Annotated in this window: 114 protein-coding genes, 1 tRNA gene and 2 pseudogenes (2 of these 117 running past the window's edge); 51 read left to right on the top strand and 66 right to left on the bottom strand. The window is 67.6% G+C overall.

Going from position 1 to position 109,477, the window contains the following annotated elements; translation table 11 throughout:
- A protein-coding gene (locus ACW172_RS19175) for a vWA domain-containing protein (protein ID WP_492032980.1) crosses the window boundary here: on the bottom strand, positions 1 to 286 show its 5' end (the start). The gene continues 1,085 nt to the left of window position 1, outside the view; the window shows 286 of its 1,371 coding nt (coding positions 1-286); it begins with the start codon at positions 284 to 286; the stop codon falls past the left edge of the window.
- Positions 287 to 421: 135 nt separating this feature from the next.
- Between ACW172_RS19175 and ACW172_RS19170 the strand changes: the two genes are divergently transcribed.
- Positions 422 to 1,213, top strand: coding sequence for a thiazole synthase (locus ACW172_RS19170; RefSeq protein WP_492032979.1), 792 nt, complete (start codon positions 422 to 424; stop codon positions 1,211 to 1,213).
- 69 nt (positions 1,214 to 1,282) lie between these two features.
- Positions 1,283 to 2,980 carry a hypothetical protein gene (locus ACW172_RS19165; protein WP_492032978.1) on the top strand — a complete coding sequence of 566 codons (1,698 nt, stop codon included), beginning with the start codon at positions 1,283 to 1,285 and terminating at the stop codon, positions 2,978 to 2,980.
- A 6-nt stretch (positions 2,981 to 2,986) separates the two neighbouring features.
- Here ACW172_RS19165 and ACW172_RS19160 read toward each other — a convergent pair whose 3' ends face one another.
- From ACW172_RS19160 to ACW172_RS19150, 3 genes are all read right to left on the bottom strand, one after another.
- On the bottom strand, positions 2,987 to 3,766 hold the full coding sequence (locus ACW172_RS19160; RefSeq protein WP_492032977.1) for a DsbA family protein: 780 nt from the start codon (positions 3,764 to 3,766) through the stop codon (positions 2,987 to 2,989).
- A gap of 19 nt (positions 3,767 to 3,785) precedes the next feature.
- Positions 3,786 to 5,213: a M48 family metalloprotease gene (locus ACW172_RS19155; RefSeq protein ID WP_492032976.1), complete on the bottom strand. Its 1,428-nt coding sequence runs from the start codon at positions 5,211 to 5,213 to the stop codon at positions 3,786 to 3,788.
- Positions 5,214 to 5,404: 191 nt separating this feature from the next.
- Positions 5,405 to 8,050 (bottom strand): Rne/Rng family ribonuclease, encoded by a 2,646-nt coding sequence (locus ACW172_RS19150; protein WP_492032975.1) that lies wholly within the window; start codon positions 8,048 to 8,050, stop codon positions 5,405 to 5,407.
- A 533-nt stretch (positions 8,051 to 8,583) separates the two neighbouring features.
- Here ACW172_RS19150 and ACW172_RS19145 point away from each other — a divergent pair.
- The 5 genes from ACW172_RS19145 to prfB all read left to right on the top strand — a co-directional run bounded on the left by ACW172_RS19145 (position 8,584) and on the right by prfB (position 16,310).
- Positions 8,584 to 9,822 carry an N-acetylmuramoyl-L-alanine amidase family protein gene (locus ACW172_RS19145; protein WP_492032974.1) on the top strand — a complete coding sequence of 413 codons (1,239 nt, stop codon included), beginning with the start codon at positions 8,584 to 8,586 and terminating at the stop codon, positions 9,820 to 9,822.
- A gap of 67 nt (positions 9,823 to 9,889) precedes the next feature.
- Entirely contained in the window at positions 9,890 to 10,588 is a 699-nt protein-coding gene (locus ACW172_RS19140; protein WP_492032973.1) for an exonuclease domain-containing protein, read from the top strand.
- 100 nt (positions 10,589 to 10,688) lie between these two features.
- Positions 10,689 to 12,527: a methyl-accepting chemotaxis protein gene (locus ACW172_RS19135; protein WP_492032972.1), complete on the top strand. Its 1,839-nt coding sequence runs from the start codon at positions 10,689 to 10,691 to the stop codon at positions 12,525 to 12,527.
- Positions 12,528 to 12,620: 93 nt separating this feature from the next.
- A complete protein-coding gene (locus ACW172_RS19130) occupies positions 12,621 to 15,038 on the top strand; it encodes a penicillin-binding protein 1A (RefSeq protein WP_492032971.1) in 2,418 nt (805 codons plus the stop codon).
- A gap of 149 nt (positions 15,039 to 15,187) precedes the next feature.
- Positions 15,188 to 16,310, top strand: a protein-coding gene (prfB, locus tag ACW172_RS19125; RefSeq protein WP_492032970.1) for a peptide chain release factor 2 whose coding sequence is annotated in 2 segments (ribosomal slippage) — positions 15,188 to 15,256 and positions 15,258 to 16,310 — 1,122 coding nt in all. Because the reading frame shifts where the segments join, the coding sequence is not laid out codon by codon here.
- On the opposite strand, the gene ACW172_RS19120 is transcribed toward prfB, so the two are convergent.
- Both ACW172_RS19120 and ACW172_RS19115 read right to left on the bottom strand, forming a co-directional pair.
- Entirely contained in the window at positions 16,307 to 17,965 is a 1,659-nt protein-coding gene (locus ACW172_RS19120; RefSeq protein WP_492032969.1) for a tetratricopeptide repeat protein, read from the bottom strand. The two genes, prfB and ACW172_RS19120, sit on opposite strands and share 4 nt — an antisense overlap.
- Before the next feature lie 66 nt (positions 17,966 to 18,031).
- Positions 18,032 to 18,220 carry a hypothetical protein gene (locus ACW172_RS19115; protein ID WP_492032968.1) on the bottom strand — a complete coding sequence of 63 codons (189 nt, stop codon included), beginning with the start codon at positions 18,218 to 18,220 and terminating at the stop codon, positions 18,032 to 18,034.
- A 326-nt stretch (positions 18,221 to 18,546) separates the two neighbouring features.
- Between ACW172_RS19115 and ACW172_RS19110 the strand changes: the two genes are divergently transcribed.
- Positions 18,547 to 20,694, top strand: a complete 2,148-nt coding sequence (locus ACW172_RS19110; protein ID WP_492032967.1) for a TonB-dependent receptor — start codon at positions 18,547 to 18,549, stop codon at positions 20,692 to 20,694.
- 175 nt (positions 20,695 to 20,869) lie between these two features.
- On the opposite strand, the gene ACW172_RS19105 is transcribed toward ACW172_RS19110, so the two are convergent.
- From ACW172_RS19105 to tyrS, 4 genes are all read right to left on the bottom strand, one after another.
- Positions 20,870 to 21,436: a bactofilin family protein gene (locus tag ACW172_RS19105; RefSeq protein ID WP_492032966.1), complete on the bottom strand. Its 567-nt coding sequence runs from the start codon at positions 21,434 to 21,436 to the stop codon at positions 20,870 to 20,872.
- The gene (locus ACW172_RS19100; RefSeq protein WP_492032965.1) at positions 21,420 to 22,574 is read right to left on the bottom strand and encodes a M23 family metallopeptidase; all 1,155 of its coding nucleotides are present in this window, start codon (positions 22,572 to 22,574) and stop codon (positions 21,420 to 21,422) included. The genes ACW172_RS19105 and ACW172_RS19100 overlap by 17 nt, the downstream gene beginning before the upstream one ends.
- A 181-nt stretch (positions 22,575 to 22,755) precedes the next feature.
- Positions 22,756 to 23,232, bottom strand: coding sequence for a thioredoxin-dependent thiol peroxidase (gene bcp / locus ACW172_RS19095; RefSeq protein WP_492032964.1), 477 nt, complete (start codon positions 23,230 to 23,232; stop codon positions 22,756 to 22,758).
- Positions 23,233 to 23,249: 17 nt separating this feature from the next.
- A complete protein-coding gene (tyrS, locus tag ACW172_RS19090) occupies positions 23,250 to 24,506 on the bottom strand; it encodes a tyrosine--tRNA ligase (RefSeq protein ID WP_492032963.1) in 1,257 nt (418 codons plus the stop codon).
- 218 nt (positions 24,507 to 24,724) lie between these two features.
- On the opposite strand from tyrS, the gene ACW172_RS19085 reads away from it, so the two are divergent.
- Genes ACW172_RS19085 through ACW172_RS19075 form a run of 3 tightly spaced genes read left to right on the top strand, consistent with a single transcriptional unit; the run spans position 24,725 to position 27,422 of the window.
- A complete protein-coding gene (locus ACW172_RS19085; protein ID WP_492032962.1) occupies positions 24,725 to 25,264 on the top strand; it encodes a DOMON-like domain-containing protein in 540 nt (179 codons plus the stop codon).
- On the top strand, positions 25,261 to 26,463 hold the full coding sequence (locus tag ACW172_RS19080; protein WP_492032961.1) for an exo-beta-N-acetylmuramidase NamZ family protein: 1,203 nt from the start codon (positions 25,261 to 25,263) through the stop codon (positions 26,461 to 26,463). The genes ACW172_RS19085 and ACW172_RS19080 overlap by 4 nt, the downstream gene beginning before the upstream one ends.
- Positions 26,460 to 27,422, top strand: a complete 963-nt coding sequence (locus ACW172_RS19075; protein ID WP_492032960.1) for a DMT family transporter — start codon at positions 26,460 to 26,462, stop codon at positions 27,420 to 27,422. Before ACW172_RS19080 ends, ACW172_RS19075 begins: the two co-directional genes overlap by 4 nt.
- A 435-nt stretch (positions 27,423 to 27,857) precedes the next feature.
- Here ACW172_RS19075 and ACW172_RS19070 read toward each other — a convergent pair whose 3' ends face one another.
- The gene (locus tag ACW172_RS19070; protein ID WP_492032959.1) at positions 27,858 to 28,508 is read right to left on the bottom strand and encodes an alpha/beta hydrolase; all 651 of its coding nucleotides are present in this window, start codon (positions 28,506 to 28,508) and stop codon (positions 27,858 to 27,860) included.
- Between the two features lie 158 nt (positions 28,509 to 28,666).
- Here ACW172_RS19070 and ACW172_RS19065 point away from each other — a divergent pair, with 158 nt between their 5' ends.
- The 10 genes from ACW172_RS19065 to ACW172_RS19020 are packed head-to-tail and all read left to right on the top strand — an operon-like array spanning position 28,667 to position 36,235.
- A complete protein-coding gene (locus ACW172_RS19065; protein WP_492032958.1) occupies positions 28,667 to 29,149 on the top strand; it encodes an Rrf2 family transcriptional regulator in 483 nt (160 codons plus the stop codon).
- A complete protein-coding gene (locus ACW172_RS19060; protein ID WP_492032957.1) occupies positions 29,146 to 30,285 on the top strand; it encodes a cysteine desulfurase family protein in 1,140 nt (379 codons plus the stop codon). Before ACW172_RS19065 ends, ACW172_RS19060 begins: the two co-directional genes overlap by 4 nt.
- Positions 30,285 to 31,751 carry a Fe-S cluster assembly protein SufB gene (gene sufB / locus ACW172_RS19055; protein ID WP_492032956.1) on the top strand — a complete coding sequence of 489 codons (1,467 nt, stop codon included), beginning with the start codon at positions 30,285 to 30,287 and terminating at the stop codon, positions 31,749 to 31,751. The genes ACW172_RS19060 and sufB overlap by 1 nt, the downstream gene beginning before the upstream one ends.
- On the top strand, positions 31,748 to 32,065 hold the full coding sequence (locus ACW172_RS19050; RefSeq protein WP_492032955.1) for a hypothetical protein: 318 nt from the start codon (positions 31,748 to 31,750) through the stop codon (positions 32,063 to 32,065). The genes sufB and ACW172_RS19050 overlap by 4 nt, the downstream gene beginning before the upstream one ends.
- Complete coding sequence (gene sufC / locus ACW172_RS19045) at positions 32,062 to 32,826, top strand: Fe-S cluster assembly ATPase SufC (RefSeq protein ID WP_492032954.1); 765 nt, start codon at positions 32,062 to 32,064, stop codon at positions 32,824 to 32,826. The genes ACW172_RS19050 and sufC overlap by 4 nt, the downstream gene beginning before the upstream one ends.
- Positions 32,823 to 33,851 (top strand): Fe-S cluster assembly protein SufD, encoded by a 1,029-nt coding sequence (sufD, locus tag ACW172_RS19040; protein ID WP_492032953.1) that lies wholly within the window; start codon positions 32,823 to 32,825, stop codon positions 33,849 to 33,851. The genes sufC and sufD overlap by 4 nt, the downstream gene beginning before the upstream one ends.
- 2 nt (positions 33,852 to 33,853) lie before the next feature.
- Positions 33,854 to 35,074, top strand: coding sequence for an aminotransferase class V-fold PLP-dependent enzyme (locus tag ACW172_RS19035; protein ID WP_492032952.1), 1,221 nt, complete (start codon positions 33,854 to 33,856; stop codon positions 35,072 to 35,074).
- A complete protein-coding gene (locus ACW172_RS19030; RefSeq protein ID WP_492032951.1) occupies positions 35,074 to 35,457 on the top strand; it encodes an SUF system Fe-S cluster assembly protein in 384 nt (127 codons plus the stop codon). The genes ACW172_RS19035 and ACW172_RS19030 overlap by 1 nt, the downstream gene beginning before the upstream one ends.
- A gap of 8 nt (positions 35,458 to 35,465) precedes the next feature.
- Positions 35,466 to 35,876 (top strand): HesB/IscA family protein, encoded by a 411-nt coding sequence (locus ACW172_RS19025; protein WP_492032950.1) that lies wholly within the window; start codon positions 35,466 to 35,468, stop codon positions 35,874 to 35,876.
- Complete coding sequence (locus ACW172_RS19020) at positions 35,876 to 36,235, top strand: TfoX/Sxy family protein (protein ID WP_492032949.1); 360 nt, start codon at positions 35,876 to 35,878, stop codon at positions 36,233 to 36,235. The genes ACW172_RS19025 and ACW172_RS19020 overlap by 1 nt, the downstream gene beginning before the upstream one ends.
- 157 nt (positions 36,236 to 36,392) lie before the next feature.
- On the opposite strand, the gene ACW172_RS19015 is transcribed toward ACW172_RS19020, so the two are convergent.
- The 3 genes from ACW172_RS19015 to ACW172_RS19005 all read right to left on the bottom strand — a co-directional run bounded on the left by ACW172_RS19015 (position 36,393) and on the right by ACW172_RS19005 (position 40,007).
- Positions 36,393 to 37,163 (bottom strand): lysophospholipid acyltransferase family protein, encoded by a 771-nt coding sequence (locus ACW172_RS19015; RefSeq protein ID WP_492032948.1) that lies wholly within the window; start codon positions 37,161 to 37,163, stop codon positions 36,393 to 36,395.
- Positions 37,164 to 37,250: 87 nt separating this feature from the next.
- On the bottom strand, positions 37,251 to 38,309 hold the full coding sequence (locus ACW172_RS19010; RefSeq protein WP_492032947.1) for a GGDEF domain-containing protein: 1,059 nt from the start codon (positions 38,307 to 38,309) through the stop codon (positions 37,251 to 37,253).
- 144 nt (positions 38,310 to 38,453) lie between these two features.
- Complete coding sequence (locus tag ACW172_RS19005) at positions 38,454 to 40,007, bottom strand: DEAD/DEAH box helicase (RefSeq protein WP_492032946.1); 1,554 nt, start codon at positions 40,005 to 40,007, stop codon at positions 38,454 to 38,456.
- 250 nt (positions 40,008 to 40,257) lie between these two features.
- On the opposite strand from ACW172_RS19005, the gene ACW172_RS19000 reads away from it, so the two are divergent.
- Positions 40,258 to 40,614: a hypothetical protein gene (locus ACW172_RS19000; RefSeq protein ID WP_492032945.1), complete on the top strand. Its 357-nt coding sequence runs from the start codon at positions 40,258 to 40,260 to the stop codon at positions 40,612 to 40,614.
- A 26-nt stretch (positions 40,615 to 40,640) separates the two neighbouring features.
- Here ACW172_RS19000 and ACW172_RS18995 read toward each other — a convergent pair whose 3' ends face one another.
- The 3 genes from ACW172_RS18995 to ACW172_RS18985 all read right to left on the bottom strand — a co-directional run bounded on the left by ACW172_RS18995 (position 40,641) and on the right by ACW172_RS18985 (position 43,325).
- Entirely contained in the window at positions 40,641 to 41,609 is a 969-nt protein-coding gene (locus tag ACW172_RS18995) for a hypothetical protein (RefSeq protein ID WP_492032944.1), read from the bottom strand.
- Between the two features lie 33 nt (positions 41,610 to 41,642).
- Positions 41,643 to 42,626 (bottom strand): hypothetical protein, encoded by a 984-nt coding sequence (locus ACW172_RS18990; protein WP_492032943.1) that lies wholly within the window; start codon positions 42,624 to 42,626, stop codon positions 41,643 to 41,645.
- A gap of 135 nt (positions 42,627 to 42,761) precedes the next feature.
- On the bottom strand, positions 42,762 to 43,325 hold the full coding sequence (locus ACW172_RS18985; protein WP_492032942.1) for a LabA-like NYN domain-containing protein: 564 nt from the start codon (positions 43,323 to 43,325) through the stop codon (positions 42,762 to 42,764).
- 52 nt (positions 43,326 to 43,377) lie between these two features.
- Between ACW172_RS18985 and folK the strand changes: the two genes are divergently transcribed.
- The 12 genes from folK (at position 43,378) to ACW172_RS18925 (ending at position 53,390) form a co-directional block, all read left to right on the top strand.
- Positions 43,378 to 43,902, top strand: a complete 525-nt coding sequence (gene folK / locus ACW172_RS18980; protein WP_492032941.1) for a 2-amino-4-hydroxy-6-hydroxymethyldihydropteridine diphosphokinase — start codon at positions 43,378 to 43,380, stop codon at positions 43,900 to 43,902.
- Between the two features lie 102 nt (positions 43,903 to 44,004).
- Positions 44,005 to 44,364, top strand: a complete 360-nt coding sequence (gene rpoZ / locus ACW172_RS18975; protein WP_492032940.1) for a DNA-directed RNA polymerase subunit omega — start codon at positions 44,005 to 44,007, stop codon at positions 44,362 to 44,364.
- 194 nt (positions 44,365 to 44,558) lie between these two features.
- A complete protein-coding gene (locus tag ACW172_RS18970) occupies positions 44,559 to 46,655 on the top strand; it encodes a RelA/SpoT family protein (protein ID WP_492032939.1) in 2,097 nt (698 codons plus the stop codon).
- A gap of 15 nt (positions 46,656 to 46,670) precedes the next feature.
- Positions 46,671 to 47,255, top strand: coding sequence for an orotate phosphoribosyltransferase (gene pyrE, locus ACW172_RS18965; protein WP_492032938.1), 585 nt, complete (start codon positions 46,671 to 46,673; stop codon positions 47,253 to 47,255).
- Between the two features lie 14 nt (positions 47,256 to 47,269).
- Entirely contained in the window at positions 47,270 to 48,019 is a 750-nt protein-coding gene (locus ACW172_RS18960; protein WP_492032937.1) for a pyridoxine 5'-phosphate synthase, read from the top strand.
- On the top strand, positions 48,016 to 48,417 hold the full coding sequence (acpS, locus tag ACW172_RS18955) for a holo-ACP synthase (protein ID WP_492032936.1): 402 nt from the start codon (positions 48,016 to 48,018) through the stop codon (positions 48,415 to 48,417). The genes ACW172_RS18960 and acpS overlap by 4 nt, the downstream gene beginning before the upstream one ends.
- A 62-nt stretch (positions 48,418 to 48,479) precedes the next feature.
- Positions 48,480 to 49,622 carry a signal peptidase I gene (lepB, locus tag ACW172_RS18950; protein ID WP_492032935.1) on the top strand — a complete coding sequence of 381 codons (1,143 nt, stop codon included), beginning with the start codon at positions 48,480 to 48,482 and terminating at the stop codon, positions 49,620 to 49,622.
- Complete coding sequence (gene rnc / locus ACW172_RS18945) at positions 49,622 to 50,335, top strand: ribonuclease III (RefSeq protein WP_492032934.1); 714 nt, start codon at positions 49,622 to 49,624, stop codon at positions 50,333 to 50,335. The genes lepB and rnc overlap by 1 nt, the downstream gene beginning before the upstream one ends.
- 5 nt (positions 50,336 to 50,340) lie before the next feature.
- Positions 50,341 to 51,291, top strand: coding sequence for a GTPase Era (gene era, locus ACW172_RS18940; protein ID WP_492035022.1), 951 nt, complete (start codon positions 50,341 to 50,343; stop codon positions 51,289 to 51,291).
- 28 nt (positions 51,292 to 51,319) lie between these two features.
- Positions 51,320 to 52,585, top strand: coding sequence for a serine hydrolase domain-containing protein (locus tag ACW172_RS18935; RefSeq protein WP_492032933.1), 1,266 nt, complete (start codon positions 51,320 to 51,322; stop codon positions 52,583 to 52,585).
- 356 nt (positions 52,586 to 52,941) lie between these two features.
- Complete coding sequence (locus ACW172_RS18930; RefSeq protein ID WP_492032932.1) at positions 52,942 to 53,094, top strand: hypothetical protein; 153 nt, start codon at positions 52,942 to 52,944, stop codon at positions 53,092 to 53,094.
- An 83-nt stretch (positions 53,095 to 53,177) separates the two neighbouring features.
- Entirely contained in the window at positions 53,178 to 53,390 is a 213-nt protein-coding gene (locus tag ACW172_RS18925; protein ID WP_492032931.1) for a hypothetical protein, read from the top strand.
- 318 nt (positions 53,391 to 53,708) lie between these two features.
- On the opposite strand, the gene ACW172_RS18920 is transcribed toward ACW172_RS18925, so the two are convergent.
- The 3 genes from ACW172_RS18920 to plsY form a co-directional block, all read right to left on the bottom strand.
- Positions 53,709 to 54,590 carry a helix-turn-helix transcriptional regulator gene (locus tag ACW172_RS18920; protein WP_492032930.1) on the bottom strand — a complete coding sequence of 294 codons (882 nt, stop codon included), beginning with the start codon at positions 54,588 to 54,590 and terminating at the stop codon, positions 53,709 to 53,711.
- Between the two features lie 98 nt (positions 54,591 to 54,688).
- Positions 54,689 to 55,768 (bottom strand): DNA-processing protein DprA, encoded by a 1,080-nt coding sequence (gene dprA / locus ACW172_RS18915; RefSeq protein WP_492032929.1) that lies wholly within the window; start codon positions 55,766 to 55,768, stop codon positions 54,689 to 54,691.
- Entirely contained in the window at positions 55,765 to 56,403 is a 639-nt protein-coding gene (plsY, locus tag ACW172_RS18910; RefSeq protein WP_492032928.1) for a glycerol-3-phosphate 1-O-acyltransferase PlsY, read from the bottom strand. The genes dprA and plsY overlap by 4 nt, the downstream gene beginning before the upstream one ends.
- Before the next feature lie 146 nt (positions 56,404 to 56,549).
- Here plsY and ACW172_RS18905 point away from each other — a divergent pair, with 146 nt between their 5' ends.
- Positions 56,550 to 57,464: a glycerophosphodiester phosphodiesterase family protein gene (locus ACW172_RS18905; RefSeq protein ID WP_492032927.1), complete on the top strand. Its 915-nt coding sequence runs from the start codon at positions 56,550 to 56,552 to the stop codon at positions 57,462 to 57,464.
- A 164-nt stretch (positions 57,465 to 57,628) separates the two neighbouring features.
- On the opposite strand, the gene pyrC is transcribed toward ACW172_RS18905, so the two are convergent.
- From pyrC to ruvX, 4 genes are read right to left on the bottom strand one after another with little or no spacing between them, the layout of a single operon-like run.
- A complete protein-coding gene (gene pyrC, locus ACW172_RS18900; protein WP_492032926.1) occupies positions 57,629 to 58,906 on the bottom strand; it encodes a dihydroorotase in 1,278 nt (425 codons plus the stop codon).
- Positions 58,903 to 59,883: an aspartate carbamoyltransferase catalytic subunit gene (locus ACW172_RS18895; protein WP_492032925.1), complete on the bottom strand. Its 981-nt coding sequence runs from the start codon at positions 59,881 to 59,883 to the stop codon at positions 58,903 to 58,905. The genes pyrC and ACW172_RS18895 overlap by 4 nt, the downstream gene beginning before the upstream one ends.
- Before the next feature lie 23 nt (positions 59,884 to 59,906).
- Complete coding sequence (locus tag ACW172_RS18890) at positions 59,907 to 60,836, bottom strand: AEC family transporter (RefSeq protein WP_492032924.1); 930 nt, start codon at positions 60,834 to 60,836, stop codon at positions 59,907 to 59,909.
- A complete protein-coding gene (ruvX, locus tag ACW172_RS18885) occupies positions 60,827 to 61,306 on the bottom strand; it encodes a Holliday junction resolvase RuvX (RefSeq protein ID WP_492035021.1) in 480 nt (159 codons plus the stop codon). The genes ACW172_RS18890 and ruvX overlap by 10 nt, the downstream gene beginning before the upstream one ends.
- A gap of 120 nt (positions 61,307 to 61,426) precedes the next feature.
- Here ruvX and ACW172_RS18880 point away from each other — a divergent pair, with 120 nt between their 5' ends.
- Complete coding sequence (locus ACW172_RS18880) at positions 61,427 to 61,993, top strand: hypothetical protein (protein ID WP_492032923.1); 567 nt, start codon at positions 61,427 to 61,429, stop codon at positions 61,991 to 61,993.
- On the opposite strand, the gene ACW172_RS18875 is transcribed toward ACW172_RS18880, so the two are convergent.
- Complete coding sequence (locus ACW172_RS18875) at positions 61,990 to 62,607, bottom strand: hypothetical protein (RefSeq protein WP_492032922.1); 618 nt, start codon at positions 62,605 to 62,607, stop codon at positions 61,990 to 61,992. The two genes, ACW172_RS18880 and ACW172_RS18875, sit on opposite strands and share 4 nt — an antisense overlap.
- Before the next feature lie 142 nt (positions 62,608 to 62,749).
- Between ACW172_RS18875 and gatC the strand changes: the two genes are divergently transcribed.
- The 3 genes from gatC (at position 62,750) to ACW172_RS18860 (ending at position 65,091) form a co-directional block, all read left to right on the top strand.
- The gene (gene gatC / locus ACW172_RS18870) at positions 62,750 to 63,037 is read left to right on the top strand and encodes an Asp-tRNA(Asn)/Glu-tRNA(Gln) amidotransferase subunit GatC (protein ID WP_207931788.1); all 288 of its coding nucleotides are present in this window, start codon (positions 62,750 to 62,752) and stop codon (positions 63,035 to 63,037) included.
- Between the two features lie 2 nt (positions 63,038 to 63,039).
- Positions 63,040 to 64,518: an Asp-tRNA(Asn)/Glu-tRNA(Gln) amidotransferase subunit GatA gene (gene gatA, locus ACW172_RS18865; RefSeq protein ID WP_492032921.1), complete on the top strand. Its 1,479-nt coding sequence runs from the start codon at positions 63,040 to 63,042 to the stop codon at positions 64,516 to 64,518.
- 258 nt (positions 64,519 to 64,776) lie between these two features.
- Positions 64,777 to 65,091, top strand: coding sequence for an endonuclease domain-containing protein (locus ACW172_RS18860; RefSeq protein ID WP_492032920.1), 315 nt, complete (start codon positions 64,777 to 64,779; stop codon positions 65,089 to 65,091).
- 33 nt (positions 65,092 to 65,124) lie between these two features.
- Here the strand turns inward: ACW172_RS18860 and ACW172_RS18855 are convergent, their stop codons facing one another.
- Both ACW172_RS18855 and ACW172_RS18850 read right to left on the bottom strand, forming a co-directional pair.
- On the bottom strand, positions 65,125 to 66,471 hold the full coding sequence (locus ACW172_RS18855) for a glycoside hydrolase family 1 protein (RefSeq protein WP_492032919.1): 1,347 nt from the start codon (positions 66,469 to 66,471) through the stop codon (positions 65,125 to 65,127).
- Positions 66,472 to 66,604: 133 nt separating this feature from the next.
- Positions 66,605 to 66,946, bottom strand: a complete 342-nt coding sequence (locus ACW172_RS18850) for a hypothetical protein (RefSeq protein WP_492032918.1) — start codon at positions 66,944 to 66,946, stop codon at positions 66,605 to 66,607.
- Between the two features lie 97 nt (positions 66,947 to 67,043).
- Between ACW172_RS18850 and gatB the strand changes: the two genes are divergently transcribed.
- A complete protein-coding gene (gene gatB / locus ACW172_RS18845; protein ID WP_492032917.1) occupies positions 67,044 to 68,552 on the top strand; it encodes an Asp-tRNA(Asn)/Glu-tRNA(Gln) amidotransferase subunit GatB in 1,509 nt (502 codons plus the stop codon).
- A 121-nt stretch (positions 68,553 to 68,673) separates the two neighbouring features.
- Here the strand turns inward: gatB and ACW172_RS18840 are convergent, their stop codons facing one another.
- The 3 genes from ACW172_RS18840 to ACW172_RS18830 form a co-directional block, all read right to left on the bottom strand.
- Positions 68,674 to 69,099 carry an RcnB family protein gene (locus tag ACW172_RS18840; RefSeq protein WP_492032916.1) on the bottom strand — a complete coding sequence of 142 codons (426 nt, stop codon included), beginning with the start codon at positions 69,097 to 69,099 and terminating at the stop codon, positions 68,674 to 68,676.
- A 177-nt stretch (positions 69,100 to 69,276) separates the two neighbouring features.
- Positions 69,277 to 70,470, bottom strand: a complete 1,194-nt coding sequence (locus ACW172_RS18835; protein ID WP_492032915.1) for an RcnB family protein — start codon at positions 70,468 to 70,470, stop codon at positions 69,277 to 69,279.
- Positions 70,471 to 70,656: 186 nt separating this feature from the next.
- Positions 70,657 to 71,211 carry an RcnB family protein gene (locus ACW172_RS18830; RefSeq protein ID WP_492032914.1) on the bottom strand — a complete coding sequence of 185 codons (555 nt, stop codon included), beginning with the start codon at positions 71,209 to 71,211 and terminating at the stop codon, positions 70,657 to 70,659.
- A gap of 190 nt (positions 71,212 to 71,401) precedes the next feature.
- Between ACW172_RS18830 and ACW172_RS18825 the strand changes: the two genes are divergently transcribed.
- Positions 71,402 to 72,124 carry a glutathione S-transferase N-terminal domain-containing protein gene (locus ACW172_RS18825; RefSeq protein ID WP_492032913.1) on the top strand — a complete coding sequence of 241 codons (723 nt, stop codon included), beginning with the start codon at positions 71,402 to 71,404 and terminating at the stop codon, positions 72,122 to 72,124.
- A 209-nt stretch (positions 72,125 to 72,333) separates the two neighbouring features.
- Positions 72,334 to 72,648: a sel1 repeat family protein gene (locus ACW172_RS18820; protein WP_492032912.1), complete on the top strand. Its 315-nt coding sequence runs from the start codon at positions 72,334 to 72,336 to the stop codon at positions 72,646 to 72,648.
- 110 nt (positions 72,649 to 72,758) lie between these two features.
- On the opposite strand, the gene ACW172_RS18815 is transcribed toward ACW172_RS18820, so the two are convergent.
- Positions 72,759 to 73,508: a polysaccharide biosynthesis/export family protein gene (locus tag ACW172_RS18815; protein WP_492032911.1), complete on the bottom strand. Its 750-nt coding sequence runs from the start codon at positions 73,506 to 73,508 to the stop codon at positions 72,759 to 72,761.
- A gap of 132 nt (positions 73,509 to 73,640) precedes the next feature.
- On the opposite strand from ACW172_RS18815, the gene ACW172_RS18810 reads away from it, so the two are divergent.
- The 3 genes from ACW172_RS18810 (at position 73,641) to ACW172_RS18800 (ending at position 76,363) form a co-directional block, all read left to right on the top strand.
- Positions 73,641 to 75,086, top strand: a complete 1,446-nt coding sequence (locus tag ACW172_RS18810) for a GumC family protein (RefSeq protein ID WP_492032910.1) — start codon at positions 73,641 to 73,643, stop codon at positions 75,084 to 75,086.
- Between the two features lie 80 nt (positions 75,087 to 75,166).
- Positions 75,167 to 75,868 (top strand): P-loop NTPase family protein, encoded by a 702-nt coding sequence (locus ACW172_RS18805; protein WP_492032909.1) that lies wholly within the window; start codon positions 75,167 to 75,169, stop codon positions 75,866 to 75,868.
- Between the two features lie 42 nt (positions 75,869 to 75,910).
- On the top strand, positions 75,911 to 76,363 hold the full coding sequence (locus ACW172_RS18800) for a hypothetical protein (RefSeq protein WP_492032908.1): 453 nt from the start codon (positions 75,911 to 75,913) through the stop codon (positions 76,361 to 76,363).
- On the opposite strand, the gene ACW172_RS18795 is transcribed toward ACW172_RS18800, so the two are convergent.
- Genes ACW172_RS18795 through ACW172_RS18780 form a run of 4 tightly spaced genes read right to left on the bottom strand, consistent with a single transcriptional unit; the run spans position 76,360 to position 81,269 of the window.
- The gene (locus tag ACW172_RS18795; RefSeq protein WP_492032907.1) at positions 76,360 to 77,319 is read right to left on the bottom strand and encodes a glycosyltransferase family 2 protein; all 960 of its coding nucleotides are present in this window, start codon (positions 77,317 to 77,319) and stop codon (positions 76,360 to 76,362) included. The genes ACW172_RS18800 and ACW172_RS18795 overlap by 4 nt on opposite strands.
- Positions 77,316 to 78,248 carry a glycosyltransferase family 2 protein gene (locus ACW172_RS18790; RefSeq protein WP_492032906.1) on the bottom strand — a complete coding sequence of 311 codons (933 nt, stop codon included), beginning with the start codon at positions 78,246 to 78,248 and terminating at the stop codon, positions 77,316 to 77,318. The genes ACW172_RS18795 and ACW172_RS18790 overlap by 4 nt, the downstream gene beginning before the upstream one ends.
- On the bottom strand, positions 78,245 to 79,696 hold the full coding sequence (locus ACW172_RS18785) for a lipopolysaccharide biosynthesis protein (protein WP_492032905.1): 1,452 nt from the start codon (positions 79,694 to 79,696) through the stop codon (positions 78,245 to 78,247). The genes ACW172_RS18790 and ACW172_RS18785 overlap by 4 nt, the downstream gene beginning before the upstream one ends.
- A gap of 7 nt (positions 79,697 to 79,703) precedes the next feature.
- Complete coding sequence (locus tag ACW172_RS18780; protein WP_492032904.1) at positions 79,704 to 81,269, bottom strand: exopolysaccharide biosynthesis polyprenyl glycosylphosphotransferase; 1,566 nt, start codon at positions 81,267 to 81,269, stop codon at positions 79,704 to 79,706.
- A gap of 146 nt (positions 81,270 to 81,415) precedes the next feature.
- Between ACW172_RS18780 and ACW172_RS18775 the strand changes: the two genes are divergently transcribed.
- Positions 81,416 to 81,507, top strand: a tRNA-Ser gene (locus ACW172_RS18775).
- Between the two features lie 123 nt (positions 81,508 to 81,630).
- On the top strand, positions 81,631 to 81,861 hold the full coding sequence (locus tag ACW172_RS18770) for a hypothetical protein (RefSeq protein ID WP_492032903.1): 231 nt from the start codon (positions 81,631 to 81,633) through the stop codon (positions 81,859 to 81,861).
- Positions 81,862 to 82,083: 222 nt separating this feature from the next.
- Here ACW172_RS18770 and ACW172_RS18765 read toward each other — a convergent pair.
- The 14 genes and pseudogenes from ACW172_RS18765 to trbB all read right to left on the bottom strand — a co-directional run.
- A pseudogene (locus tag ACW172_RS18765) lies at positions 82,084 to 83,124 on the bottom strand (recombinase family protein); the annotation flags it as partial.
- Positions 83,117 to 83,515: an HVO_A0114 family putative DNA-binding protein gene (locus tag ACW172_RS18760; protein WP_248117560.1), complete on the bottom strand. Its 399-nt coding sequence runs from the start codon at positions 83,513 to 83,515 to the stop codon at positions 83,117 to 83,119. The pseudogene ACW172_RS18765 and the gene ACW172_RS18760, both read right to left, overlap by 8 nt.
- A gap of 143 nt (positions 83,516 to 83,658) precedes the next feature.
- The gene (locus tag ACW172_RS18755) at positions 83,659 to 83,877 is read right to left on the bottom strand and encodes a hypothetical protein (RefSeq protein WP_248117559.1); all 219 of its coding nucleotides are present in this window, start codon (positions 83,875 to 83,877) and stop codon (positions 83,659 to 83,661) included.
- 231 nt (positions 83,878 to 84,108) lie between these two features.
- Positions 84,109 to 84,351: a DUF2274 domain-containing protein gene (locus ACW172_RS18750; protein ID WP_248117557.1), complete on the bottom strand. Its 243-nt coding sequence runs from the start codon at positions 84,349 to 84,351 to the stop codon at positions 84,109 to 84,111.
- Complete coding sequence (locus ACW172_RS18745) at positions 84,348 to 85,592, bottom strand: TraB/TrbI/VirB10 family type IV secretion system protein (protein ID WP_492032902.1); 1,245 nt, start codon at positions 85,590 to 85,592, stop codon at positions 84,348 to 84,350. Before ACW172_RS18745 ends, ACW172_RS18750 begins: the two co-directional genes overlap by 4 nt.
- Positions 85,589 to 86,665, bottom strand: coding sequence for a P-type conjugative transfer protein TrbG (gene trbG, locus ACW172_RS18740; protein WP_492032901.1), 1,077 nt, complete (start codon positions 86,663 to 86,665; stop codon positions 85,589 to 85,591). Before trbG ends, ACW172_RS18745 begins: the two co-directional genes overlap by 4 nt.
- On the bottom strand, positions 86,662 to 87,345 hold the full coding sequence (gene trbF, locus ACW172_RS18735) for a conjugal transfer protein TrbF (RefSeq protein ID WP_248117555.1): 684 nt from the start codon (positions 87,343 to 87,345) through the stop codon (positions 86,662 to 86,664). Before trbF ends, trbG begins: the two co-directional genes overlap by 4 nt.
- Positions 87,345 to 88,649: a P-type conjugative transfer protein TrbL gene (gene trbL / locus ACW172_RS18730; RefSeq protein WP_492032900.1), complete on the bottom strand. Its 1,305-nt coding sequence runs from the start codon at positions 88,647 to 88,649 to the stop codon at positions 87,345 to 87,347. The genes trbF and trbL overlap by 1 nt, the downstream gene beginning before the upstream one ends.
- A 2-nt stretch (positions 88,650 to 88,651) precedes the next feature.
- The gene (gene trbK-alt, locus ACW172_RS18725) at positions 88,652 to 89,014 is read right to left on the bottom strand and encodes a putative entry exclusion protein TrbK-alt (RefSeq protein WP_492032899.1); all 363 of its coding nucleotides are present in this window, start codon (positions 89,012 to 89,014) and stop codon (positions 88,652 to 88,654) included.
- 15 nt (positions 89,015 to 89,029) lie between these two features.
- Entirely contained in the window at positions 89,030 to 89,794 is a 765-nt protein-coding gene (trbJ, locus tag ACW172_RS18720; RefSeq protein ID WP_492032898.1) for a P-type conjugative transfer protein TrbJ, read from the bottom strand.
- The gene (gene trbE / locus ACW172_RS18715; protein ID WP_492035020.1) at positions 89,791 to 92,229 is read right to left on the bottom strand and encodes a conjugal transfer protein TrbE; all 2,439 of its coding nucleotides are present in this window, start codon (positions 92,227 to 92,229) and stop codon (positions 89,791 to 89,793) included. Before trbE ends, trbJ begins: the two co-directional genes overlap by 4 nt.
- 13 nt (positions 92,230 to 92,242) lie before the next feature.
- Positions 92,243 to 92,524 carry a VirB3 family type IV secretion system protein gene (locus ACW172_RS18710; RefSeq protein ID WP_492032897.1) on the bottom strand — a complete coding sequence of 94 codons (282 nt, stop codon included), beginning with the start codon at positions 92,522 to 92,524 and terminating at the stop codon, positions 92,243 to 92,245.
- Positions 92,524 to 92,823, bottom strand: coding sequence for a TrbC/VirB2 family type IV secretion system protein (locus ACW172_RS18705; RefSeq protein WP_442859317.1), 300 nt, complete (start codon positions 92,821 to 92,823; stop codon positions 92,524 to 92,526). The genes ACW172_RS18710 and ACW172_RS18705 overlap by 1 nt, the downstream gene beginning before the upstream one ends.
- 29 nt (positions 92,824 to 92,852) lie before the next feature.
- On the bottom strand, positions 92,853 to 93,821 hold the full coding sequence (trbB, locus tag ACW172_RS18700) for a P-type conjugative transfer ATPase TrbB (protein WP_492032896.1): 969 nt from the start codon (positions 93,819 to 93,821) through the stop codon (positions 92,853 to 92,855).
- 214 nt (positions 93,822 to 94,035) lie between these two features.
- Between trbB and ACW172_RS18695 the strand changes: the two genes are divergently transcribed.
- Positions 94,036 to 94,401 carry a hypothetical protein gene (locus tag ACW172_RS18695; protein ID WP_492032895.1) on the top strand — a complete coding sequence of 122 codons (366 nt, stop codon included), beginning with the start codon at positions 94,036 to 94,038 and terminating at the stop codon, positions 94,399 to 94,401.
- 16 nt (positions 94,402 to 94,417) lie between these two features.
- Here the strand turns inward: ACW172_RS18695 and ACW172_RS18690 are convergent, their stop codons facing one another.
- The 4 genes from ACW172_RS18690 to ACW172_RS18675 form a co-directional block, all read right to left on the bottom strand.
- Positions 94,418 to 94,849: a ribbon-helix-helix domain-containing protein gene (locus ACW172_RS18690; RefSeq protein ID WP_492032894.1), complete on the bottom strand. Its 432-nt coding sequence runs from the start codon at positions 94,847 to 94,849 to the stop codon at positions 94,418 to 94,420.
- Positions 94,850 to 94,879: 30 nt separating this feature from the next.
- A complete protein-coding gene (locus ACW172_RS18685; protein ID WP_492032893.1) occupies positions 94,880 to 96,871 on the bottom strand; it encodes a conjugal transfer protein TraG in 1,992 nt (663 codons plus the stop codon).
- Positions 96,872 to 97,012: 141 nt separating this feature from the next.
- Entirely contained in the window at positions 97,013 to 97,456 is a 444-nt protein-coding gene (locus tag ACW172_RS18680) for a hypothetical protein (protein ID WP_492032892.1), read from the bottom strand.
- Positions 97,456 to 97,764, bottom strand: coding sequence for a DNA -binding domain-containing protein (locus ACW172_RS18675; RefSeq protein WP_248117552.1), 309 nt, complete (start codon positions 97,762 to 97,764; stop codon positions 97,456 to 97,458). The genes ACW172_RS18680 and ACW172_RS18675 overlap by 1 nt, the downstream gene beginning before the upstream one ends.
- Positions 97,765 to 97,870: 106 nt before the next feature.
- Between ACW172_RS18675 and ACW172_RS18670 the strand changes: the two genes are divergently transcribed.
- Positions 97,871 to 98,125, top strand: a complete 255-nt coding sequence (locus ACW172_RS18670) for a helix-turn-helix domain-containing protein (RefSeq protein WP_248117551.1) — start codon at positions 97,871 to 97,873, stop codon at positions 98,123 to 98,125.
- Positions 98,126 to 98,211: 86 nt separating this feature from the next.
- On the opposite strand, the gene ACW172_RS18665 is transcribed toward ACW172_RS18670, so the two are convergent.
- On the bottom strand, positions 98,212 to 99,072 hold the full coding sequence (locus tag ACW172_RS18665) for a LysR family transcriptional regulator (protein WP_248117550.1): 861 nt from the start codon (positions 99,070 to 99,072) through the stop codon (positions 98,212 to 98,214).
- 101 nt (positions 99,073 to 99,173) lie between these two features.
- Entirely contained in the window at positions 99,174 to 100,034 is an 861-nt protein-coding gene (locus ACW172_RS18660; protein WP_248117549.1) for a DMT family transporter, read from the bottom strand.
- Between the two features lie 122 nt (positions 100,035 to 100,156).
- Here ACW172_RS18660 and ACW172_RS18655 point away from each other — a divergent pair, with 122 nt between their 5' ends.
- Positions 100,157 to 101,542, top strand: coding sequence for an aminotransferase-like domain-containing protein (locus tag ACW172_RS18655; RefSeq protein ID WP_248117548.1), 1,386 nt, complete (start codon positions 100,157 to 100,159; stop codon positions 101,540 to 101,542).
- Between the two features lies 1 nt (position 101,543).
- Here ACW172_RS18655 and ACW172_RS18650 read toward each other — a convergent pair whose 3' ends face one another.
- The 11 genes and pseudogenes from ACW172_RS18650 to ACW172_RS18600 form a co-directional block, all read right to left on the bottom strand.
- Complete coding sequence (locus ACW172_RS18650) at positions 101,544 to 102,665, bottom strand: DUF3363 domain-containing protein (RefSeq protein WP_492035019.1); 1,122 nt, start codon at positions 102,663 to 102,665, stop codon at positions 101,544 to 101,546.
- A 339-nt stretch (positions 102,666 to 103,004) separates the two neighbouring features.
- Positions 103,005 to 103,592, bottom strand: a pseudogene (locus ACW172_RS18645) (hypothetical protein); the annotation flags it as partial.
- Between the two features lie 292 nt (positions 103,593 to 103,884).
- Positions 103,885 to 104,811 (bottom strand): lytic transglycosylase domain-containing protein, encoded by a 927-nt coding sequence (locus tag ACW172_RS18640; protein ID WP_248117545.1) that lies wholly within the window; start codon positions 104,809 to 104,811, stop codon positions 103,885 to 103,887.
- Between the two features lie 4 nt (positions 104,812 to 104,815).
- Positions 104,816 to 105,151, bottom strand: a complete 336-nt coding sequence (locus ACW172_RS18635) for a DUF736 domain-containing protein (protein ID WP_248117543.1) — start codon at positions 105,149 to 105,151, stop codon at positions 104,816 to 104,818.
- A 68-nt stretch (positions 105,152 to 105,219) separates the two neighbouring features.
- Positions 105,220 to 105,765, bottom strand: a complete 546-nt coding sequence (locus tag ACW172_RS18630) for a S26 family signal peptidase (protein WP_248117541.1) — start codon at positions 105,763 to 105,765, stop codon at positions 105,220 to 105,222.
- Positions 105,762 to 106,283 carry a DUF2840 domain-containing protein gene (locus ACW172_RS18625; protein WP_248117539.1) on the bottom strand — a complete coding sequence of 174 codons (522 nt, stop codon included), beginning with the start codon at positions 106,281 to 106,283 and terminating at the stop codon, positions 105,762 to 105,764. The genes ACW172_RS18630 and ACW172_RS18625 overlap by 4 nt, the downstream gene beginning before the upstream one ends.
- Positions 106,280 to 106,534 carry a hypothetical protein gene (locus tag ACW172_RS18620; protein ID WP_248117538.1) on the bottom strand — a complete coding sequence of 85 codons (255 nt, stop codon included), beginning with the start codon at positions 106,532 to 106,534 and terminating at the stop codon, positions 106,280 to 106,282. The genes ACW172_RS18625 and ACW172_RS18620 overlap by 4 nt, the downstream gene beginning before the upstream one ends.
- Positions 106,531 to 107,184, bottom strand: a complete 654-nt coding sequence (gene parA, locus ACW172_RS18615; protein ID WP_248117537.1) for a ParA family partition ATPase — start codon at positions 107,182 to 107,184, stop codon at positions 106,531 to 106,533. Before parA ends, ACW172_RS18620 begins: the two co-directional genes overlap by 4 nt.
- Complete coding sequence (locus ACW172_RS18610) at positions 107,181 to 108,275, bottom strand: replication initiator protein A (RefSeq protein ID WP_248117536.1); 1,095 nt, start codon at positions 108,273 to 108,275, stop codon at positions 107,181 to 107,183. The genes parA and ACW172_RS18610 overlap by 4 nt, the downstream gene beginning before the upstream one ends.
- The gene (locus ACW172_RS18605; RefSeq protein ID WP_248117535.1) at positions 108,276 to 108,545 is read right to left on the bottom strand and encodes a helix-turn-helix transcriptional regulator; all 270 of its coding nucleotides are present in this window, start codon (positions 108,543 to 108,545) and stop codon (positions 108,276 to 108,278) included. It lies immediately after the preceding gene.
- 194 nt (positions 108,546 to 108,739) lie between these two features.
- Positions 108,740 to 109,372 (bottom strand): NAD(P)-dependent oxidoreductase, encoded by a 633-nt coding sequence (locus tag ACW172_RS18600; RefSeq protein WP_248117534.1) that lies wholly within the window; start codon positions 109,370 to 109,372, stop codon positions 108,740 to 108,742.
- Positions 109,373 to 109,453: 81 nt separating this feature from the next.
- Here ACW172_RS18600 and ACW172_RS18595 point away from each other — a divergent pair, with 81 nt between their 5' ends.
- Positions 109,454 to 109,477, top strand: the start of a protein-coding gene (locus ACW172_RS18595) for a LysR family transcriptional regulator (RefSeq protein ID WP_492032891.1). Its footprint extends 891 nt past the window's final position; the window shows 24 of its 915 coding nt (coding positions 1-24); the start codon lies at positions 109,454 to 109,456; the stop codon falls past the right edge of the window.

Here is a 109,477-nt window from a genome sequence, read left to right as displayed (position 1 = left end):
TTTGCGGGCGGTCGGGGCTGACGGGTACGGGAGCGAGGTCGGCCGCCGAGCCCGGGATCCGCGACCCCGTGACGGCCACCTCGCCGACCATGGCGGGCGGGGCCGGCGCTGCGACAGGCGGCGGCGGGGGAGGCGGCGCTGGGGGAGGCGGCGCCGACGGAGCCATGGCGGCTGGAGGCGGGCCGGGCACGCCTTCCACGCCGGGGGCGCAGCCCGCCATCAGGGTCAGGGCGGCGAGCGCGACGCCGGTCAGGACTTTGCGGTTCGACATCTTGCGGTTCGACATGGCGGGGCTCCCCATCGGTGGATCGACGTTCTCCAGATCGCCGCCCGATCGTGGCCGAATTGGGCGCGGGGGCCCTGACGACTTCTGACGGCTGAGCTGTTCCTTCCGTGGGCGTGAAGGCGTAGGGAACCGGCCATGACCGAGATCGCTTCTCCCGCCGCCGATTCCTGGACCGTCGCCGGCCGCACCTTCTCCTCGCGGCTGATCGTGGGCACGGGCAAATACGCCGACTACGCCCAGAACGCCGCCGCCGCCGAGGCTGCGGGGGCCGAGATCGTCACCGTGGCCCTGCGCCGGGTGAACCTGTCGGATCCGTCCCAGCCGATGCTGGTCGACTATGTGAAGCCGGACCGCTTCACCTTCCTGCCCAATACCGCCGGCTGCTTCACCGGCGAGGATGCTGTGCGGACCCTGCGTCTGGCGCGCGAGGCCGGCGGCTGGAACCTGGTCAAGCTGGAGGTGCTGTCCAACACCGCCCATCTCTATCCCGACATGGTCGAGACCCTCCGGGCGCTCGATATGCTGGTCAAGGACGGCTTCGACGTCATGGTCTACTGCACCGACGACGTGGTCATGGCCCAGCGGCTGGAGGAGGCCGGCGCCGCCGCCATCATGCCCGCCGCCGCCCCGATCGGCTCGGGTCTGGGCCTTCAGAACGCCGTCAACGTCCGGCTGATTGTCGAACAGGCCAAGGTGCCGGTTCTGGTCGACGCGGGCGTGGGCACGCCGTCCGACGCCGTCCTGGCCATGGAGCTGGGCTGCGACGCCGTCCTGATGAACACCGCCATCGCCGGGGCGAAGGATCCGATCCTGATGGCCAGCGCCATGAAGCACGCCGTCATCGCCGGGCGTCAGGGCTATCTGGCCGGCCGCATGCCGCGCCGCATGTACGCCGACCCGTCGTCGCCGCTCGCGGGTCTGATCTGACTACAAACGCCGCATTGGCCTGACGTCGTTTTTCCGTCAGGGTAGCCCCGGCTGTTCGGGGAAACGACGATGCGTTTGAAACTTCTGGCTTTCACGGTGGCGACCCTGGCCCTGATCGGGCCCGCCGCCGTCGCCGACGCGACCGCCGACAAGGCGATGCTGGACACCATCGACAACGCCCCCCAATGCGGCAAGGTCGGCTCGGCCATGACCACGGCGCCGGTCGCCGACATGGTGCTGGTCGACGGCTTCGGGGACGAGGGCTACGCCGTCGACGCCACCCCCGAGGCCCAGGTCTGGTTCAACCAGGGCGTCCGCCTGCGCTGGGCCTTCGAACACACCGAGGCCGTCCGCGCCTTCCGCAAGGCCCGCAGCATCGACCCGAACTGCGGCATGTGCGCCTGGGGCGAGGCCTGGGCGCTCGGCCCCAACCTCAACGGCGGCGGCAATGACGATGAGTCGATCGCCGCGGCCCTGACGGCGGCGCGCGAGGCCCGGCGGCTGGCCCGCGACGCCTCGCCGATGCAGAAGCAGATGATCGACGCCCTGATCCAGCGCTATTCGGGCCGCAAGGCCACCCGCGCGACGCGGTTCGCGCGCGGCATGGACCGGATCGCCCGCGCCCATCCCGACGACATCGCCATCGCCGCCATCACCGCCGACGCCTGGATGCTGAGCATCGACGACGACCCCTGGAAAAAGGACGGCACGGCGGCCTATCCGGCGACCACCCGCACCATGGAGATCCTGGAGCACGCCCTGGCGGTCAAACCCGACGATCCGGGCAATATCCACCTCTACATCCACATGACCGAATGGTCGGCCGACCCGCACAAGGCCATTCCCTATGGCGAGAAGCTGGCCCTGCTGGCCCCGCACGCCAGCCATCTGGTCCATATGCCGTCGCACACCTACTACCGCGTCGGCCGCTACATCGACGCCATGCGGGCCAATGTGAACGCCGTGGCGCTGGACAAGCGCTATGAGGAGATCGCGCCGCGTCCGGGCGGGATCGCGGGCGGCATGCCCCTGCATGGCCACAACCTGCATTTCGGCATGGGCGGCGCCCTGATGGCCGGCGGGGCGGAGGAGGGGCTGGCCCTCGCCGACGGCTATCTGGCGACCTATCCCGATATTCCGGCGACCAATGCCTGGCGCCAGATCATGGCCAATGACGCCTATGCCCTCTACGGCCGGTTCGGCTCTCAGGAGGCGGTCGCGGCCCTGAAGGAGCCGCCGGCGACCAATCCGCTGTTGCGCATGAGCTGGCGCTACGCCCGGGGCGAGGCCGCCGCGCGCCGGGGTGATGCCGAGGCCGTCACGGTCGAGGCCGCCGCCATCGCCGAACTGCGCGGCGCGATCCCCGACGGCGCGCCCCAGGCCAAGGAGGCACGGGACTTCATCGAGCTGTTCCAGCGGGTGCTGGAGGGCCGTGCGGCCATGATCACGGGCGACCATCCCGCCGCCATCGCCGCCTTCACCCGCGCCGCCGCCATCCAGGCCCAGGACGACGAGGGCGGCGACCCGCCCGCCATCTGGTATCCGACCCGCCGCAGCCTCGCCGCCGCCATGCTGGCCAACGGCGACGCCGCCGGGGCCAAGGCGAAGATCGAGGACCTGCTCAGGGACTGGCCCGCCGACCCCTACAGCTACTTCGTCCTCGCCGAGGCCGAGAAGGCGCTGGGGAATGCCGCCGCCATGGATGCGGCGCTCGGCCAGTCCCGCGCCCAGTGGATCGGCGGCCGGATGTATCTGGCGTTGGCGTAGAGAGGCCTACTTCGCCTTCTCGGCGTTGATGATCTGGGCCAGCCCCGCCGGGTCGTGGGTCGGGGACATCTTGCCGTTGATGAACAGGGTCGGGGTGCCTTGAATGCCCAGGCCCATGGCGTCGACGCGCACATTGGTGACGAGGCGGGCGGCCTCGGGCCCGCCGACCGGGCCGGTCACGCCATTGGCGGCCAGAACCTTGTCGACGGCTTCCGGCGTCAGGGCGCGTTCGGCCATCAGGGCCTGGTGCACGGCCAGATACTTGCCCTGGGCGTGGGCGGCGAGCGCCGCCTGGGCGGCGTAGCGCGAGGTGATCTGACCGTCGTGATCGAGGATCGGCCATTCCTTGAAGATGAAGCGCACGTCCGGATTGGCCTGGATCAGCCGCAGGAAGTCCGGGGCCATCGCCTTGCAGTAGGGGCATTGGTAGTCGAAGAACTGGACCACCGTCACCTTGGCGTCGGCGGGGCCGAAGGCGGGCTCGCCGGGCGCGGCGCGCAGGGCGCCGGGATGGGCGGCGGCGGCGGCGTTGACCTGGGCCACCTGATCGTTCTGCTGCTTCACCTGATAGGCGTTCTGGGCCTCGAACAGCACCTCGGGGTGGGTCATCAGATAGGCTCGCACCTGGGCGCCGAACAGGCCTGGAACCACGTAGGGCGCGGCCGCGAAGCCGAGGGCGACCACCGAGACCCCGAGCGCCAGCATGCTGCGGCCGGTCATCCAGCGTTGCTTCAGCGTGGGCGTGTCAGCGGGCGCCGCGACGGGCTCGGGGGTATTGTCGGTCATGCAGGCTCGTTCTTGAAGGTCAGGTGGTCGGCCGGGTGGTGGCCGGCAGGGTCGCTGCGGAGGCCGGCGGCTCGATGATCGGACCCTGACGGCGCTGCTGGCGCCGGTCCAGGTCCTGGATGTCCTGATCGGTCGCGCCCGAGGCCAGGACAATGTCCACGGCGCGGCGCCATTCCGGGGAGTTGCGGTCCAGCATGGGGCGGGCGCGCAGGGCGAACTGGGTGGCCTGATCGGTGTCGCCGGCGGCGAACCAGTATTCGGCCGAGGCCAGACGCGCCTGACCCTCCTTGCCCTGGCTCGCATAGGCCTGGGACAGCAGACGCCAGCCCATGGTGTTGTCCGGCTCGCGCGCCACGGCCCGCTTCAGCTGGTCGATGGCCGGGTCCAGATTGGCCGGGTCGTTGGTCTCGATCAGGGCGTGCGCCAGGTTGATGCGCAGCAGGGGGGCGTCGGGCTTGAGCTCCACCGAGCGCTGGTGCGCCGCCAGTGAATCGCCCGGACGGCCGTCCTCGAACAGGATCTGGCCCTTCAGCTCCCACAGATACGGATCGGTCGGCTTCTCGGCCAGCAGGGCGTCGACGCCCTGGATGGCCTTGTCGGTCTGGCCGTCGCGGTAATAGCCGATGGCCCGGGCGTAGCGGCTGGGGAAATCGGTCGCCGAGGACGGATAGTCACGCAGGGTCTGGTTGGGCGGGTCCATGAAGGCGTGGATCTTGGCCACGATCAGGGCGTGGTCGGCCATCCGTTCCGGGCTGTCCTGATGCCCGTAGTGGGCGGCGGCCTCGACCGGGCGGCGCAGGGCCTCGATCCGCTCGCCGGACAGGGGGTGGCTGCGGAAATAGGGATAGCGGCGGGCGTCGGAGAAGACCTCCTGGGCGCGAAAATTCTCGAAGAAGTCGACCAGGCCCTTGCCGCTTTCGCCCGCGGCTTCCAGCGCCCGTGCGCCCGAGATGTCGGCCTCGCCCTCCTGGCTCTGCATGTAGCGCAGGGCGCCGAGGGTGCCGAAATACTGGCTGTTGGCCATCAGCATGGCGCCCGCGCCGGGCTGGCCCGCCGCGACGGCCAGGGCGCCCAGGGCCATGGTCATCAGGAAGGGCTGCATGCCCGCATTCTGGACGCCGTCGCGCAACAGGTGGCGGTTCTTGATGTGCCCGGCCTCGTGCGCCATCACGCCCAGAAGCTCGTTGGGCGTGCGGGTCTGTTCGATCAGGCCGGTGTTGATGCCCATGATCCGCCCCTTCAGGGCAAAGGCGTTCAGGCTGGGGTCATTGATCAGCAGGACCTCGACCTCGTCGGGGTTCAGCCCCATGGCCGTGAAGACCGGATCGGCCCAGCCTCGGACGATGCCCTCGATTTCAGTGTCGCGGATGGCGCTCTGGGCCGAGGCGGGGCCGGCGACGCTGAAGACGAAGGCGGCGGCCGTGGCGGCCGCCATCAGACGTGACAAGCCCTTCTTGTTCGAGGGCCGAAAGGCGGAAGCGACGCGGGCAAGGCGGTTCACGATAAGCTCCCCCGTGGCCGCGCAGGCGGGCCGGATGGCTGGGCTGGCCCATTTCTGGACCGGAGCGCGACGGTCGCCGGGATCGGTGTCCGTTTTGCGGCTGTCGCGCTCCATGCCTCTCATCTAGGCCCTGCGCCTCAGCGGCGCCACCATCCGCGCTTGGGCTTCTCGGGCGGGGCCGCGATCTGGTTCGGATCGTTGGCGATGATCTCCGACAGATCGGCCTCGGGCCTGGGCGCTTCGACGGGCTCGGCGATCACGGCCGGGGTGGGGACGGGCGTCGTCTCCGGCTCCGGCTCGGCGATCAGGGCCTCGACCTCGGCGCGTTCCTCGACGGCCTCCTGCGGGGTCACGTCCAGTTCGACGGCTTCGCCGACGGCCTCGACCTCGTTCGGCTCGACGACCGCTTCAGCCGCAGCCGTCTTGCGGCGGACGCGGCGACGCTGGGGCTCGGCGGGAACCACCGGGGCCTGGGCCTCGGGAGCGTCGCTTTCGACCATCACCGCCATCGGGGTGTCGGGCGAGCCGTCGGCGGGCATGCCTTCGTTGGTGGCGCGGGCTTCGACCTTGACCTCGTGGGTCAGGCCGCGATCGCCACCGCGACCCCGGCCGCGACGACGGCGCCGCGAACGGCCCTCGCGCTCGCCGCCGGCTTCGCCGTCGGGGCGTTCGCCGACGCGTTCCTCCACGTCGGACGCCACGCCTTCAGCGACGGCCGGGGCGCGGGGGGCGCGGGGCTCGGGGTTGATGGGGTCGAACCAGACATAGGGGTCGTCCAGCGACGGCGTGCGGCCGCGCACCCAGAAGAAGGCGCCGGCGCCCGAGGCGTCGCCGTCCTCGCGGACCCGGCGACCGCCGCGACGGCCGCGGCGGCGACGGCGGCCGCCCTCGCTGTCGTCATCGTCGTCATCCGACAGGGCAGGGGCGTCGTCCGACGAAGCGGCCGAGGCTTCCTCGTCGCGACGCCCGCCCCGACGGCGCTTGCGGCCGCGACCGCCGCGGTTCTCGACCTCCAGACGCGTGCGCGGCTCGTCGTCGTCGGTGTCTTCGCGCTCGAGGTCGTCCTCGTCCTCGTCGTCGATGATTTCGTCGTCGTCCTCGTCTTCGTCGTCGAAGGCGTGGTCGTCGAAGCCGTCGTTCAGCAGGTCGGCCAGGGCGATGGTCGGCTCGGCCGGGACGAAGTCCTCATTGGTCTCGGTGCGCTCGATGGCGCTCTCGCCCTGACCCAGGCTGTCGTCGATCTGGATGATCACGGCCAGGCCGCGCGTCGCCTGCAGATGCTGCAGATAGTCGCGCTTGTGGTTCAGGATGTAGAGGGCGACGGCGGTGGAGACGCGCAGGTTGATCGAGCCCGCGCCGTTCTTGCCGGCCTCGATATCGACGGCGCGCAGCACCATCAGAGCCGCCGATTCCGCCGAGCGGACGCGGCCGGCGCCCTGGCAGTGGGGGCAGACCTCGGTGGCGCCTTCCAGCACGCCCAGACGGCGGCGCTGGCGGCTGATTTCCATCAGGCCGAAGCTGGAGATCTTGCCCATCTGGATGCGGGCGCGGTCTTCCGACAGGGCGTCCTTCAGGATGCGCTCGACCGTGCGGTTGTTCTTCGATTCATCCATGTCGATGAAGTCGATGACGACCAGGCCGGCGAGGTCGCGCAGGCGCAGCTGCCGGGCGGCCTCGACGGCGGCCTCGCAGTTGGTCTTGAACGCGGTCTGTTCGACGTTGCGTTCCTTGGTCGCGCGGCCCGAGTTGACGTCGATGGCCACCAGGGCCTCGGTCTGGTTGATCACCAGATAGCCGCCGGACTTCAGGGTCACCACCGGCTGGTGGATGCCCGTCAGGACCTCCTCGATGCCGTTGGCGGCGAACAGGGGCTTGGAGCCCTGATAAAGGTGCACCTTCTTCGCCTGCGAGGGCATCAGCACCCGCATGAAGTCGCGCGCTTCCTTGAAGCCCTCGACGCCCTCGACCTGGATGCCGTCGAAATCCTTGTCGAACATGTCGCGCACGGCGCGGCGGACCAGGTTCTCTTCCTCATAGATCAGCGAGGGAGCGTTGGAGGCGAGCGTCGTCTCGCGGATCGTTTCCCACAGGCGCAGCAGATATTCGTAGTCGCGCTTGATCTCGGCCTTGGTGCGCTTGGCGCCGGCCGTGCGGATGATCAGCCCCATGCCGCGCGGCACGTCCAGGGCGGCGGCCGCGGCCTTCAGGCGCTTGCGGTCCGAGGCCTGGGTGATCTTGCGCGAGATGCCGCCGCCCTTGCCGGTGTTGGGCATCAGCACGCAGTAGCGGCCGGCCAGCGACAGCCAGGTGGTCAGGGCCGCGCCCTTGGCGCCGCGCTCGTCCTTGACGACCTGGACCAGCAGGATCTGACGGCGGCGGATGACGTCCTGGATCTTGTAGCGGCGCATCAGGCGACGCTTCAGGCGCTCTTCCTCGGCCATCCCGCCTTCTGACTCGTCGTCCGAGTCACGGGCGTGCTCGTCGGCGTCGTCCTCGTCCGAGTTCGCCTCGGCCATGATGGCTTCGCGGTCGGCGGTGGGAATCTGGTAGTAGTCGGGGTGGATTTCGTTGAAGGCTAGGAAGCCGTGGCGATTGCCGCCGTATTCGACGAAGGCGGCCTGCAGGCTGGGCTCTACGCGCGTAACCTTGGCGAGATAGATGTTGCCGCGGAGCTGGCGCTTGGTTTTCGACTCGAAGTCGAATTCCTCAACCTGGCGTCCGTCCACGATGGCGACGCGGGTTTCTTCCGCGTGCGCCGCATCGATAAGCATGGTCTTTGACATTGAAGGGGTCTCTCTGGCGCGCTCTGCCGGAACCTGTGGCCTTGGCCTTCAGGTCTGGGGCGGCTCGCCGAATGGGATTGGAGGCCAGGGCGAGCGTCTTCCCGTCGAGAAACTCGACGACGGTCATCGGAGACCGGATGGGAGCGCAGGCGAAATGGCCCATGAGGTTTAGTCGGTCCTGGGGTCGTACGCGCCAGAAGAAAGGCTGCGAGGGGCCCCGGTCTTCGAATCCCGGGCTCGTCGCCCCGGATCCTCGGATAGGTTGAAAGTCAGCGCCGGCGAGTTCGACGCGCCGGGGTCGATCAAATCGGCCGGTGCGAATGCTTCGCGAGCGGACAAAGCATAGGCGCCCCGGACAAGAATGAAAAGGCTTCCCGCCGGATCGTTTCAGCGCCGGCTCGAAATCGCGTCCCGATTTTACTTTTCGCCGCTCAAGCCGCCGCGCTTAACCCATTTCAAACGGGCTTCTGACATCCTGTCCGCAACAAAGAAGGTGGTTGTCCGTCAGAATGCACGGTCGGTGGATGTCTCAAATGGCCCGGTGGGGCGCGCGTGAGTGGGCGATGACGGCGATGGCCTTCGTCGTCATCTGCGGCGTGCTGTTCGCCGGCGGACGCGGTCTGGCGGCCGGATCGGTCGGCGATGTGCTGGGCGTGCGCTTCGGCGGAGACGCAGAGCGGACCCGCGTGGTCATCGACCTCGGCGCCTCGGCCCAGGGCCGTGTCGTCGAGACCGGCGCGGCCGGCCAGGTGGTCCTGACCCTCAGCGGCGTGGCCCCGCGCTCCAATCTAAATGGGGACGGTTCGGGCCTCGTCAACGCCTTCACGGTCAATCCGGTCGGAACGGCCTCGCGCGTCGAGCTGGCCCTGGCGCGCAACGCCCAGATCGAACGCCGCTTCCTGCTGCCGCCCGGCGACGGGGTCTCGAACTATCGCTATGTCATCGACCTGCGCGCCACCGGTCCGGTCGCCGCGAACCGCACGGGCGGCGCCGTCGCCAACGGCCCGCGTCCGGGAACCGCGCGTCAGGCTCCCCGTCCGGAGACCCGTCGCGCCGAGAAGCCTCTGGTGGTCATCGACGCCGGCCACGGCGGTCACGACCCGGGCGCCTCGGGCGCCAACCGCCATGAGAGCGAACTGACTCTCGCCGCCGCCCTGGCCCTGAAGGCCGAGCTGGAGGCCACGGGCCGCTACCGCGTGGTCCTGACCCGCACCAACGACACCTATGTCGACCTGTATCAGCGCGTGCGGATCGCGCGCCGGGCCGACGCCGACCTCTTTATCTCCCTGCACGCCGACGCCGGGTCCGACCCGGCCACGCGCGGGGCCTCGGTCTATACCCTGTCCGAACAGGGGGCGAGCCGGGCCGTGCGCGAGGTCACCCGCAGCGACAACTGGCACCGCGACCTTCACCTGCCGGGCCGCGACCCCTCGGTCGACCGCATCCTGCTGGACATGACCCAGCGCGCCACCCAGAACCGGTCGGCCCAGTTCGCCCGCGTCCTGCTGACCCATATGGAGGCCGCCGACCTGCCGCTGCTGCGCCGCAGCCATCGCGACGCCGGTCTGGCCGTACTTCTGGCCCCCGACGTGCCCGCCGTCCTGCTGGAGATGGGCTTCATCACCAATCCCGACGACGAACGCTCGCTGGGCGACGCCTCCAGCCGCCGCCGCCTGATGCGCGCCGTCGCCGAGGGCATCGACCGCTACTTCCGCGAGCCCTCGGCCCCGCTGCAGATGGCCTCGGCCAGCATGGCGGCCGGTCAGCCCTAGGCCGACCCTGACAGCAGACGTCCGCTCCTGACGTGGGCAAGGCCGTTCGACGGCTTATATTGTCCGCATGCGTCTGAGAGTCGTCGATCTGGAAACCACCGGCGGGGATCGCACCTCGGAGATCATCGAGGTCGGCTTCGTCGATGTCGTGTCGGACGGGGAGGGGTGGAAAGCCCTGCCGCCGGTGTCGAAACTGTTCCGCCCGCGCGGTGAGATCTCCTTCCACGCCATGGCCGTGCACCATCTGACGCCCGAACATTTCTGCGCCGACGACCCGCATTGCGACGAATACAGGCTCAGGGAGATGTTCTCGGAACCCGCCGACGTCATGGTCGCCCATTCCATGCGGTTCGAGCGTGCCTTCATCGCCGACACGGCGACGGGCGGCCTGCCGTGGATCTGCACCGTGCGGTCGTCGAAACAGGCCTGGCCCGAGGCGCCCGGCCATTCCAACCAGGTGCTGCGCTACTGGCGCGGCTTCAAGCTGGACCCGGCCCTGGCCGACCCCGCGCACCGGGCCGGTCCTGACGCCTGGGTCACCGCCCACATCCTGATGGACCTGCTGAAGGACCACAGCGTCGAACAGCTGCTGGAGTGGTCCAACGCCCCGCGCGACATCGCGACCGTCCCCTTCGGCAAGCACCGCAAGAAGCCCTGGTCCGAGGTGCCCGACGACTATCTGCGTTGGATGGCCAGCCAGACCGATATGGACGTTGACGCTGTTGCAGCTGCGAAGGCCGAAATCGACAGGCGGAAAGCGGCCTGAATCCCGCGTGTTAAGGAATCCTACTTAGACGCCGCTTAGGGCTGGCTTCAATGCCGCAGCCTAGCTTTGCTGCAACTGCGAAGAAGTGAGTCGAGCGTCAATGAACAAGGCGATGGGATCTCTGTCGGGCCGTATCGCCCTGATGATCGTGGCGGGGCTGGCCGTATTGGGCATCCTGCTGACGGTCACCACCACCTGGCTGATGACCGAGGACGCCATGGCGCGCGCCGCCGAGCGTCAGGAATCGAACATGCGCGTCGCCTGGAACGTGCTGGGCCGCTACGGCACCGACTTCGACGTCCAGAACGGCCGGATGACCATCGGTTCGACCACGCTGAACGACTTCTTCGCGCCGGTGGATACGGTGAAGACCCTGGTCGGCGGCACCGCCACCATCTTCATGGGCGACACCCGGATCACCACCAATGTCCTGAAGCCGGACGGCGGACGCGCGGTCGGCACGGCTCTGGCCAAGGGGCACGTCTACGACACCGTGTTGAAGGACGGGAAGAGCTATCGCGGCCAGGCGGACATTCTCGGCAAGCCCTTCTTCGTCGCCTACGACCCGATCAAGAATGTCCGCGGCGATGTGATCGGCATTCTCTATGTCGGCATTCCCCAGGCCGAGTTCATGAAGTCGGTCGCCGACACCCGTAACGCCCTGATGGCGATCGGCGGCGTGGTCACCCTTCTGGCCACCCTGATCTGCCTTCTGGCCACGCGCCGGCTGCTCAATCCGCTGGAGGGGCTCGGCGGCTTCATGCACCGGCTGGCCGGCGGGGCCATGGATGTGGAAACGCCCTGGGCTGACCGCAATGACGACATCGGCCAGATGGCCAAGGCCGTCGAACGCTTCCGCGTCGCCGCTCTGGATCGCCAGCGTCTGGCTGTGGAAGCCGAGCAGACGCGCACAGCGACGGAGAGCGAACGCGCTGCGGTCAGCGCCGACAAGGCGCGCGAGGCGGCGGACGATCAGGCCCTGATCCAGGCTCTGGCCGACGGCCTCGCCGCCATGGCCGCCGGCAATCTGGGTTATCGCATCTCCGCCCCTGTGGCCCCCAAGGCCGAACGGCTTAAGCAGGACTTCAACGCCGCCGCCGCGACCCTGGCCCAGGCCCTCGGCGCCGTCGCCGGAGCCGTCGACGAGATGCAGAACGGCGCCGGCGAGATCACCACCGCCGCCGACGATCTGTCGCGCCGCACCGAACAGCAGGCCGCAGCCCTCGAGGAAACCGCCGCCGCCCTGGACCAGATCACCGCCACCGTCCGCTCGACGGCCGACAGCGCGGCCAAGGTCGCGGGCGTCTCGAACATCGCGATGGACGCCGCGCGCGCCGGCGGTACGGTCGCCCAGGACGCCAACACCGCGATGACGGCCATCGCCGCCAGCTCGCAGCAGATCAGCCAGATTCTCAGCGTCATCGACGAGATCGCCTTCCAGACCAATCTTCTGGCTCTGAACGCGGGCGTCGAGGCGGCGCGGGCGGGGGACAGCGGGCGCGGCTTCGCCGTCGTCGCCCAGGAGGTCCGGGCCCTGGCCCAGCGCTCGGCCGAGGCCGCGCGCGAGATCAAGGGTCTGATCACCGAATCCGGACGCCAGGTCGAGGCGGGGGTCAAGCTCGTCAATCAGACCGGATCGGCCCTGAGCGCCATCGTTTCCGAGGTCGAACAGGTCCGCACCCTGGCCGCCGAGATCGCCGCCTCGGCGCGCGAACAGGCCAGCGGCCTGCAAGAGGTCAACACCGCCATCAACCAGATGGACCGCGTCACCCAGCAGAACGCCGCCATGGTCGAGCAGTCGACGGCGGCCAGCCACATGCTGGCGGGACAGTCGCAGGAGCTGTCCCATCTGGTCGCCCGCTTCGAACTGGGCCGCACGGCCCAGACCGGTCCGGGCAGCGCCCACGCCACAGGGCGGGGATATTCGCGAGCCGCCTGAGGCTTTTAACGGGCCGGTTTCGTCGATGACTGTTTGCGCTGACCGCGACGCGGGCTAAACCGGCGGTCTGGGGAGTTCCCGTCGGAGTTTGCGGTGAAGGTTGCTGAGCGCTGGTTCGTATGGGCGGGCATCGGCCTGCTGGGCGCGATAGCGCTGGCCGGGCTGGTCGTCGCCGTCTACGCCGCCTGGCTGTTCCATGACCTGCCGGACGCGTCCGAGCTGGCCGACTACCGTCCGCCGACCGCGACCCGCGTCTACGCCGGCGACGGCACCCTGATCGGCGAGTTCTCGGACGAACGCCGCATCTATGTCCCCTATGACCAGATCCCGCCGCAGGTCGTGCACGCCTTCATGGCGGCCGAGGACAAGAACTTCTTCCAGCACGGCGGCATCGACGTCTCGGGCCTCGGCCGGGCCATGTTCAAGAACGTCTTCAACTTCGTCGCCGGTCGGCGTCTGGAAGGCGGCTCGACCATCACCCAGCAGGTCGCCAAGAACGTCCTCCTGACCAATGAATCGACCGTGGGCCGCAAGCTGAAGGAGGCCATCCTCTCCAGCCGCCTCGAAGCGACCCTGACCAAGCAGCAGATCCTCGAGCTCTATCTGAACGAGATCTTCCTCGGCTACCGGTCCTACGGCGTGGCCTCGGCCGCCTACAACTACTTCGGCAAGTCGCTGCAGCAGCTGACGCCGGACGAGGCGGCCTTCCTCGCCTCCTTGCCCAAGGGGCCGAACAACTACCATCCCAAGCGCCACCCCGGCGCGGCCAAGGGCCGGCGCGACTGGGTCCTGGGCGAGATGGCGCAGAACCACTGGATCACCGAACAGCAGATGATCGAGGGGCGCGCCCGTCCCCTGATCACCCAGGACGCCCCCAAGCGCGCCCAGTACGCCGACGCCGACTTCTTCGTCGAGGAAGCCCGCCGTCAGGCCCTGGCCAGCACGAAGATCGGCGACCAGCTGAACGCCGGCGGCTTCTATATGCGCACGACCCTGGACCCGACGCTTCAGACGGCCGCGCGCGACGCCCTGATGACGGGGCTCGAGAACTACGACCGCCGCCACGGCTGGCGCGGCGCCTGGGGCGAGACCGACTTCGCCGACGGCTGGCAGGCCCTTGCGCTGAAGAAGACTGCGCCGCCCGAGCGTCGCGCCTGGCAGGCGGCCGCCGTCACCGCCGTTTCGGGCAACAGCGTCTCCATCATCACCGCCCGAGACGGCGACACCGGCAGTCTGATCGTCGCCGACGCCGCCTGGGCCAACGCCAACCGCCCGCTGCATCGCGGTGACCTGATCTTCGTCGAGAAGAAGGGCGGCCAGTACGCCCTGAAGCAGATTCCCGCCGTCAACGGCGCCCTGGTGGCCATCGAGCCCCAGTCGGGCCGGGTCCTGGCCATGGTCGGCGGCTATTCCTACGCCCTGTCCAGCTTCAACCGCGCCACCCAGGCCGAGCGTCAGCCGGGGTCGGCCTTCAAGCCGATCGTCTACGCCACGGCCCTGGAAAGCGGCGACTTCACCCCGGCCTCGGTTGTGCTGGACGCCCCGATCAGCTTCGCGGGCGGCGCCAACGGCGGCCGCTGGACGCCGGAGAACTATTCGAAAGAGTACTACGGGCCCCAGACCCTGCGTCGAGGCCTGGAGCTGTCGCGCAACGTCATGACCGTGCGTCTGGCCTCCTCCATCGGCATGCCGCGCATCGTCGATCTGGCGAAGAAGATGGGCGTCTCGGACAACCTTCAGCCCAACCTCTCGGTCTCGCTGGGGGCAGGGGAGACCACCCCCTATCGCCTGACCGCCGCCTATGCCGCCTTCGTCAACGGTGGTCGCCGCGTCGATCCCTATCTGATCGAGATGATCCAGGACCGGAACGGCGAGACCGTCTACCGCGCCGACCGCCGCAACTGCCGCGACTGCGACCGGGGCTTCAGCGGCCAGCCGTCGCCGCGTCTGGAGCCGCGCGGGACCCAGGTCATCGATCCGATCACCGCCTATCAGATATCCTCCATGCTCGAAGGCGTCGTCCAGCGCGGCACCGCCGCCAGCGCCCGGGGCCTGGGCCGCTGGATCGGCGGCAAGACCGGCACGACCAACGACTACCGCTCGGCCTGGTTCGTCGGCTTCTCGTCCGACATCGTGGTCGGGGTCTTCATCGGCTTCGACGACAACCGCTCGCTCGGTTCCGGCGAGACCGGCGCGGCGACCCCGGTGCCGATCTTCACCGACTTCATGCAGCGCGCCCTGCGTGAGCGTCCGGCCCGGCCCTTCGTGCGCCCGCGCAACGCCGTCTTCCGCAACGTGAACGGCATCGAGGAGGCCTTCCGCCCCGGCACCGAGCGCGAGCGTAACGACCCGATCCAGGACCCGAACGCCCCCGTCGGCCCCCTCAACTACAATGAGGTCATCCGTCAGGAGCAAATGGGACCGGGCCCGGTGATCCCCAACCTGCCGGCCCAGTCCGCCCCGCCGCCGCCGCAGAAGCCGCCGGCGGAGGACTTGAGCGGATTGTACTGACCGAGGGACCAGGGACCAGGGATTAGGTCGACCGCGTTTGCGACTACGCCGGCTTCCTGACTTCCCTGATCCCTCATCCCTAGTCCCTTTCTATTTCCCCCGGCGCGCTCTATGTCCGCGCCTCACCTGTGTATCGCCGGAGTATTGCGATGAGACCGGATGTCGAGGCCATGAAGGCCGACATCGAGCAGAGCGTCGCTCTGCTCAGGAGGCGTCTTTGACTGGGATGTCGCCGTCAGAAAGCTCGATGAGCTGAACGCCCGGGTCGAGGACCCGACCCTGTGGGACAAGCCCGACGAGGCCCAGGCCGTCAGTCGCGAGCGCGCCCAGCTCGAAGGCAAGATCAACACCGTCAAGGAGATGGTCCGCGACCTGGAGGACGGCGTCATGCTGTCCGAAATGGCCGACGAGGAGGGCGACGAAGCCACCCTCGAGGAGGCCCGCGCCCAGCTTAAGGCCATCAAGGACCGCGCCGCCCGCGCCGAGCTGGAAGCCCTGCTGTCCGGCGAGGCCGACGGCAATGACGCCTGGCTGGAAGTGAACTCCGGCGCCGGCGGCACCGAGTCGAACGACTGGGCCGGCATGCTGCTGCGCATGTACACCCGCTGGGCCAAGGCCCACGGCTATGAGGTCGAGATCGAGGCCCTGGAAGACGGCGAACAGGCGGGGGTCAAGTCGGCGACGGTCCTGATCACCGGCCCCAACGCCTATGGCTGGCTGAAGTCGGAATCGGGCGTCCACCGCCTGGTCCGCATCAGCCCCTATGACGCCGCCGCCAAGCGCCACACGTCGTTCGCCTCCATCGGGGTGTCGCCGGTCGTCGACGACACCATCGAGATCGAGATCAACCCTTCGGACGTGCGCACCGACACCTATCGGGCGTCCGGCGCGGGCGGTCAGCACATCAACAAGACCGACTCGGCTGTGCGCCTGACGCACATCCCGACCAATACCGTCGTGTCCTGCCAGACCGGCCGCTCCCAGCACCAGAACCGTGACTCGGCCTGGAAGATGCTGCGCGGCCGCCTTTACGAGTTGGAACTGCAGAAGCGCGAGGCCGCGGCCCAGGCCCTGGCCGACGCCAAGACCGACATCGGCTGGGGGCACCAGATCCGCTCCTACGTCCTGCAGCCCTATCAGATGGTCAAGGACCTGCGCACCGAGGTTGAGACCTCGGACACCGCCGGCGTCCTCGACGGTGACCTCGACGCCTTCATGGGCGCGGCGTTGGCCCAGCGGGTCGGCGAGACCCGCGGATCGACTGTGGACTAGGGCGCCGTGGCCGGTTCACCGCCGGCCTGCACCCGCGCCTCGATCAGTTCCGGTCGCCCGGGCTGATCGGCGCGCGGGGTCATGGCGACAAGCTGCTGGAAGTACGCACGCGCCTTCGCGGCGTCGCCCGCCTGCGTCGCGGCCTTGGCCGCGCCGTACAGCGACCAGAAGCGATTGGGCTCCTGAACCAGCGAGGCCTCGAACGCCTCCAGCGCCTCGGCCGGCTGCTTCTGCTCCAGCAGCATCTGGCCCAGCATCTCTCTCGCCGGAGCCAGCGCGCCTGGGGTGACTGAAGCCAACTGGGTGCTGTCCTCAAGGTCCGCCGCCGCCCGCATCCCCGCCAGCGCTTCCGGGACGCGCCCATCCGAGAGGGCCAGGGTCGCCGCCACCGCCCGCCGCTGGATGTCGGTCTGCTGCGCCCAATAGGTCTCGCCCTGACCGGACAGCCTGTCGTGGATCTCGTCCAGCGACCCGATCGCCGCCCGCGCGCCGGCGCCGTCGTTCAGATGAGCGGCGCCGAGACCCTTGGCGAACCAGGTGATCGAGTCGGCATAGGGGAAGCGGCTGGTTACGGGCTCGAGCGCCGCCGCCTGCGCCCAGTCCCGGCGCTCCAGGGCGTCGCGGGCGGGTATCGCGGCGCGGGCGTAGAAGGCCGCGGAGGCCGGGGCCGCCCCGTTGGCGGCGGTCGGATCGAAACGCGTGAACACCCGGGCGGCGGTTTCGACCAGTTCGGCTGCAGCCCGGTCCTGTCCCGTCTGCAGATAGCCGTAGATCATGTAGTCGCTGGCGTGCAGCTCGTCGGCGGGCTGGCCGGCGGCGCGCGCCGAGGCGGCCGAGGCGATGTTGGTGTCGATCGACGCCTGCCAGTCGCCGATCCGGGTGAAGGTGTGCGACGGCATGTGCAGGGCGTGGGGCGTCGAGGGCGCGATCGCGCCGTACCGTCGGGCGGCCTCGGCGGCGCGCGACGCCAGGGCGGGCTCGTCATAGGCGTGGATGATGTAGTGGGCGAGCCCCGGGTGATCCGGATAGCGGGCGAACAGCCCTTCCAGGATCGCGCCGGCCTTCAGCTGCTTCGCATAGGTCTTGTCGGAGGGATCGGCGGCGGCGGCAAGGGCCAGGGCGTAGAAGATGCTGGCCTCGTCGTCGTCGGGCCAGTCGGCCGCGACCCGCTCCATCGCCTGCTCATAGGCCAGCGCGCGAGAGGACTGGTCCAGCCGGTCGGCGTCGACATACAGCCGGGCCACGGCCTCGATATAGGCCTTCTCGCGCGGCGTCCCGGTCCCCAGCGCGCGCGCCGCCGTGACCGCGTTCAGCCCCTGCGCCAGCTGGGCGGGCGACTTGAAGCCGGCGAACGGGTTGCTCCAGCTGCTCAGGGCGACGCCCCACCAGGCCATGGCGCAATCGGGATCCGCTTCCAGCACGGACCGATAGCCGGCGATCGCGGGCCCGAACTGGAAGGAATGCATCAGGGCGACGGCGCGATCGAAGCGCGGCTGGGCCGCCGCGTTGCAGGAGGTCTCGAAGCTCACGCTGCCGAGGCGTTCCATGGCGGCGTGGTCATGGCGGGTCTCGTCATGAGGCGGTGTCTGCGCCCGCGCGCCGGTGGCGCCAAGGGCGGTCAGGAACGCTGTAGCCAGAATGATCCCGGATCTCATGGCGGCTTCCTGCTTCGACGGCAGGACCATACCGCCGTTGTCCCGGGCCGCAAGCCGCTCGGCCGCTTACTCCCGGGCCCTGGCTGCGGCGTCCAGCATGCGGATGGCCGAGACCTCGGCGGCGTCGGCCGTCATCTTCAGCTTCGCCTCGGGCGGATCGACGGCCTCGACATAGCCGTCCACGGCCTTGGGATCGAGCGGGTCGACGATGAGGGGCGTCTCGGCGGGGAGGGGCGGCTCGACAGGCTTGGTCATGGCATCAAACCCGCCGCGCCCGTGGCTGTTCCTCGATGGCGCCGACGTCTCGGCGGCCGCCCCAAACAGAAAGGGCCCGGATCGCTCCGGGCCCTTTGCAATTTGGGACCTCTGCGCTGTCCGAAGTCTGCCCGGCGAGGACATTGCGGCGGTCCCGCGCGCCACACGGCCCCAACCTTCGCGTTACATTACGACTGCATTACGATGTGTCGCTCTGTGTCCGGCTTTCGTTGCAAGGCATTCGCAGTCGCATTACCCACCCGGCAGCGAATGCTTCGCAACAACGCGCGTTGAGCCTGTGCCTCTTCGCCGCCGGGGATCTCCAAATGACCAAACCGACCACTGCGCGGGCTGACCGCGCACGCCTTCTGTCCATCCTGCTGGCCTCGACCGCCGTCGCTGCGGCCTCGCCCGTGCTGGCGCAGCAATCTGAAACCCAGTCTACTTCGGTCGCCGACGTCGACATCTACGGCCATCGCGACAATGGCTATCGCGCCACCGCCACGACCACCGCGACGAAGACCGCGACGGCGCTGATCGATACGCCGCAGGCCGTGACCGTCGTCACCCGCGACCAGATCAATGACCAGGCCCTGATCAGCATGAACGACGTCGTGCGCTATGTGCCCGGCGCCTCCTACGCCCAGGGCGAGGGCAACCGCGACACCCTGGTGCTGCGCGGCATTTCGAACACCGCCGACTTCTTCACCGACGGCGTGCGCGACGACACCCAGTACTACCGCGACTTCTACAACATCGAGCGCGTCGAGATCCTGAACGGTCCGAACGCCATGACCTTCGGCCGGGGCGGTCCGGGCGGGGTGGTCAACCGCGTCACCCGTCAGGCGGGCTGGGGCGTCGACAGCCAGCTTCGCGTGGAAGCCGGTTCCGACAGCTTCTATCGCGGCACGGGCGACTACAACTATGTCGTCAACGATGGTCTCGCCGTCCGGCTGACCGGCCTCTACGAGAACTCCGACAGCTACCGCGACGGCGTCGAGTTCGAGAAGTTCGGCCTCAACCCGACCGCCACCGTGCGGCTGAAGGACGGCACTGTCGTCCAGCTGGGCTATGAGCATTTCGAGGACCGCCGCATCGCCGACCGGGGCGTTCCCGCCAACGCCGGCGGCACGCTCGCCAACCCGGCCAAACCGCTGGAAGGCTATACCCACACCTTCTTCGGCGATCCGCGCCAGAGCCCGACCGACACCGACATCGACGCCTTCTCGGCCATGGTCGAGCACCGCTTCGGCAACGGCCTGACCCTGCGCAACCGCACCCGCATCGCCGACTACGACAAGTTCTACCAGAACGTCTTCCCGGGCGCCGTCAACGCCGTGGCCCAGACCGTGGCCATCAGCGGCTACAACACCGCCACCCAGCGCCAGAACCTCTTCAACCAGACGGACCTGATCTACAAACTCCAGGCGGGCGGCATGACGCACACCCTGCTGGCGGGCGCGGAGTTCGGCCGTCAGGAGACCGAGAACCTGCGCCAGACGGCCTTCTTCACCGGCGGCGTCACCACGATCAACGCCCCTCTGTCGAACCCGACGGTCAATGTGCCGATCACTTGGGCCCAGAACGCCACGGACGCCTCCAACAAGGGCACGGCCAAGATCGCCGCCGCCTATGTGCAGGACCAGATCGAGCTGACCTCGCAGCTGCAACTGCTGCTCGGCCTGCGCTTCGACAGCTTCAAGGTCGACACCCTGAACCGCCGCACCAACGTCAGCTTCTCCGCGACCGATGACCTGTGGTCGCCGCGGGTGGGCCTCGTCTACAAGCCGATCGACAACCTGGCGGTCTATGGCAGCTATTCGAAGACGTATCTGCCGCGTTCGGGCGAGCAACTGGCCTCCCTGTCGGCGACGACCGCCGCCCTGAAGCCCGAAGAGTTCGACAACTACGAGCTCGGCGCCAAGTGGGACGTCAGCCCGGCCCTGAGCTTCACCGCCGCCGTCTATCAGCTGGACCGCAAGAATGTGGTCGTGCCCGATCCGTCCAACCCGGCCGTGTCGATCCTGGTCGACGGCCAGCGTTCGAAGGGCGTCGAGATCGGCGGCCGCGGCCAGATCACGCCGGAGTGGAGCATCGTCGGCGCCTATACCCACATCGAGGCCGAGATCACCAAGGCCCAGTCGGCTACGGTCCTCGCCGGAAACCGCCTCGCCAACGTCGCCGAGGACAGCGCCTCCCTGTGGAACCGCTACGACTTCACGCCGAAGTTCGGCGCCGGTCTGGGTGTGATCTGGCAGGGCGACCGCTTCGCCGCGACGGACAACACCCAGGTCCTGCCCAGCTTCACCCGTGTCGACGCCGCCCTCTACTACGCGGTCAATGACAAGGTGGACGTGCAGCTGAACGTCGAGAACCTGTTCGACGAGGCCTATTTCGCCTCGGCCAACTCGAACAACAACATCACCCCCGGTTCGCCCCGCGCCTTCCGCGTGGCCCTGACCAGCCGGTTCTGATGGGTTGAGGCCTTCTCCCGACGGGGAAGGAGGCCTTGGGGGCCTCACGGAGAGCGAGGCCGCCGCGCGGTCTCGCTCTTCCTGCCGGGGCGGCGGGCGGCCCGATGCCTGACGCTCAAACAGAAAGGGCCCGGATCGCTCCGGGCCCTTTTGCTTTTCAGCCTGTCGCCAGTCCTCAGAAGCTGGGGATCTGGGGCTTGTCTTCGGGCAGCGGCGGGGCACTGAAGGCGTCGGCGGCCGGAGCGGGCGTCGGGGCGGGCGCGACCGGGGCGACGACCGGAGCCTGCGGGCGGCTCTGCAGGACGCGGCCCTGGAAGTAGGCGCCGATGTCGATCGACAGCTGTTCGGCGGTGATGTCGCCGTCCACATAGGCGGTCGAGACCAGCTTGACCTGCTTGCCGGCGACGCCGCCGACGATGCGGCCGCGAACCTCGAGGTAGTCGGCGCTGACATTGCCCTCGACGGCGCCGGTCTCGCCGACGATCAGGCGGCCGACGCGGATGTCGCCCTTGACCGCGCCGTCGACCTGCAGGTCGCCGCCGCCGTTGATGGCGCCCTCGAACTGGAGGTCCGACGACAGGGTCGACAGGCCGCGCGACGAGATCGACGGGGCGGGAGCCGGGGTAGGGGCGCTGGTCATGGGACGTCCTGGCGAGGGCAGATCCGGCAGCGGCGGGATCGGCGCGGGTGTCGGCCGGGTCTGGCCGGGAGCGGGCGTGGCGGGCTTAGTCTTGTTGAACAAGTTGGTCTCCTGCTCTGAGGAAGCGGGCTGGATTCTGGGCGCGGCCGTTGACCCACACTTCGTAGTGCAGATGAACGCCCGTGGAGCGGCCGGTGGTTCCCATCGCGCCGATGCGCTGGCCGAGCGCGATCGGCTGGCCGGGCTTGACGGCGATGGAGTTCAGATGGGCGAACCGGGTCTTGAAACCGTGCCCATGGTCTATCTCAACGGTGTTGCCATACCCTGAACGAACGCCCGTGAAAGAGATGACGCCGGGCGCCGTCGCATAGATGGGGGTGTTCAGCGGGGCCGCGAAGTCCTGACCCTGATGCAGGGCGGGGCGGCCGTTGAAGGGATCGAAGCGCACGCCGAAGCCCGAGGTGGTGCGGGCCTGGGTCGGACGGGCGAAGGGCAGGCCGTCGGCGACGTCGCTGAGCTGGCGCATGTCGGTCAGATTGTCGGCGGCGTGGCGGATGCGGACGGCGAAGCCCTCGTCGACGTCGAGGATGGCGGCGAGCGCGCGCGGGTCCTTGGCCTCGACCAGAGGACCGCCGAGGCCGGCGCCCTGGACCACATAGGCGGCGGGGTTCAGGCCGGCGAGGCGGAAGGCGAGGCGCAGACGTTCCGCGCGGGTCTGGGCGAAGGCCTCGGCCTTGGCGATCAGCCGGTCCTGATCCAGCCGCACGGCCATGACGCGCTGGGCGGGCGAGTGGTTGGCGGCGCCCAGCGGGGCGGCGGGCTTCAGCGCGGCCGTGGCGCCCGGCACGCCCTGGAACATGGACATGACGCCGGTCAGGGCCGCGTGACGGTGCTCGACCATCTGGGCCATCTCGTCCAGCGAGCCGTTGGTCGCCGACATCCGCACCACGGCGGTCTCCAGACGGGCCTGAAGGTCGGCGTTGGCGCGTTCGGAGGCGGCGCGGGCGCGCTGCACCTGGCTGTCGGCCTGGGTGCGGGCGATCATGTCGAAGAGGAAGCCGCCCGAGGCGACCAGGGTCCAGCCAACGGCGATGGCGGCAACGCTGGCCATGATCGACTGGCGCGCCGTGGTCAGCACATAGCCCCGGACCTCGCCGTTGCTCTCACGCAGATAGAGACAACGTTCGGGGAATAGGCGTTCGATCAAGGAGCGCCTGACCACCCCTGTATCTTCCTGCATTGTAATCACGCCCCCACGCTTACGGACGTACTTATTCCGGAACAGAGGCAGGACGGCAACAGCGTTCACGCATTGTTAACCATCATTGTGCGCCGCAACGCCCGAAACGAATCTGTACACGGCCTAGATTCGCGCCTTTGGGGTATTGTTGCAGGCTCGCGATCTGCTTGCGGGACCGAGGTCAGGCCGAACGGAGTTCCTTGGCGGCGTCCAGCACCGCGGCGGCGTGGCCCTTGACCGAGACCTTGCGCCATGTGCGCTGCACAATGCCATCCGCGTCGATCAGGAAGGTGGCGCGCTCGATGCCCATATAGACGCGGCCATAGAGGGTCTTCTCGCCCCAGACGCCGTAGGTCTCCGTCACCACGCCGGTCTCGTCGGAGCCGAGGATGACGCCGAGCGCGGCCTTGGTCTTGAAGCGGTCCAGCTTCTTCACCGGGTCGCGGGAGACGCCGATGACCACGGCGTTCGCGGCGGCGAACTCATCGCCGAGGGCGGTGAAGTCCTGGCCCTCGGTCGTGCAGCCGGGGGTGTCGGCCTTGGGGTAGAAATAGAGGACCACGGTCTTCCCCTTCAGCCCCGCAAGCGAGACGGAGCCGCCGCCGTCCACCTGCAGGTCGAACGCAGGCGCTTGCTGGCCTTCGGTGATGTCGGTCATTGGCGGCGGCTCCGGGCTCAGACGGGTTTGACCAGGACGATCTTCTTCTTGCCGGCGGCCAGCTTGATCACCCCGTCGGCGTTGACGTCGGAGGCCTCGATCAGGCGGGCGCCGTCGGCGATGGCTTCGTCATTCAGGCGCAGACCGCCGCCCTGGGCCAGACGGCGGGCCTCGCCGTTGGAGGAGCTGAGGCCGGCCTTGGTCAGGACCGCCGCGATCATGGCTCCGATGACTTCGGCGGAGGGCAGTTCGACGGTCGGCAGGTCCGCCGACAGCTGGCCCTTCTCGAAGGCGCTCTCGGCGGCCGCGCGGGCGGTCGCGGCGGCCTCGGCCCCGTGCAGCAGGGTGGTGGCGGCGTCGGCGAGCGCCTTCTTGGCGTCGTTGATGGCGGCGCCTTCCAGCGCCTCCAGACGGGCGATCTCGTCCAGCGGCAGGTCGGTGAACAGGCGCATGAACTTGCCCACGTCGCCGTCCTCGGCGTTGCGCCAGAACTGCCAGTAGTCGTAGGGGCTCAGCTGTTCGGCGTTCAGCCAGACCGCCCCTTGAGCCGTCTTGCCCATCTTGCCGCCCGAGGCCGTGGTCAGCAGGGGGGTGGTCAGGCCGAAGGCCGACTTCTGGTCCACGCGGCGCACCAGATCGACGCCCGAGACGATGTTGCCCCACTGGTCCGACCCGCCCATCTGAAGCGTGACGTTGTGGCGGCGGTTCAGCTCCAGGAAGTCCACCGACTGCATCAGCATGTAGTTGAACTCGAGGAAGCTCATCGGCTGCTCGCGCTCAAGCCGCAGCTTGACCGAGTCGAAGGCCAGCATGCGGTTGACCGTGAAGTGGGTCCCGTACTCGCGCAGGAACTGGATGTAGCCGTACTCCGACAGCCAGTCGTCGTTGTTGATCAGGATGGCGTCGGTGGGGCCGTCGCCGAAGGTCAGGAAGACCTCGAACACCGACTTGATGGAGGCGATGTTGGCGGCGATGTCGGCGTCGGTCAGGTGGGGGCGCGAGGTGTCGCGGCCGGTCGGGTCGCCGACCTTGGTGGTGCCGCCGCCGATGATGACCACGGGCTTGCCGCCCGCCTGCTGCAGCCGGCGCAGCATCATCACCGAGATCAGGTTGCCGACGTGGAGGCTCTTCGCCGTCGCGTCGAAGCCGACATAGCCGACCACGATCCCGGCGGCGGCCGCCGCATCCAGCTCGGCCGGATGGGTCACCTGATGGATGTAGCCGCGGTCTTGCAGCGTCTTGAGGAAGTCGGACTTGAAGGGCGTATCGGTCATGGCGGTTCCGTTAGCAGGGAGGCCGACGGGCGTCATCCGTTTCCGGAGGGGGCGCGCCGCCGGCGAGGGCGGCGCGTGGGTTCGCGGCCGCTCGCTAGCTCAGCGAGCGGTAATAGAGGCCGGTGCGGGCGAGGCGTGCGAACATCCAGACAGCTAAGGCGAAGGCGGCCGGCGGGTCAAGCGTTTGACGCCGCCGCGACGCGCGCTATCGAGGAGGGATGGTCCTTGAACGCACGCTCCTCCCGCATCCCGGCACGACCGCCGCCGGCCTCGGCAACGTCAGCGTTGAGGTCGATTGGGAAGGGCGGTCCTTCATCTCCGTGACCTTCCGCGTCTCTGGCTTCGCCGGCGGCGTCTTCCTGCCGGCCGTGAAAGCGCCGGAGCGTCGGGACGAGCTCTGGATGCGCACCTGCTGCGAGGTCTTCGCCCGACGTCGCCCCGATGACTACGTCGAGTTCAACCTGTCCCCATCGGGCGATTGGGCCGCCTACGCCTTCTCCGGCTACCGCGCCGGCATGCGCAACTTCCCTGTGTCCGCCCCTGACATCAGGGTGGTCCCCAAGGATGAGGGGTTTGAGTTGACCGCCATGATCCCGTGGAGCGATTGGCCGCATGTCGAGGCCATCGGCCTGTCGGTCGTGGTCGAGGCGACCGACGGCTCCAAAACCTATTGGGCCCTAACCCACCCGTCGGATATGCCCGACTTCCACCATGCGGACTCGTTCGCTCTGATCTCCCCCGCCCTGGAGCACCCATGAAGTTCGGCATCGACCGCCTGCTGTCCGACCCCGCCCTTCAGGCCGAGCTGAAGGGGCGGCGCGTGGCGTTGCTGGCCCATCCGGCCTCGGTGACGGCGGACCTGACCCACTCCATCGACGCCCTGGCCGCCCTGCCGGACATCAGGCTGACGGCCGCCTTCGGGCCGCAGCACGGGATGAAGGGCGACCTGCAGGACAATATGATGGAGACGCCGGACGAGACCGATCCGGTCCACGGCATCCCCGTCTTCAGCCTGTACGGAGAGGTGCGCCGCCCGTCGGGCCAGTCGATGACCACCTTCGACGTCATCCTGATCGACCTGCAGGACGTCGGCTGCCGTATCTACACCTTCGTGACGACCCTGCTGTACGTGCTGGAGGCCGCGGCCGAGCACGGCAAGACGGTCTGGGTGCTGGACCGGCCCAACCCGGCGGGGCGTCCGGTCGAGGGGCTGACGCTGCGTCCGGGCTGGGAGAGCTTCGTCGGGGCCGGGCTCATGCCCATGCGGCACGGCATGACCCTGGGCGAGATGGGCCTGTGGTTCATCGACCACTTCGGGCTGAAGGTCGACTACCGCGTCATCGAGATGGAGGGCTGGGAGCCGGAGCAGGGCCCCGGCTACGGCTGGCCGCTGAGCGAGCGTAGCTGGATCAACCCCAGCCCCAACGCCCCCAATGTCTCCATGGTCCGGGCCTATGCCGGCACCGTCATGCTGGAGGGGGCGACCCTGTCGGAGGGGCGCGGCACGACCCGTCCGCTGGAGCTGTTCGGGGCCCCCGACATCGTGGCCCGCGACGTCATCGCCGAGATGCGGCGCCTCGCGCCCGAGTGGCTGGAGGGCTGCGTTCTCAGGGACTGCTGGTTCCAGCCGACCTTCCACAAGCACGTCGGCCAGCTCTGCAACGGGGTCCAGATCCATGTGGACGACCCGCACTATGACCATGCCGCCTTCAAGCCATGGCGGGTCCAGGCCCTGGCCTTCAAGGCGGTGCGCAACCTCTATCCGGACTACGACCTGTGGCGCGACTTCCCCTATGAGTACGCCTTCGGCAAGCTGCCGATCGACACCATCAACGGCGGTCCGGCGCTGCGGGAGTGGGTCGATGACCGCAACGCCACGGCGGCCGATCTGGACGCCCTGACCCTGCCGGACGAGGCGGCCTGGGAAGCGGCGCGGAAGCCCTTCCTGCTCTATTGAGCCAGCTCTCCAATCGGTGGCTGGGCGTCGCCTGCGGGGTCGGCGCCGGGGCGATGTGGGGCATGGTCTTCCTCGCGCCCAAGGCCACGCCGGACGCCTCTCCGGCCCTGATGGCGGCCGGGCGTTACCTCGCCTACGGCCTGATCGCGGCGGTGCTGGTGGCCCCGCGCTGGAAGCGTCTGACGGCCCTGCTGACCGGCGAGGCCTGGCGGGCGCTGGTGCTGCTGAGCGTGCTGGGGAACCTGCTCTACTACGCCCTGCTGGTCGTGGCGGTGCACTGGGCCGGGGTTTCTGCCAGCGCCCTGATCGTCGGGATGGTGCCCGTGGTGGTGGCCCTGTGGGGGCTGCGCGAGCCGGGCGCCGCGCCGCTGGGGCGGATCGCCCCGGCCCTCGCGCTGGCCGTCATCGCCGTGGTCCTGATCGGGCATGAGGCCTCGCATGGGGCGCCTGACGCTTCTGGGGCCGGGGAGGGGACGCGACCCCTGTGGAGCAGCCTGGTCGGCCTCGTTTGCGCCATCGCGGCCCTGCTGTCCTGGTCCGCCTATGCGGTGTTCAACAGCCGCTGGCTGGATCGGCTGCCGCAGGTCTCGGCCCATGACTGGTCGTTGCTGACCGGGGTGGTGACGGGCGGCCTGTCGCTGGGGCTGGCGGTGCTGGCCCTGTTCGATCCGCCGCACTGGGCGGTCAGCGACTGGGGCCTGTTCGCGGGCGTTTCGGCCGCCGTGGCCTTCGGCGCCTCCATCGTCGGCAACGCCTTCTGGAACCGCGCCAGCCGCCTGCTGCCCATGACCCTGATGGGCCAGATGATCGTCTTCGAGACCCTGTTCGCCCTGGCCTACGGCTTCCTTCTGGCCCGGCGCGGCCCGACCCTGCTGGAGGGGCTCGCCGTCGTCCTGATGGTCGCCAGCGTCCTGCTCAGCGTCCGGGCGCATGGGTCTGAGGTGGAGGCCGAACGGTAGGTTTTGCACTCGAAAAAAGCGGGTGCAAAAAGTGCAATTCTGAAGGTCAAAGTTCAGGTTTGGTTTGTAAGTTACTGAATCTGAAAGATCGATATCGCGAAAAGGATTTGCACTCGGCTTGCACTCAGGGTGCGGGGCGCGGCGGGATGTCAAAGACCGGGGACTGAAAATCTAACCCGGTTTTGGCGCGTGCTGAGCCGAATGGCTGATCGCGCGGGAAACGCGCGGCGGATCAATCGATTGAGCAGCGACCATAGGCGCGTTCGAGTCCCTCTCCCGGAGGGAGAGGGAGGGACCCGCGAACGGAGTGAGTGGGAGGGTGAGGGGTTCTGTCGCTCACCGGTGAGGGGCATGACCCCTCACCCTTTCGCACAAGGACGACGGCTGCGCCGCCGTGTGCTCAAGCCCTCTCCCTGTGGGAGAGGGTTGCTGAACTCAGGCCGGGTTCTCTTCCAGGCGCTTGTCCAGATAGAGACCGACGCGGCGGTCGACGGCGTCCATGTGGTTTTGCCAGAAGTGGCTGGCGCCGTCCTCCAGCTCATAGTCGATGACGATGCCCTTCTGGGTGCGCAGCTTGTTGACCACGCGCTCGACCTCGACCGGCGGGACGATGCTGTCGGCCGTTCCGTGCAGGAACAGGCCCGAGGCCGGGCAGGGGGCGAGGAAGGAGAAGTCGTACATGTTCGACGGCGGCGAGACGGAGATGAAGCCGTCGGTCTCGGGCCGGCGCATCAGCAGCTGCATGCCGATATAGGCGCCGAACTGATAGCCGGCGACCCAGGTCTGGGTGGCGGCGGGGTTGTTGGCCTGCAGCCAGTCCAGCGCCGTGGCCGCGTCGGCCAGTTCGCCGATGCCCGAATCGAACTCGCCCTGGGACTTGCCCACGCCGCGCGAATTGTAGCGCAGGGTCGCGAAGCCACGCTTCTGGAACAGCTGGTACAGCGTCACCGCCACCGGGTTGTTCATATGGCCGCCGGCCTTGGGGTGCGGATGCAGGATCAGGGCGATCGGGGCATTGGCGCGCTTGCCCGGGGAATAGCGGCCTTCGATACGACCGGAGGCGCCGGGCAGGATGACTTCAGGCATGAGGCTCTGGAATCCGTTCACATATGTCGTTTCGGCGGCATGAATACTTGACCGCTGCAGTAGGACTTTCTAAGTCCCCCGTGCGCGCCGCCGCCTTGCAGAAGGCGCGGGTCTTAGCACAGGACCCCCGAAAAGCGCGAGAATTTTGAGGGTGCGCAATGCGTCTGTCGACCAAGGGACGATACGCCGTGATGGCGATGGCCGATCTGGCGAAGAACAGCCGGGCGGATGACGGCGCCGCGCGCGCGGTTTCGCTGGCCGAGATCGCGCAAAGGCAAGAGATTTCGCTGAGTTATCTTGAACAGCTGTTCGCTCGACTGAGGAAGGGCGGACTGGTCCAGAGCGTGCGCGGACCCGGCGGCGGCTATCGGCTGGCCAGGGGGGCGCATGAGACGGTCGTCGCTGACATCGTCCTGGCGGTCGACGAGCCGATCCGGGCGACCCGCTGCGTCGGCCATTCCTCGCCCAAGGGCTGCATGATGGCCGGTGAGCGCTGCATCACCCACAATCTGTGGGAAGACCTCGGCGACGAGATCCACCGCTACCTGGCCGGCGTCTCGCTGGAAGACGTGGTGATGAACCGCACGGGCGCGCGGCGTCGGGATGCTGAAGCCGTGATCGTGGTGGAGGAGGCCGCATGAGCGTCTACCTCGACTACAACGCCTCGGGGCTGATCCGGCCGGAAGTGCTGGAGGTGATGACCGGCATCCTGGCCGAGGGTGGCAACGCCTCGGCGGTGCATGCCCTGGGCCGCAAGGCGCGGGCGCGGATCGAGACGGCGCGGGCCCAGGTCGGCGCCCTGGTCGGCGCCGATCCGACGGCGGTGATCTTCTCCTCGGGCGGCACTGAATCCAATGGTCAGGGTCTGGCCAGTGCTCTGGCGGCCGGCTGCGAGCGGCTGATCGTCAGCGCGACCGAGCACCCCTGCATCCTCGAGGCCGCGGTGGCGTCCGGAAAGCCGGTCAAGATGCTGCCGGTGGACACCAACGGCGTGATCCAGCTGGGCAAGCTGTCCGAGCTGCTGCGCCTGCCCGGCAAGGCCGTGGTGGCCATCCACCATGCGAACAATGAGAGCGGGGTCATCCAGCCCATCGCCGCGGCCGCCCGGATCGTGCGCGAGGCCGGCGGCTGGTTGCACGTCGACGCGGTGCAGTCGGCGGGCAAGATCCCGGTCGATATGCGCAGCCTCGGCGCCGACAGCCTGACCCTCTCGGCGCACAAGCTGGGCGGGCCCCAGGGCGTGGGCGCCCTGATCATGGGCGCGGGCCGGTCGGCGGTGGCCGTCGTCCACGGCGCCGGTCAGGAGCGCGGCATGCGCGGCGGCACCGAGAATGTCGCGGGCGTGGCCGGTTTCGGCGTGGCGGCGGAAAGCGCCCTGCGCGACCTTCCCCTGGTCGAGGCGCACCGGCCCTGGCGCGACGCCGCCGAGATCGTGGTCCGCGACGCGGGGGCGACGATCATCGGCGCCGGTGTCGAGCGCCTGCCCAACACCCTGTTCATGGCCGTCGCCGACTGGGACAGCCCGCAGCAGGTGATCACCCTGGACCTGGCCGGGATCATGGCCTCGGGCGGGTCGGCCTGCTCCTCGGGCAAGACCAAACCCTCGCGCGCCATCCTGGCCACGGGCCGCGCCGACCTGTCGACCGGAGGCGTGCGCGCCTCGGGCGGCTGGACCACCACCGAAGATGACTGGATCCGTTTCGCGACGACCTGGGCCGAGGCCTGGCGCCGTCAGCGCGAGCGGATCGCCGAGCGTAGCAAGAGGGAGGTCGCGTAATGGCCGCCGTTCAGGAAACCATCGACGCGGTCGCCGCGCTGGAGAAGTACGAGCACGGCTTCACCTCCGACATCGAACAGGAGTTCGCGCCGCGTGGCCTCAATGCCGATATCGTCCGCTTTATCAGTGAGAAGAAGGGCGAACCTGAGTGGATGCTTGAATGGCGTCTCGCCGCCTACGAGCGCTGGCAGGCCATGGAGGAGCCGACCTGGGCCTCGGTGAAGTACGAGCCGGTCGACTACCAGTCGCTGTTCTACTACGCCGCGCCGAAGAAGAAGGACGGGCCGAAGTCGCTGGACGAGGTCGATCCCGAACTGCTGGCCGTCTACGCCAAGCTGGGCATTCCGCTGAACGAACAGGCGGTGCTGGCAGGGGTCGAGGGCGCGCCGAAGTATGCCGTGGACGCGGTCTTCGACAGCGTCAGCGTGGTCACCACCTTCAAGGCCGAGCTGGCCAAGGTCGGGGTGATTTTCATGCCGATTTCCGAGGCCTTGCGCGAATATCCTGATCTGGTGCGTCAGTATCTGGGATCAGTGGTGCCGGTCTCGGACAACTATTTCGCGGCGCTGAACAGCGCGGTCTTTTCCGATGGGTCGTTCGTCTACATTCCGCCGGGCGTGCGCTGCCCGATGGAGCTGTCGACCTATTTCCGGATCAACGCCAGCCAGACCGGCCAGTTCGAACGCACCCTGATCATCGCCGACAAGGGCAGCTACGTTTCCTACCTCGAAGGCTGCACGGCGCCGATGCGCGACGAGAACCAGCTGCATGCGGCGGTGGTCGAGATCGTCGCCCTGGATGACGCCGAGGTGAAATACTCGACCGTCCAGAACTGGTACCCCGGCGACGCCGAAGGCAAGGGCGGCATCTACAACTTCGTGACCAAGCGCGCCGACTGCCGCGGCGACCGGTCGAAGGTGTCGTGGACCCAGGTCGAGACCGGTTCGGCCGTGACGTGGAAATACCCGTCCTGCATCCTCAAGGGCGAGGAGAGCTCGGGCGAGTTCTATTCGATCGCCATCACCAACGGACATCAGCAGGCCGACACCGGCACCAAGATGATCCATCTGGGCAAGAACTCGAAGTCGCGGATCATCGCCAAGGCGGTGTCGGCGGGCAAGTCGGACTCGACCTATCGCGGTCTGGTCTCGGTGCATCCCAAGGCGACGGGGGTGCGCAACTTCACCCAGTGCGACTCCTTGCTGATCGGCAAGGACTGCGGCTCGCACACCGTGCCCTATATCGAGGCGCGCAACGGCTCGGCCCAGCTGGAGCATGAGGCGACGACGACGCGCCTGTCGGACGACCAGCTCTTCTACGCCCAGCAGCGCGGCCTGTCGCAGGAGGAGGCCGTGGCGCTTCTGGTCAACGGCTTCGTCCGCGACGTCATGCAGAAGCTGCCGATGGAGTTCGCCGTCGAGGCCCAGAAGCTGGTGGCGATCTCGCTGGAAGGGAGCGTGGGGTGACGTTGTCTCCGCGCGAACAGATGGCGCTTGAAGACTGGACGCAGGAAGGCGCTTTCACGGGAAGTGATGGGCGCTCGGTGCGTTGCTACGACGACGTCGTGCTGGCGCGCACAATCCCGGTGGACGGCGGAGTCCGGACCGATGTCGATGAGGTGCCGCCGGGGACTGTGGGAACGGTCCTGTTCTACTCCACCGGCCCGGTCGGCGTCGCTCAACTCGAGTGCTACGTCGGCGAAGATGCTTTCACCTTTGGCTACGAGGAGCTCTCGAAGCTGAAGCTCCATATGACGAACGAAGAGAAATACCCGCGTTGACCCTCTCCATCTCCAACCTCCACGTCTCCGTCGGCGAAAAGCCGATCCTCAAGGGGCTGACGCTCGATGTGCCCGCGGGCGAGGTGCACGCCATCATGGGGCCGAACGGGGCGGGCAAGTCGACGCTGGGCTATGCGCTGTCGGGCCGTCCGGGCTATGAGGCGACCGAAGGCTCGGTCCAGTGGAACGGCGAGGACATGCTGGCGCTGGAGCCGGCCGAGCGCGCCGCGAAAGGCGTCTTCCTGTCCTTCCAGTATCCGGTCGAGATCCCGGGCGTGCCGGCCATGACCTTCGTGCGCACGGCCCTGAACGCCCAGAAGCGCGCGCGGGGCGAGGCCGAGGTCTCGGCGCCCGAGTTCCTGAAGCTGGTCAAGGCGGCCTCGGCGACGCTGAAGATGAATTTCGATATGCTGAAGCGGCCGCTCAACGTCGGCTTCTCGGGCGGCGAGAAGAAGCGGATGGAGATCCTGCAGATGGCTCTGCTGGAGCCTAGCTTGCTTATCCTCGACGAAACCGATTCCGGCCTCGACATCGACGCCCTGCGCATCGTGTCGGAGGGGGTGAACGCCCTGCGCAGCCCCGACCGCTCGATGCTGGTCATCACCCACTATCAGCGGCTGCTCGACTACATCAAACCCGACCGGGTGCACGTCCTGGCCGCCGGCCGCATCGTGGCCTCGGGCGGACCCGAACTGGCGCTCAAGCTGGAAGCGGAGGGCTACGACCAGTACCTGCCGCCCGTTCCCGAGATTGCCGCTTGACCGCCCTGGACATCACCGACGCCTCCACCTTCCCCTCGCGGCGGACGGAGGCGTGGAAATACAGTGATCTGCGCCGGGTTCTGAAGGAAGCGCCTGAGCCGTCGCCGAGTGGGGTCCTGACGGGGCCGGGGGCCTTCTTCGACCTGGGTGGGGACGCCATCGTCTTCGTCAACGGGGTGGCGGTGGGCGTGGACGCCTTCGTGGCCTCGGGCGAGCAGACGCTGAGGCTGCGCTTCATCTCCGACGCCACCGACCCGGCGCAGGTCGGGACCGGCCATGCGACGGCGGTTCAGGTCGCGGCCCGGGCCGGATCGAAGCTGCTGCTGCTGGAGACCCATGAGGGCCGCGGCGGAGCCTATGTGGCCCATAACCGGCTGACCCTCGATGTCGCCGAGGGCGCCGAGGTGACCCGCATCGTTCTGGTCGAGGAGCCGGCGGACGCCATCTCGGTGACCGAGGCCCAGGTGAAGGTCGCCCCGGGCGGTCTCTATCGCCAGACCATCGTGGCCACGGGCGCGAAGCTGCAGCGGCTGGAGACCCATGTCGCCCACGGGGCCGAGGGCGCCGATGTGCGTCTGGACGGCCTCTATGCCCTGACCGGCGCGCGGCACACGGACCTGACCTCGGTCGTCGACCATCTGGCCGCCGACGGCCAGACCTCGCAGCTGACCAAGGGCGTGGTGCGCGATACGGCGCGCGGCGTCTTCCAGGGCAAGATCGTCGTCGAGCGCGGCGCGGACGGCACCGATGCGCGGATGGGCCACCACGCCCTGATCCTGGGCGAACGGGCCGAGATCGACGCCAAGCCTGAGCTGATCATCTATGCCGACGACGTCCAGTGCGCCCACGGCAATACGGTCGGCAATCTGGACGAAAGCGCCCTGTTCTACATGCAGCAGCGCGGCATTCCGCTGGACGAGGCCCGGGCGCTTCTGACCCAGGCCTTCCTGATCGAGGTCGTGGACCGGATCGAACACGAACAGGCGCGGGAGGTGGTCCGGTCATGGCTGACGGAACGCCTCTGATCATGACGGCTTTTGACCCCTACGCCGCGCGCGCCCAGTTCCCGATCCTGTCGCGGACGGTGAACGGCAAGCCGCTGGTCTATCTGGACAACGCCGCCTCGGCCCAGAAGCCGCGGGCGGTGATCGACAATCTGGTCGCCCAGATGGAGGGCAGCTACGCCAACGTCCACCGCGGTCTGCACACCCTGTCGAACGAGGCGACCGACGCCTTCGAGGCGGCGCGCGAGACCGTGGCGCGGTATCTGAACGCCCCGTCGCCCGAGACCATCGTCTGGACCAAGGGCGGGACCGAGGCGATCAATCTGGTCGCCAACGGCATCGGCCTGTCCATCGAGCCGGGCGACGAGATCATCGTTTCGGAGATGGAGCACCACTCCAACATCGTGCCCTGGCATCTGCTGCGCGAGCGGCGCGGGGCGGTGCTGAAGTGGATCCCGGTGCTGCCGGACGGGTCGCTGGACATGGCGGCCTATGCCGAACTGCTGGGGCCGAAGACGCGGATGGTCGCGGTCACCCATATGTCGAACGTGCTGGGGACCATCAATCCGGTCGCCGAGATCACCCGACTGGCCCACGCCGCCGGGGCGCGCGTCCTGATCGACGGCTGTCAGGGGGCGGTGCACGCCGCGCCGGACGTCCAGGCCATCGGCTGCGACTTCTATGTGGTCACGGGCCACAAACTCTATGCCCCGACCGGCATCGGCGCCCTGTACGGGACCGCCGAGGCGCTGGAGAGCCTGCCGCCCTATCAGGGCGGGGGCGAGATGATCGAGACGGTCGAGCGCGACCGGATCACCTACGCCAAACCCCCGCACCGGTTCGAGGCGGGCACCCCGCCGATCATCGAGGCCATCGGCCTGGGGGCGGCGCTGGAATGGCTGTCGGGCTTCGACCGGGCGGCGATCGCGGCGCACGAGCACGCGCTTTACCAGCACGCGGTCGCACGGCTGGAGGGGCTGAACTGGCTGCGGATTCTGGGGCAGGCCGAAGGGAAGGGGGCCATCCTCGCCTTCACCGTCGCCGACGCGCACGCCCACGACATCGCCCAGATCATGGACCGCTACGGCGTCGCCGTGCGCGCGGGCCTGCACTGCGCCGAGCCGCTGGCGAAAAGAATGGGTGTGACCTCGAGCACCCGCGCCAGCTTCGCCCTATATAATACCGTGGAGGATACGGATGCCTTCGTGGATGCGCTGATCAAGGCGCGCGAGTTCTTTGTGTGATGACCGAGCCGACTGAAACCGACGCCTTCGCAGCCGCCTGGGACGAGCCCCAGAAGAGCGCCCTGTCGCAGGCCGAACTGAACAAGCTGACCGACGACCTGATCGAGGCGTTGAAGACCGTTTATGACCCGGAAATTCCGGTCGACATCTATGAGCTGGGCCTGATCTACAAGGTCGACGTCAACGACGACCGCGACGTGATCATCGACATGACCCTGACGGCGCCGGGCTGTCCGGTGGCCGGCGAGATGCCGGGCTGGGTCGAGGACGCGGTGACCAAGGTCGACGGGGTGAAGTCGGCCAAGGCCAATCTGGTGTTCGATCCGCCGTGGGATTCCTCCAAGATGAGCGACGAGGCCAAGCTGGCCTTGAACATGTTCTGAGAGCGCAGATGACCGAGCTTCAGACCACCACCCGTCCCCGCCGCCCGCGCCCCAAGGCCGTGACCCTGACCGACGCCGCCGCGGAGCGGGTGCAGGAGATCATGAGGAATGCCAGCGAGAATGGGGCCGACAAGCCGTACATCGCCCTGCGCGTGGGCGTGAAGAACGGCGGCTGTGCGGGCCAGGAATACACCTTCGCCTATGCCGAACAGATCGAGCCGCTGGACGAGGTGGTCGAGGACAAGGGCGTCACCATCCTGATCGACCCCAAGGCCATCCTGTTCCTGATCGGCTCCGAGATCGACTATGAGACGACGAAGCTGTCGTCGAAATTCGTGTTCCGCAATCCGAACCAGACCGACGCCTGCGGCTGCGGCGAGAGCGTGACCATCATCCCGGCCAAGGCCCTCGACGCCTGATGGGCGCACGCGATCCCGACTTCGAGGAATGGGTGCGCGAGCATTTCGCGGCGCTGGGCCCGCTCGAGATCAAGCGGATGTTCGGCGGGGCCGGGGTCTATCGCCAGGGGATCATCTTCGCCCTGCTGGACGACGGCGTGGTCTGGCTGAAGGGCGACGAGACCAATATCCCGGCGCTGGAGGCGGCGGGCTCGCGCCAGTTCACCTATCCCGGCAAGGACGGGGTCGAGATGAAGCTCGGCTACTGGAGCCTGCCGGACAGCGCGACGGACGACACCGACGAGGCGGCCGACTGGGGCCGCGGGGCGTTCGAGGTGGCGTTGCGGAAGGCGGCGGCGAAGAAGCCGAAGAAGAAATGATCCTTCTCCCCTTGCGGGAGAAGGTGGCCGAGCGCAGCGAGGTCGGATGAGGGGTTGTGCCGTCGTCTGACGCCGGGAGGTCACTCACCGGAGAGGCCTGCGTGACCCCTCATCCGTCAGCCTTCGGCTGCCACCTTCTCCCGCAAGGGGAGAAGGATCAGGCTTTCGCCCGCGCCGCCTCATCCTCGGACAGCACGCGCACGGCCGGCTCGACCGGCTTGCCCATCGCCTCGGCGATCAGTTCGTCGGTCTTGCCCTCGATGACCCCCTCGAGGCGGGCGAGGAACTCGTCCTTGCCGAGGCCGGTGGGGATGGGGTCGAGGAACTCCAGCGTGGCTGTGCCCGGGTGCTTCTCATACTTCTCCTCGGGCCAGAACAGGCCGAGGTTGGTGGCCAGAGGCACCACCTGCATGTCGAAGTCGCGGTACATGTGCCAGACGCCGGAGCGGTAGCGGTATTTGGTCCCGATCGCCGCCAGATGGCCTTCGGGGAAGATCAGGATCTTGCGGCCCTCGGCATGGGCGTCGGCGCCGCGCTGCTTGAGGGAATCGCGGGCCTCGCGGCCGCCGCAGCTGTTGACCACAATGGCGCCCAGCTTGTTGAGCACGGCGCCCAGCAGGGGGAATTTCTCCAGATGGTCGCCGGTGACGAAGGCCAGGTCGTCGAACTGGTCATAGGTGGCGAAGCCGTCGCCCCAGGACTGGTGCTTGGAGGCGATGATGAAGGCGCCGGCCGGCAGCCGTTCGCGGCCGCGCACCTGAATGGTGATCCCGGCGAAGACGCGCATGGCCTGAACCATTCGCTTCACATAGCGGCGGATGACCCAGGTGGTCGCTTCACGGCCCGGCGTCAGCGCCGCGAAGGCCGCCGTCAGCCCGTAAAAGATCGACAGGGCCCAGTAGGCGACGTTGAAAGCAAAGCTTCGCATTGGCTCCTTGGGCGCTAACGCTCGCGGCGCGGCCGCTCGCTGCTTGAGCGGACTATGGCATGCTTTGCGTGACGGTCTCGCGCCTTATCAGGCCGCGGCGTCCAGACGTTCGCCGTTGGTGACGCGGTTCCGGCCGGCGCGCTTGGAGGCGTAGAGGGCCTCGTCGGCGCGGTCGAGCAGCAGGGTGCCGCTTTCGCCCGGGCGGCGCTGGGCCAGGCCCGCCGAGATGGTCACGGCGCCGAGTTCGTCGTTGGTCGAGCGGCGGCGCAGGGCGCGCGAGCCGATTTCCTCGCGGATGGCGTTCAGGGCCGTCTCGACCTGCAGGGCGCCTTCGCCCGGGAAGATGACCGCGAACTCCTCGCCGCCGTAGCGGGCCGCGACGCGCGGGTTCTTGGAGATGCGGCCGATGACGCTGGCGACATAGCGCAGGACCTGGTCGCCGGTCTGGTGACCCCAGGTGTCGTTGAAGCGTTTGAAGTGGTCGATGTCGAGCACGGCCAGGGTGACGACGGTGCTGTTCTGATCGGCCTGTTCGCAGGCGCGCAGCAGCTCTTCGTCGAAGGCCTTGCGGTTGGCGAGGTTGGTCAGGGCGTCGGTCATGGCGTCGCGGCGCACCTGTTCCAGGTGTTCGCGCAGGCGGGCCACTTCCTTGGTGGAGGTCTCGAGGCGGCGCTCCAGGGTCGCGTTCTCGCGCTGGACCCGGCTGGTGGCGTCGGTCAGGCCGTCGACCAGTTGCTTGAGGTCGGCGGGAGCGGCGCCGGCCTGATCGATCCTGGCGCCGGTCTCGGCCAGGGTCTCGCCGTAGGCGGCCTGGGACTCCCTGGCCTTGGCGATGGCGTCGGACACGCTGGACAGTTCGCGGTTCAGCACGGCGCCGGCGTCGCGGATCTCTTCCGACAGACGGCCGCGCGGCAGGTATTCGGCGGCCAGCATCTCGGCCGTGCCCTCGGTGAAGGCGTCCTTGGTCTTCAGAAGGCGCGTGATCTCACGTCCCAGCGGACCCTCGGGGTCGCCGACATAGTGCAGCCACAGCTCGAAATTCAGCGGCGTCGGCCAGACGCCGGCGGCTTCCATCTCGGCCAGGGCGCGCCTGGCGAGTTGAAAGGCCTCGGGCCCCCGAAGCGCTGTTTCGACCTGAGTGGCCATCGATATCCCCCGATACGTCTTCTGACGCCGACGGGAGAGACGTTAGCCGGGGTTCCGTAACGCCGGGTTAAACGCGGGCGAAAACTTCGCCCGTCGTCCAGAAATACGTATCAGCCCTTAGTTGTGGGCCGTGGGTGTGGCCCGTCAGGCGCGAACGGGGACCGGCCGACGCAGGAAGGCCGGGATGTCGGCGCCGAAGCCGGAGCCTTCCTTGGCGGGCGGCAGTTCGCGGTCCTTCGAGGCGCCGGCGCGGTCGGCCTGACGCAGCCGGGGCTCGTGCGCCGGGCGAGCCTCGGCGACCGGGGCGACGGGCGCGGCTTCCGCGACGGTTTCGACGGTCTTGTCGGCGCGGCCGCGACGGCTGCGGGTGCGGCGGGCCGGAGCCTCGTCCGACGTGGCGGCGACGGGCGCGTCGGCGGCGACGGTCTCGACGACCTCGGCCTCGGCCGCCTGCTCGACGGTCTTTTCACCCCGGGGCGCGCGGCCGCGGCTGGAGCCCCGGCCTTCCGACCGGCCCTCGGAGCGGTCGGCGGGCTTGGAGTCGCGGCGGCCGCCCAGCGCGGACCAGTCGATGTCCAGCTTCAGCTCTTCCGGGGCCATCTTGATCAGCTTGAGGACCTTGTCCAGACCCTTGTCGTCGGCCGGGGTCACGATCATGAAGGCCTGACCCTTGCGTCCCGCGCGGCCGGTGCGGCCAATGCGGTGGACGTAGTCGTCAGCGTGGTGCGAAACGTCGTAGTTGAAGACGTGGCTGACGTCCGGGATGTCCAGGCCGCGTGCGGCGACGTCGGAGGCCACCAGGATCTTGAGGGCGCCCGAGCGGAAGTCCGCCAGGGTCTTCATGCGCAGCGACTGGTCGAGGTCGCCGTGGATCGGGGCGGCGTCGAAGCCGTGCGACTTCAGCGACTTGGCGACGACGTCGACTTCGGATTTGCGGTTGCAGAAGACGATGCCGTTGCGGACGTCCTCGCGGGCGACCAGGGCGCGCAGGGCGGCGCGCTTGGCCTTGGGATCCGAGGTCGGGATGCGCACCAGATACTGGGTGATGGTGTCCGCGGTCTGGGCCGGGCGCGAGGCCTCGATCCGGGTCGGATCCTTCAGGAACTGGGTGGTCAGGCGGGTGATCTCGGGCGGCATGGTCGCCGAGAAGAACAGGGTCTGGCGCTTGGGCGGCGTCAGTTTGAAGATGCGTTCGATGTCCGGGATGAAGCCCATGTCCAGCATGCGGTCGGCTTCGTCGATGACCATCAGCTCGACGCCGGTCAGCAGCATCTTGCCGCGCTCGAACAGGTCCAGCAGGCGGCCGGGCGTCGCGATCAGGACGTCCACGCCCTTGTTCAGCGCCGCGACCTGGTCGCCCATGGAGACGCCGCCGATCAGCAGCACCCAGCTCAGCTTGGTGCCCTTGGCGTATTTCTCGAAACTCATGGCGACCTGGTCGGCCAGTTCGCGGGTCGGGGCGAGGACCAGGGCGCGGGGCATGCGGGCCCGGGCGCGGCCCTTGGACAGTTTGTCGATGAGGGGGAGGGTGAAGGCGGCGGTCTTGCCGGTGCCCGTCTGGGCGATGCCCAGCACGTCGCGGCCGGCGAGGGCCACGGGGATGGCCTGGGCCTGAATGGGGGTCGCGGTCGTATAGCCGGTGTCGGCGACCGCCTGCAGGGTCGTGGGCGAGAGGCCCAGGTTCGCGAATTCTGTCATGAGTCCTTGGGAAGTCAGGTGAACGCCCAGCGTGGGCGTGCGTGCGATGCGCGGAACCGCCCCTCGGTGGGCGAGCGGGCGGCGCGGATTCGCCAGACCTGTCCCGAACGTGGGCCGCATATAGAAGCCCCTTCGTCAGAGTCAAGTATTCCGGGGATCGCGGGTCGCTTTCGGACGTTCTCTGGACGGAGGTTGCAAATCCCGTTCGATGGACGATAGTTAATGTCGGGGAAGGTACGAGGGCTTTGAAATGAAGCGCATTTTGTGCGCTGCGATAGCAGCGGCGTGTGTGTGTGGCGGGCCGGCTTCGGCCGATGTCAGCGCCGCCTTCGGCAATACGGTGGTGTCCCACTATCCGGACGGCGGCTGGGTCAAGCACTGGTTCAACCGCGACGGCAGCTATTCGGCCGAGTTCTCGGACGGGCGGCGGATCACCGCCACCTGGCGGGTCGAGGGCAACCGGGTGTGCCTGAACGGCATCCGGCCCTCCTTCATGATGATCTCGCGCTTCTGCTCGCCGATGATCGAGGCCGGGGTCGGCGAGCGCTGGGCGTCGCGTGATCCCCTGGGGCGCCGCGTCCAGAACGAGCTGGTGCCCGGGCGTTAAACCCGGGCGCAGCCGTCCGTTCCGCCTTATTCGCCGGTATCGGCCTCGGCCAGGGTGGTGATCCGCTGGTGGGCGCGCACAATGGAGCTGGCCACTTCATTGCGGGCGGTGTTCAGGTTCCGGCGGGTCATGACGACGCCGTAGAGCCCCTCCAGATAGGCCTTGTCCCAGTTGGTCAGCCCCTCCGTCTGGGCGGGATCGTCGAACAGGTTGAGCACGGTGGCGTAGCCCGAGGTGTCGGCGTCGGGATTGACCTGGGCCAGGGCCACCATGGCCACATAGTCGCCGAGCTGGCCGAGATTGACGTCGGCGATCTCATTGGCGTCGAGTACGATATAGACGCGGGCCAGGTTGTCCGAGATGGAGCTGAGCAGCCGCGAGCCGTTCACCCGGACCTGCGGCGTATAGTCCATCGGGGTGGAGCAGGGGTCCTTGCAGTAGCCCGGAATCCGGGTGGCGACCTGACCCTCTTCATCCACGGGAACGCTGACGTGCCACCAGCGGACCGGGCGGTCGACGGTCTGGAAGGCTTCCAGGGCGGCGCGGCCGCGATCCGTTCCCGTGCCGCCGAGACGGAACAGGCGGGGGCGATAGGCGACCAGTTCGGGGGTGAAGGCCTGGGCGTCGTCGGTGGCGAAGATCAGGATATTGGGCGTGCAGCCTTCATCGCCGACGCGAAGACCCACCTCCTGGGCGACGTCGGAGACGCGGTCGACGATGGCGTGGGCCATGTCATTGCGCAGATTGACCACGGCCGGGCAGACGGACCCGCGCCAGCGCGCCAGCCCCCGGTTGTTCGCCGGCGCCCCGATCTCGCGCACGAAGGTGTTCACCCGATCATCGAGGCGTCGGCCTTCGACCACGACGTCCTCCAGATCCGTGGGCGTGTCCGCCGAGGGGATGGCGGTCTGGACCGGCGGAATCGGCGTCTGACCGTCTACGGCGGAGGCGGGGGCGGCGGAAATCAGCAGAGTGGCGAGGGCTGCGATGAGCATGGCGGTCTCCTGAGCCTTGATGTCGGGGGGCGCTTATTGCGGGGCGGGGTCGTCGGTGATGCGGTGGTGAACGCGGACGATGGAATCCGCGATCTCTCCCCGGCGCGCGCCGAGGTTCAGCTTGGTGCTGTGGGCGTCGTAGAGGCCCTCCATATAGGCCTGGTCCCAGTGGGTGAGGGTCTGGGTCTGGGTCGGATCGTCGAAGACGTTCAGGATCGTCGCATAGCGGGAGGTGTCCGCCTCCGGGTCGATCTGGGCCATCGAGACCAGGGCGACATAGTCCGCCAGCTGGGTCAGGGAGACGTCCCCGATGCGATCGGCGTCGATGATGACATAGACGCCCTGGATGTCGTCGACCGTCTGGGTCGACATCCGCGAAAAGGAGCGCAGGGCGATGTTCGGAGCGTATTCCGGCGCGCTCCCGCGCCCGTCCGCGCCGCCTGTGCCCGACCCCGCCACGTCGCCCGGCATCCGCACCGCGCGCACGCCGGTATCGCCGTCGACGGGCATGCTGATCGTCCACCAGCGCACGGGTCGGTCGGCGGTCTTGAAGCGGTCGAGCGCCTCGCGGCTCTGGTTCATCCCGGTTCCGCCCGGGACGAACAGGCGCGGCTGCCGATCAACCATACTGGCGGTGAAGGCGTCGGCCTGTGTGGTGGCGATGATCACGACGTTGGGCTTGCAGCCCGGCGCGCCTGTCCTGAGGCCGAGATCCGCCGCCACCGTGGAGACGCGGTCGACGATATATTGCGCGGTCTCGCCGCGCAGGTTGACCACGCCGGGGCAGACGGCGCCGCGCCAGCGGGCGAGGCCGCGGCCCGGAGCCGGATCGGCGACCGAGCGCACGAAGTCCTCGGTGGCGTCCTCGAGGCGGCGGCCCTCGATGATGATGTCATCGAGATCGACCGGCGCGTCGGCCGAAGCCGCGGGCGGGCGGGTCTGGGGATCCGCGTCCGGCGCGGGCCGCGCCTGGGCCCCGCCGGAAACCAGCAGGGCGGCGAGAAGCAGAGCGAGCACGGTGAACCTCCTGAACAGAATTCAGCAACCGACGCTATCGTGGTTGTGGCGGCGCGACAATCGGAAGTGGAGATTTTTCGCGGCCTGCACGCCGATCAAATCCCTGCGGCGAAAGGCCGATTGAGCGCGGCGGCGTCAGGCCTCGAACGTCCGCGCCGAGGGGGAGGGGGAGGCGGACTTCGGGCGGGTCCAGTCACCCAGCCGGTCGGCGAGGTCGATATAGTCGTCGGCCTGACGGCGCAGCTCGTCGGCGATCATCGGCGGCTGGCTCTTCGTCGTCGAAACGACGGTGACGCGCACGCCCTTCGCCTGCACCGCCTGGACCAGCCGGCGGAAGTCGCCGTCGCCGGAGAAAAGGACGACGTGGTCGAGGTGTTGGGCCATCTCCAGCATGTCCACCGCGATCTCGATGTCCATATTGCCCTTGGTCCGGGTGTGGCCCTGGGCGTCCGTGAAGCGCTTGACCGGCTTGGTCACGACCGAGAAGCCGTTATAGCCCAGCCAGTCGACCAGGGGCCGGATCGGAGAGAACTCTTCGCCCTCGACCACGGCCGTGTAATAATAGGCGCGAACCAGGACGGCTTTGTCGCGGAACGACTCGACGAGCTTGCGAAAATCCAGATCGACGTTCAGCGCCCTGGCCGCCGAATAGAGATTGGCCCCGTCGATGAACAGGGCGATGCGATCGGACGGGTACATGGAAGGCTCCAGCGCAATATCAGCAACGGCCACGAGAGGCGTCGGCGTCAATATGGACGTCGACCTTGATGCGCCTCTGGACCTCGATGGGGCCGTCATCGTCGCCCTCGGCTGCAATGACAAGGGGGTCTGGCCGTCCTGCCGCGACGCGCTGGAGGCGGCCCTGACCCGGTTCCGTGCCGAGGGCATCGATGTGCTGGCCCAGTCCTCGTGGTGGAGCAGTCAGGCCTGGCCCGATCCGACCGATCCGCCCTTCCTGAACGGGGTGGCGGTGGTGCGGACCGATCTGGACCCCCATGCCCTGATGGCGGCCCTGGGCCGGATCGAGGAGTGCTTCGGCCGGCAGAGGACCGTTCCGAACGCGCCCCGGACGCTGGACCTGGATCTGATCGCCTATGGGCGCGAGCGTGGCGACTGTCAGGGGCTGATCCTGCCGCATCCGCGCGCGGCCGACCGGCTGTTCGTCATGGGGCCCCTGGCCGAGATCGCCCCCGACTGGCGCCACCCCGGCGGCGGCTTCGCCAAGGCCCTGGCCATGACGGCGACCGTGGGGACGGATGCGCGGCCGCTGAGCTGAGCGCTCTCAAAAGGCCGTCGCCCCAGAATCGCCTCTCTGGCGTTGCACAAATCCGTGCTTATCTGTATTTGGCGCGGTTCTCCCGCCGCACGAGGATTCTTGATGGCTCGCGTCACTGTCGAAGACTGCATCCAAAAGGTGCCGAACCGCTTTGGTCTGGTTCTGCTGGCCGGCAACCGCGCCCGCGCGATCGCCAACGGCGCCGCGCTGACCCTGGATCGCGACAACGACAAGAACCCGGTCGTCGCCCTGCGCGAGATCGCGGACGAAACCGTTCTGCCCGACGACCTGATGGAGACCGTCGTGGTCGCCCTGCAGCGCGTCGACGAGCGCACGGAAGCCGAGGACGAGGCGGAAATCGTCGGCCTGCTGGCTGAGCCGCAGCACATGAACATGGCCGAGCAGGAGCTGATCCGCGCCCTGCAGAGCGACCGGGACGGCGGGCAGGAGGAACGGTACTGACGGCGGAACCCGCTAACGGTATCACGATCCTCCCGGCGCGGGCCGGCAAGTCCCCGCCGCAGCCGAATGTCGCCAATAACAACGACCCTGTTTCGCCGTCGGAGGCTCCTCCGGCGGCGAAACGCGTTCCGATCCTGCGTCAGTTCGAGCTGATCGAGGCGGTCAAGGCCTATGACCCCACCGCCGACGAGGCGATGCTCAACAAGGCCTATGTCTATGCGATGAAGATGCACGGCTCGCAGCTGCGGGCCTCCGGCGACCCCTATTTCGCGCATCCGATCCAGGTCGCGGGCATCCTGACGGATTACAAGCTCGACACCGCCTCCATCGTCACGGCCCTGCTGCATGACGTGGTCGAGGATACCACGGCGACGCGCGACGACATCGCGGCGATGTTCGGCGAGGAGATCGCCGTCCTGGTCGAGGGGGTGACCAAGCTGTCGCGGCTGGAGCTCCAGGCCGAGCACACCCGTCAGGCCGAGAACTTGAGAAAGTTCATCCTGGCCATCAGCCGCGACGTCCGCGTCCTGCTGGTCAAGCTGGCCGACCGTCTGCACAACATGCGGACGCTCCAGTATGTGAAGCCCGAGAAGCGCGAGCGGATCTCCAGAGAGACGCTGGAGGTCTATGCCCCGCTGGGCCGGTCGATCGGCATCCATTCGATCGCCTCCGAGCTGGAAGAGCTGGCGTTCGAACACATCAATCCGACCGCCCGCACGGCCATCGAGCGGCGTCTGGAGGCGCTCAAGCTCGAGCACGGCCGGGCCATCGAGGGGGTGTCGACCGAGGTCGAGCGGGTCCTGTCGGAGGCCGGCATCGGCGGCGCGCGCGTCTTCGGCCGGCAGAAGACGCCCTATTCGATCTGGAGGAAGCTGCAGCGCAAGACGGTCGGCTTCTCGTCCCTGTCGGACATCTACGGCTTCCGGGTGATCGTGCCGTTCGAGGACGACTGCTACCGCGCGCTCGGCGTCATCCATCGCGCCTGGCCGATGGTGCCCGAGCGGTTCAAGGACTTCATCTCCACGCCCAAGTCGAACAACTACCGCTCGCTGCATACCACGGTGGTGGGGCCGGGCGGCCTGCGCATCGAGATGCAGATCCGCACCGAGGCCATGGACCGGGTCGCCGAGGACGGGGTCGCGGCGCACTGGGCCTACAAGAACCAGTCCTATGGCTTCGACAAGGAAGGCATGGAGGCCGAGGGTGGGCGCGACCCGCTGCAGAACCTGCGCCACCTCGTCCAGGTGATCGAGCACGGCGAGGGCGGCGAGGACTGGGTCGAGCACGCCAAGCTGGAGATGTACCTGGATCAGGTCTTCGTCTTCACGCCCAAGGGCCGGCTGATCACCCTGCCGCGCGGCGGCATGGCCCTGGACTTCGCCTATGCGGTTCACACCGAGGTCGGGGATACCGCCGCCGGGGTGAAGATCAACGGCGAGCTGAAGCCGATGCGCACGCCGCTGCAGAACGGCGACGTGGTCGAGATCATCCGCGGCGCCAAGCGCGAGGCGCCCGCCGACTGGCGCAGCCTGACGGTCACCGGCCGGGCCCGGTCGGCGATCCGTCGGCACATCCGCGGGGCCGAGCGCGAGGAGTTCCTGCGTCTGGGCCGCACGACCCTGGACCAGACGATCACCAAGGCCGGCAAGTCGATGGTCGACGTCTCGCTGAAGCCCGCGCTGGAAGTGCTGGCTGTGGCCAATGAGGCCGATCTGTTCGAGGCCATCGGCCGGGGGCGTATCTCGCCGGTCAAGGTCGCCGAAACCCTGTTCCCGGCCCTGATGGGCAAGATCAAGCCGGCCCAGCAGCGCAAGCCCATCCAGGACGCCCGCGCCCGGCTGTTCGTGCGCGGCGGCGGCCTGACGCCCGGCGTCAGCGTCCACTTCGGCCAGTGCTGCACCCCTCTGCCCGGCGATCGCATCGTCGGCATCCTCGAGAAGGACAAGGGGCTGACGGTCCACACCATCGACTGTCAGAAGCTGGCCGAGTTCGCCGACGACGACAGCGTCTGGCAGGACCTGCAGTGGACGCCCCAGGCCGAGCAGGGCGCCGTCGGCCTCGCCCGCCTGCGCGCCACGGTGCGCAACGGCGTCGGCGTGCTGGGTCAGGTCACGACCCTGATCGGCGAGGCGGGCGGCAATATCCGCAACCTGACCCTGACCCACCGTCAGCAGGACTTCTTCGACCTGAACTTCGACGTCGAGGTCGAGGACGCCAAACACGCCACCATGATCATGGCGGCCCTGCGCACCAATCCGTCCGTCGACACGGTTGAGCGCGTGCGGGGGTAGGGCTAAGAGGCCCCCATGAACACCGAAGACGTCCTCAACGAGTTTCGAGCCGCCGGCGCCCTGCGCGAGGGGCATTTCGTCCTGTCCTCCGGCCTGCACAGCCCGGTCTTCCTGCAGAAGAACCTGGTCTTCATGCACGCCGACCGCTGCGAGCGGCTGTGCAAGGCCCTGGCCGAGAAGATCGTCGCCACGGTCGGCCCGGTCGATGTGGCCATCTCGCCCGCCGTGGGCGGCATCATTCCCGGCTATGAGACCGCGCGGCACCTGAAGGTGGCCTCGCTGTACGTCGAGCGCGAAGGCGGCGCCTTCAAACTGCGTCGCGGCTTCCAGATCGAGCCCGGCCAGAAGGTGGTGATGGTCGAGGATATCGTCACCACGGGCCTGAGCTCGCGCGAATGCATCGCGGCGATCAAGGAAGCCGGCGGCGACGTGGTCGCGGCGGCCTGTATCGTCGACCGCTCGGGCGGCCGCGCCGATGTCGGCGTGCCCCTGATCGCCCTGGCGACGCTGGACGTGCCCGCCTATCACGCCGACGAACTGCCCGCCGACCTGGCCGCCATCCCGGTGCAGGACCCCGGTAGCCGGCGGCTGGCCAAGTAGGGATCGGCGCGACAGTGCTCAGACTCGGCGTCAACATCGACCACGTGGCGACCGTCCGGAACGCGCGCGGCGGCCTGTATCCCGATCCGGTGCGGGCGGCGCGCGAGGCGCTGGCGGCGGGCGCCGACGGCATCACCGCCCACCTGCGCGAGGACCGGCGCCATATCTCGGACGCCGACATCGACGCCCTGGCCGTCGTCCTGCGCGATGAGCACCGGCCGCTGAACCTCGAGATGGCGGTGACCCAGGAGATGCTCGACATCGCCCTGCATCACCGGCCGCACGCCGTCTGTCTGGTGCCCGAGAAGCGCGAGGAGCGCACCACCGAGGGCGGGCTGGACGTCGCCGGCGGCCACAACTGGATCGCCCCCTTCGTCGCCCAGCTGAAGGCGGCGGGATCGCGCGTGTCCCTGTTCATCGGCGCCGACCCGGTGCAGATCCACGCCGCGCACCGCACGGGCGCCCAGGTGGTCGAACTGCACACCGGCGCCTTCTGCGACGCCTTCCGCGACGGTCATGAGGCCCAGGCGGCGGAACAGTTGGCTGCCCTGACGTCGGGCGCGGCCCTGGCCGCCGATCTGGGGCTGGAGGTCCATGCGGGCCACGGCATCGACTATGAGACGGTCAAGCCGGTCGCGGCCATCCCGCAGATCATGGAGCTGAACATCGGCCACTTCCTGATCGGAGAGGCGATCTTCGTTGGTCTCGGCGAAGCCATCGCCCGGATGCGGGCCCTGATGGATGAGGCGAGGGCGCCCCAGTGATCATCGGGGTCGGCGCCGATCTTTGCGACATCCGCCGGATCCAGGAATCGCTCGACCGCTTCGGCGACCGGTTCAGGAACCGCTGCTTCACCGAGATCGAACGCACTCGCTCGGACCGCAAGCCGGACGCGGCCTGGAGCTACGCCAAGCGGTTCGCGGCCAAGGAGGCCTGCGCCAAGGCCCTGGGCACCGGCATGCGCCGCGACGTCTACTGGAAGGACATGGGCGTCGTGAACCAGCGCAGCGGCCAGCCGACCCTGCAGCTGACCGGTCCGGCCGCCGACCATCTGGTCCGGCTGACGCCGCCGGGCCACACGGCGAAAATCCATCTCACCCTCAGCGATGAACACCCCTATGCACTCGCCTTCGTGGTGATCGAGGCCTTGCCGCTGTCGTAATCACGCTATAGTGCGGCCTTCATGCGCCGCGCGAAGCGGCCGGGGATCGGGCCTACGCAACGATGAGCGAAGAACACAAGCCGCACACGCCGGAAGAGCCGGAAACGACCCCGGCGACGGGCGTCGAGGCCGAGGCCGTGTCGACTGTTGAAACGCCTGAGGAAACGCCCGTCGAGGCCCCCGTTGAAGCTGCCGCGCCCGAGGACGAGATCGTCACCGCCGAAGCGCCCGTCGAGGACGCCGTCACCGATGAGCCGGTGATTGTGGAGCCGACCCCGGGCGAGACCGATCCCGGCGTCCTGTCCGTGATTCCCGCCGCCGCCGCAGCCTCCGCCATGACCACCTCCGCCTCGAAGCGCCCGATCTGGAGCGACGACGGCGACGCCCCGTTCGAGGACGATCCCGTCTCCGCCAAGAAGGAAAAGATGCCCAAGGCCGCCCGTGTCGAAGACCCCGAAGAACGCTCCGCCGGCAGCGAAGGCCTTGAGATCATCAAGACCGTCGTCTTCGCCCTTCTGATCGCCTTCGTTCTGCGGGTGCTGCTGTTCCAGCCCTTCACCATCCCGTCGGCCTCGATGGAGCCCAACCTCTATGAGGGCGACTACATCGTCGTCTCCAAGTGGTCCTACGGCTATTCGAAGTACTCCAGCGGCCTGCCGATCAACCTGCCGATCGGCGAGGGCCGGGTCTTCGGCCGCGCGCCGAACCGTGGCGACATCGTCGTGTTCAAGCTGCCGCGCGACAACAAGACCGACTACATCAAGCGCGTCATCGGCCTGCCCGGCGACAAGATCCAGATGGTCGACAACAAGCTCTACATCAACGGAACGCCCGTGAAGGACGTCTTGGTGTCGAACACCGAGGTCGCCGACGCCTGGGGCGCCCGCGCCGCCACCGAGGCCCGCGAGACCCTGCCGAACGGCAAGAGCTTCATGACCCAGGACTTCGGTCCGGGCGGCGATCTGGACGACACCCCGGTCTATGAGGTGCCGACGGGCTACTACTTCATGATGGGCGACAACCGCGACAACTCGATCGACAGCCGCGTCGAGCAGTCGGCGGGCGTAGGCTTCGTCCCGGCCGAGAACCTGGTCGGCAAGGCCCAGATCATCATGTTCTCGTGGAAGCCGGGCGCCAGCCTGTGGAACCCGATCAGCTGGTTCTCGAAGATCCGGCCGAGCCGCTTCTTCCACATCCTCGACTGATGGCGAATTCAAGGACAGAGGCGGTGGCCGAACTGGTCCGCCGGCTCGGTCACGATTTTCGCGACCCGCGTCTGCTCGACCGGGCCCTGACCCACGCCAGCGTGGGCGAGGGCGGGTCGCCCCAGACCTCGAAGGCCCCGCGCGACAACGAACGGCTGGAGTTCCTGGGCGACCGGGTGCTGGGCCTGCTGGTCGCCGACCGGCTGCACCACGACTTCCCCGAGGCCGACGAGGGCCAGCTGTCCTCGCGGCTGCATTCGCTGGTCGACAAACACGCCTGCGGGCGGGTCGGGGCCGCGCTCGGCATCGGCGAGGCCTTGCGCCTGTCGCCGGGCGAGACCAAGTCGGGCGGCCGCCGCAAGGAGGGCGTCATCGCCGACGCCATGGAGGCCATCCTGGCGGCCGTCTATCTGGACGGCGGGCTGGAGGCGGCGCGCAAGGTCTTCGACCGCGCCTGGGCCGAAGAACTGGCCCGTCCGCCCGAGCGCGCCACGGCCAACCCCAAGTCCGCGCTGCAGGAGTGGTCGCAAGGCCGGGGCCTGCCCTTGCCGACCTATGAGATCACCGGCCGCTCCGGCTCGGACCACGCCCCCACCTTCACCGTCCAGGTGGCGGTGGCGGGGTTAGAACCCATATCCGCTCCCGGACGTTCGCGTCAGGATGCGGAAAAGGCCGCCGCGACGGCCATGCTGCAACGAGAAGGCGTCATTTGACCGACATCACCCAACTGAACCCCAATTCCAGGGCCGGCTTCGCCGCCATCATCGGCGCGCCCAATGCGGGCAAGTCGACGCTGGTCAACCGGCTGACGGGGTCAAAGGTCTCGATCGTCACCCAGAAGGTGCAGACGACGCGCTTTCCCGTGCGCGGCATCGCCATCCAGGGCGACGCCCAGATCGTGCTGGTCGACACCCCCGGGATCTTCACCCCGCGCCGCCGTCTGGACCGGGCCATGGTCGCCTCGGCCTGGGGCGGGGCCTCTGACGCCGATGTGGTCGTGCACCTGATCGACGCGCCCTCGCACATCGCCTCGGAAGGCAAGGACGGCACGGCCGCCGACCGCCGCTCGGCCGAGGACACCGAGACCATCATCGAGAACCTGAAGTCCTCGGGCACCAAGGTCATCCTGGCGCTCAACAAGATCGACGGCATGCGCCGCGACACCCTGCTGGCCCTGTCACACCAGATGTTCGAAACCGGCGTTTATTCCGAGGTCTATATGATCTCCGCCGAGACCGGCGACGGCGTCGATGACCTGAAGTCGCGTCTGGCCATGTCGATGCCGGCCGGCCCGTGGCTCTACCCCGAGGACCAGAGCGCCGATGTGCCGATCCGGGTGCTGGCGGCCGAGATCACGCGTGAGAAGGTCTATCTGCGCGTCCATGAGGAGCTGCCCTATTCGGCGGCGGTGGAGACCACGGCCTTCGACGAGAAGGCCGACGGATCGGCCCGCATCGAACAGACCATCTATGTCGAGCGCGAGAGCCAGCGGCCGATCATCCTCGGCAAGGGCGGCCAGACCCTGAAGTGGATCGGCCAGAAGTCGCGCGAGGAGCTGACCGAACTGCTGGACCGCCCGGTCCATCTTTTCGTCACCGTGAAGGTCGATCCCAAGTGGCAGGACAGCCGGGCCCTCTATGCCCAGTTCGGTCTGGATTACGACGTCTGATCCGGCGTCCGGTTTTCAAGGTTCGCGTTTGTTTATCGTTCCCAAGACTGTCGGCGGCCCGCCCCGACTGCTGATCGGCCTTCTGGCCGTCGTCATCCTGGCGCTGCTCGTGACCGGGGGCGTGGTGCTGGCGCGGGGGCACGGCCAGCCCGAGCGCGTTCACCCGCAGATCGCCCAGCTGCCGCTGCGCCCGCCCGTGGTGGTGGTCGAGGACCTGCCGAAGCTGAAGGCCGCGCTGGACGCCCAGCCGCGCTTCATGGGGGCGGTGCTGGTGGCGAAGGGCGATAAGGTCCTGTTCCGTCAGGCCTATGGTCCAGCAGAGGTATCGAAGGGCGAGCGCGCGACCATCGAGACCCGCTATCGCCTGGCCTCGATCAGCAAACAGTTCACCGCCGCCGCCATCCTGAAGCTGCAGGATCAGGGCAAGCTGACCATCAATGACGCGGTCTGCAAATGGATCCAGCCGTGCCCGGCCGCCTGGGCGGGGATCAAGATCCACCACCTGCTGTCGCACACCTCGGGCATTCCCGACCTGATGGCGCGGCCCTACTGGGGCATGCGGCGGGTGACGCCGGCGACTCTGGCCGAGCTGACGGAAGACTCCAAACGCTTCCCCCTGCGGTTCGAGCCGGGATCGAAGGTCTCCTACGACAACGCGGGCTTCAACCTGGCCGCCGCCATCGTCGAAAAGGCCAGCGGCATGCCGTACGAGACCTATATGCAGACGGCGATCTTCGCACCGCTGGGCATGGATCGCACCGGCCTCGGCGACGCTCCCGATGTGGCCATGGGCTATGCCAACTATCCGTCAGGTCTCGCGGCCCAGACCATTCCGAACGTCAGCATCGTGATCGGCGCCGGGGCCATCTATTCGACGCTGGACGACATGCTGGCCTGGGAGCGCGCCCTGCACCGTGGTCACGTCCTGACGCCGTTCAGCTATGGCCAGATGCTGGCCGACCACGCCCCGGCCGATACGCCGGATGAGCGCGGCCGCACGCGCCGCACCTGGGGCTATGGCATCTTCACCAAGCGGCTGGGCGAGATGGTGTCGCCGTCGTTCGAGGACCTGCAGGTCTATCACACCGGCAGCTGGTCGGGTTTCCGCAACCTGATCACCTATCAGCCCGACGCCGATGTGACGGTGATCGTCCTGTCCAACAACTACCACCAGCGGGATCAGGTCTTCCTGATCGCCGAACAGGCCATGGCGGAGGCTCTGGGAAGGGAGTTCCCGAGGACGGGGTCGCCGGTGAGACCCGCCGCGCGAGGGGCGCTGGCGCGGCCGGATTGAGGACGGGGCTACCTGACCGAAAACGTAGAGCCCTCCGTTCGCGGCTTGCGAAGCGGGTTGTTGTGCGCAAGATTGCATCCTGCGGTTGGGTAAGGATTTTGGGGGACGCTTTGTCACTAGCCAAGGCTTTGGCCGCCAGCGGGTTCGCTTTTTCATTGGCGGCCTGTGCCGCACAGTCACCGCCCGTCCAGGCTGTAGCGACCCCTGACTGCAGACCCCTGGTCGCCCGGGTTGTCCTCTCGTGCTTCTACGGGGGAACAGGCGCGCCGCTAACCCAATGCGAAGTCGCAACCGAAGAGCCGGTGGGCTGCGGGATCGGGCCGGACGCCTTGGCCCTATACAACGGCCGCGTGGACATGTCCGGGCTGTTCCAGCACAGCGGCACGGAGGAGAAGGCCCGCTGGCTTCAGTTCAACGTCTACCGTGATGCGGGCGGCCGGGTGGGCCGCAAAGCCTTCGGTGATCGCGGAGAACTAGTTGTCGAGGAGCGCCTCTTTAAGGAGAATTGAATCAAAATAACAATTCAAGATTGTGCATCGGTTTCCGCTGATCCAAGCTCCGTGGGCTCCATTGTGGAGCTTGGAGGGATATGATGTTGAGGAAGTTCGTCGCGAGCGCGTTCACGGCCAATGCCCTGATCGCGCCTATGGCTGCCGGCGCTGTTGCGCTGAGCGCCGCCCCGGCTTTGGCCCAAGAGCCGCCGGTCGTCTGCTATGTCTTCGAGTTCATCTGCGATCGCAAGACGCTGGAGTGTGTGGCCACCGAGCCGCAACTCGACCCCGACTGCGACGGGGTCGCCGGCTAAAGGACATAGCCCGTCAGCTTAAGGCCCTCTGTGATAGCAGAGGGCCTTTTGTCTTGCTGCGGCCCGCATGTGGCTGCCTGATGCTTTACGCCCGCGCCCGGTCCAGCTCGACCTCGGAATCCATGCGCGGCAGGGCGATGACGAAGATCGCGCCGCGGTTAGAGATGTCGCTCAGGGAGACGCTGCCGGTCCGCATCGCGATCAGCGATCAGGGCCCGGGCGTCTCCCCGTCCTTCCGCGACCGGCCCTTCCAGCCCTTCGCCCAGGACAGCTCCGTCGCCCCCGCGATCAGCACGCCCAGCACGGGCCTCGTCCGCCTCAGTAAACGCGGTCGCTGGCCGCTCCGCGCCGCCTCATGCCTGGATGGACCAGTACGGCGCAGTTCGTGACGAAGGCCGACCGCAGGTCTTCGGGGATCGTCGGGAAGGTCTGGGTCTCGCCGTTGAACGTGAAGGATACCGGCTCGCCGCGTCCCAGCGGTTGCAGCACCTCGTCGGCGATTGCGAATCTGTACCCGAGAGTTGGTCCGGTCGCAGACGCGACCGCCGTCGGAGAGCCGACCCGTTTCACGTCTCCGATTTGGGTGGTCAGGTCGGGTTGAGGCCACGCGGGCCGGGGCGTGAAGCCGCGCACCGTTACGGCTATCGAGATGTCTTTGCAGCCCAGCACTACGCGCGGGACGAACACCCCGGCGCGCCCGTCCGGCGAGGGTACGAAGTAGGTGATCGCCGGCAGTGCGGTAGAGCCCGTCATCGCCCGCCAATGGGGGCCTGTCTGAGCAATGTCAGGCTGAGGCATCGGCACGCGCCCTGGGGCCTCGCGCGGGGTTTGCGTCCCGGCCCACCAGCTGGCGATGCCAATCAACACCAGAATTCCAGACACCACGGCGACACTCCCGACAAGCCACCGGCCTGCGCCTTTCGCGGAACCCGGGCTCCGACCGGGATGCGGGGCGTTGAGTTCGGCCTCAACGCCGAAAAACTTGTTCCGATTTTCCTGTGGGTTTTCGCGATCAAGAAGGCGGGCCAATTCTCGGCTACTGACGGCCCCGGTCTTTCGCCGCGCCGAGCGCAGGCGTTCGTTGACGACATTGACCGATAGACCTTCGGCATTGGCGATGGTCTTGGCGGTGTGTCCCTGGGCCAGGAGGGTCAGGAGTCTGCGCTCCTGTTCCGTCAGTCGGTCGAGTGAAGAGGCCATGGTCCGCGCGTGAAAGTCTGTACGCCCGTTCTTAGGGTGCAAATGGCTCCGCTCAACCGGTGATCAGCCTTGGCGGCCTCCGATTTATTTGGGAAACCCTACAAACTCGCCAGTCCGCCCGTCAGCAGGGTCGCGCGCCCCGCCAGGCTGAGCTCAAGCAGGGCGGCCGCGACATGGCTGACGGGGGCGCCGCACGCGCGGGCCAGTTCGTCGCGGGGCGTGGGGGTGGGGGAGAGCAGGGCGGCGACGCGGTCGATGAGGGCCTGATCGACCGCGTCCGGCATGTCGCCGAAGGCGTCGGCGGGCGGTTCGGACAGGGTGCGCAGGGTTTCGAAGGCGCGGCGGACGTCGTCGATCCCCTCGCACAGGATGGCGCCCTGACGCAGCAGTTCATTGGGGCCCTTGGAGCGCGGGTCGAGCGGGGAGCCGGGCACGGCGAAGACGTCGCGACCCTGTTCCGCCGCCAGTCGGGCGGTGATCAGGGAGCCGGACTTGAGCTCGGCCTCGACCACGATGATCCCGCGCGACAGGCCGGAGATGATGCGGTTGCGGCGCGGGAAGTCGCGCGCCTGGGCCCGGGCGCCCATCGGGCTTTCGGAGACGACGCAGCCGCGCTCGACGATCCGGGCGTAGAGGTCGGCGTTGTCGGGCGGATAGACGTCGTCGACCCCGCCGCCCAGCACCGCCACCGTCCCGGTCTCCAGAGACCCGGCGTGGGCCGCCGCGTCGATGCCGCGCGCGAGGCCCGAGATCACGATGAAGCCGGCCTGACCCAGGGACTGCGACAGGCCGCGCGCGATCCTCTGGCCGCCCGCCGAGGCGATGCGGGCGCCGACCACGCCGACGGCTTCCCTCGACAGCAGGGCGACGTCGCCGAGGGTCCAGAGCAGGGGCGGGGGCGGATCGACCGCGGCCAGCATGGGCGGATAGTCGGCGTCGCCGAAGACCAGCAGCCGCGCGCCCTTCTTCTCCCCGGCGGCCAGCTCGGCCTCGATGCGGTCGGTGGGGGGCAGGGCGTAGCCGCTCGAGCCGCCCTTGCGCACCAGATCGGGCAGGGCGTCCAGCGCGCGAACGGCTGAGCCGAAGCGGTCCAGCAACTGGCGAAAGGAGACGGGGCCAACGCGGTCGGCGCGGGCGAGACGCAGGCGGGCGAACCGTTCCGCGTCAGGGAGGCTCACGCCTTCTTCGCTCCGATGCGGGGCTCTGTCCCCTTGAGCAGGCGGGCGATGTTCTCGTGGTGGCGGATCCAGATCAGCACCGCCGTGACGAAGGCGAGAAGAATGATCGGCTCCCCGACCGGAAGGCCGAGCGCCGGGATCGGCAGGAACGCATAGATCGGGGCCATGAAGGACGCTATCAGGGCGGCCAGCGAAGAATAACGCAGCAGGAAGGCGACGATCAGCCAAGTCGCCCCGGCCAGCAGGCCCAGAGGCCAGTGGGCGGCGATCAGCAGGCCGAAGAAGGTCGCGACGCCCTTGCCGCCCTTGAACTTGAGCCAGACCGGGAAGAGGTGGCCGATGAAGGCCGCGCCGCCGGCGATGGCGCCCGCCAGCTCGGACCCGAACAGCCAGCGCGCGATCAGCAGGGCCACGGCGCCCTTGCCGGCGTCGAGCAGCAGGGTGGCCAGGGCCAGATCCTTGCGGCCGGTGCGCAGCACATTGGTCGCGCCGATATTGCCGGAGCCGATGTTGCGCACATCGCCCGCGCCCGCGGCCCGGGTGATGACCACGCCGAAGGGAATCGAGCCCAGCAGATAACCGCCGACCGCTACGAGGGCCAACGAGCCCAGAGCCGGCGCCACAAGATCCTGCAAGGTGATTCGCTCCCCGTATGGTGTTTCGCGGCACGATGCGTCGCGACTAACGTGACGGCAAGCGTCTGATCATCCCCGGTTGTCAAACCTTGTCTTGACCTCGCCCGGTGTTGCGGATTTGGTCCGGCCGCCTGTGGAGTTCACGCATGATCCGTTCCGTTTTCGCCGCTACTGCGGTCGCCGCCCTTCTGACCGGATGCGCCGCGACGCCGCGCGCCGGGTCGTCCGGGCCGCATCTGGCCGCCTGGTTCGACTGTGTGCGCGACGGCGGGATCGTCATCTCGGCGCACCGGGGCCAGTCGGCCGACGACCAGCCGGAGAACTCGCTCGCCGCCATCCGCGCCACGGGCCGGACCATTCCCAACGCCATCGTCGAGATCGACGCCGTCCTGACCCGCGACGGCCAGCTGGGCCTGATGCACGACGACACCATGGAGCGGACCACCACCGGTCACGGCAAGGTCGCCGACCTGACGATGGCGGAGTTCAAGACGGCCCGGCTGCGGGCGCCCGACGGCCATCTGACCGACGAGGCGCCGCCGACCCTGGCCGAGGCGCTCGCCGCCGCCGGTCAGGTCCACGCCATCGCCAGCATCGACCTGAAGCCCGCCTCCGAGGCCGCGACGCTGACGCTGGCCCGCGCGGTCATCGACGAGGTCCGCCGCGTCGGCGCCGCCGACCGGGTCATCCTGATCACCTACACCCCCGAGACCGCCCGCGCCGTCGCCGATATGGCGCCGGAGATGATGATCTCGGCCGGGGTCAAGTCGGTGGCCGAGCTGGACGGCCTGCGTCGTCCGCAGATCCTCGCCTGGACCGGCGCCGGCCGTCCTGATCCGGCCCTGTGGAGCGCGATGAAGGCCGTGGGCGTCGAGGCCCAGTTCGGAACCCTGGGCGGTTCGGACCGGGCGCTGGACCGGGTCTTCGCCGCCGACGGCGACGTCAGCGAATACCGCGGCCTGTTCGATCAGGGTGTGACGGTCATCGCCACCGACACGCCGCTGGCGGTGAAGTCGGTGCTGGGCGCGGAAGTGGCGAAGGCGAATAGCTGCCGTCGCTAGTCTTCCTTCTCCCCTTGCGGGAGAAGGTGGCGCGCGAAGCGTGACGGATGAGGGGGCACGCCGTCGAGGATGGTGAGGGTTTGCGCGCGCCGAGTTCAGACATCGGCACGACCCCTCATCCGCCCCTCCGGGGCACCTTCTCCCGCAAGGGGAGAAGGATCAGGTCAGAAGACGCGTCTTCCCGAAACCCAGGTCCCCAGCACCTTGCCCTGAAGCATCCGCCCGTCGAAGGGCGAGTTCTTGGACTTGGATTTCAGCTTCGCCGCATCGACCACGACGGGGGCGTTGAGGTCGAACAGGACGAGGTCGGCGGGGGCGCCGGCGGCCAGCACGCCGCTGTCCAGACCCAGCAGGCTCGCCGGGCCGTGGGTCAGGGGGCGGAGGATGTCGAGCAGTTCCAGCCCGTCCTCGTGGTGCAGCATCAGGGCCGCCGACAGCAGGGTCTCCAGGCCCACGGCGCCGGGCGCGGCCTCGCCGAACGGGCGGCGCTTGTCCTCAGCGGGGGCCGGGGCGTGGGCCGAGGTGATGATGTCGATCAGGCCGTCGCGGACCGCCTCGATCAGGGCCTGACGGTCGCTCTCGGGCCGCAGCGGCGGATCCAGCCGGTAGAAGGTCCGGTAGTCGCCGATGTCGATCTCGTTGAAGCACAGGTGGTTGATCGAGACCGAGGCCGCGACCTCCAGCCCTTTCGCCCGCGCACGCGCCAGAGTCTCGAGCGCGCCGGCGGTCGAGATCTGGTCCACCAGGAACCGCGCGCCGGTCTGTTCGACCAGGGCCAGGTCACGCTCCAGCTGGATGCGTTCGGCGATGGCGGGGGCGCCGGACAGGCCCAGACGGGTCGCCAGCTCGCCGGAGGTGGCGACCGCGCCTTCGGTCAGCCAGGGATCGGCAGGACGGCAGGCGATCAGGGCGTTGAAGGCGGCGGCGTAGCTCATCACCCGCTGCAGGGTGCGGCTGTTGGCGATGACCCTGTCGCCGTCGGTGAAATACAGGGCGCCGGCCTCGTCCATCAGGCCGATCTCGGCCATGCGCTGACCGTCTCGGTTCTTCGTCGCCGCGCCCGCCGCGAAAACGTTGACGAGGTTCAGGGCCGCGCCGCGACGCTGGATGAAGTCGACCATGGCCGGATCGTCGACGGCCGGGTCGGTGTCGGGCTGGATGACGATGGTCGAGACCCCGCCCGCCGCCGCCGACAGGCTGGCCGACTTCAGCGTTTCCTTGGGCTCGGCGCCCGGTTCGCCCGTCTTGACCCGAATGTCGATCAGGCCGGGAGCCAGGCATTTGCCGCCCGCGTCCACGACCTCGACGCCGGCGGGGACCTGGGTGGCGCCGCCGCGCACGACCTCGAGGATTCTGCCATCCTCGATCAGCAGGGCGCCGGGGCCGTCGTAGTCGGTCGCCGGGTCAAGCAGGCGGGCGTTGAGAATGGCGACAGCGCTCATCGGGCGGCTCCCCGCAGATTGGCGAGGGAGGCGAGGATGGCCATCCGGGCGGCGACGCCCATCTCGACCTGATCCTGAATGAGGGAGACCGTCAGGTCGTCGGCGACGTCGGAATCGATCTCCACGCCGCGGTTCATCGGCCCGGGGTGCATGACCTTGGCATTGGGCGCGGCCCAGGCCAGCTTCTCGCGGTCCAGACCCCAGAAGCGGAAATACTCACGCGTCGAGGGGACCAGCGCCCCTTCCATCCGCTCCAGCTGCAGGCGCAGCATCATGACCACGTCGCAGCCCGCAAGGCCCTCGCGCATGTCGTGGAAGACCTCGCAGCCCCAGCGGTCGGCGTCGCCGGGCACGAGCGTCGGCGGGCCGATCAGGCGGACGCGAGCGCCCATCATAGACAGCAGGATGACGTTGGAGCGGGCCACGCGGCTGTGGGCGATGTCGCCGCAGATGGCGATGGTCAGGCCGCCGACCTCGCCGAAGGCGCGGCGCAGGCTCAGCAGGTCCAGCAGGGCCTGTGTGGGATGCTCGTGACGACCATCGCCGGCGTTGACCACCGCGCAGCCGACCTTCTGGGACAGCAGGGCCGCGGCCCCGGACGAGGCGTGACGGATCACCAGAATGTCCGGCTTCATGGCGTTCAGGGTCACCGCCGTGTCGATCAGGGTCTCGCCCTTGGCCACGGAGGAGGCGGAGACCGGCATGGTCACCACGTCCGCGCCCAGCCGCTTGGCCGCGATCTCGAACGAGGACGAGGTGCGTGTCGAGTTCTCGAAGAAGATGTTCACGACCGTGCGGCCGTGCATCAGGTCCAGAGACTTGGCCGACTGACGGTTGAAGTCGACGAAGGCGTCGGCGAGGTCCAGCAATCCCAGGGCGGCGGGCGGGTTGAGATCGCCGGCGGACAGGAAATGGGGGGACGGGAACGGGATCAGTCGTTCGGAGATCAGGTCGGTGACGGTGGCTGAATCGGTCATCGAGGCCGGGCTATAACCCTTGCTCAGGTCAGATGATAGATGAACAGCAGTAACGGGATCATCAGGGCGCTGATCACCATGGTCAGGGCGATGATGCCGGCCATCAGGGGGGCGTCGCCGCCCATCTGCCGCGCCAGAAGATAGGCCGCCGCCGCGCCGGGGGCCGCGCCGCACAGCATGGCCACGCCCTGGGCCAGATGGTCGCCGCCGAACAGGATGCACAGGCCCCACATAAGCGGCGGCATGATGATCAGCTTGACGAAGGAGACGCCGGCGATGGTCACCTTGCGCCGCGCCACCTCGGCGAAGCTCAGGCCCGCTCCGGCGATGATCAGGCCGGTCGGCAGGGCGGCCGAGCCCAGCAGCTTCAGCGTCTCGGTGACGCCGGGGATGAAGGGGACGCGCGCGAAGTTGAGCGCCAGACCGATCAGACAGGCCAGCAGGATCGGATTGGCCAGCATGGCCTTGACCAGGGCCACCGGCCGCATGCCGCGCTGATCCGCGCCCCAGCGGGCCAGAACGCCGACGCACAGGATGTTGGTCACCGGAATGATGCTGGCGATCATGACGGCCGCGAGCGCCAGTCCCTTCTCGCCGAAGGCCGCCTGGATGACCGGAAGGAAGACGAAGCTGTTCCACCGGATCGTGCCCTGGAAGACGCTGGTGTAGCCCGGGCCGTCGATGGTCATGAAGGGTTTGGCCGCGAAGGTGCCCAGCGCCACGATGATGACCGCGGTCACCGCCGCGCCGGCCGCGGCGCCGGCGCCGCCGCCCGACATGTCCGCGCCCCAGATCGAGGGGATCAGGAAGCCCGGGTACATGAAGTTGATCGACAGCTTCTCGATCGGCCGCCAGGTCGCGTCGGGCAGGAAGTCCGACTTGCGCAGGCCATAGCCGAGAGCGATCAGGACGAAGACCGGCATCACCCCGGCCACCATGGGGATCAGACCCATGTCGCCTGATCCCGAACGCGGTCCAGCGCGCCCTGGAGGATCCAGGCGGCGGCGGTGCGGTCCACGACCCCGGCGCGGCGCTTGCGGCTGAGATCGAGATCCTCGATCAGGAAGCGCTCGACGGCGCTCGTCGACAGCCGCTCGTCCCAGAAGGCGACGTTGGTCGGCCGGATGCGATCCAGATTGCGGGCGAAGGCGCGGCACGACTGGGCGCGCGGCCCCTCGGTGCCGTCCATGTTCATCGGCAGGCCGATGACCAGGGCCGAGACGTTGCGGCCGTTCATGATCTTGATCAGACGCTCGGCGTCCTGGGTGAACTTCGCCTTGCGGATCAGTTCCAGCGGGCTGGCGATCATCCGGCTGACGTCGGAGGCGGCGACCCCGATGGTGTTCTCGCCGAGATCCAGTCCCAGCCAGGGCGTTCCGGGCGGGCAGGCGGCGGGCAGGTCGAGAAGGTCGAGAACGGGCACGGGGGCTGCATAGGGCAGGCGAGGCCGAATGTCGAAGGCCCGCGTGGTCTTGATCGATGCGCGCCTCGCATTGGCAAACCGCCGTTCCGCGCGCATGGTCAAGCCTGGGAGGACTTCATCATGAAAAAGACGCTGCTCGCCGCTGCCGTGATCGCCTGCGCCGTGTCCCTGTCGGGCTGCGACCGTCTCGGCGCCGCCTGGACCGCGTTCCAGGCCCCGAAGCCGCCCGCCGCCCCGGCCGCGCCCGCCGTTCCGGCTGAGCCCGCTGCGCCGACCGCCGCTGCCCTGACCCCGAGCGGGCACGGCCTGCCGGTCAAGGCCCTGCCGGACAGCAATCTGCAATCCTACGCCTCGGTGGTGGAGGTCCATGCGCTGGCCGAGGCCACGGGCATGGACGGCAAGATCTTCGGCGTGGCGGGCGGCGATCCGGCCATGAACGGGCTGCAGACCTATATCGCCTTCTACCGCAACCCGGCCGAGGGTTGGTGGGTGTATCAGATCGGCGACTTCCTCTCGTTCAAGGTGCTGGGCCAGTCGTCCGGACGGGTCGATCTGGAGGTCGAGGAAAGCACCATGGATCAGGCGACCGGGACCATCGGCAAACAGACACGCCGCATGATCATCGGCTTCGACGTCCGCTCCGCCGAGGAGCAGCCGGTGATCCTGAGGATCACCCCCGCGACCTAGTGGGCGGACGCGGCTTGCGACCGGCAGGCGCCGCCGTAGGCCTCGTCATAGGGTTTGCCGAAACAGGCGATCAGGCCGTCGAGAACCTCCAGGTTCATCGGCCATTTGATCGTGACGCCGTATTTCTCGCGGAAGGACGCCGTGGTCTCGGCCCAGTTGTCCGGTTCCGGCGTGGCGGCCAGCCGGGCGCGCGCGGCCTCCAGCCCGGCGCGGTCGCCGTTCAGGAAGGCGACGGTGCCGATGGCGTATTCCTGGAAGCCGTCGCCCTGGACCTCGGGATTGACCCCGGCCATCAGCAGGCGGACGGCGCGCTGGGTCTGGCCGAGGCCGGCGCGCAGCTGGCCTTCATGCCAGTAGTTGATGTGCAGGTCGCCGATCTTCAGCTCGGCCCGGTGCGCCTCTCGCCAGTCGGCCAGAAGGTCGGCGGCGGTCTCCGTGCAGCCCGGCTTCTGCTCCAGCGCCCGCCAACCGCCGGACAGGTCCTGATCGAAGGCGTCGGGCGACAGGGCCATCATCGCCTCGCGGTCATAGGCGCAGGCGGGGGCCATCGTGAGTTCGGGGGCGGGCGCAGGCGTCGTCTGGAGGGCGGCGGCGAAGGCGAGGCCGGTGAACATGCGCAAACTCCGATGGGGGACGCATAAGGCTAAGCTTGCGATTGCGGCGCCCGTGCGGCCTTGATGACGCCGCTGAATCCTTGTGCATCCGGCCGTGGCCCGCTAGTCACCGCCCCTTGCACTTTGACTATCGGAGGGCCGCATGGCCATCGACGCCGCGACGGTGCGCAAGGTCGCCCACCTCGCCCGCATCAAGACCCCTGAAGACCGGCTGGAGCCGCTGGCCCAGCAGTTGAACGGCATCATGGCCTGGATCGACCAGCTGAACGAGGTCGACGTCGAGGGCGTCGAGCCCATGACCTCGAACGTCGCCCAGCCCCTGCGTCTGCGCGAAGACGTCGTCACCGACGGCGCCAAGGTCGACGCCGTCCTGTCGAACGCCCCGAAGTCGGCGGACGGCTTCTATGTCGTGCCCAAGGTGGTCGAATAGTCATGAGCGACCTGACCAAACTGACCCTCAAGGGCGCCGTCGACGGCCTGAAGGCCAAGGATTTCACCTCCGAGGAAATCACCCGCGCCTTCCTGTCCAACATCGAGGCCGCCAACCCGACCCTGAACGCCTATGTCGAGATCACCGCCGACAAGGCGATCGGCATGGCGAAAGCCTCCGACGCCAAGCTCGCGGCGGGCGAGGGCGGGGTGCTGGAAGGCGCGCCGCTGGGCATCAAGGACCTGTTCTGCACCGACGGCGTCCAGACGACCGCCGGCTCCAACATGCTGCGCGGCTTCGTGCCGCCGTATGAATCGACCGTGACCGCCAATCTGTGGCGCGACGGGGCGGTCATGCTGGGCAAGCTGAACATGGACGAGTTCGCCATGGGCTCGTCGAACGAGACCTCGGCCTTCGGTCCGGTGGTCAACCCGTGGAAGTCGAAGGGCTCCAATGCCGACCTGACTCCCGGCGGATCGTCGGGTGGTTCGGCCTCGGCCGTCGCCGCCGACCTGTGCCTGGCCGCCACGGCGTCCGACACCGGCGGTTCGATCCGCCAGCCCGCCGCCTTCACCGGCACGGTCGGGATCAAGCCGACCTACGGCCGCGCCAGCCGCTTCGGCATGGTGGCCTTCGCCTCCTCGCTGGATCAGGCCGGGCCGATCGCGAAAAACGTCGAGGACGCGGCTCTGCTGCTCAACTCCATGTGCTCGTTCGACCTGAAGGACTCGACCAGCCTCGACGTCCCGACGCCGGACTGGACCCAGTCGGTCGGCAAGTCGGTCAAGGGCCTGCGCATCGGCGTGCCCAAGGAATACGTCGTCGACGGGATGCCCGCCGAGATCCAGGCGCTCTGGGACCAGGGCATCGCCTGGCTGAAGGACGCCGGCTGCGAGATCGTGCCGATCAGCCTGCCGCACACGAAATACGCCCTGCCGGCCTATTACATCGTCGCCCCGGCCGAGGCCTCGTCCAACCTGGCCCGCTACGACGGCATGCGCTTCGGTCACCGCGCCGAGAAGGCCACCAGCCTGACCGACCTCTATGAAACCTCGCGCGCCGAGGGCTTCGGCCAGGAGGTCCAGCGCCGCCTGACCATCGGCGCCTATGTGCTGTCGGCCGGATTCTACGACGCGTACTACGTCCGGGCCCTGAAGGTCCGTCGCCGCATCGCCGAGGACTTCGACAACGTCTGGGGTCAGGTCGACGCCATCGTGACGCCGTCGACGCCGTCGGCCGCCTTCGCCATCGGCGACAAGGAGGTCGATCCGGTGCGGATGTACCTGAACGACGTCTTCACCGTGACCACCAACCTGGCCGGCCTGCCGGGCCTGTCGGTGCCCGCCGGCATCGACTCCAACGGCCTCCCGCTCGGCCTCCAGGTCATCGGCAAGGCCCTGGACGAGGCCACGGTCTTCCAGGTGGGCGCCGCGCTTGAAAAGGCCGCCGGCTTCACCGGCAAGGCGGAGAAGTGGTGGTAGCGACGAGTCCCTCTCCCAAAGGGAGAGGGAGGGGCCCGCGAGCGTAGCGAGTGGGAGGGTGAGGGGTTAAGCTCTCCGAGAGGAGGGCGGGGCCGATGATCACTTTCCGACGACATTACCCCTCACCCTTTCGGCTGGCGCATCGCTGCGCTCTGCGGGCCTCAAGCCCTCTCCCTATGGGAGAGGGTGGATGACGGGCGATCCGACCGAATTCGCCCGGGAACTCCGTCAGCGTCAGACGCGGGCGGAGGAGGCGCTGTGGAAGCCCTGCGCGGTCGACGTCTCGACGGACTGAAGTTCCGACGGCAGCACCCGATTGGACGTTATTTCGCGGACTTCGCCTGTGAGCCGTTGCGTTTGGTCATTGAGCTGGACGGCGGGGTGCACGGTCAGGACGATGCGCATCTGAACGATCACCTGCGGCAGCGGGAGATGGAGACGCTCGGCTGGTGCATGATGCGGTTTTCGAATGAGCGCGTACTGTCGGATATTGCGGGGGTTCTTGGTGAGATCCGGCGTCAGGCGCGACTGGCTGGCGACATAACCCCTCACCCTCCCACTCAACTGCGTTGAGCGGGCCCCTCCCTCTCCCTTTGGGAGAGGGGCTTATATGACATTCGCCTTCGCGATCCGGCCGAGATGCAGAGCGGTCGGCCGGGGCTTTCTCTCGAACGTCGTCCGATCCACCGCCGCCAGACCGAACGGCATCGAATAGCCCGAGGTCCATTCGAAATTGTCGAGCAGCGACCAGTAGAGGTAGCTGTGCACCGGGATGCCTTCGTCGAGACACTCCCGCACGCCGTCCAGGGCGACGTCGATGAAGGCGATGCGGCGGGCGTCGTCGGCGACGGCCGTGCCGCTTTCGGTGACATAGATGGGCTTGCCGACGGCGGCGTGGGCCCAGCGGATCGTCTCAGCCAGGGCCTGCGGATAGAATTCATAGCCCGACATCGTCAGCTCGGCGCCCGGCGGCGGGGGCAGGACGCCGTCCTCGCCGACCGTGAAGCGGGTATACGTCTGCACCCCGAAGACGTCGGCATGGCTGCGCGCCACGGCGATCCAGTCGCCGTACAGTTTCTCCCGATAGCGCTCGACCAGATCGGGCCGGCCCGGCGACTGGATGTCCTGGGTGGTCAAGGTGATGCCGACGGGCAGGTCGGGACGGAGGGCCTTGATGGCGTCATAGGCCTTGCGGTGCGCCTCCTGCATCAGCGGACCCGCGACCGCCGCATCGGCGAAGGCCAGGCGCGAGAAACGCGGGGAATCGGTCGCCTTCGCCGCCGCCGCGATGGCCGCCGCCACCGTCTCCTTCGCCGCCCGGGTCGAGGGCATCATATCGACCAGCAGGCGGATATTGGCCTCGTTGAACGTGGTGACGATGTGCATCCGGTCGCCCAGCCGCTCGACCACCTTGGCGCAATAGCGGGCGAAGAGATCGGGCGAATCCGGCGCCTCGAACCCACCGCGCTTCGCGAACCACAGGGGCGTGGTGAAGTGGTTCAGGGTGATGACCGGCTTCAGACCCCGTGCCACGCAGGCGTCCAGCATGCGGGAATAGTGGTCCAGTTCGGCGTTGGAGAAGACGCCCTCGCTCGGCTCGATCCGCGCCCACTCCACGCCGAAGCGATGACAGTTGAAGCCGAGCGCCTGGGCCAGGGCGAAGTCGTCGTCGAAGCGGTGATAGCTGTCGCAGGCGTCGCCCGAGCGTTCGCGGAACATGCTGGGCTGCAGGTTCTCCATCAGCCAGGCGTCGGCGTTCGTGTTGTTGCCCTCGCTCTGATACGCCGAGATGGCCGTGCCCCAGAGGAAGCCGGGCGGGGCGGGCTTGCGGCGTCTCTGTGCGGTCCGGGCGGCTGCGGGGGCCGCGCTCGCGGCGACGAGGCCCGCGCCTCCGGTCGTGAGCAGGCGACGGCGCCCGATACCGGTCGTCTGGGGGCCGGTCTTCTGATCCATCGCAACCCTCCCGGCCGGCCTCTGAACGGGCGGCTCCGGCGGGACGATAATCCTGGTCAAAGAGTCAGTAAAGTGAGCCAGAAGCCGGCCCGGAGCGCAAAACGCCGCATCTCCGGGCCGTTCGGGGAAGGTCTTAGTGGGCCGGCAGGGCCTTCAGGTCGGCGTCGATGGCCGCGATCAGCTCATCGGTGATGTGACCCTGGGAGTAGGGAGCGACCTGACGGAAGGTCATGGACTTGAACTGCTCATAGGCGGGATGTTTGTCGACGCCCGGCAGGTGCTTCTCGACCACGGCCTTGGTCTCCGGATCGGCCATCAGGGCCTCGATGGAGCTTTCGATGGTCGGGTGGGCGGCGTGGGCCGCCGGGGCGGGCGCCGGAGCCGGGGCGGGAGCCGTCTGGCCAGAACCTTGGGCCGAGGCGGCGCCGGCGACCAGCAGGGTGGCCGCGGCGGCGGCGAACAGGGTCTTTTGCATCTTCTTCTCCGTGGAATGCGCGCCAGATGACCCTGCTTTGGCGACATCCTCAAGACAGGGACTTTCTCGACGCGCCCGACGGCGCTAGGACGACCGGATGACCGACACTGCGACCACCACCGCCAAAACCATTCAGGGCCGGACCGGGCCCTGGGAACTCGTCATGGGACTGGAGATCCACGCCCAGGTGGCTTCGAAGGCCAAGCTCTTCTCCGGCGCCGCCGTGGGCTTCGGCGCGGGCCCGAACGAGCAGGTGTCGCTGGTCGACGCCGGCTTCCCCGGCATGCTGCCGACCCTGAACAAACACTGCGTCGAACAGGCGGTGAAGTCGGGTCTGGGCCTGCGCGCGAAGATCAATCTGAAGAGCCAGTTCGACCGCAAGAACTACTTCTACCCCGACCTGCCGACCGGCTATCAGATCTCCCAGCTGTACTTCCCGATCGTCGGTGAGGGCGTGGTGGAGGTCGAGGCCGAGGACGGCAGCTTCTTCAACGTCGGCATCGAGCGGCTGCACCTGGAACAGGACGCGGGGAAGCTGATCCACGACCTGTCGCCGACCGAGAGCTTCGTCGACCTGAACCGCGCGGGCACGGCCCTGATGGAGATCGTGTCGCGCCCGGACATCCGCTCGGCGGAAGAAGCGGTCGCCTACGTCAAGAAGATCCGGACCATCCTGATCTATCTGGGCACCTGCGACGGCGACATGGAGAAGGGCAACCTGCGCGCCGACGTCAACGTCTCGGTCTGCCGTCCCGGCCAGTACGAGAAGTTCAAGGCGACGGGTGACTTCTCGCACCTCGGCACGCGTTGCGAGATCAAGAACGTCAACTCCTTCCGCTTCATCTCCCAGGCCATCGGGGTCGAGGCGCGCCGTCAGATCGAGATCCTCGAGGACGGCGGCAAGATCGATCAGGAGACCCGTCTCTACGATCCGACGAAGAACGAGACCCGCTCGATGCGGTCCAAGGAAGAGGCGAACGACTATCGCTACTTCCCCGACCCGGACCTGCTGCCGCTGGAGATCGAACAGGCCTGGATCGACGAGATCAAGTCGGCCCTGCCGGAGCTGCCCGACGACAAGCGCCGCCGTCTGATGAGCCAGTACGGCCTGTCGCAGTACGACGCCGTGGTCCTGATCTCGGATCAGGCCAAGGCCGACTATTTCGAGGAGGCCGCGAAAGGCCGCGACGCCAAGCTGGTGGCCAACTGGGTGACCAATGAGCTGTCGGCCCGTCTGACCGCCGCGAACCTGGAGTTCGACGCCAGCCCGCTGCCGGCGGCCCATGTCGCCGAACTGGTGGCCCTGATCGAGGAGGGGGTCATCTCCTCCAAGATCGCCAAGGAGGTGTTTGAGCACGTCTGGAACGGCGAGGGTTCGCCCCGCGCCGTCGTTGAGGCGCGCGGTCTGGTCCAGGTCAACGACACCGGCGCCATTGAAAAGGCCGTCGACGAACTGATCGCCGCCAACCCCGACAAGGCCGCCGCCGTCGCCGAGAAGCCCCAGGCCCTCGGCTGGTTCGTCGGCCAGGTCATGAAGGCCACCGGCGGCAAGGCCAACCCGGCCTCGGTCAACGAGATCCTGAAGGCGAAGCTGGGGCTTTCCTGAAGGCGCTAACGCTCGCCGCGCGGCGGCTCGCTGCTTGAGCGCGTTCGGTGTGTGATGATGCAATGAAAAGCCCGCCCGGAGCGATCCGGGCGGGCTCTTTCTTATGCGGCGTGTGAGGCCTTTAGTTGCTGAGCAGCGAGATGATCACGCCGGTCGCCAGGGCCGCCAGGACGATGTCGCCCGTGTCGGTCCGGTAGTAGCCGTAGCCGCGCGGCGGAGGGGCGTAGCCGTAGCGGTTGTAGTCGCGGATGTACCAGTTCGAACGGTTTTCATACGGCAGGGTCGCGCCGCGGTAATAGCGGCGTTGCGCCTGGCGATAGTCCTGACGTTGGTCGCGATAGTAGCGACGCTCGTCGTTGTAGCGCTCACGCGGGGTGTAGCGGCCGCCGTCGTAGCGGTTGCGGTCGGCGCGGCGCTCGTTGCGCTCATAGCGACCGTCGTGGTCGCGGTCGCCGCCGTGCCACGACTGGGCCGAGGCGGCCATCGGGGTGGCGACCACGGCGAGGGCGGCGGCGCCCAGGGCGGCGATTTTGCTGATCTTCTTCATGACGTGTCTCTCCTTATGAGACGGCCGCGGGGGCGGCGTGAAAACCCGACATGGTGAAGGATTACGGCTTCCTGCCTGAACCGGGCCTGAACGGGGCTGTCAGGCTTCAGGGTTTTACCGGATAGACAAACGGCCCCTCCGAAAGGAGGGGCCGCCGTCGTTCTCAGGCCGTGAAATCTACCAACGCCAAGCGTTGCGGATCACGTCGATGATATAGCCGTCGTACTCGTCGATCAGATAGATCGAGTTGTCGACATAGACCCAGCGGGTGCCCTCGGGCGGATAGCCCAGGCCATAGGTCCGGTAGTCGTTGATGCTGTAGCGCCAGAAGATCGACGGCAGGTACTGGCCCACATAGAATTGTTGGCCGTAGTAGCTGCGCGGGACGCTGTAGTAGCCGTAGCCCGGTGCGAAATAGAAGCCGAAGCGGACGCCGTTCCAGCCGCGGAAGCGATAGTCGTTCCGCCACCAGTCGTCACGGTGGCTGCGGCTCCAGTTCTGCTGCCAGCGGCCCGAGTCGAAGCGGTTGCGGTACTCCTGACGCTGGCGATCGCGGTCGCGCCCGCCGCGGTGGTCGTCGTTGCGATCCCAGCCGCCGTTGCCGTTCCAGCCGCCGTTGTTGTTCCCGTTGCCGGGGCGACCCTGATCGGGACGGCCGTGGTCAGGACGGCCACCGTTGCCGTTCCAGCCGCCGTTGCTGTTCCCGTTGCCGGGACGGCCCTGATCGGGACGGCCCTGATCGGGACGGCCATGGTCAGGACGGCCACCGGTGCCGTTCCAGCCGCCGTTGTTGTTCCCGTTGCCGGGACGACCCTGATCGGGACGACCCTGGTCGGGCCGGCCACCGTTGGGGTTCCAACCGCTGTTGCCGTTCTGGCCGCCGTTGTTGGGACGGTCGGGGCGCCCCTGGTCGGGACGATCCGGACGGGTCTGGCCGCCGTTCTGGCCGCCGCCGTTCCAGCCGCCGTTCTGCCCGCCCGAGGGACGGTCCGGACGCGAAGGCTGCTGCTGCGGCTGGGATTGCGGCTGGGAGGGCTGCGAAGGCCGGTCGGGGCGCTGGCCCCCATCGCTACGGCCGCCGCCGCGATCGCCCCGGTCGCCGCCACGGTCGCCGCCGCCCCAGTCGGGACGGTCGCCGGAGGGTTGGCGGCCGCCGCCGTTATCGCTTCGCCCGCCGCCGTTGTCGGGTGCGGACTGCTGCCGCTGACCGCCGCGGTCGTTGCCGCCGGGACGGGCGGCGTCGCTGCGCGGGCTTCGGGCGAGATCTTCCTGGCCGCGATCACCGCGGTCCTGGGCCAGGGTGGCCACGGGCGCCATCGCCGGGACGGCGAAGGCGGAGATGGCGGCGAACACCATCAATGTGCGTTTCATGGTCGTTATTCCCCGCACGCCCTTGATGGGCGGCTCGTGGTCAATTTCCGATTTCGTCCATGAACCCTGTCTGAATGAAAACGGACCTCAAAGTGAAGTCTGCGTAATGAATCGCTGGTCTCCGGATGCGAAAAAGGCCCCGCAAGCCAATCGCCTGCGGGGCCTTTCTGTGACCTGGGGTCAGGTCTAGTAGACGTTGGCCAGAACGCTGGCGATCAGGCCGGTGGCGACGGCGATCATCAAGATGTCGCTGCCGGCGTGGACATAGGCATAGCCGCGCGGGGCCGGACGCAGGCCGTAGACATAGGGGTCACGGACGTAATAGCCGCGGTAGGCCGAGGGCAGGTAGCCGCCCCGCTGCCAACGATAGGCGCTGTAGCGCGGGTCGACCCGGTAGTAGCCGTAGCTCGGCGCATACCAGTAGCCGCTGCGGTAGCCGCGATAGTCGCGGAAGTCGTTGCGGTTGCGATACCAGTCGCGGTTATTGCGGTCCCAGCGCTGGTCCTGGCGATAGTCGCGGCGGTCGTCACGGCGGTCGTAACGGTCATCCCGGCGGTCGTCGCGTCGGTCATAGCGGTCGTCGCGGCGGTCGTCGCGGCGATCGTGACGGTCATCCCGCCGGTCATCGCGGCGGTCCTGACGATAGTCCGGGCGGCCGTAGTTCTGGGCCTGGGCGGCGAGCGGGGCGGCGGTGGTCGCGACGGCCAGAGCCATGACGGCCGCCTTCATCAGTCGGTTCATCTTCATGCTCCTTGCTATGGGTCGCGACGGACAGTCCGTCTTGTCCCGTTGAAGATGGCTAACGGTCGCGCTCCGCGGATGAACTCGCCCTGAACGCGAGTGTCAGGTTTCGGAAGCGACACAGTTGCGTCTCGCACGCTCAGGCCCCAGATCGGTTTCGGGGGCGATCCGGCCCGCCGGAGGCCGCCCTATGACCCGCCCGATCGAGCTCTGGTACTGGCCCACGCCCAACGGCTGGAAGATCTCCATCGCCCTGGAGGAGATGGGTCTGCCCTATGAGACGAAGTATGTGAACATCGGCGCGGGTGAGCAGTTCACGCCGCAGTTCCAGGCCATCAGCCCCAACGGCCGGATGCCGGCCATCGTCGATCCGGACGGTCCGGACGGCCTGCCGCTGTCGATCTTCGAATCCGGCGCCATCCTTCAGTATCTGGGCGCCAAGACCGGGAAGTTCTACGCCACCGACCGCCGCCACAAGGCCGAGATCGACCAGTGGCTGTTCTGGCAGGTCGGCGGACTGGGGCCCATGGCCGGCCAGACGCACCACTTCCGCCAGTACGCGCCCAGCATGATCCCGGACCAGCGCCAGATCGCCTACGGCGTGCGGCGCTATACCAATGAGACCAACCGCCTGTACGGCGTCATGGACCGGCGTCTGGCGGACCGGCCCTATCTGGCGGGCGCCGAATACACCATCGCCGACATGGCCGCCTGGCCGTGGATCCTGCCGTCGTTGCAGGGGCAGAACCTGGACGACTTCCCCAATCTGAAAGCCTGGATGGCGCGCGTCGGCGAGCGACCGGCGGTCAAGGCGGGCCGGGCCCTGGGCGAGGAGATGCGCAAGAACCTCGCGGCGTCGGGCAAGGCGGCCGAGGAGGCGCGCAAGGTCCTGTTCGGCCAGAAGGCCCGCTGAAGACCCGATCTGTTAACCTTGAGAACAGGTCGATAAACGCAGGGTTACCGGCGAGTTCATGATGTCTGAATGCGACTTCTAACTTTCGTAAAGTCTTTACATAAAAGGCTTTTTCGACCCCGTTGCTGTTAACTTTAACTTCAAACCGGCGGTATTTGATGTGACCTCGAAGGACGGCTCCAGAACGGCGCCGCTAGAGGAAGACGACGATGACCGCGCAAGAAACCGCGCCCGAGTTTGTTGAAGCCGCCGCCGATGAGGCGATGCTTCCCCTGCCGACCCCCGAGATGGACGGCGACATGCTGTTCCGCCTGGGCATGCAGTATTCGTCCGGTTCGGGCGGCTGCCCGATGGACCGGGTCTCGGCCCATATGATCTTCAACCTGGCGGCCATGAAGGGCTCCATCGAGGCGCGCGTCTATCGCCGCGAGATGTCCCAGGAAATGGAACGCGAAGAGATCGCCGAAGCCCAGAAGGCCGCCCGTCGCTACATCGACGCCGGCGTGGTCACCCTGGCCGCCTGATCAGGATGCAGACGGCGCGCTCAGTCGGGCCGCCGTCCGTCGAAAGGGCGGGGCGCAATCCTTTGCGCTCAAGCAGCGAGCGACCGCGTCGCGAGCGTTAGCGCCCTTCGCTAAAACTGCTGATACTGCCCGTTGATCGTGTAGTTGAAGCCGATCGGCAGGGCCGCCTTCACCTGGGTGAAGAAGGTCGCCAGCTCGCCGAGGGTCGAGCGCGGCACATAGATCAGGTCCCCGCGGCGCAGCGCCGTGACCTCGCCGCGGCGGGGTCTCAGATCGATCACCCGCATCATGCGAACGCCCCCGGGGCCGCGCCGGATCAGCGCCGCCTGCTGAGGGTTGGCGCTGGGCAGATAGCCGCCGGCCATGACCACAGCCTGATAGGCGCCGATGTCGCCGGGCATGTCGTAGACGCCGGGATTCTTCACCTCTCCGTCGACCCAGACCTTCATCGGTCCCGCCGTCTTGAGCGTGATCTCGACCACCGGCCGCACCAGCTGCGTCGAATAGGCGCCCGAGATCTCCTGCTGCAGTTGGGAGATGGAGCGGTCCGCCGCCATGACCTGACCGATCAGGGGCAGGGCGATGCGGCCGTCCGGCCCGACCTTGACCGTGCGGGTCAGTTCGGTCGCCGTGGGGGTGGCCACCTCGAGCTCATCGCCGGGATAGAACAGATATTCCGGCTCCTGGTCGGTCCAGTCGGCGAAGCCGATTTCCGGGAAGCCGCCCGACTGCACGCGAGGGCCCGAAGGGGCGCGCTGGCCGACCAGGGGGATGTCGGCGCCCCCGCCGCAGGCCGCGAGGGCGGTCGACGCCGACAGGGCGCCGAGGGCGAACAGGATCTGGCGGCGGTCTGCGGTCATGAGACGGGACGACTCGAAAACGGGCACATCGGCAGGGAACAGTCGGACCTTCACCGGTTATGGGTAACTGATGGTTAACGCCGCTCGGCGAAGGATCACATCAGTACCTCATCCGATGGATTCGCTCGCCCCATGCGCACGGCCTATGTGACCGCCCGTCCACGTTACGGCCTCGCGGACATCATCGGCCTGATGTTCCGCGAGCTGGGTCTGATGATCCTGATCTTCCTGGTGGTCTTCGCCGTCGGCGCCGCCGGGGTGATGACCCTGAAGAAGACCTATACCGCCACCGCCGAGGTCTATGCCGGGGCCGGTCAGGAATATGTCTATGAATCCCGCGTCGGCACGGTCACCGAGCGCGCCAGCCCGCCGCCGTCGGGCGAGATCGCCCAGACCGAGGCCAACATCCTGACCAGCCGCGACGTCAAGCTGCGCGCCGTCCGCGCCCTGGGCGTCCAGACCTTCCAGAAGCCCGGCAAGCCCGCCGTGGGCTCGCTGGCCAAGCAGGAAGGCGACGCCATCCGCGCCATCAGCGAAGGTCTGGTCGTCGGCACCAGCCCGACCAGCTCGATCATCTCCCTGAGCTTCGAGAGCGACAACGCCGAGAAGTCGGCCAAGGTGCTGGCCGCCGTGCTCGAGGCCTACAAGGGTTATCGCCGCGAGGTCTTCCAGGACAACTCGACCCAGGCCATCGATACCCAGCGTCAGACCTTCCAGGACGAACTGGCCGACGTCGACACCGCCTATGAGCAGTTCCTGGCCTCGAACGACATCGGCGACTTCGCCACCGCCAAGGCCGCGGCGACCGCGACCTATCAGACGACCTTCACCGACCGCCTGTCGACCCAGGCCCAGCTGAGCCAGGCCGCGCGCCGCGTCGAGACCATCACCGCCCAGCTGGCCTCGGTGCCGGCCGAGATCGTCCTGCAGCAGGACCTGAACATCGCCGCCCAGGACCAGATCCTGCAGAAGCGCACCGAGCGCGAGAACCTGCTGTCGCGCTATCGCCCCGATTCCCAGCCTGTGCGCGACATCGACGCCCAGATCGCCCAGCTTCAGGCCTATGTCGCCGGCGGAGACACCGTGGGGGCCAAGGAGGTGCGCACCGGGCCGAACCCCAGCTGGGTGGCGCTGGACACCGCCCGCACCACGGCCGAGGCCGACCGCGACGCCCTGGCCGCCCGTCTGGCTGTGCTGGACGGCCAGCTGGGCGCCCTGCGCGAGCGTCAGGCCCGGCTGACCCGGCTGGAGAGCGAGAACGCCATCTTCGCCGGCAACCGCGATGTCCTGACCGCCAACATCAAGGAATTCCAGCAGCGCGGCAGCCAGAGCCGGGCCGACAACGACCTGGTCGCCTCGGGCGCCGACAATGTGCGGATCCTGTCCCACCCGGCGGCCCCGACCAAGGGCTCCAGCCTGAAGGCGCCGCTGATGATCCTGGTCTTCCTGTTCGCCGGCTTCACCGCCCTTTGCGTGGGTCTGCTGCGGGTCTTCACCCGCCGCGGCTTCGCCACCCCGGCCTCGGCCGGACGCACCCTTCAGATGCCGGTTCTCGCCGTCGCTCCGGTCAAAGCGTGATGAGGGGCCTGAAGCCGGATGTCTCCGCTTTTTCAAGGGCGTGATAGCCTGAGGACGGCGGAGAACGCGTAACCGATTCGATGGTCGATCTCACAAACGAAATGGCCGGCCTCTGGGCGGCCCTGGGGCCTGGCCTCGCCCACCGCGGGCGGGTGATCCAGTTCGCCTCGGCCGGGACCGGCGAGGGCGCCTCGACGGTCGCCCGTGAGTTCGCCCGACTGGCCGCCGTACGCGCCCGCAAGCCCGTCTGGCTGGTCGACGCCGACCTCGCCCAGCAGGGCCAGCAGGAGACGGTCGCCGCCGAGGTCGAACGCTTCGGCCGTCTGGGTTCGCCCGCCGCCGCCTCTCCTGATGGATCGGTCTTCTACGCCGTGAGCCCTCCGTTGATGGGCCGTGACGGCAAGCTGGTTGATCCGGCGCGTCTGATGACCGCGCGGCCCTGCCTCGGCGGGCGTCTGTGGGTGACCCGCTTCCGCACCGAGACCCTGCGATCGGGCCAGCGCGCCGAGCCCCTGCCGGATCCGCGCTACTGGGACGCCATGCGCAAGCACGCCGAGACGGTGGTCATTGACGCCCCCGCCGCCGACCGCAACGACGTCGCCATCACCCTGGCCCCCTATGTCGACGCCACCATCCTGGTCGTCGCCGCCGAGAGCACGGCGCCCAACGAGCCCGTCATCCTGCGCGACGAGATCGAGGCCGTCGGCGGCCGCATCGCCGGCGTCGTCGTCAACCGCTCGACCTACAAGCCGCCGTCGTTCCTGCGGCGGTTGGTGGGCTGAGACGCCGGTAGCTCCGGCCCGGGCGTCGCGTTAGGCTGGGGCATGGGGTCGCTCACGCTCAAATTCGAACCGTTTGACGCGGGGTATGGCGAACTCATCGCCACGGTCGTCAGTGATGGCTTTGCCGGTGTTGGATCGGCCTGGATCGAACACGCCACCTTGTTGGCCTTCGCGGACCGTCTCAGCGAGTATCCGCTCAAGGGGGCTCCGCCGCCCTCAATCTCAGGCCGTCATCTCTCGCTGGCGGAGGAGGACCCGAGTCTGTCCTTCAGAGTAACCCCACACGGTGCGCGCGGCGGCATTTGCGTGTGGGTGGAGCTTGCCGCCTACGCCCGCCATCCTGCGCCTCACATGCCGGACTCAAAGGTGCGGACCGGGTTTGTCGTCACCTATACGGACCTCGAGCGGTTCCAGCGCGGCCTGCGACGGCTGGTCAAAGGGGATGCCGAAGAGGCCGTGCTCACGCGGCAGACGGCGGAGGTCGACACCTTCTAGGCGGCCTTCGCCTTCTCCAGCCGCGCCAGTTCGCGCACGCCGTAGAAATGCGGCTCGAACCCCTTGGTCCAGAAGACCTTGCCCAGACCGCGCGCGGCCTTGTCCAGCGCCTCGGCGCGCTTGTCATTGCCGACCACGGTGAGCACCAGCGCAACGAGCCCCCAGACGCCCGCCTGGGCCGCGCCCACGCCCATCCACAGCAGCATCCGCACCGGCTTGCCCTCGCGCCAGGCCAGCTGGGGCGGGCTCTGGCCATAGGCGAAGGCGCGGGTCAGGGCGTAGTTCAGGGTGGCGCGATGGGGCGGAGCGAACTCGTCGACCCAGGCGTCCGCCGCCCAGCCGAAGGTCCCGCCGCGCATTGACAGGGCCGAGAACAGGGCGTCGTCCTCGCCGCCGCTCTGGTCGGTCTTCGGATCGAACGGCGCGTCGCCGGGCAGGGCGGTGGCCCTCAGCATCAGGGAGTTGCCGCAGCCGTAGGCGTGGTCGATCAACTGCGTCTTCTCCGGCCCCTGCCGTCCGAAGAAGGTCTCCAGATAACGGGTGGTCCAGCCCGTGCCCGGCGGCACCCGGCCATGGATGGGGCCGAAGACGACGTCGCACTTCAGGCTCTCGCGCGCCTTGATCAGCTTCGCCAGCCAGTCGGGCGTGGCCTTCTCGTCGTCGTCGAGGAAGGCGATCAGGGGCGAGAGCGTCGCGGCCAGACCGGCGTTTCGCGCCGTCGACACGCCGGGCCTCGGCTCATGGCGATAGACGAGGGGGACGGGGCAGTCGGCCGTCAGCCGCCCGACCACGCCGGCGGCGCTGCCCTCCGGATCATTGTCGACCACCACCACACTGGCCAGCCGGTCCTTGACCCCGCGCTGGGCGAAGACGGACTTCAGCGCCCGCTCCAGAAACTCCGGGCGGCGCATGGTGGGGATGATGACGGCGACGTCCTTGACGGGTGGTCCCTTCATACCGCCTCGGCGTAGAGGGCGGCGCGATAGAGCCTGAGCGAGAAGGCGCGGGCCTTGACCGGGAGCCAGTCGGTCATGGCCGCCTGTTTGATCATCGGTCGGACGGTCTTCAGCATCGGCAGGCGCTTGAGTTTCTTCGCGACGCGGAAGCTGGGGTAGCCGGAGACGATGTCCGGATGTTTGGCCACGACCCGGGCGAAGTTGGCGGCCGACTGCTCATATTTGCCGGCCAGCGACGCCGTGGTGTCGAGGCCCATATGGGTCGCCGGATTATTGACGTGGATCACCGGCCAGCGGCGCGAGACCCGCATGGCCCACTCCACATCCTCCCAGCCCCAGCCGGTGAAGGCGGAATCGAAGGCCTCGGCCTCGAACACGTCGCGGCGGACCAGAAGATTGGAGGTGAAGACGTATTTCTCGGGCGTCAGGGCGCGCACGTCGTGCGGCAGGCACTCGGACTTGGTCGCCATGGCCCGGTGCACCGAGAACTTCCCGTCAGTCGGCGCCTGCAGCAGGGAGAAGCCGCCGAAGGCCACGGCCGGGTCCTGCGTTTTCACCAGATCGGCCCAGGCGCCGAGGAAGTGGAACTGGTCGGGCCGCATGTCGCTGTCGAGGAACAGCAAACTGCCGCCGCGCGCCGCCGCCGCCAGCCGGTTGCGCCCGACCGAACGGCCCTCGTTCTTCGCCAGGGTGATCAGCCGGACGGGCAGGCTCATATGGGTGATGACGTCAATCAGGCCGCCGGTCAGGGCCTTGTCGTTGGTGCCGTCGTCCAGAACCACGATCTCGACCGTGCGGCCGACCGAGGCGGCCTCACGGTCCAGCAACTGGAGCAGCTCTCGCGGATCGTCGCGCAGGAAGGGCATCAGGACCGACAGGATGGGCTTTGCCCCGGTCCAGGCCGCGTTTTCAGTGGTGCGCGCGGTCATGCCGCGGCCTCGCGCGTACGGAACTTCTGAAGCAGGCTGAGGGCGATGTCGCGCACCCCGGCCGCATTGATGGTCAGGGCCACGGTCGCATAGACGATCCCGCCCACCGAGGCGTCGAGGATCAGCTCGGGCAAGCCGCCGATGGCAGGTATCGCCGAGACCGCCAGCGCCATGATCCCGGTCGCGACGCCGCAGCGGATCAAGGGCTCCCACGGCACGGGCAGGGGCACGACCTTGCGGCCCAGCAGCATGGTCGCCAGCATGCCGAGGCCGAAGCTGATCGCCGTCGACCAGGCCGCCCCGATGACGCCGAAGCGCGGGATCAGGATGAAGTTCAGCACCACATTGCCGAACGCCGGCACGCTCATGGCCACCAGCAGCAGCTTCGTCCTGCGGCCAAGCGTGAAGGCCTGTCCGAAATAATAGGCGGTGAGGCCATACAGCAGGGCCGACAGGGCGACCCAGGGCGTCACCTGGGCGGCGGCGACCCTCAGGCTCTCGCCGATCATCACCTCGCCCAGAGGTTTGGCGACCAGAGCCACGCCCGCCGCGGCCGGGAAGCCGATCAGGAAGAAGGTCGAGGCCTGTTCGCGCGCGGCGATCTTCAGCTTCTCCAGCCCGCCGCGCTCCAGCGCCATGACCAGCGCGGGTTGGCCCGCCGCGCCCAGCCACAGGAACAGCACGTCCAGCGTCCGGTTCGCGATGGAATAGCCCGCGTGATAGGCGCCGACCGCGGCCTCATCCATGAACAGGGCCAGCAGGAAGCGATCGGTCGAGGCCAGCACCAGCGCCAGCGTCAGCGACGCCGCGATCGGATAGCCATAGGCCGCATAGGACTTCAGCCGGGCCGGATCCACCACGCCCGACTTCGCCTGTTTCAGTTCGCCCGGCAGGATGAAGGGCAGGGCGGCGAGAGGCGCAAGGCCCAGACCGGCCAGGGGCGCCGCGCCACCGGCGCCGCAAAGCGCGAAGGCCACGCCGATGCACAGGCCGCCGATGGTCGTCGCCATGTCCAGCATGGCCGAGCGCGAGACCTCGCCCGCCGCCCGGAACCGCTCTTGCGCCAGCTTGGCCAGGCACCGGGCCGGGCTGCCGATCAGGCCGACGCCGATGGCCGCCTTGAACAGCGGGTCGAGGGGGGCGAACCACAGGGCGAGGGCCGCGACCGGAATGAAGCCCGCGATCAGGATGAAGGCGGTGCGATAGATGCTGGCGAAATGGCCGGCCATGTCGGCGCCGGCCTGCTGCGCCGCCCAGAAGCGCGCCATCGCCGCCTCCAGCCAGCTGAAGACGGCGACGTGGCACAGGGTCACGATGGAGAAGGCCAGGGCGTAGCGGCCGAAATCCTCGGGCGTCAGCAGGCGCGTGAAGATGAAGATGGCCAGAAACCCGACCACCCCTTGCACGATATTCGCGGGCAGATAGCCCCAGACGCCACGCCAGAACATCAGACGGTCACCGCACCGCCGACCGGTCGCCCAGCAGGACGGGCAGGGTCACGGCCATGATCCACAGGTCCAGCCAGAAGGACTGGCGCTCGATATAGTCGACGTCCAGCTGCACCCGGCGGCGAACGTCGTGGGCGCTGTCCAAGGGGCCGCGCGAGCCGTTGATGGCGGCCCAGCCGGTCATGCCCGGCTTGATGCGGTGGCGATGGGCGTATTCGGCGACCAGCAGGGCGGATTCGACCTGACCCGTCTTCATGCCGATGGCGTGGGGGCGGGGGCCGACCAGCGACATCTCGCCGGTCAGGACGTTGAGAAGCTGCGGCAGCTCGTCGAGGCTGGTCTTGCGCAGGAATTTGCCGACCTTCGTGATCCGGTCGTCGTCGGCCGTGACCTGACGCGAGGCGGTGGCGTCGGAGGCCTCCTGACGCATGGAGCGGAATTTCCACACCACGATGGCCTCCTGATTGAAGCCGTGGCGGCGCTGGCGGAAGAAGATCGGGCCGGGGCTGTCCAGCTTCACGGCCAGGGCGCACAGGCCGATGATCGGCGAAACGGCGATCAGGCCCAATGTGCCGATGACGATGTCCTGAAGACGTTTGTGGAAGGCGCGGCGGTCGGCGTCGGCGGCGTTCAGCGAGGCCAGGGGCGCGCGCGCCAGCTTGGTCAGGGCGGCGGTGCGCTCCTCCTCGCCCTGCGGATCGACCAGCAGGGTGACTTCGTTGGGCAGGGTCTGCAGTTGCGCCGTCAGTTCGCGCACCCGGGCCTGGGCCTCGGGGTCGATGGCCAGGACGATGCGGTCGACGTAAGGCGTGATCTTGTGGTTCAGCAGAGCCCCGGCGGCGCCCAGCACCGGCACGCCCTCGACGCTGTCGGGGTTGCGGGCCAGACGGTCGTCGAAAACGCCCAGCACATTGATGTCGCGGCGCTTGAGCGCGTCCTTGATCAGCCGCTCGGCATGGCGGGTCGCGCCGACCACCACGATATTGGGCGTCAGGGCGCCCGTATCACGCCAGTGGGCCACCAGACCGCTCCACAGGCTGTGCAGGACCATGACGGTCAGAAGGGTCGCCCCGGCCCAGACGCCGATGGTCTCCAGCTCCACCGCCGGGCCGCGCAGCAGCCAGCCGAGGCCGAGCGCCAGAACGCCCGCGGTCGCGGCGACCCCCGTCAGGGCCGCCAGATGCAGGGTCAGCGAAGACTGACGGTCGAACTGATACAGGCCCAGCGACTTCATCAGGCCAAGAACCACCACGGCGCCCAGAATCATCGGCGCCGCGCGCGCGATCTCCAGCGCCATCAGATCACCGGGCGACACAGCCCAGCCGCAGGCCAGGGTCACGGCCATGACCGCCAGCACGTCGACGGTCCGGAAATAGTGCACCGACAGGCGCGAGCCGTGCTTCTGGCGCGCGTTCAGCCAGACCTCGGGCCGGAACGGACCGCGCCGCGAGGCCCCGTCCGCCTTCGCGTCCGACCGGGGCGCGAGGGCCTGAACCACAGGCGCATCGACGACGCGCGCGCCGGTCTCGGGCTCGCCCTGGATCAGGCGGGTCGCGTTCAGGGTGTTCGACATCGTCATCCGCGGATTGGGAAACTCCACGGCATCCTGCACAGCCGCCGTGGATGTCGCGTTAACGCGTCGGGTTTTCGTGTTTGGTCAAACTTCTGCGTCTTGCCGATTGCGCCCGGCGACGACCTTCGCTATCGACGCCTCCTGCCGGAGACGTGGCCGAGTGGCTGAAGGCAACGGTTTGCTAAATCGTCATACCCTGTAAGGGGTATCGAGGGTTCGAATCCCTCCGTCTCCGCCACTTCAGTCCCAAGCTGGGCACGCCGATTCCCGCCGATTTCCCGCTGGAAACGGCGGTGAGCGTGCGAAGCAGCTCTCCCTTCGATCCCATGATGCGAACTTCGGCCTCTCCGACCTCGACCCGTTGGGCGAAGGCGCGCAGGTGATCCCGCCGATAGCCGCCCCCGTCGAGGCGGATGCGCTGCCGCGCCACGTCGGCGAACCGGCGCACGGTGGCAGGCGTCACCGCCTGATTGCCGGAGCTTTCGAGCATGGCCTGCGCGCGTTCGGCATCGACCTGCGCCTGGTCGCGGAGCGCCTTCAACCCAGCGATGCGATCTTTCAGCGCCGGGTCGGACAGATCGGCCACGCCTGATTCGATCGCGTCATAGAGGCGCTTCAGTCGAAGCTCGGTCTCGGCCGCCCGGCGGTTCAGTTCGGCGATATGGTCCTGCCGGCGTTCGGCGCGTTCGTGCCGGCGGTCGAGGACCGAGGCCAGCACCTCCTCCAGCCGGTCGGGCTGGAGCAGCCGATCCTCGATATGGCTGGCGACGATGGTGTCGAGCTTTTCCATCGGGATCGAACGGCCCGAGCAGCCGGTCTCGCCCTGCCGCGCCTTGATCGAGCAGGTGTAGTAGCGATAGCGCCCGCCCTTGCCGGTGCGGATCGTCATGGCTCCCCCGCATTTTTCGCAGAAGCAGATCCCGGTCAGCAAGGTCGGGCCGCTGACGACGCGCGGCGGCGTGACCTTGGGATTGCGGGCCTTCAGATGCGCCTGCACGGCGTCGAAGGTTTCGAGGTCGATCAGCGGCGGCACGGGCACGGTGACGATCTCGCTGATCGGCTTCAGTTCCTTGGTCTTCGAACGCTTATTGAACTCGTGCTCGCCGATATAGGTGCGCCGGGTCAGGATGCGGTGAAGCTGGCCGATGCCCCAGCGCCCGCCGTCGCGGGTGAAGATGCGGCGCGCGTTCAGGTGGCTGACGATCGCCTTGACGCCCATCGGGCCGGACGTGCCATTCCCTTCCAGCGCCAGCCGGTAGATCAGCCGCACGGTGTCGGCGTGCAGCGGGTCGATCTCCAGCTTCTTCTTGGTCTTGGCCCCGCGCTGCTCGGCCGCGACGATGCGGTAGCCGATCGGCGGGAGCGCGCCGTTCCAGAAGCCCTGCCGCGCGTTCTCCTTGAGGGCGCGCATGACGTGCTTGCCGTTCTCCTTCGACTGATACTCGTCGAACAGCGCCATGATCTGACGCATCATGACGTGCATCGGGTCGTCGCCCATCTCCTGCGTGATCGAGACCAGCTTCACGCCGTTCTTGGCGAGCTTGCGGACATAGAATTCCAACTCGAAGTGATCGCGGAAGAAGCGGCTGAACGAGTGGACCACGACGATATCGAAGGGCGCGGGCTTGGACGTCCCCGCCTCGATCATGCGCTGAAACTCGGGGCGGCGATCGTTGGTCGCGGATGCGCCCGGCTCGACGAAGGTGTCGATGAGTTGATAGCCGCGCGACACGCAATAGGCCTCGCCCTGGCGCTTCTGGTCGGGGATGGAGACATCGTGCTCGGCCTGGCGGGTCGTCGAGACGCGGAGGTAGAGAGCCGCGCGGATGGCGACCAATGGAGTTTCCTTATTCATGGTCGGTTTCCTTACGGCGTGATGGCTGGCGACGGCCGGTCAACGCCAGTTCCAGCACGACGCGATCGTGGATGAGTTTAGGTGCGAGCTTACGGCCATCGCGCTCCATGCGGATCAGGCCGTAGCCGATCATCGCTTTCAGGGTGCGCGACAGATTGGATTTCTGCCGCCCAGTCAGCGTGGCCAAGGCGTCGAGCGAATCCGGCTTCTCCTGCGCGATGATGCGCAGCATTTCGCGATTGGGAGCCGACAAGATCTTGGCGAAGGATTCCGTCGAGACGAACCAGGCACTCGGATCACCCGGTGACGGTTTCTCCTCCCCCCGCGCAATGCGCAGCGTGCGGGCCTTCATCTCTTCGGGATCGGCAATTCCGACCTTCAGCGTGGTCACGGGCGGGGCCTCCATTGGGGCGCTCGCCGACCGACGAAGGCGTCAAACGGCGAAGAAAATATTCGCCGTATTGTTATCATACCCAAGCAACTTAAGCAAGGAAAATGAGCATCCTGGCCTATGTCGGCATTCCTTTGACGGCATCATGCGGGCGGCCCGAACAGCTCGTCGAAAATGTCGCCGAACCATGCCTCGAACAGGTCGATCTCGGCCTCCGTCACCGGCACGCGGTCGGGCCAGTCGTCGGTGACGGTCCAGGATTCGACATCGTGCTTCGGCGGTCGGCCGATGCGCGGGGCCGGCGTCTCGATGTCGTCCTGCGGGATATAGTCGTAGAGGTCGTCGGGCAGAGCCGCGGACACGATACGGAGCCGGCGTTGCGGGCGATCAGCGGCGCGCCGGGACATGGGAATCACGTTCTGTGAGATGACCAACCGTAACGACACCTGACCCTTCATCCTGATGCTGGCCTTCGCCCTGACGCCGCGCAATTCTTCCAGCATCGGCGGATTGCACGAACTGTGAAGACGGCGCGTTGCGATACGTCGATCGTATTCCGCGATCGGTCTCACGATGATGGGCGGGCGTCGGCATCATGATGACCTGTCCCCGCTCGCCGCCGTGCCGCGCTTCGCTTTGGCAAACGCCCGATCGGTGGCGATGAACCGCTCCAGCATGGGCACGATGAGGCGAACGGGATCGGTGGGCGGATGGCCGCTCTCGCGGCCGAGCACCTCGGCATAGGCGGCGAGATCTCGGTGCAGATCGGCGGGCAGCTCCACTGTCACCTTCACCGGCTTGTCGTCGGCGATCGGGCCGAGCTTCAGCTTGGTCATGGCGTGGCTCCGTAGGGTTCAAGGACGAGATCGCGGGTGACGATGACGCGGACCGGGAATCCTGGCCGGATGGTGAGCGTCGGCTGGACGTTGAGCTGGCGGCGGACGATCTGCTGACCGGCGTCGTTGATGGTGTCCTGCGCGCCGTCGCGGATGGCGCCGATCAGGCGGTCGTTCTGGTCGGTCGCCAGTTCAGCTCCGACGCCGAGCAGGGTCGAGAGCGCTGCGGCCTTCGCCAGATCCCACCAGTGATAATCGACGCCGTCCTCCAAGCCTGCAAAGCCTTCGGCGTCGGCGCCCGGCTGGCGCTCCAGCACGATCGACCGGCCGTTCGGCAGGATCAGCCGGTTCCAGACCAGCAGGACACGGCGCTGACCGAAGCCGACGCCGTTATCGTACTGGCCGATCAATCGCGTGCCCTGCGGCACGAGCAGGATGCGCCCGGTCGGGCTGTCATAGACATTCTCCGTGACCTGGGCGGTGATCTGGCCGGGCAGATCGGAGCGGATGCCGGTGATCAGCGCCGCCGGGATCACGGCCCCGGCTTGCAGGATGTTCGGCGATGCTGGTGCGGCGACGCGATCTGGCGCAACGGTGCGCCGGTCGGCCGCCTGATTGAGGAAGGCGAGCTGGCGGTCCTGGGCCGTGGGCGTCGCCGGCTGCGGCGCGAGGCCCAGGCTGGTCAGGTCCGGCATAGGCGGCGTGGCATTGGCGGTCGCGGTGGCAGGCGGCGCGGTCGCCCGCGTCTCGGTCGAAGCGAACAGCCGGCCGGTCCGCGCCGCTTCGATTTCCTGAAGCCGGCGCTGCTCTTCGGCGCTGAGACCCGGCGGAGTCGCGGCGGGTGTACCGATGCCCGGCGTGGGCACGGGCTGACCGCGGTTCTGGGCGTCGAGGATCGGTCGCCCGAGGTCGCCTGGCAAAGCGGGTCCGAGGATCGGGCCGGTATAGTCGCGCGGCAGACCATTGAGCCCATCGGCGGTCGCGCGGTTCTCGGTCGAATAGAGTTCGCTGTTGGCGACGCCGCCCTCACGGGTCTGGAGCGCATAGATCAGCGCGCCGCCGATCCCGGTGCTGGCGACCAGGCCGAGACCGATCAGAACCTTGCGCGACAGCCGGGTGACGCGCGGCGGCTCGGCACGAAGACGCATGGGCGCCACCGGCTCGCCGGTCAGCGGCTTGGCGTCATCGTCATCCGGCTCAGGTGTCGGCCCCTTTGCTTTCTCGGGATCGATCTCGCTCACGATGCCGGCCTCCCGTCGGTGCGGGTGATCCGGACGCGCCGCTGGGTGCCTCCGGTGCCGAAGCGCAGTTCGGCGGCGGCGAACAGCCGATCGACGATCATGTGTCGGCCGCGAACGCGGTAATTGACCAGTTCGGAGGTGTTGCCCTCCGGCCCGACGACGAACAGCGGCGGCATTTCCCCTTGCGCGATGCCACGCGGGAACTCGACGAACACCTGCCGGCCATCGTCGAAGGCGCGCAGAGGCCGCCACGGCGCGCGGTCGCCCTCGATCGCATAGCGGAAATTGACGTTGGCCAGATCTACGCCGCTGGCGATTGGCTGCGCGGCCTCGGCCTGTTGATTCTGGCGGCGCAGCGCGATGAGCTGGTCCTGCGGATATTGCCAGGACACGGACGCCATATAGGTCCGCTCGGTCGAGCGCAGTTCCATGTGATAGGTGCGCAGGTTGGTGTTGATGACGAGGTTGGTCATCAGCTCGGGCCGCGTCGGCTTCACCAGGATATGCACCTGCTGGGTCGCGCCGGAGCCGCTAAGCGTGTCGCCGATGATCCAGCGTACGGTGTCGCCGGCAGCGACCGGGCCAGAGCCGACGAGCGTTTCGCCCGGCTGGAGGGCGATGTCGGTGATCTGTCCGACGGCGGTATAGACCTGATAGAGTGCGCCGCCCGTATAGGGATAGACCTGCATGGCGTTGATGAAGCCGTCCCGCACCGGTTGGATGCGAGCGGCGGCGTTGGCCTGGTTGACGCGGGCGGCGGGATCGGTCGGTTCGGGCGCACGGCGGGATGCCTCCACCGGCTTCATCTGACCGGGCAGCGGCAGAGGACGCGGCAATTCGACGACGGTGACGGGCGATGGCGGATCGACCGTCTGCACGGCGGGCGCGGCATCGTCATAAGAAATCTCGGGCGGCTTCTGCGTCGTCGCGCAGCCGGCGAGCGCCGTGGCGGAGAGCAGCAGGACCGCGAACGCGGCTTTACGGAAAACAGGTTTTCCGGCTCTGCGCATTGGCGGAACGGCGGGAACACGGTTCGCCGGATGTCCGGCGGTCAGTTGAGACGGCCGGATCATTGTCCAAGCTCCTTCGACCAGTTGATGGCGTTGACGTAGATTCCGAGCGGATTGGCTCGGAGCTTTTCGGCGTCACGCGGCGGCGCGACGGCGATGGTGAGAATGGCGGTCCAACGCGAGGTCTCCGCGAGCGAGCCATCCTGATAACGGCGCTCAACCCAGGCGACGCGGAAGCTATCGGGTGACGCCCGGATGACGGACGACACTTCGATGGCGATCTGTTGCTTGCCGACTTTCGTGAAAGGGTCGTTGACGCGGGCGTAGTCGTTGAGGGCCATCGCGCCGCGATCGGTGGTGAACTCATAGGCGCGCAGCCAGTTCTGGCGGACGATGATGGCGTCGGCCGGGATCGAGCGGACCTGCTCGATGAAGCGCGCGAGGTGCCAGGCGATCTGCGGATCGGTCGGGCGATAGTCGGCGACGGCGGGTGCGATGGCCTGCGCCTGACCCAGCCGGTCGACCTGCACCACCCACGGCACGATCGAGCCGTTGGCCGATTGCCAGACCAGCGCGCCCGACAGCCCCGCCGACAGGATCAGCGAGCCGAAGGCCATCAGCCGCCAATTCTTCGCCTGAACGCGGGCCGAGCCGATGCGGTCGTCCCAAACCTGGGCGGCGCGTTGGTATGGGGTCTCGGGCTGCGGCGTCTTGCCGTAGTGAGTGGCGGATCGTTTGAACATCAGCGGTCGCTTTCGGAGAGGTTGACGGAAGAGCCGCCGCCGTGGCTGTCGCCGGATTTGACGGCGTGGGCGGCGGCCTGGATGCCGTGCGAGGCCTGCTGGCCGCGCTTCATGCGCTTGGCCCAAGCAGGCGGGCCGTCAGCGCTGGCGGAGGATGAAGAGCCGGACGGCGCATCGGGGGCGCTATCCGGCGCGGCCTCGCCGCTGACGGCGCGTTCGCCGGCCTGGAAACTGTCCTTCATCGACGCGGCAGCGCGCTTGAACGGACTGGCGATGGCGGACCCGGCCTTGGATGCGCCGGTGCTGGCAACGCCCGATGCGCCACCGGCGAGATAGGCGGCGGTCGCACCACCCGCGAGGGTCGCGCTGCCTCGGGCGGCAGCGGCAGCGCCCCCGGCCAAAGCGGCTCCACCGGACGCGACCGCACCGATTGCAGCACCTCCGGCAGCGACCATGCCGCCCGCCGCGAGACCGGTACCGATCGCAGCACCCGCGCCGAGCTGCGGGCCGCCGGAGACGAGACCGTTGGCGATTCCGGGACCGAAGATGCCGAGGCCGAGCAGCGACAGCGCGGCGAGCACGATCGCCATGGCGTCGTCGATCGTCGGCGCGGTGCCACCGAAGCCTGCGGTGAACTGGCTGAACAGGGTCGAGCCGATGCCGATGATGACGGCGAGCACCAGCACCTTGATGCCGCTGGAGATGACGTTGCCCAGCACACGTTCGGCCATGAAGGCAGACTTGCCGAACAGGCCGAAGGGAATGAGCACGAAGCCGGCGAGCGTCGTCAGCTTGAACTCGATCAGGGTGACGAAGAGCTGGATGGCGAGGATGAAGAAGGCGAGCAGCACGAGCGCCCAGGCGAACAGCAGGCAGGCGATTTGGATGAAGTTCTCGAAGAACGAAATCCAGCCCATCAGGCCGGAGATCGATTCGAGGAGCGGCCGTCCGGCGTCGAGGCCGACCTGCGCCACCTTGCCGGGGCGCAGGAGATCGGCCGTGCTGAACCCCGTGCCGGACGCCTTCAGGCCGAGACCGGCGAAGCTCTCGAAGACGATCCGTGCAAGGTTGTTCCAGTTGCCGATGATGTAGGCGAAGACCCCGACGAACAGCGTCTTCTTGATGAGCCGTCCGATGATGTCGTCATCGCCGCCCATCGACCAGAACAAGGCCGCCAGCGTCACGTCGATGACGATCAGCGTCGTGGCGATGAAGGCGACCTCGCCCGACAACAGGCCGAAGCCTGAGTCGATATAGCGGGTGAAGACGGCCAGGAACTGGTCGATGACGCCGGTGCCGCCCATGCCTATTGCTCCCCGGCCATGCTCGGCTCTACCGGCGCGGTCTGTCTGGTGATGGGATCGTCATTCGGGGTTGCGGGCGACGCGGCCTGCGGAGCCGTCGGCGGCTGTTTCCGATCGAGACCGAGAAAGCGGTCGCGGCTTTCGGCCCAGACGCGCAGGCACTCGGCGTCACGCGCGCCGGCCTCGCCGAGCCGCTGGCAGCGGCGCTGTCCCTCACGCAGCGGATCGGGAGCGGACGGCGCGACCATTGGCATGGCCGAGTTCGTCGGCGTTTCGTCCTGCCGGGTCATCTCGATCGCCGTGGCGGTCACGGCGATGGCGACGAAGATGACGGCGCCGAGGCGCGCGAGGGTCTTGCCGTCCATGGCGCGTCTCCCCGCTCAGTTGTTGCCGTTGTTGAACATCTGCGCGTGGCCGGGCTGGTAGCCCGTGCCCGGCGTCAGGAAGCGGCGGCGCTGCTCGCGGCCCTGCTCGGCGGCCGCCGCGCGCTCAGCCTCGGTCAGCGCCTGCGCGCGGCCGTTGGCGGCGACGACGGCGGTGAGATCGGCGAGCTGCTGGGCCTGGAGCGCGAGAAGCTGATTGCCGGCCTGCGTCGCCTGAAGCGCGCCGGTGGCGGACTGGCTCGATCCGACCAGCGCCGACATCTGGGAGCGGTTGGTGTCGATATTGCCGACAACGCCGGCCTGCACCTTCATCGCGTCCTGCAATCCGCCCACGGTGCTCTGCCAGCGCGAACGGGCGTCCGTGACCAGTTGGCTGTCGGAGGCCGACATCGAAACATTGCCGTATTGCTGCTGAAAGGCGCGGTCGATCTGCTGGACGTCGAAGGCGATGTTCTGCGCCTGGTTAAGAAGCGCTTGCGTCCGCTGCACCGACTGCTGAAGCTGTTGCAGTGACGAGTAAGGCAGGCTGGCGAGATTGCGGGCCTGGTTCATCAGCATCTGGGCTTCGTTCTGAAGCTGGGTGATCTGCTGATTGACCGACTGGAGGGTGCGCGCCGCCGTCAGGATGTTCTGCGCATAGTTCGACGGATCGAACACCACCCACTGCGCGGCGGCGGGCGTGGTGACGATCGGCGACAAAGCGAGCGGCACGGACAGGATGGATGCGGCGACAAACGCCGCGCGTGAACGACGAAACATCATGATGGTGTCTCCATGTTGGTGAGGTCGGGGATGAGATCGGCGGCCCAGGCGACGCCGCGATGGCGCAGCCAGGCAGCGAGGAAGCCGTCGCGGCCGTTGTCAGTGACGATGCGGGCGATCTGGGTCTGATCGGTCTTCGACGAGGCGGCGCAGAGCGCCAGCGCCACGTCGGACAGACCCAGCTCGAACAGCCGGTTGCCGCGCCGGGACTGGCAGTAATAGTCGCGCTTCGGCGTCGCCCGTGCGAGGATCTCGATCTGGCGGTCGTTGAGGCCGAAGCGGCGATAGATGGCGGTGATCTGCGGTTCGATCGCCCGTTCGTTCGGCAGCAGCAGCCGGGTCTGGCAGCTCTCGATGATGGCGGGCGCGATCGAACTGCCGTCGATGTCCGAAAGGCTTTGCGTGGCGAAGATCACCGACGCATTCTTCTTGCGCAGCGTCTTCAGCCATTCGCGGAGCTGGCCGGCGAAGCCCTCGTCGTCCAGTGCCAGCCAACCCTCGTCGATGATGATGAGCGTGGGCGATCCGTCGAGCCGGTCGCCGATGCGGTGGAACAGATAGGCCAGCACAGCCGGCGCGGCCTCGGTGCCGATCAGCCCTTCGGTCTCGAAGGCCTGAACGCTGGCGGAGCCGAGATATTCGGCCTCGGCGTCGAGCAGACGGCCATGCGCGCCGCCAACGCAGTAAGGGCGCAGCGCCTGCTTCAGGTCGTTCGACTGGAGCAGCACCGCGAGGCCGGTGATGGTCCGCTCGGCGATCGGCGCGGACGCCAGCGAGGTCAGTGCGGTCCAGATATACTCCTTCACCTCGGGCGTGATGGTGACGCCTTCGCGCATCAGGATTGCCACGATCCAGTCGGCGGCCCAGGCGCGCTCTGGCACGTCGTCGATGCGGGCGAGCGGCTGGAGGCTGACGCTGTCCTCCGCCCCGTCAGACAGGCCGCCGCCGAGATCGTGCCAATCGCCGCCCATGGCGAGGGCTGCGGCGCGAATGCTGCCGCCGAAGTCGAAGGCGAAGACCTGCGCGCCGACGTAGCGCCGGAACTGGAGCGCCATGAGCGCCAGCAGCACGGACTTGCCGGCGCCGGTGGGGCCGACGACGAGCGTGTGGCCGACATCGCCGACGTGAAGGGATAACCGGAACGGGGTCGAGCCTTCGGTCTTGCCGAAGAGCAGTGGGGGCGCTGCAAAATGCTCGTCCCGTTCCGGACCCGCCCACACCGCCGAAAGCGGGATCATGTGGGCGAGGTTCAAAGTCGAAATCGGCGGCTGCCGGACATTGGCGTTGACGTGGCCGGGCAAGCTGCCGAGCCAGGCGTCCGCCGCGTTGATGGTCTCGGCCATCGCCGTGAAGTCCCGGCCTTGGATGACCTTCTCGACCAGCCGCAGCTTCTCGTCGGCAAGACGCGGATCGTCGTCCCAGACCGTCACCGTCGCGGTGACGTAGGCGAGACCGGCATAGTCCGCACCCAGTTCCTGCAAGGCCATGTCGGCGTCGGCCGCCTTGTTGGCCGCATCGGTATCGACCAGCGCGGACGCCTCGTTGGTCATCACCTCCTTGAGGATGGCGGCGATCGACTTGCGCTTGGCGAACCATTGCCGCCGGATCTTGGTCAGCAGCTTCGTCGCATCGGACTTGTCGAGCAGGATGGCGCGGGTGGACCAGCGATACGGAAAGGCCAGCCGGTTCAGCTCGTCGAGCAGACCGGGCGTGGTCGCGGTCGGGAAGCCGACGATGGTCAGGACACGCAGATGCGTCGAACCCAATCGCGGCTCCAGCCCGCTGGTCAGCGGCTGATCGGCGACGAGCGCATCGAGATACATCGGTGTCTCGGGCACGCGGACCCGGTGGCGCTGCGTCGAAACGCAGGAATGCAGATAGGTCAGCGTCTCGGCATCATCAAGCCAGACGCATTCGGGCATGAAGCCTTCGACCAGGTGCAGCACGCGGTCGGTGCGATCGACGAAGCCGGTCAGCATCTCGCGCCCATCGACGCCGGCGCGCTCGCGGCCCTCGTACAGCCAGGTCTCGGCGCGCGCCGCGTCCTCGGCCGGCGGCAGATAGGTGAAGGTCAGGAAGTAGCTGGACTCGTAGTGCGAGGCGGCTTCCTCGAAATCCGCCTTGCGCTCGGCATCGACCAGCGCGGACGCGGCATCGGGAAACTGGCTCGTCGGATAGGACGCGGCCTCATGGCGCTGGGCTTCGACGAAGATCGCCCAGCCCGATCCGAGCCGGCGAAAGGCGTTGTTCAATCGCCCGGCGACGGCGACCAGTTCGGCGGGCACGGCGCTGTCGAGATCGGGGCCACGAAACCGTGCGGTGCGCTGGAAGCTGCCATCCTTGTTGAGGACGACGCCGGAGCCGACCAGCGCCACCCAGGGCAGGAAGTCGGCGAGACGGGTGGCGGTGCGACGATACTCTGCCAGGTTCATCATGGTGGCGCTCCCCTCAGACCGACAGGTGGCCGGGGATGCGCAGATGGCGGCGCACCACATCGACGAACATCGGATCGCGCTTCGCCGCCCAGACGGCCGCGAGATGCCCGACCGCCCAGATGGCGAGGCCGACCAGCCAGAGGCGTAAGCCGAGACCGAGCGCCGCCGCCAGCGTACCGTTGAGGATGGCGAGGCCGCGCGGCGCGCCGCCGAGCAGGATATGCTCGGTCAGCGCCCGGTGGACCGGCACGGCATAGCCCGGCACGTCTCCGGCATGGTCAGCCATATCCGCCATCAGACGAGCGCCCCGCCGCCGAAGGAGAAGAACGACAGGAAGAAGCTCGACGCGGCGAACGCGATCGACAGGCCGAAGACGATCTGGATCAGACGGCGGAAGCCGCCCGAGGTGTCGCCGAAGGCCAGCGCTAGGCCGGTCGAGATGATGACGATGACGGCGATGATCTTGGCGACCGGGCCTTCGATCGACTGGAGGATGGATTGCAGCGGCGCTTCCCAAGGCATCGATGAGCCGGAGGCATGGGCGGCGGGCGCCAGCATCATGCTGACGGAAACGGCAAGGGCCGCGGTCGCCATGGTGTGGCAACCGCGCGAGAGGATGCGGATCATCGGATATCTCCTTTGGGTTCGAGATTGAGGACGGGCTGGATGTCGCCGCCGTCGGTGACGGCCGGCACGACGCGGTAATCGCCGTCTGCGCCGAGGCCTTCGACGCGGGCGAGTTCGACAAGCCGGCGCTGCGCGCCGCGCCCGGCGAGCACGGCGACGAGATCGATGGTCTCGGCGATCAGCGCGCGCGGCACGGTGACGACGGCTTCCTGAATGAGCTGTTCGAGGCGGCGTATTGCGCCGATGGCGCTGCCCGCATGGATGGTGCCGACGCCTCCGGGATGGCCGGTGCCCCACGCTTTCAAAAGATCGAGTGCCTCGGGACCGCGCACCTCACCGATCGGAATTCGATCGGGGCGTAGGCGCAGCGATGAGCGGACAAGATCGGAGAGCGAGGCGACGCCGTCCTTGGTGCGCATGGCGACGAGGTTCGGCGCGGCGCATTGCAGCTCGCGCGTATCCTCGATGATGACGACGCGATCGGCGGTCTTCGCCACCTCGGCCAGCAGCGCATTGGTCAGCGTGGTCTTGCCGGTCGAGGTGCCGCCGGCGACGAGGATGTTGGCACGCGAAGCAACGGCGGATCGCAGCGCCTCGGCCTGGTCCGGCGTCATGATCCCGGCCGAGACATAATCTGCGAGGGTGAACACGGCGACGGCAGGCTTGCGGATGGCGAACGCGGGCGCAGCGACGACCGGGGGCAGCAGCCCCTCAAACCGTTCGCCGGTCTCAGGCAGTTCGGCAGAGACGCGCGGCGCACCGGCATGAACTTCGGCGCCGACATGATGCGCGACCAAGCGGACGATCCGCTCGCCATCAGCGGGGGCCAAAAACTCGCCAGTGTCGGACAGACCTTCGGACAGCCGGTCGATCCACAACCGCCCGTCCGGGTTCAGCATCACTTCGACGACGGCGGGGTCTTCCAGAAATCGCGCGATGGCGGGGCCGAGCGCGGTTCGCAGCATCCGCGCGCCTCGCGTCAAACTCTCCGAATTCTGGTGTGATACCGCCATTCCATCCCCGATCTCGCCGGGGACGACACAGACGCTTCCCCGACGGGGATGATTAAAAGAGCCGGAAGTTTGGCTGATTCAACAAGTATCTAACAGCCGGCGGTCATAGCGAAGAAACGGCGGTGATCGGCGGGATTGAAAATCCCGCGATCGATAGTGATGAGCTATGTCTACGCTTGTCGAAATCAGAAAAGGCAACGCAATGAGCAATAATCCAGGAAAGAAAGGCAAGCCTGCGCCGTGGGTCAAGCGGGAGCGCGACGATCGCGACCGGGCGCTGAACGAGTATAAGCAGGCGCATCATCCCGCCTATCGGGCGTGGCGCGAGGCTCGTAGCGAAGTCGGCAGAAAAGCCCGTGCTGAAGCGGAGACCCTGTTTCCGGGCTTGTCGGAAATCAGCCAGTCGATGAAGCACGCCGACAAGGCGGTCAGCGCCTGGGATAAGACGAACAAGAACCCGATGACATGGGAGGAATCGCAGGCGTTGGAATCCGAGTTCGCCAAGAGCTATGTTCCGATCGACCGATCATAGATCGTGCGACGGACGATTAGCGGCGTCCGTCATCCTGCGTATCGCCAGCATTTCGTCCTGCGTCGATGTCTCGCGACAGCTCCTTCAGGAATCGGTCGCCGGTCGCCAGCCGCCGCCCGAGCGATTGCAGGAAGCCGTCGAACCTCTCGGCGCCCTTCGCGCGGGCCGACGCCTGAGCGCTGTCGGGCAGCGGCGGGGTTACGGTCAGCCAGAAGCGGATGAACAGTGAAAGCGTCTCGCCGAGGATGGCGAGATCCTCGTCCAGGCCTTCGACCTGCCGCCCGAGCTTGTCCATGCGGCGGGCGAAGACGGCCTCCAGCCGTTCGGAGGCATCGGCCGACAGGAAGGACGCGACAGCGGCTTCGATCACGGCCGATTTGGAGACGTTGCGGCGCAGCGCCAACGCTTCGACCTTCTTCAACAAATCCGGGTCGAAATAGACGTTCATGCGGGATTTGGTCTGCATGGCAGCGGCTCCTTACAGTTCAATGCCGTCGGCCGGGTCCATCGTCGCCCGACGCGCGACGGACGTGACCTGCTGGCGCATGGTGCGGGATTTGGCGGCGTCCACATCCGGTTCATCGTCGAGAACATCGAACTCACCCGCCACCGGGCGTTCGTCCGGCGCGATCTCCTCATGCTCGGGCAGTTCCGGCTCGCGGCGGATGCCGGCATTGGCGGGATCGGTGGCAGTGGCGTTGGGTGTCGGTGATGCGGACGACGCGACGGGCGTCGGGATCGTCAGCGCCGACCAGTCGTCGCCCGATGGCGCTTTCGGCGCCTTGGGTTGGGCGGACAGGTCGGGCGGCGGCAGCAACCGCTCCTTGAAACGCGCGTCCTCGTAATAACGCGCCTTCTTCGCCCGGATCGGCGGCACGCCCGCGACCAGCAACAACTCGTCGGTCGGCGGAAGCTGCATCACCTCGCCGGGGGTCAGCAGCGGCCGAGCCGTCTCCTGCCGCGATACCATGAGATGGCCGAGCCAGGGCGACAGCCGATGGCCGGCATAGTTGGTGGAATCGCGCATCTCCGTCGCGGTGCCCAGCGAGTCCGACACCCGCTTGGCGGTGCGCTCGTCATTGGTCGCGAAGGCGACGCGGACATGGCAGTTGTCGAGCACCGAATTGTTCGCGCCATAGGCTTTCTCGATCTGGTTGAGGCTCTGCGCGATCAGGAAGCTCTTGATGCCGTAGCCGGCCATGAAGGCCAGCGCGGACTCGAAGAAGTCGAGCCGCCCGAGTGCCGGAAACTCGTCGAGCATCAGCAGCAGCCGATGTCGGTTGGCGGCGTTCAACTCCTCCGTCAGTCGTCGCCCGACCTGATTGAGGATCAAGCGGATGAGCGGCTTGGTGCGGGCGATGTCGGACGGCGGTACGACGAGATAGAGGCTGACCGGCCGCTTGCCCGAGACGAGATCGGCGATGCGCCAGTCGCAGCGCGCCGTCACCTTCGCCACCACGGGATCGCGGTAGAGACCGAGGAACGACATGGCGGTGGACAGCACGCCCGATCGCTCGTTGTCGGATTTGTTGAGCAGTTCCCGCGCCGACGAGGCGATGACGGGATGGACGCCAGCCTCGCCCAGATGCGGCGTGGACATCATGGCGCGCAGCGTCGCCTCTATCGGCCGCTTCGGATCGGAGAGAAAGTTGGCGACGCCGGCCAGCGTCTTGTCGGGTTCGGCGTAAAGGACATGCAGGATCACGCCGACCAGCAGCGAATGACTGGTCTTTTCCCAATGGTTGCGCTTGTCGAGCGCGCCTTCGGGATCGACCAGGATGTCGGCGATGTTCTGGACGTCGCGCACTTCCCAATCGCCGCGCCGCACCTCCAGCAGCGGATTGTAGGCTGACGACTTCGCATCGGTCGGGTCGAACAGCAGCACGCGCCCGTGTCCTGCGCGAAAACCCGCCGTCAGCCCCCAATTCTCACCCTTGATGTCGTGGACGATGACGCTGCCCGGCCAGGTCAGCAGCGTCGGCACGACGAGGCCGACGCCCTTGCCGGAACGGGTCGGCGCGAAGCACAGCACATGCTCCGGTCCGTCATGGCGCAGATAGTCGCGCTCCAGCCGGCCGAGCACAACGCCGTCCGGGCCGAGCAGCCCCGCCGCCGTCACCTCCTCGGGCGAAGCCCAGCGCGCCGAGCCGTAGGTGGCGACGTTCTTCGCCTCACGCGCCCGGATGATCGACAGGGTGATGGCGACGGCGATGGAGAGGAAACCGCCTGACGCGGCGATGATCGCACCCTCGACGAAGATCGCGGGCGCATAGGCGTCGTAGGAATACCACCACCAGAAGAACAGCGGCGGATAGTAGACTGGCCAGCCGCCCAGCTCGAACCATGGCGCGCCGAGTTGCCCCTGAAAGCCGAGCCGCCATGCCGTCCACTCGGTTGCGCCCCAGATCGCCGCCAGCACGATGACGAAGACGATGGTGATCTGGCCCCAGAGGACACGGCTTCCCGACATACAGACTCCAATCGGCAAAAGAGACGGAGCCGATCAGAGAATAGGCGGTTTCGCGAGAGGCAACAGGAAAGAACAGCGAGCGCGTTGCCGGATACCATGGCGTAGAAATCGGACGGTCTGCGGCGGCGGTCGTAGCTGTGTTCAGCGATCGGGCGCCAGGTAGTCTCTTACGATGTCGAGTTGCCGGCTCAGCAGACGCATCGCCTCGGCCGGTTCGAGCATGGGCCAGTCGAACCATTGCGGGTAGCGGAACGCCTGCATGGCGTGAGGCCGATCTAGAGCTTCCATGAACGCGGCGAACTCCTCGTTCTCCAGACCAGCAGCGCCACCCTCGATCGCCCGGACATGGCACCGCTCAAGCCAGTGCCCCATCATCATCAGCCTTTCCTCGTGGTGTCCCTGACGACTGAGCACCGCCTTCAGCATCAGTTCGATCGCATGGGCGACGAGCTGAAAGAACGGAATGCGCACTGCGCTCATATCATCCGCGCGGTAGGCCAGCCGCTTGGCGGCTTCGGTATAGGCTTCGGCGTAGGCGAGATATTGCTGATCGCGGCCGGGATCGGCGTGCCCCGGCGTGCTCATCATGGATGTCCGCGTGGTGTGGAGCGTGCATCCTCGATCGCCTGTTCGAGGATCCGGCGATAGCCGATCTTCGTCATCCATTGCGCGCGGGCGAGATGGCTTTCCCAGCATGTGCGGGTCCGGCCGGTCTCCGCCGCTGGATCGCGATGCAGCACGATCCGCGCGACCTCCGTCCAGTCGGCACCGTCCGTCTCGGCGTCCAGCAGGCGCAGATAAGTGACGAAATGTGCCTCGTCATAGCGGGTCACGTCCGGCTCCACGGGAGCCAGATCATCGACGTCGGGATCGAGTTCGAGTTTGACGCGCATATGTCGGTCCCCCCTCGGACCTGCTGCAAAGGCAATCCTGAAATGGGATAATCCTGAATCAGGATTAGCGGATCGGCTCCTCATTTTCAATGGAGAGCCGATCCGAATGCAGAAATCCTTGCGCTCGCCCCGCCAGCAACTTCTTCAGACGCTTCTTTCGGCAGCGCGCAAGGACGGAAATCTGACACAAGCGGAACTGGCCGAGCGACTGAACAAGCCGCAGTCCTTCGTCGCCAAGTATGAAAACGGCGAACGGCGGATCGATGTCATCGAGTTTATCGACATTACACGCGCGCTCGATATTCAACCGGTCGATATTCTTGGTCAGATCGGAGCGGATGCCGATCGACGTAGGGCCTAAATCGACGAACCACGGACGATGACGTTATCGATAGCCGGCCAGAATTCGCGGTATTCGCCATCGAGTCAGGACCGCTTCCGCAGAAGTCAGGCAGACCGAACTGACTTCTCCATCTGATCCGCGAGGTCGAGCAGGTTCTTCAGCGCTGCGCTGCGGTTGTGCGGCGACCATATCGCCCTGAAGCGGGCTTGTTCGGTTTCGTCAGCGATGGAGCGTAGCATAGCCGAGCCGCTCATGTATCGGGCACTTTCGATGGCGAGCGTTACGCCTTCGCCGCTCGCAACCATGTGCATCAGCGTATCGTGGCCGACATCACAGCGCCGGACTCGCGGTGAGTTGCCCCGCTCCGCCATGCGTCGCACGACATGCTCGAACAGTTGTGGCCCAGCTCCCGCGACGGGAAGGAGAAACGTCTCCGAAGCCAGGTGCGCCCATGTGATCGCATCACTTTCTGCCATTGGGTGTGTGATGGGTAGCGCGATCCTGTAAGGCTCACTCCACAGCAATCGCGAATGGCAGTCCGGTGCATCTGCGGGGTCGAGCACCAGCGCCACGTCAAGCTTTCCATCCCGCACCAGCGCAATCGTCTTTGCCGAGGAGCCTTCCATGACCACCTGCTCGACATCAGGATAGGTCTCGCGGAACCTACTGCGCAGGCCGCAGAGGAAATCGCCGGCAATTGATGAGACGAAACCGATGGCTAACTGCCCAGTCGAGCCGGAAGAGACGGCCCCTGCTGTTCGGACAGCATGATCGAGTTGGGCGATACCAGCCGACACTTCGACGATGAACCGGCGTCCGGCCTCGGTCAGCCGGACGCCGCGATGGCGACGCTCGAAGAGAAGGATGCCTAGCGCCTCCTCAAGCGCCTTGATCCGGGCGCTGACGCACGATTGCGTCGTGCCGAGGATGTTGGCTGCGTGATGAAAATTGAGCACCTCAGCCACCACAACGGCATGACGCAACGCCGTAAGCGGAATACCCTGAAGACTATCGGTTCCGCATCTTCTCTGTCTTTTGGCCCACCGCATTCCGACTGGACATTCAATCAGGCGAAACGTTTGGCGCCAGCGACGCACAACACCACGATCACCGTTGATGCAAACATCGTCCAGACAACTGCTTCGTGCAGAAAGATCGCCGCCAACATCAGGCCGAAGAAGGGTTGCAAAAGTTGCAACTGCCCAACACCGGCGATCCCGCCGAGCGAAAGGCCGCGATACCAGAAGACAAATCCGAGAAACATGCTGAACACGGAAACATAGGCGAGGCTCATCCAAGCCTGCATCGCAATGCCATTCCAGCTTTGTGGCATTGTGAATAGCGAGATTAAGGCCATGATCGGCATGGACAGAACGAGAGCCCAAGAGATCACCTGCCATCCGCCGAGACGGCGCGAAAGAGTCGCGCCTTCTGCATAGCCCAGTCCGCAAAGCATGATGGCCGCGATCATCAACAGATCGCCGATCAGCGACCCACCGCCGCTACGAGCGAGCGCGAAACCGGCGACCGTTCCCGCTCCAATCATAGAAAACAGCCAGAAAGCTGGGTTTGGACGCTCGCCGCCACGCAATACACCAAATATTGCGGTGGCAAGTGGCAACAGCCCGATGAAGACGATCGAATGGGAAGCCGTAATATGCTGGAGAGCCAATCCCGTTAGCAGTGGGAACCCCACCACGACGCCGATGGCAACGATGACCAAAGGGATCAGGTCGTTGCGGGTGGGTCGCGACTGACGAAGCGCTAATAGGCATATGCCGCCTAGCACGGCGGCAATCACTGCCCGTGCCGAGGTGAGAAACATTGGCGTGAAATGCTCCACCGCGACGCGGGTCGCAGGCAACGATCCGCTGAAGATAATCACCCCTAGAAGGCCACTGCCCCATCCTGCTGTCGATCTCTGCATTCGTCCTCGCTTTCTCGGACTTCGTGTATCCGAGCGACGAGAGTGCAAAAAGAGACACTATCATACAATTTCGGCAAAGTGTATTGGTACGAAGGCGGATACAGTTTAGAAGCGGAAGCAGAATGATCGGATCGACCAGAACGGAAGCGCTCATTGCAGCGGTCCGCTCGAAAATTGCCAGCAGGGCTCTGAAGCCGGAAGATCGATTGCCCTCTGTCCGCCGGTTCGCAGAGACAATGGGCGTGTCACCTTCAACGGTAGTCGAAGCATATGCACGCCTTGAAGCAGAGGGCGTCATTCGCGCACGTCGTGGCTCTGGGTTCTTTGTGACAGGTGCACATCTGCTCCCGATGGCGCTGACCGACATGGGAACTCCCAAGGATCATACCGTCGATCCCTTCTGGGTTTCAAAGCAATCGCTGGATGCTGACCCCACCGCGCTCAAACCAGGATGCGGATGGCTGCCTGTCGACTGGATGCCGAACGCAGCGCTTCGCAAGGGCTTGAGGGCACTAAGTCGATCTGATGGCGCGCTACTATCCGACTATGGATCGACACGCGGCTCCCTAACTCTACGCCGTCTGCTGCTCGGGAGGTTTGCAGATGAAGGTATCACTGTGAGCGCCGACCAAATTTTGCTGACAAGCTCCGGCACCCAAGCCATCGACCTGATCTGCCGGTTATTATTGCGACCTGGCGATGCTGTCGTTGTCGATGATCCTTGTTATTTTAATTTTCAGGCGCTGCTGCGGGCGCATCAGGTCAAAATCATTGGTGTGCCTTTCACGCCGACTGGCCCGGACATCGAAGCCTTTGAAAAAGCTCTCATCGCGGCGGCGCCACGGCTCTACATCACCAACTCGGCCCTGCATAACCCGACAGGAGCAACTATCTCCCCACAGACCGCCCATCGTGTGCTTAGCTTGGCAGGCGTACATGGCGTGACGATCGTAGAAGACGATATATTCGCTGATTTCGAACCCACACTATCGCCGCGCCTCGCCGTTCTCGATGGTTTCAACCGCGTGATCAGAATTGGCAGCTTTTCTAAAACGCTTTCTGCCTCGATCCGCTGTGGATACATCGCAGCACGCCCCGAGTGGATCGAAGGACTGGTCGATCTCCAGATCGCGACGCATTTCGCCGGCCCCAGTCCGATGGCAACGGAACTGATCGCGGGTGTTCTCGCGGGCGGTAGTTATCGCAGGCATATGATTAACGTCCGCCAGCGCCTTGCGCATGCCCGAAATGACGTTGCGGAGCGACTCGCTGTTCTAAACATTGCCCCATGGATCATCCCGCGCGGCGGGTTCTATCTGTGGTGCAGCTTGCCCGAAGGCCTTGACGCTTCAGTGATTGCGCAACGCTGCATGAAAGACGGGATCGTTCTGGCGCCGGGGAATGTCTTCAGCGTTTCGCAGTCCGCAACCACGTTCCTCCGTTTCAACGTCGCTCAAATGACGGATGAGCGACCATTCTCAGTCTTGAAGAGGGCTATGAAAGCCTAAATCACATCGCAAGTCCGCGTTGCCGCCCCATCTGCCACGACACCGATCCGCCCTGGACAATTCCCGTCACCTCTTTGCCGAGCTGACGATCGATCACCGGCCGCCACGGGACCAGCGTGAACTCGTGGCTCTTCTCGACGATGGCGAACTTGCCGCTGGTGAGCTGGACGGTCCCGGTGAAGGTGCCGCTGACCGTCTCGCCGTCCCCGGCGGCGCGGAACGCTATCTGCTTGGTGGCCGCCAACTCCGCTCCGGCGCGTGCCAGGTCACGCGTCTCCAGCGTCGATAGAAGATCGCGCCGGTAGAGGACGCGGCCGTTCTGCTGGCGCGTGGCGTCGCCTTGTTCGATCAGGCGCTCGTGTCGGCGGTCCATGGCCTGACTGACCTCCTGACCGAACCCTGCCGGCGCGACATCGGACGGCCCGCGCCCGACCAACTTCCGGTCGAGCCAGGTCGCGCCATCCGCCGTGATCTGCGTCTCCAGATCGAAGGTCGAGAGGACGCGGATGTTAAGCTGCCGTCCCTGGCCCGCATCGTGCGCGGCGGCGCGCGCCTCGAAGTCCTGCGGGATGCGCCATTGGTCGGCGTCGATCCGCTCGACGATCCCGTTTCGGCGCAGCGCCTCCAGCCGGCGCACATGGGCATCGACGAACCCCTCATAGTCGCCGCCGGGCACACGGCCATCGAAGCGGGCCTGCTCCAGATGGCAGCTCGGCCGATAGATGCCGTCCTCGGCTATGCCGGCGATGGCACGGTCGGCCGGGCGTGGTCCGGCGTCGGTCGCGCCGATCTTGATGACGCTGCCGATGCGGGCGTCCGCGACCTTCGCCTGATCGACCCCGGAGATGTGGTGGGTGCGGCCGTCGATGCCGTCGATCACCAGCGTCAGGTTCTCGCCCAACTCGTCGGAGAGATGCTTGTCGACCACGCGGCCGACGATCGGCGTCGCCGGCGCGGTATCGTGAATCCGGAAGCTCATCGGATCGCGGTCATGACCCTCGGCGCGCATCGCCTTCTGCATGGTGCGGACGATGTCGCCGCGCTCGCCCATCTCGCGCAGCGTCGGCTCCAGCCGGCCGCTCAATTCCCAGACGCCGGGCGTCGGTTCGGCGGCGAGGCCCATCTTCTCCAGCTTGCCGAGACGGCGGAGGCGCAGCGTCCGGTCTTCCTGGCCGCGCCTATCGTCGGGCGCATGGCGCAGGTCGAGCGCGCCGCCATCGGCCTCGTTCAGCATCGCTCGATCGATGCGGGTGAAGCGGTCCTGATTGATCTCGACCGTCAGCTTGCGGCGCTGCTCGATCTCGGTGACGGGACCGAGTTCCAGCGTCGCCAACTCGCTCGCCCGTTCGCGGATGCCGTTGGCGAGATAGTCGCCGTTGATGACCAGATCCTCGCCGAGTTCGTCGCGGCCGTTGACGATGACGTGGACATGGGGATGACCGGTGTTGAAGTGGTTGACCGCCACCCAATCGAGCTTCGTGCCGAGGTCGGCTTCGAGCTGGCGCATCAGGTCGCGGGTGTGGCCGGTCAGGTCTTCGATGTCGGCTCCGTCTTCCGGCGAGACGATGAAGCGGAACTGGTGACGATCGTCCTTGCCGCGATCGAGGAAGGTGTCGCCATCGGCGCGGTCCTCGGTCGCCGAATAAAGCCGGCCGCGCTCGCCATCGCGCGAGGTGCCGTCGCGCTGGATGTAGCGCAGATGGGCGGCGGCCTTGCCGCTCTTGCCGGCGGCGCGGACGGAGCGCGATTTGACGATGACGCGGCGGCTGCCGGGCTGGCGATGGCTCCAGCCGTTCGACAGGTTGCGCGAACGGACGAAGGCCGCGCCACGCCCGCGCTTGACGCCCCGGCCGGACGCGACCGCGCCGTTGCGTCCCGGCTTGCCGGAGGCTCCGGTGCTCCCGCGCGAGACCTGCCCGGAGGCCGCGCCCTGCTGGCGGGCGATCTTCCGGACCTTGGTAAGGAAGCTCTTCGCCTGGCCCGCCTTCGACGCATCGGAGCGGATGCGGCCGGGCTTCGGGCGGAAGCGGTTGTCGTCGTCCGCGCTCATGGCCGCCGATCCACCCAAAGCCGCCGATTTCCGGCAAGAGTGCCGTGAATAACGCGGCAGATACTGGCTTTACCGCGCCTCGCGGCACCATGCAGGCCCGGCAACGGTGCCGCGCCAAACAGTGTGCAGACAAGGGCTTGGCCCCGGGATCGGACCCATGGGGTGCCGTCCGCTTTAATCTTGCCCTCCCGCCTTCCTACCCCTTCTGCCCCTCCTGACCCTGGTTCCGCCTGACCCCACCCATTCCCGCTGCACACTGGAAAGGGCTGCCGGCCGCTCCCTCGCGCCATGCTCATCGCGGCCCTCCCGTCTCCGGTCGGGCGACGAACAGGCCGCCCGGCTGCGGCACGATCGCGGAGAGATCGCGCACCGGCGTTGCACCAGAAGTGTCGCCGGATTGCGCGTCGGGCTGCACAGGATCGGCGGATGCTGTGCGCTCGGCCTGCGCGACGAACAGCGGCGCGCGGGTCCAGGATCGGGGATCGGCCGACACGACGGCGACCGGCGCGGTGATCTCGTCGCCGTCGATCTGCGGGGCGAGCGTGGCGACATAGGCGCGGGTCTCGGCGGGCAACGGACGGCCCGCGAGATGCTCTTCGTAGCGACCGGGACCGGCATTGTAGGCGGCCAGAAACCCCGGTGATCCGTAGCGGTCATGCAGCTCGCGCAGATACGCCGCGCCCGCCAGAATGTTGTCGCGCGGATCGTAGGGATCGCCGCCGAGCCGATGGCGGGCGCGCAAATCCGCCCAGGTCGGCGGCATGATCTGCATCAAACCCATCGCGCCCTTGGGCGAGATCGCCCGCACGTCATTGGCGCTTTCGACGCGCATGACGGCCCTGATCCACGCCGCCGGAATGCCGAACCGCTGCGCCGCCTCGGCGATGTGCGCGGCATGAGGATCGGCTTGGGATTGGCGCTGGACCGGCTCGGGCTGCGCCTGACAGGGCAGCGGCATCGCGACGGCGAGCACGCCGGAAAGCAAAAGGACCGCTGATCGGATGGGCGTTCTGTCTCCGCATCGACGCCAGCCTGCCAGTGTGCTCGCTGCGGTCAAGGGTGCGCGCGAAGCGCCGATCTTCGATCGCCCTTGACCTTCGCTGCGCGCGCCGGCCAACGGATCGTCGAGCGGGACGAAGGGATGAGACGGCCTGTTCGCGAACAAAGGGATGGGACTTCGACGGGACAGCAGGCGCGCACTTCTGGAGGGATAGCGCATGGCGTCACTCCCGCTCGCTGCGCTTGACGGGCCGCGTCCAGTGCAGCGACCAGACGGCTCCGCCGTCGTCGTCGCGGAACAGGTTGGCGCGGATCGGCTGCGGCAAGGCCGGATCGTCGATCAGCAGCGAGATGTATTCGCCGGCGCGCTCGCCGGTGCGTTTCCAGCCCGCGCCGATCTCCGGCCCGTCATCGGCGCCGTGATGGATGCGATAGTCAGGCGCGTTCTCGGCATCGGACGGCTCGGCCGGCACGATGGTGAGTTCGCGATAAAGCGTGAGCGTATGGACGCGCCCGACGAAGCCTGTCGTCTCGCGCGTGAATTGACCGATCTGCGGCATGGAAGTCTCCTCGATGCTGGGGGTTGGGTGGAAGCCAGCGAGCACCGCGCCCGCCGGAAACGTGGCGGTCAGCGCGTCGCGGCGCGCCAGACGAAGCGACCATCGCCGGCCTCGTCGGTGTAGATCGGCGTCGCGCGACCGGTGACGGCGCTGACCGGAATCGGGCCGAAATAGCGGCCGTCCAGACTGTCGCGGACATCGGCGTTCATCAGGAAGATCTCGTCACCGCCGATGCGGCGGCAACCGTTCCACACCGGCAGCTCCCGGCCCGAGCGGTCGCGGTCGAGCGCCGTGCCGAGTTCCACGCCATCGACCGTGATCGTGCGGCGGACGCGGCAGACTTCCTGCCCCGCCAGTCCCATGACGCGCTTTAAGAGCGGCACGCCACGGCCGATATAGCCGCGATCCACCATGAAGTCGGCGAGCGGTTCAGGCGGATCGACTGCGACCAGATCGGTGACGGTCAGGTCGCCGGGCGGATCGATGGCGTAGAGGCCGATCGGCGCGCTGGCGGAGACGTTCCAGACCAGTCGGGTCGGCGTCGGAACGAAGGACGCGATGGCGACGCCCGTGATCGAAAAATAGGTCACCATCACATAGCCGAAGCGGGTCATGGCGCGACGCTCCGACGCTTGAGGAACGCCCGATGCTGGTCGGCGCTGTAAGCTCGCGGCTCGTGTCCGGCGGTCAAACGGTTGTGGACGTGCCGCCAATGGTCGGACGAAACATCCTCCGGATCGATGCCGATCGCCTGGACGGCGTCGATGTGCCGGAGCACCTGTTCGACCTTGGGCCAACCGTCGATCTTGAGCAGGATGTCGCCGCCGGGCCGCACGAAGGGCAGCGTCTGATAGGGTTCGTGCGGCTCCACGGCGCGCACGATGTCGATTCGCGAGATGATCGTGCCGAAGTCGTTGGACGCCCAGCGGACGAAGGCGAAGATCGCACCGGGTCGGAACGCGAAGATGCGCCGCCGCCGGTCGATGATGGTTTCTTCGGCGAGGCGACCGAAGCGAACCCAGTGCTCGATCTTCTTCTCGATATGGGTCAGTTCGACATGGGTCAGGTCGTCGGAGGTAAGCGCGGACGGCACGGGGCCGCCGCGCACGCGGGGAGCCGCGGTGCCGGTCATGATGGGTCTCCTTCGGTGGTGGGGAATTCGCGCGCGAGCAGACCGCGCAGCATGTCGGCGACGGTGACGCCGCGCTGGAACGCGACGATCTTGATGCGGCCACGCAGGTCGGGTGTGATGTCGATGGTCAGCCGCGCGGTGAACGCCGCGCCGTCGTTCGTGCGGGCCGATGGCGGTTCGGCGGACTTCACCCAGCTCTCGGGATCGGCGGGCCGCGCCGCGAAGCCGCGTTTCGGGGATCGTTCGCTCATGGCGCGATCCCTCCGATGCCGAGGCGGTCGATCTCGCTCACGAGCGCCGCGATCTCGCGCGCGGCCGGACTGTCGGCGTCGATCTCCGATGCCAGGCGCCCAGATTGCGCGGCATCGGCGAAGACGACGCGCTGGCCGATCGTGGAGGCGAGCAAGGGCGTATCATGGTCGGCCAGCGTCTCGGTCGTTTCGCGGGCAATGACGGTTCGCGCGCCACAGCGATTGAGCACAAAGCGTGCGGCCAGCTCGGGCCGGTAGATGCGCGCCTCCGTCAGCAGCGCCAGCATCTCGGCCGAGGCCCAGCCGTCGAACGGCGATGGCTGCACCGGGATCAGCACCAGGTCAGCGGCGAGCAGCGCCGAACGCATCAGACCGGCGACGCGCGGCGGGCCGTCGATGACGACGTGATCGACATCGCGCGCCAGCTCGGGCGCTTCCCGGTGCAAGGTGTCGCGGGCCAGGCCGACGACACCGAACAGCCGTGGGCAGCCCTCACGCGCCCGCTGCTGCGACCAGTCGAGCGCCGAGCCTTGCGGGTCCGCGTCGATCAGCGTGACGCGGCTGCCGGTCCTCGCCCATTCTCCGGCCAGATGCAGGGCCAGCGTGGTCTTGCCGACGCCGCCCTTCTGGTTGAGCAGGGCGACGATCATGGCACGCGCCTCGATCGCCCGGCGGCACTGGCACCGTGGCTCGCGCGTACGCCCGTCAAAGAAGAAGAGTTAGATTCTTTATTAGACTCTAAGTTAGCAGTCGGATTCCCCGTTTCGGGCCAAAGGTTTAACTGCGGTCCGTGCGCCTGATGTACCGATAGGGCTGCGCCTGATGTGCCGATACCCTTTGCGCCTGATGTACCGATGGCTTCCACAGCCTTATCCACAGGCACTGTGAATTGTTCGACGGGCCGGATGCGCAAGTATTCGCGCCGTCCCTCGCGCCAGATGTCGAGGCGGTATCCGGGCAGCGGCTGGCGCGCGACGATGCGCCGAAGATCCAGCGCGAAATCCGAAATCCGGGCCAGGCTGCCGGACTTCTCGTGGAGATGGGCGACCTCGAACAGCCAACCATGCGGCTGGCGACCGGCGTGCTTGCGGGCGACGCGATAGAGCCAGCGTTCGATCCCGCCCGTCAGCCGGAAGTAATCCGGGTCGATGGTCAGAACCAGCGAGCGATCGACCACGCCATTGTAGAACCATTCGGGCAGGACGAACTCCATACCCTCGACGCGTCCGTCATGGGTGGTCATCTCCTCCCATTCGTTGATCCAGGAGAATTGCCGCCGTCGCCAATGGACGCCGTTGCGGATGGTGGTGGCGATGACGGTGGACTGGAGCCGCGCCAGTGACGCCTTCAGCAACTGGTACTGGCGATTGCCGGTATCGCGGCCGATGCCGCGCAGGAGCTGATACGGCGTGAAGCGGAAGAAACGCGAGGTGCGCAGGCCGTGGTTCTCGGCCTCGACGATCTGGCTGGCTGCCCAGATCAGCACGTCGGCGTCCCAGATGGTCGCCATGCCATGCTCGGGCATACCGAGCACCTGCACCTCGATGTCGGCAGCCTTGTAGAGGATGGGTCTGGTGCGCGGCGTCTTCGACAGCGAGAAGAACGGGCGCTCCATCAGGTCGCGTTGATCGCGGGGCGACGCATCGCCCGTCGCGACGACGAAGGGATCGAGCCGCGCCCGCTCGCTGCCGATCAGGCGCTGAGCGCGCCGTCCGGCATCATGGGATGGACCGCCCGACATTCAGCGTGTGCCCCGTTCGGCGGGTGTCAGGGGCCGTGCCGGGAAGACCCGGCCGGCATCCTTGTCGGTGGTGGATTTGCGGGCGGCGACCGCCGTCCAGGCCTGTAAGTCCTCCAGCGCATAGACGACACGCCCGCCGATCTTGCGGTAGGTCGGCCCGGTGCCATAGGTGCGGTGCTTCTCCAGCGTCCGCAGCGAGATGCCGAGAAAGCGCGCTGCATCGGGCGTGCGAAGGAAACGGGGCGGCAGCCCCGTCTTCGGGTCGATCATGATTGGACCTCCGGGTCGGGTTCGGCGGCTGTCGGTGGCGACAGCGGGCTATGGCGAACCGTGGCGGAGGATCGGCGGCTTGCAGCGTGCCAGAATCAGGGGGGTGCGATTCCGGCACCCCCGATGACCGATCTTAGATGGCAGACCTTCAGGCAGGTTGGCGTAGACTCGGCGGTCGATGAATGCGCAGCGCGCTAGTGGCGTAGGATCGTCAACGCCTGTCGTGATGGCGTCGTGGCGCTCGCGAGGTCGAGGAGCGCCTGCGCCAACGCCCTTCGTCCAACGGTGGCGGAAAAGGCGACTGGGAGTGCTTCCCCCAGACGAAACGCATCGGGCATGCCGTCATCGACGAGCCGTGGCGGCCGCACGATGACCCAGTCGAGATCGCTTGCCCCGATGATGTCTTCCTGCTGTCCGGCCTGGTCGAGATGAGCGCGACCCACGATGAGCGGCAGCAGGGCTCGCGAAGCCCAGCTCTGGTGCGGGTGCGTTGCGGCGACGCCGACCGTCGTCACCGCCACCAATCGTGCCACGCCAGCGGCCTTCATCGCCGGAACGAGGACCGCCGTGCTGTTCGGACGCAGGAGCGCCGGATCACGTCCCATCCGGGCGCCGATCAGGCCGATGACGGCGTCGGTCCCTGCGACGGTCCGGCCAACGGCGTCGGCATCGAGCGCGTCGCCGCGTACGATCGTCAACCGCTCGCCCTCTGGCAAGTCGGCTGCTGTATCACGAGCCAGAGCACGGACTTCCCATCCTCGCCCCAATGCCTTCGTGAGAACGTGTCGTCCGGTGGCGCCCGTCGCGCCGAGAACTGCGATTTTCATGATCCTGGCCCCTTGCTGTGCAAATGGCGCGAACATGAAGGGTCGCCATTATGCAGACAACGATCTATTCTCGACAATAGAATGAAGCCACACTTCAAGATCGAT

It is taken from the genome of Brevundimonas sp. ALps5 (genome assembly GCF_058681645.1).
Note: the sequence above shows the minus strand (reverse complement) of the source record. Positions and strands in the feature narration are given on the sequence as shown.

Excerpts from the sequence above, each read along its gene's own strand:
- ACW172_RS19170 (WP_492032979.1), top strand. The coding sequence starts at position 422 with ATGACCGAGATCGCTTCTCCCGCCGCCGATTCCTGGACCGTCGCCGGC.
- ACW172_RS19165 (WP_492032978.1), top strand. The coding sequence starts at position 1,283 with ATGCGTTTGAAACTTCTGGCTTTCACGGTGGCGACCCTGGCCCTGATC.
- ACW172_RS19160 (WP_492032977.1), bottom strand. The coding sequence starts at position 3,766 with ATGACCGACAATACCCCCGAGCCCGTCGCGGCGCCCGCTGACACGCCC.
- ACW172_RS19150 (WP_492032975.1), bottom strand. The coding sequence starts at position 8,050 with ATGTCAAAGACCATGCTTATCGATGCGGCGCACGCGGAAGAAACCCGC.
- ACW172_RS19145 (WP_492032974.1), top strand. The coding sequence starts at position 8,584 with ATGGCCCGGTGGGGCGCGCGTGAGTGGGCGATGACGGCGATGGCCTTC.
- ACW172_RS19140 (WP_492032973.1), top strand. The coding sequence starts at position 9,890 with ATGCGTCTGAGAGTCGTCGATCTGGAAACCACCGGCGGGGATCGCACC.
- ACW172_RS19135 (WP_492032972.1), top strand. The coding sequence starts at position 10,689 with ATGAACAAGGCGATGGGATCTCTGTCGGGCCGTATCGCCCTGATGATC.
- ACW172_RS19120 (WP_492032969.1), bottom strand. The coding sequence starts at position 17,965 with ATGAGATCCGGGATCATTCTGGCTACAGCGTTCCTGACCGCCCTTGGC.
- ACW172_RS19115 (WP_492032968.1), bottom strand. The coding sequence starts at position 18,220 with ATGACCAAGCCTGTCGAGCCGCCCCTCCCCGCCGAGACGCCCCTCATC.
- ACW172_RS19110 (WP_492032967.1), top strand. The coding sequence starts at position 18,547 with ATGACCAAACCGACCACTGCGCGGGCTGACCGCGCACGCCTTCTGTCC.
- ACW172_RS19100 (WP_492032965.1), bottom strand. The coding sequence starts at position 22,574 with ATGCAGGAAGATACAGGGGTGGTCAGGCGCTCCTTGATCGAACGCCTA.
- bcp (WP_492032964.1), bottom strand. The coding sequence starts at position 23,232 with ATGACCGACATCACCGAAGGCCAGCAAGCGCCTGCGTTCGACCTGCAG.
- tyrS (WP_492032963.1), bottom strand. The coding sequence starts at position 24,506 with ATGACCGATACGCCCTTCAAGTCCGACTTCCTCAAGACGCTGCAAGAC.
- ACW172_RS19085 (WP_492032962.1), top strand. The coding sequence starts at position 24,725 with ATGGTCCTTGAACGCACGCTCCTCCCGCATCCCGGCACGACCGCCGCC.
- ACW172_RS19080 (WP_492032961.1), top strand. The coding sequence starts at position 25,261 with ATGAAGTTCGGCATCGACCGCCTGCTGTCCGACCCCGCCCTTCAGGCC.
- ACW172_RS19070 (WP_492032959.1), bottom strand. The coding sequence starts at position 28,508 with ATGCCTGAAGTCATCCTGCCCGGCGCCTCCGGTCGTATCGAAGGCCGC.
- ACW172_RS19065 (WP_492032958.1), top strand. The coding sequence starts at position 28,667 with ATGCGTCTGTCGACCAAGGGACGATACGCCGTGATGGCGATGGCCGAT.
- ACW172_RS19060 (WP_492032957.1), top strand. The coding sequence starts at position 29,146 with ATGAGCGTCTACCTCGACTACAACGCCTCGGGGCTGATCCGGCCGGAA.
- sufB (WP_492032956.1), top strand. The coding sequence starts at position 30,285 with ATGGCCGCCGTTCAGGAAACCATCGACGCGGTCGCCGCGCTGGAGAAG.
- ACW172_RS19035 (WP_492032952.1), top strand. The coding sequence starts at position 33,854 with ATGACGGCTTTTGACCCCTACGCCGCGCGCGCCCAGTTCCCGATCCTG.
- ACW172_RS19030 (WP_492032951.1), top strand. The coding sequence starts at position 35,074 with ATGACCGAGCCGACTGAAACCGACGCCTTCGCAGCCGCCTGGGACGAG.
- ACW172_RS19025 (WP_492032950.1), top strand. The coding sequence starts at position 35,466 with ATGACCGAGCTTCAGACCACCACCCGTCCCCGCCGCCCGCGCCCCAAG.
- ACW172_RS19020 (WP_492032949.1), top strand. The coding sequence starts at position 35,876 with ATGGGCGCACGCGATCCCGACTTCGAGGAATGGGTGCGCGAGCATTTC.
- ACW172_RS19015 (WP_492032948.1), bottom strand. The coding sequence starts at position 37,163 with ATGCGAAGCTTTGCTTTCAACGTCGCCTACTGGGCCCTGTCGATCTTT.
- ACW172_RS19010 (WP_492032947.1), bottom strand. The coding sequence starts at position 38,309 with ATGGCCACTCAGGTCGAAACAGCGCTTCGGGGGCCCGAGGCCTTTCAA.
- ACW172_RS19005 (WP_492032946.1), bottom strand. The coding sequence starts at position 40,007 with ATGACAGAATTCGCGAACCTGGGCCTCTCGCCCACGACCCTGCAGGCG.
- ACW172_RS19000 (WP_492032945.1), top strand. The coding sequence starts at position 40,258 with ATGAAGCGCATTTTGTGCGCTGCGATAGCAGCGGCGTGTGTGTGTGGC.
- ACW172_RS18995 (WP_492032944.1), bottom strand. The coding sequence starts at position 41,609 with ATGCTCATCGCAGCCCTCGCCACTCTGCTGATTTCCGCCGCCCCCGCC.
- ACW172_RS18985 (WP_492032942.1), bottom strand. The coding sequence starts at position 43,325 with ATGTACCCGTCCGATCGCATCGCCCTGTTCATCGACGGGGCCAATCTC.
- folK (WP_492032941.1), top strand. The coding sequence starts at position 43,378 with ATGGACGTCGACCTTGATGCGCCTCTGGACCTCGATGGGGCCGTCATC.
- rpoZ (WP_492032940.1), top strand. The coding sequence starts at position 44,005 with ATGGCTCGCGTCACTGTCGAAGACTGCATCCAAAAGGTGCCGAACCGC.
- ACW172_RS18970 (WP_492032939.1), top strand. The coding sequence starts at position 44,559 with ATGCTCAACAAGGCCTATGTCTATGCGATGAAGATGCACGGCTCGCAG.
- pyrE (WP_492032938.1), top strand. The coding sequence starts at position 46,671 with ATGAACACCGAAGACGTCCTCAACGAGTTTCGAGCCGCCGGCGCCCTG.
- lepB (WP_492032935.1), top strand. The coding sequence starts at position 48,480 with ATGAGCGAAGAACACAAGCCGCACACGCCGGAAGAGCCGGAAACGACC.
- rnc (WP_492032934.1), top strand. The coding sequence starts at position 49,622 with ATGGCGAATTCAAGGACAGAGGCGGTGGCCGAACTGGTCCGCCGGCTC.
- ACW172_RS18930 (WP_492032932.1), top strand. The coding sequence starts at position 52,942 with ATGTCCGGGCTGTTCCAGCACAGCGGCACGGAGGAGAAGGCCCGCTGG.
- ACW172_RS18925 (WP_492032931.1), top strand. The coding sequence starts at position 53,178 with ATGTTGAGGAAGTTCGTCGCGAGCGCGTTCACGGCCAATGCCCTGATC.
- ACW172_RS18920 (WP_492032930.1), bottom strand. The coding sequence starts at position 54,590 with ATGGCCTCTTCACTCGACCGACTGACGGAACAGGAGCGCAGACTCCTG.
- ACW172_RS18905 (WP_492032927.1), top strand. The coding sequence starts at position 56,550 with ATGATCCGTTCCGTTTTCGCCGCTACTGCGGTCGCCGCCCTTCTGACC.
- pyrC (WP_492032926.1), bottom strand. The coding sequence starts at position 58,906 with ATGAGCGCTGTCGCCATTCTCAACGCCCGCCTGCTTGACCCGGCGACC.
- ACW172_RS18895 (WP_492032925.1), bottom strand. The coding sequence starts at position 59,883 with ATGACCGATTCAGCCACCGTCACCGACCTGATCTCCGAACGACTGATC.
- ACW172_RS18890 (WP_492032924.1), bottom strand. The coding sequence starts at position 60,836 with ATGGGTCTGATCCCCATGGTGGCCGGGGTGATGCCGGTCTTCGTCCTG.
- ACW172_RS18880 (WP_492032923.1), top strand. The coding sequence starts at position 61,427 with ATGAAAAAGACGCTGCTCGCCGCTGCCGTGATCGCCTGCGCCGTGTCC.
- ACW172_RS18875 (WP_492032922.1), bottom strand. The coding sequence starts at position 62,607 with ATGTTCACCGGCCTCGCCTTCGCCGCCGCCCTCCAGACGACGCCTGCG.
- gatC (WP_207931788.1), top strand. The coding sequence starts at position 62,750 with ATGGCCATCGACGCCGCGACGGTGCGCAAGGTCGCCCACCTCGCCCGC.
- gatA (WP_492032921.1), top strand. The coding sequence starts at position 63,040 with ATGAGCGACCTGACCAAACTGACCCTCAAGGGCGCCGTCGACGGCCTG.
- ACW172_RS18855 (WP_492032919.1), bottom strand. The coding sequence starts at position 66,471 with ATGGATCAGAAGACCGGCCCCCAGACGACCGGTATCGGGCGCCGTCGC.
- ACW172_RS18850 (WP_492032918.1), bottom strand. The coding sequence starts at position 66,946 with ATGCAAAAGACCCTGTTCGCCGCCGCCGCGGCCACCCTGCTGGTCGCC.
- gatB (WP_492032917.1), top strand. The coding sequence starts at position 67,044 with ATGACCGACACTGCGACCACCACCGCCAAAACCATTCAGGGCCGGACC.
- ACW172_RS18840 (WP_492032916.1), bottom strand. The coding sequence starts at position 69,099 with ATGAAGAAGATCAGCAAAATCGCCGCCCTGGGCGCCGCCGCCCTCGCC.
- ACW172_RS18835 (WP_492032915.1), bottom strand. The coding sequence starts at position 70,470 with ATGAAACGCACATTGATGGTGTTCGCCGCCATCTCCGCCTTCGCCGTC.
- ACW172_RS18830 (WP_492032914.1), bottom strand. The coding sequence starts at position 71,211 with ATGAACCGACTGATGAAGGCGGCCGTCATGGCTCTGGCCGTCGCGACC.
- ACW172_RS18825 (WP_492032913.1), top strand. The coding sequence starts at position 71,402 with ATGACCCGCCCGATCGAGCTCTGGTACTGGCCCACGCCCAACGGCTGG.
- ACW172_RS18820 (WP_492032912.1), top strand. The coding sequence starts at position 72,334 with ATGACCGCGCAAGAAACCGCGCCCGAGTTTGTTGAAGCCGCCGCCGAT.
- ACW172_RS18815 (WP_492032911.1), bottom strand. The coding sequence starts at position 73,508 with ATGACCGCAGACCGCCGCCAGATCCTGTTCGCCCTCGGCGCCCTGTCG.
- ACW172_RS18810 (WP_492032910.1), top strand. The coding sequence starts at position 73,641 with ATGCGCACGGCCTATGTGACCGCCCGTCCACGTTACGGCCTCGCGGAC.
- ACW172_RS18805 (WP_492032909.1), top strand. The coding sequence starts at position 75,167 with ATGGTCGATCTCACAAACGAAATGGCCGGCCTCTGGGCGGCCCTGGGG.
- ACW172_RS18800 (WP_492032908.1), top strand. The coding sequence starts at position 75,911 with ATGGGGTCGCTCACGCTCAAATTCGAACCGTTTGACGCGGGGTATGGC.
- ACW172_RS18795 (WP_492032907.1), bottom strand. The coding sequence starts at position 77,319 with ATGAAGGGACCACCCGTCAAGGACGTCGCCGTCATCATCCCCACCATG.
- ACW172_RS18790 (WP_492032906.1), bottom strand. The coding sequence starts at position 78,248 with ATGACCGCGCGCACCACTGAAAACGCGGCCTGGACCGGGGCAAAGCCC.
- ACW172_RS18785 (WP_492032905.1), bottom strand. The coding sequence starts at position 79,696 with ATGTTCTGGCGTGGCGTCTGGGGCTATCTGCCCGCGAATATCGTGCAA.
- ACW172_RS18780 (WP_492032904.1), bottom strand. The coding sequence starts at position 81,269 with ATGTCGAACACCCTGAACGCGACCCGCCTGATCCAGGGCGAGCCCGAG.
- ACW172_RS18750 (WP_248117557.1), bottom strand. The coding sequence starts at position 84,351 with ATGACCAAGCTGAAGCTCGGCCCGATCGCCGACGACAAGCCGGTGAAG.
- trbG (WP_492032901.1), bottom strand. The coding sequence starts at position 86,665 with ATGATCCGGCCGTCTCAACTGACCGCCGGACATCCGGCGAACCGTGTT.
- trbF (WP_248117555.1), bottom strand. The coding sequence starts at position 87,345 with ATGTTCAAACGATCCGCCACTCACTACGGCAAGACGCCGCAGCCCGAG.
- trbL (WP_492032900.1), bottom strand. The coding sequence starts at position 88,649 with ATGGGCGGCACCGGCGTCATCGACCAGTTCCTGGCCGTCTTCACCCGC.
- trbK-alt (WP_492032899.1), bottom strand. The coding sequence starts at position 89,014 with ATGGACGGCAAGACCCTCGCGCGCCTCGGCGCCGTCATCTTCGTCGCC.
- trbJ (WP_492032898.1), bottom strand. The coding sequence starts at position 89,794 with ATGATGTTTCGTCGTTCACGCGCGGCGTTTGTCGCCGCATCCATCCTG.
- trbE (WP_492035020.1), bottom strand. The coding sequence starts at position 92,229 with ATGATGAACCTGGCAGAGTATCGTCGCACCGCCACCCGTCTCGCCGAC.
- ACW172_RS18710 (WP_492032897.1), bottom strand. The coding sequence starts at position 92,524 with ATGGCGGATATGGCTGACCATGCCGGAGACGTGCCGGGCTATGCCGTG.
- ACW172_RS18705 (WP_442859317.1), bottom strand. The coding sequence starts at position 92,823 with ATGGCGACCGCGGCCCTTGCCGTTTCCGTCAGCATGATGCTGGCGCCC.
- trbB (WP_492032896.1), bottom strand. The coding sequence starts at position 93,821 with ATGCTGCGAACCGCGCTCGGCCCCGCCATCGCGCGATTTCTGGAAGAC.
- ACW172_RS18695 (WP_492032895.1), top strand. The coding sequence starts at position 94,036 with ATGTCTACGCTTGTCGAAATCAGAAAAGGCAACGCAATGAGCAATAAT.
- ACW172_RS18690 (WP_492032894.1), bottom strand. The coding sequence starts at position 94,849 with ATGAACGTCTATTTCGACCCGGATTTGTTGAAGAAGGTCGAAGCGTTG.
- ACW172_RS18685 (WP_492032893.1), bottom strand. The coding sequence starts at position 96,871 with ATGTCGGGAAGCCGTGTCCTCTGGGGCCAGATCACCATCGTCTTCGTC.
- ACW172_RS18680 (WP_492032892.1), bottom strand. The coding sequence starts at position 97,456 with ATGAGCACGCCGGGGCACGCCGATCCCGGCCGCGATCAGCAATATCTC.
- ACW172_RS18675 (WP_248117552.1), bottom strand. The coding sequence starts at position 97,764 with ATGCGCGTCAAACTCGAACTCGATCCCGACGTCGATGATCTGGCTCCC.
- ACW172_RS18670 (WP_248117551.1), top strand. The coding sequence starts at position 97,871 with ATGCAGAAATCCTTGCGCTCGCCCCGCCAGCAACTTCTTCAGACGCTT.
- ACW172_RS18660 (WP_248117549.1), bottom strand. The coding sequence starts at position 100,034 with ATGCAGAGATCGACAGCAGGATGGGGCAGTGGCCTTCTAGGGGTGATT.
- ACW172_RS18655 (WP_248117548.1), top strand. The coding sequence starts at position 100,157 with ATGATCGGATCGACCAGAACGGAAGCGCTCATTGCAGCGGTCCGCTCG.
- ACW172_RS18650 (WP_492035019.1), bottom strand. The coding sequence starts at position 102,665 with ATGGGCCTCGCCGCCGAACCGACGCCCGGCGTCTGGGAATTGAGCGGC.
- ACW172_RS18640 (WP_248117545.1), bottom strand. The coding sequence starts at position 104,811 with ATGCGCTATCCCTCCAGAAGTGCGCGCCTGCTGTCCCGTCGAAGTCCC.
- ACW172_RS18635 (WP_248117543.1), bottom strand. The coding sequence starts at position 105,151 with ATGCCGCAGATCGGTCAATTCACGCGCGAGACGACAGGCTTCGTCGGG.
- ACW172_RS18630 (WP_248117541.1), bottom strand. The coding sequence starts at position 105,765 with ATGACCCGCTTCGGCTATGTGATGGTGACCTATTTTTCGATCACGGGC.
- ACW172_RS18625 (WP_248117539.1), bottom strand. The coding sequence starts at position 106,283 with ATGACCGGCACCGCGGCTCCCCGCGTGCGCGGCGGCCCCGTGCCGTCC.
- ACW172_RS18620 (WP_248117538.1), bottom strand. The coding sequence starts at position 106,534 with ATGAGCGAACGATCCCCGAAACGCGGCTTCGCGGCGCGGCCCGCCGAT.
- parA (WP_248117537.1), bottom strand. The coding sequence starts at position 107,184 with ATGATCGTCGCCCTGCTCAACCAGAAGGGCGGCGTCGGCAAGACCACG.
- ACW172_RS18610 (WP_248117536.1), bottom strand. The coding sequence starts at position 108,275 with ATGTCGGGCGGTCCATCCCATGATGCCGGACGGCGCGCTCAGCGCCTG.
- ACW172_RS18605 (WP_248117535.1), bottom strand. The coding sequence starts at position 108,545 with ATGATCGACCCGAAGACGGGGCTGCCGCCCCGTTTCCTTCGCACGCCC.
- ACW172_RS18600 (WP_248117534.1), bottom strand. The coding sequence starts at position 109,372 with ATGAAAATCGCAGTTCTCGGCGCGACGGGCGCCACCGGACGACACGTT.